At 70.5% G+C, this 115,343-nt stretch carries 105 protein-coding genes and 2 tRNA genes (2 of these 107 cut by a window edge); 81 read left to right on the top strand and 26 right to left on the bottom strand.

The genetic code is table 11. The features are described 5' to 3' along the window. Nucleotides 1–807 carry the 5' portion of a hypothetical protein gene (locus H5397_RS07635; protein WP_182816198.1) on the bottom strand. It extends 315 nt beyond the left edge of the window, so only the first 807 of its 1,122 coding nucleotides appear in the window; it begins with the start codon at nt 805–807; the stop codon falls past the left edge of the window. 130 nt (nt 808–937) lie between these two features. Beyond that, nucleotides 938–1,435, bottom strand: coding sequence for a thiol peroxidase (tpx, locus tag H5397_RS07630; protein ID WP_182816196.1), 498 nt, complete (start codon nt 1,433–1,435; stop codon nt 938–940). 134 nt (nt 1,436–1,569) lie between these two features. Between tpx and cimA the strand changes: the two genes are divergently transcribed. The 13 genes from cimA to H5397_RS07565 all read left to right on the top strand — a co-directional run bounded on the left by cimA (nt 1,570) and on the right by H5397_RS07565 (nt 14,786). After that, on the top strand, nt 1,570–3,150 hold the full coding sequence (gene cimA / locus H5397_RS07625; protein WP_182816194.1) for a citramalate synthase: 1,581 nt from the start codon (nt 1,570–1,572) through the stop codon (nt 3,148–3,150). A 22-nt stretch (nt 3,151–3,172) separates the two neighbouring features. After that, the gene (locus tag H5397_RS07620; RefSeq protein WP_182816193.1) at nt 3,173–3,832 is read left to right on the top strand and encodes a DUF1707 domain-containing protein; all 660 of its coding nucleotides are present in this window, start codon (nt 3,173–3,175) and stop codon (nt 3,830–3,832) included. Between the two features lie 42 nt (nt 3,833–3,874). Further along, on the top strand, nt 3,875–4,687 hold the full coding sequence (locus H5397_RS07615) for a fumarylacetoacetate hydrolase family protein (RefSeq protein WP_182816191.1): 813 nt from the start codon (nt 3,875–3,877) through the stop codon (nt 4,685–4,687). Beyond that, nucleotides 4,684–5,616, top strand: a complete 933-nt coding sequence (locus H5397_RS07610) for a CPBP family intramembrane glutamic endopeptidase (protein WP_182816189.1) — start codon at nt 4,684–4,686, stop codon at nt 5,614–5,616. The genes H5397_RS07615 and H5397_RS07610 overlap by 4 nt, the downstream gene beginning before the upstream one ends. A gap of 95 nt (nt 5,617–5,711) precedes the next feature. Then, a tRNA-Gln gene (locus H5397_RS07605) sits at nt 5,712–5,783 on the top strand. 71 nt (nt 5,784–5,854) lie between these two features. Beyond that, nucleotides 5,855–5,930, top strand: a tRNA-Glu gene (locus tag H5397_RS07600). Nucleotides 5,931–6,170: 240 nt separating this feature from the next. After that, nucleotides 6,171–7,946: a nucleoside-diphosphate sugar epimerase/dehydratase gene (locus H5397_RS07595; RefSeq protein WP_220492100.1), complete on the top strand. Its 1,776-nt coding sequence runs from the start codon at nt 6,171–6,173 to the stop codon at nt 7,944–7,946. Then, the gene (locus tag H5397_RS07590) at nt 7,943–9,082 is read left to right on the top strand and encodes a DegT/DnrJ/EryC1/StrS aminotransferase family protein (RefSeq protein ID WP_182816187.1); all 1,140 of its coding nucleotides are present in this window, start codon (nt 7,943–7,945) and stop codon (nt 9,080–9,082) included. The genes H5397_RS07595 and H5397_RS07590 overlap by 4 nt, the downstream gene beginning before the upstream one ends. After that, complete coding sequence (locus H5397_RS07585) at nt 9,075–9,686, top strand: sugar transferase (RefSeq protein WP_309224313.1); 612 nt, start codon at nt 9,075–9,077, stop codon at nt 9,684–9,686. Before H5397_RS07590 ends, H5397_RS07585 begins: the two co-directional genes overlap by 8 nt. Next, nucleotides 9,683–10,327, top strand: coding sequence for an acetyltransferase (locus tag H5397_RS07580; RefSeq protein WP_182816185.1), 645 nt, complete (start codon nt 9,683–9,685; stop codon nt 10,325–10,327). Before H5397_RS07585 ends, H5397_RS07580 begins: the two co-directional genes overlap by 4 nt. 1,268 nt (nt 10,328–11,595) lie before the next feature. Beyond that, a complete protein-coding gene (locus H5397_RS07575; protein ID WP_182816183.1) occupies nt 11,596–12,537 on the top strand; it encodes a glycosyltransferase in 942 nt (313 codons plus the stop codon). A gap of 37 nt (nt 12,538–12,574) precedes the next feature. Further along, complete coding sequence (tviB, locus tag H5397_RS07570; protein ID WP_182816181.1) at nt 12,575–13,855, top strand: Vi polysaccharide biosynthesis UDP-N-acetylglucosamine C-6 dehydrogenase TviB; 1,281 nt, start codon at nt 12,575–12,577, stop codon at nt 13,853–13,855. Nucleotides 13,856–14,285: 430 nt separating this feature from the next. Beyond that, nucleotides 14,286–14,786: a hypothetical protein gene (locus tag H5397_RS07565; protein WP_182816179.1), complete on the top strand. Its 501-nt coding sequence runs from the start codon at nt 14,286–14,288 to the stop codon at nt 14,784–14,786. 169 nt (nt 14,787–14,955) lie between these two features. On the opposite strand, the gene H5397_RS07560 is transcribed toward H5397_RS07565, so the two are convergent. Continuing rightward, on the bottom strand, nt 14,956–16,419 hold the full coding sequence (locus H5397_RS07560) for an oligosaccharide flippase family protein (RefSeq protein WP_182816177.1): 1,464 nt from the start codon (nt 16,417–16,419) through the stop codon (nt 14,956–14,958). Further along, nucleotides 16,416–18,596, bottom strand: coding sequence for a glycosyltransferase (locus H5397_RS07555; RefSeq protein WP_182816176.1), 2,181 nt, complete (start codon nt 18,594–18,596; stop codon nt 16,416–16,418). The genes H5397_RS07560 and H5397_RS07555 overlap by 4 nt, the downstream gene beginning before the upstream one ends. A gap of 280 nt (nt 18,597–18,876) precedes the next feature. Here H5397_RS07555 and H5397_RS07550 point away from each other — a divergent pair, with 280 nt between their 5' ends. The 6 genes from H5397_RS07550 (at nt 18,877) to H5397_RS07525 (ending at nt 26,538) form a co-directional block, all read left to right on the top strand. Further along, complete coding sequence (locus H5397_RS07550; protein WP_182816174.1) at nt 18,877–19,692, top strand: polysaccharide deacetylase family protein; 816 nt, start codon at nt 18,877–18,879, stop codon at nt 19,690–19,692. A 95-nt stretch (nt 19,693–19,787) separates the two neighbouring features. Beyond that, nucleotides 19,788–21,512 carry a glycosyltransferase gene (locus H5397_RS07545; protein ID WP_182816172.1) on the top strand — a complete coding sequence of 575 codons (1,725 nt, stop codon included), beginning with the start codon at nt 19,788–19,790 and terminating at the stop codon, nt 21,510–21,512. Further along, the gene (locus tag H5397_RS07540) at nt 21,505–22,626 is read left to right on the top strand and encodes a GNAT family N-acetyltransferase (protein ID WP_182816171.1); all 1,122 of its coding nucleotides are present in this window, start codon (nt 21,505–21,507) and stop codon (nt 22,624–22,626) included. Before H5397_RS07545 ends, H5397_RS07540 begins: the two co-directional genes overlap by 8 nt. Before the next feature lie 162 nt (nt 22,627–22,788). Next, nucleotides 22,789–24,333 (top strand): tyrosine-protein kinase domain-containing protein, encoded by a 1,545-nt coding sequence (locus tag H5397_RS07535; protein ID WP_182816169.1) that lies wholly within the window; start codon nt 22,789–22,791, stop codon nt 24,331–24,333. A 5-nt stretch (nt 24,334–24,338) separates the two neighbouring features. Beyond that, entirely contained in the window at nt 24,339–25,694 is a 1,356-nt protein-coding gene (locus H5397_RS07530; protein ID WP_182816167.1) for a hypothetical protein, read from the top strand. After that, nucleotides 25,678–26,538 (top strand): polysaccharide deacetylase family protein, encoded by an 861-nt coding sequence (locus H5397_RS07525; protein ID WP_220492099.1) that lies wholly within the window; start codon nt 25,678–25,680, stop codon nt 26,536–26,538. Before H5397_RS07530 ends, H5397_RS07525 begins: the two co-directional genes overlap by 17 nt. On the opposite strand, the gene H5397_RS07520 is transcribed toward H5397_RS07525, so the two are convergent. Beyond that, nucleotides 26,496–27,638, bottom strand: a complete 1,143-nt coding sequence (locus tag H5397_RS07520; RefSeq protein WP_182816165.1) for a glycosyltransferase — start codon at nt 27,636–27,638, stop codon at nt 26,496–26,498. The genes H5397_RS07525 and H5397_RS07520 overlap by 43 nt on opposite strands. Nucleotides 27,639–27,720: 82 nt before the next feature. Here H5397_RS07520 and H5397_RS07515 point away from each other — a divergent pair, with 82 nt between their 5' ends. Beyond that, nucleotides 27,721–28,704 carry a GNAT family N-acetyltransferase gene (locus tag H5397_RS07515; protein WP_182816163.1) on the top strand — a complete coding sequence of 328 codons (984 nt, stop codon included), beginning with the start codon at nt 27,721–27,723 and terminating at the stop codon, nt 28,702–28,704. Here the strand turns inward: H5397_RS07515 and H5397_RS07510 are convergent. Further along, on the bottom strand, nt 28,663–29,691 hold the full coding sequence (locus H5397_RS07510) for an O-antigen ligase (RefSeq protein WP_182816161.1): 1,029 nt from the start codon (nt 29,689–29,691) through the stop codon (nt 28,663–28,665). The two genes, H5397_RS07515 and H5397_RS07510, sit on opposite strands and share 42 nt — an antisense overlap. Nucleotides 29,692–29,724: 33 nt before the next feature. After that, nucleotides 29,725–30,666 (bottom strand): NAD-dependent epimerase/dehydratase family protein, encoded by a 942-nt coding sequence (locus tag H5397_RS07505; RefSeq protein WP_182816160.1) that lies wholly within the window; start codon nt 30,664–30,666, stop codon nt 29,725–29,727. 75 nt (nt 30,667–30,741) lie between these two features. Here H5397_RS07505 and H5397_RS18790 point away from each other — a divergent pair, with 75 nt between their 5' ends. The 4 genes from H5397_RS18790 to H5397_RS07485 all read left to right on the top strand — a co-directional run bounded on the left by H5397_RS18790 (nt 30,742) and on the right by H5397_RS07485 (nt 33,369). Beyond that, nucleotides 30,742–31,671, top strand: a complete 930-nt coding sequence (locus tag H5397_RS18790) for a nucleotidyltransferase family protein (protein WP_220492098.1) — start codon at nt 30,742–30,744, stop codon at nt 31,669–31,671. Continuing rightward, nucleotides 31,668–31,943: a PqqD family protein gene (locus H5397_RS07495; RefSeq protein WP_182816158.1), complete on the top strand. Its 276-nt coding sequence runs from the start codon at nt 31,668–31,670 to the stop codon at nt 31,941–31,943. The genes H5397_RS18790 and H5397_RS07495 overlap by 4 nt, the downstream gene beginning before the upstream one ends. Beyond that, nucleotides 31,940–32,623 carry a low molecular weight phosphatase family protein gene (locus H5397_RS07490; RefSeq protein WP_182816157.1) on the top strand — a complete coding sequence of 228 codons (684 nt, stop codon included), beginning with the start codon at nt 31,940–31,942 and terminating at the stop codon, nt 32,621–32,623. The genes H5397_RS07495 and H5397_RS07490 overlap by 4 nt, the downstream gene beginning before the upstream one ends. A 230-nt stretch (nt 32,624–32,853) precedes the next feature. Next, nucleotides 32,854–33,369: an NAD/NADP octopine/nopaline dehydrogenase family protein gene (locus H5397_RS07485; protein ID WP_182816156.1), complete on the top strand. Its 516-nt coding sequence runs from the start codon at nt 32,854–32,856 to the stop codon at nt 33,367–33,369. A 5-nt stretch (nt 33,370–33,374) separates the two neighbouring features. On the opposite strand, the gene H5397_RS07480 is transcribed toward H5397_RS07485, so the two are convergent. After that, nucleotides 33,375–34,100, bottom strand: a complete 726-nt coding sequence (locus H5397_RS07480; RefSeq protein ID WP_182816155.1) for an IclR family transcriptional regulator — start codon at nt 34,098–34,100, stop codon at nt 33,375–33,377. Between the two features lie 87 nt (nt 34,101–34,187). Between H5397_RS07480 and leuC the strand changes: the two genes are divergently transcribed. Together leuC and leuD are read left to right on the top strand one after the other, a co-directional pair. Next, nucleotides 34,188–35,597, top strand: coding sequence for a 3-isopropylmalate dehydratase large subunit (leuC, locus tag H5397_RS07475; RefSeq protein WP_182816154.1), 1,410 nt, complete (start codon nt 34,188–34,190; stop codon nt 35,595–35,597). A 2-nt stretch (nt 35,598–35,599) separates the two neighbouring features. Continuing rightward, entirely contained in the window at nt 35,600–36,205 is a 606-nt protein-coding gene (gene leuD / locus H5397_RS07470; protein ID WP_182816153.1) for a 3-isopropylmalate dehydratase small subunit, read from the top strand. Between the two features lie 234 nt (nt 36,206–36,439). On the opposite strand, the gene H5397_RS07465 is transcribed toward leuD, so the two are convergent. Beyond that, on the bottom strand, nt 36,440–36,625 hold the full coding sequence (locus H5397_RS07465) for a hypothetical protein (RefSeq protein WP_182816152.1): 186 nt from the start codon (nt 36,623–36,625) through the stop codon (nt 36,440–36,442). 41 nt (nt 36,626–36,666) lie between these two features. On the opposite strand from H5397_RS07465, the gene H5397_RS07460 reads away from it, so the two are divergent. Both H5397_RS07460 and H5397_RS07455 read left to right on the top strand, forming a co-directional pair. Then, nucleotides 36,667–37,785, top strand: coding sequence for a D-alanine--D-alanine ligase family protein (locus tag H5397_RS07460; RefSeq protein ID WP_182816151.1), 1,119 nt, complete (start codon nt 36,667–36,669; stop codon nt 37,783–37,785). Next, complete coding sequence (locus H5397_RS07455) at nt 37,785–38,744, top strand: thiamine-phosphate kinase (RefSeq protein WP_182816150.1); 960 nt, start codon at nt 37,785–37,787, stop codon at nt 38,742–38,744. The genes H5397_RS07460 and H5397_RS07455 overlap by 1 nt, the downstream gene beginning before the upstream one ends. On the opposite strand, the gene H5397_RS07450 is transcribed toward H5397_RS07455, so the two are convergent. Further along, nucleotides 38,712–39,500 (bottom strand): YhfC family glutamic-type intramembrane protease, encoded by a 789-nt coding sequence (locus tag H5397_RS07450; RefSeq protein ID WP_255438717.1) that lies wholly within the window; start codon nt 39,498–39,500, stop codon nt 38,712–38,714. The genes H5397_RS07455 and H5397_RS07450 overlap by 33 nt on opposite strands. On the opposite strand from H5397_RS07450, the gene H5397_RS07445 reads away from it, so the two are divergent. From H5397_RS07445 to miaB, 14 genes are all read left to right on the top strand, one after another. Continuing rightward, nucleotides 39,387–41,888, top strand: coding sequence for a DNA translocase FtsK (locus H5397_RS07445; RefSeq protein ID WP_182816148.1), 2,502 nt, complete (start codon nt 39,387–39,389; stop codon nt 41,886–41,888). The two genes, H5397_RS07450 and H5397_RS07445, sit on opposite strands and share 114 nt — an antisense overlap. Then, nucleotides 41,888–42,589 (top strand): SDR family oxidoreductase, encoded by a 702-nt coding sequence (locus tag H5397_RS07440; RefSeq protein WP_182816147.1) that lies wholly within the window; start codon nt 41,888–41,890, stop codon nt 42,587–42,589. Before H5397_RS07445 ends, H5397_RS07440 begins: the two co-directional genes overlap by 1 nt. A gap of 9 nt (nt 42,590–42,598) precedes the next feature. Continuing rightward, complete coding sequence (locus H5397_RS07435) at nt 42,599–42,976, top strand: DUF3224 domain-containing protein (RefSeq protein ID WP_182816145.1); 378 nt, start codon at nt 42,599–42,601, stop codon at nt 42,974–42,976. Between the two features lie 10 nt (nt 42,977–42,986). Further along, the gene (locus H5397_RS07430) at nt 42,987–43,877 is read left to right on the top strand and encodes an aldo/keto reductase (RefSeq protein WP_182816142.1); all 891 of its coding nucleotides are present in this window, start codon (nt 42,987–42,989) and stop codon (nt 43,875–43,877) included. A 19-nt stretch (nt 43,878–43,896) separates the two neighbouring features. Continuing rightward, nucleotides 43,897–45,306: a 30S ribosomal protein S12 methylthiotransferase RimO gene (gene rimO / locus H5397_RS07425; RefSeq protein ID WP_309224312.1), complete on the top strand. Its 1,410-nt coding sequence runs from the start codon at nt 43,897–43,899 to the stop codon at nt 45,304–45,306. After that, nucleotides 45,303–45,908 (top strand): CDP-diacylglycerol--glycerol-3-phosphate 3-phosphatidyltransferase, encoded by a 606-nt coding sequence (pgsA, locus tag H5397_RS07420; RefSeq protein WP_182816141.1) that lies wholly within the window; start codon nt 45,303–45,305, stop codon nt 45,906–45,908. Before rimO ends, pgsA begins: the two co-directional genes overlap by 4 nt. Nucleotides 45,909–45,913: 5 nt before the next feature. Then, a complete protein-coding gene (locus H5397_RS07415) occupies nt 45,914–46,405 on the top strand; it encodes a CinA family protein (RefSeq protein ID WP_182816139.1) in 492 nt (163 codons plus the stop codon). A 59-nt stretch (nt 46,406–46,464) separates the two neighbouring features. Then, a complete protein-coding gene (locus H5397_RS07410) occupies nt 46,465–46,752 on the top strand; it encodes a helix-turn-helix domain-containing protein (RefSeq protein ID WP_182816137.1) in 288 nt (95 codons plus the stop codon). Nucleotides 46,753–46,754: 2 nt separating this feature from the next. After that, complete coding sequence (locus H5397_RS07405) at nt 46,755–46,949, top strand: DUF3046 domain-containing protein (protein WP_182816135.1); 195 nt, start codon at nt 46,755–46,757, stop codon at nt 46,947–46,949. A gap of 223 nt (nt 46,950–47,172) precedes the next feature. Further along, nucleotides 47,173–48,243, top strand: a complete 1,071-nt coding sequence (gene recA / locus H5397_RS07400) for a recombinase RecA (RefSeq protein ID WP_182816133.1) — start codon at nt 47,173–47,175, stop codon at nt 48,241–48,243. A gap of 2 nt (nt 48,244–48,245) precedes the next feature. Then, nucleotides 48,246–48,725: a regulatory protein RecX gene (locus H5397_RS07395; protein WP_182816131.1), complete on the top strand. Its 480-nt coding sequence runs from the start codon at nt 48,246–48,248 to the stop codon at nt 48,723–48,725. Nucleotides 48,726–48,802: 77 nt separating this feature from the next. Next, nucleotides 48,803–54,838 (top strand): pullulanase-type alpha-1,6-glucosidase, encoded by a 6,036-nt coding sequence (gene pulA, locus H5397_RS07390; RefSeq protein ID WP_182816129.1) that lies wholly within the window; start codon nt 48,803–48,805, stop codon nt 54,836–54,838. A 4-nt stretch (nt 54,839–54,842) separates the two neighbouring features. After that, nucleotides 54,843–55,745 (top strand): hypothetical protein, encoded by a 903-nt coding sequence (locus H5397_RS07385; protein ID WP_182816127.1) that lies wholly within the window; start codon nt 54,843–54,845, stop codon nt 55,743–55,745. Nucleotides 55,746–55,786: 41 nt separating this feature from the next. Beyond that, nucleotides 55,787–57,283, top strand: a complete 1,497-nt coding sequence (miaB, locus tag H5397_RS07380; protein WP_182816125.1) for a tRNA (N6-isopentenyl adenosine(37)-C2)-methylthiotransferase MiaB — start codon at nt 55,787–55,789, stop codon at nt 57,281–57,283. 105 nt (nt 57,284–57,388) lie between these two features. Here the strand turns inward: miaB and H5397_RS07375 are convergent, their stop codons facing one another. Continuing rightward, a complete protein-coding gene (locus H5397_RS07375; protein ID WP_182816123.1) occupies nt 57,389–57,583 on the bottom strand; it encodes an antitoxin in 195 nt (64 codons plus the stop codon). A 103-nt stretch (nt 57,584–57,686) separates the two neighbouring features. Here H5397_RS07375 and miaA point away from each other — a divergent pair, with 103 nt between their 5' ends. From miaA to H5397_RS07350, 5 genes are all read left to right on the top strand, one after another. Further along, nucleotides 57,687–58,601 (top strand): tRNA (adenosine(37)-N6)-dimethylallyltransferase MiaA, encoded by a 915-nt coding sequence (gene miaA, locus H5397_RS07370; RefSeq protein ID WP_309224311.1) that lies wholly within the window; start codon nt 57,687–57,689, stop codon nt 58,599–58,601. A gap of 82 nt (nt 58,602–58,683) precedes the next feature. Continuing rightward, a complete protein-coding gene (dapF, locus tag H5397_RS07365) occupies nt 58,684–59,526 on the top strand; it encodes a diaminopimelate epimerase (RefSeq protein WP_182816121.1) in 843 nt (280 codons plus the stop codon). Further along, nucleotides 59,519–60,928: a GTPase HflX gene (gene hflX, locus H5397_RS07360; RefSeq protein ID WP_182816119.1), complete on the top strand. Its 1,410-nt coding sequence runs from the start codon at nt 59,519–59,521 to the stop codon at nt 60,926–60,928. The genes dapF and hflX overlap by 8 nt, the downstream gene beginning before the upstream one ends. Beyond that, on the top strand, nt 60,925–61,353 hold the full coding sequence (locus tag H5397_RS07355; protein ID WP_182816117.1) for a DUF952 domain-containing protein: 429 nt from the start codon (nt 60,925–60,927) through the stop codon (nt 61,351–61,353). The genes hflX and H5397_RS07355 overlap by 4 nt, the downstream gene beginning before the upstream one ends. 156 nt (nt 61,354–61,509) lie before the next feature. Then, entirely contained in the window at nt 61,510–63,423 is a 1,914-nt protein-coding gene (locus tag H5397_RS07350) for an ATP-dependent DNA helicase (RefSeq protein WP_182816235.1), read from the top strand. Between the two features lie 21 nt (nt 63,424–63,444). On the opposite strand, the gene H5397_RS07345 is transcribed toward H5397_RS07350, so the two are convergent. The 3 genes from H5397_RS07345 to lexA form a co-directional block, all read right to left on the bottom strand. Further along, nucleotides 63,445–65,901 carry an FtsX-like permease family protein gene (locus tag H5397_RS07345; RefSeq protein WP_182816115.1) on the bottom strand — a complete coding sequence of 819 codons (2,457 nt, stop codon included), beginning with the start codon at nt 65,899–65,901 and terminating at the stop codon, nt 63,445–63,447. Between the two features lie 4 nt (nt 65,902–65,905). Continuing rightward, nucleotides 65,906–66,607 (bottom strand): ABC transporter ATP-binding protein, encoded by a 702-nt coding sequence (locus H5397_RS07340; protein ID WP_182816113.1) that lies wholly within the window; start codon nt 66,605–66,607, stop codon nt 65,906–65,908. A gap of 132 nt (nt 66,608–66,739) precedes the next feature. Further along, nucleotides 66,740–67,558, bottom strand: a complete 819-nt coding sequence (lexA, locus tag H5397_RS07335) for a transcriptional repressor LexA (RefSeq protein WP_182816111.1) — start codon at nt 67,556–67,558, stop codon at nt 66,740–66,742. A gap of 210 nt (nt 67,559–67,768) precedes the next feature. Between lexA and H5397_RS07330 the strand changes: the two genes are divergently transcribed. The 5 genes from H5397_RS07330 to H5397_RS07310 all read left to right on the top strand — a co-directional run bounded on the left by H5397_RS07330 (nt 67,769) and on the right by H5397_RS07310 (nt 72,817). Further along, nucleotides 67,769–68,131 carry a hypothetical protein gene (locus tag H5397_RS07330; RefSeq protein ID WP_182816109.1) on the top strand — a complete coding sequence of 121 codons (363 nt, stop codon included), beginning with the start codon at nt 67,769–67,771 and terminating at the stop codon, nt 68,129–68,131. Between the two features lie 239 nt (nt 68,132–68,370). Next, nucleotides 68,371–68,877, top strand: a complete 507-nt coding sequence (nrdR, locus tag H5397_RS07325; protein WP_182816233.1) for a transcriptional regulator NrdR — start codon at nt 68,371–68,373, stop codon at nt 68,875–68,877. Nucleotides 68,878–68,930: 53 nt separating this feature from the next. Beyond that, the gene (locus tag H5397_RS07320) at nt 68,931–71,786 is read left to right on the top strand and encodes a vitamin B12-dependent ribonucleotide reductase (protein ID WP_182816107.1); all 2,856 of its coding nucleotides are present in this window, start codon (nt 68,931–68,933) and stop codon (nt 71,784–71,786) included. A gap of 77 nt (nt 71,787–71,863) precedes the next feature. Beyond that, on the top strand, nt 71,864–72,085 hold the full coding sequence (locus H5397_RS07315) for a hypothetical protein (protein WP_182816105.1): 222 nt from the start codon (nt 71,864–71,866) through the stop codon (nt 72,083–72,085). A gap of 159 nt (nt 72,086–72,244) precedes the next feature. Next, the gene (locus H5397_RS07310) at nt 72,245–72,817 is read left to right on the top strand and encodes a DUF1648 domain-containing protein (protein ID WP_182816103.1); all 573 of its coding nucleotides are present in this window, start codon (nt 72,245–72,247) and stop codon (nt 72,815–72,817) included. Here the strand turns inward: H5397_RS07310 and H5397_RS07305 are convergent. After that, nucleotides 72,807–73,652 (bottom strand): inositol monophosphatase family protein, encoded by an 846-nt coding sequence (locus H5397_RS07305; protein ID WP_182816101.1) that lies wholly within the window; start codon nt 73,650–73,652, stop codon nt 72,807–72,809. The two genes, H5397_RS07310 and H5397_RS07305, sit on opposite strands and share 11 nt — an antisense overlap. A 36-nt stretch (nt 73,653–73,688) precedes the next feature. On the opposite strand from H5397_RS07305, the gene H5397_RS07300 reads away from it, so the two are divergent. The 4 genes from H5397_RS07300 (at nt 73,689) to H5397_RS07285 (ending at nt 77,676) form a co-directional block, all read left to right on the top strand. After that, a complete protein-coding gene (locus tag H5397_RS07300; RefSeq protein WP_182816099.1) occupies nt 73,689–74,939 on the top strand; it encodes a Gfo/Idh/MocA family protein in 1,251 nt (416 codons plus the stop codon). An 87-nt stretch (nt 74,940–75,026) separates the two neighbouring features. Further along, a complete protein-coding gene (locus H5397_RS07295; RefSeq protein WP_309224310.1) occupies nt 75,027–75,860 on the top strand; it encodes an ABC transporter substrate-binding protein in 834 nt (277 codons plus the stop codon). Nucleotides 75,861–75,943: 83 nt separating this feature from the next. After that, nucleotides 75,944–76,771 (top strand): amino acid ABC transporter permease, encoded by an 828-nt coding sequence (locus tag H5397_RS07290; protein ID WP_182816097.1) that lies wholly within the window; start codon nt 75,944–75,946, stop codon nt 76,769–76,771. 5 nt (nt 76,772–76,776) lie between these two features. Further along, on the top strand, nt 76,777–77,676 hold the full coding sequence (locus H5397_RS07285) for an amino acid ABC transporter ATP-binding protein (protein ID WP_182816095.1): 900 nt from the start codon (nt 76,777–76,779) through the stop codon (nt 77,674–77,676). Between the two features lie 7 nt (nt 77,677–77,683). Here H5397_RS07285 and H5397_RS07280 read toward each other — a convergent pair whose 3' ends face one another. Together H5397_RS07280 and H5397_RS07275 are read right to left on the bottom strand one after the other, a co-directional pair. Next, nucleotides 77,684–78,202 carry a DedA family protein gene (locus tag H5397_RS07280; RefSeq protein ID WP_243760900.1) on the bottom strand — a complete coding sequence of 173 codons (519 nt, stop codon included), beginning with the start codon at nt 78,200–78,202 and terminating at the stop codon, nt 77,684–77,686. A gap of 20 nt (nt 78,203–78,222) precedes the next feature. Next, nucleotides 78,223–79,494, bottom strand: a complete 1,272-nt coding sequence (locus H5397_RS07275; RefSeq protein ID WP_182816093.1) for an acyltransferase family protein — start codon at nt 79,492–79,494, stop codon at nt 78,223–78,225. Between the two features lie 39 nt (nt 79,495–79,533). Between H5397_RS07275 and H5397_RS18785 the strand changes: the two genes are divergently transcribed. From H5397_RS18785 to H5397_RS07210, 13 genes are all read left to right on the top strand, one after another. Next, the gene (locus H5397_RS18785; protein ID WP_182816091.1) at nt 79,534–80,463 is read left to right on the top strand and encodes an AEC family transporter; all 930 of its coding nucleotides are present in this window, start codon (nt 79,534–79,536) and stop codon (nt 80,461–80,463) included. A 16-nt stretch (nt 80,464–80,479) separates the two neighbouring features. Then, nucleotides 80,480–81,391: a YbjN domain-containing protein gene (locus H5397_RS07265; RefSeq protein ID WP_182816089.1), complete on the top strand. Its 912-nt coding sequence runs from the start codon at nt 80,480–80,482 to the stop codon at nt 81,389–81,391. A 64-nt stretch (nt 81,392–81,455) separates the two neighbouring features. Further along, complete coding sequence (locus H5397_RS07260) at nt 81,456–81,854, top strand: pyridoxamine 5'-phosphate oxidase family protein (RefSeq protein ID WP_309224309.1); 399 nt, start codon at nt 81,456–81,458, stop codon at nt 81,852–81,854. A gap of 22 nt (nt 81,855–81,876) precedes the next feature. After that, nucleotides 81,877–83,967, top strand: coding sequence for a prolyl oligopeptidase family protein (locus H5397_RS07255; RefSeq protein ID WP_182816085.1), 2,091 nt, complete (start codon nt 81,877–81,879; stop codon nt 83,965–83,967). A 119-nt stretch (nt 83,968–84,086) separates the two neighbouring features. Then, the gene (locus tag H5397_RS07250) at nt 84,087–84,737 is read left to right on the top strand and encodes a succinate dehydrogenase cytochrome b subunit (RefSeq protein WP_243760915.1); all 651 of its coding nucleotides are present in this window, start codon (nt 84,087–84,089) and stop codon (nt 84,735–84,737) included. Next, nucleotides 84,734–86,668: a fumarate reductase/succinate dehydrogenase flavoprotein subunit gene (locus H5397_RS07245; RefSeq protein WP_182816081.1), complete on the top strand. Its 1,935-nt coding sequence runs from the start codon at nt 84,734–84,736 to the stop codon at nt 86,666–86,668. Before H5397_RS07250 ends, H5397_RS07245 begins: the two co-directional genes overlap by 4 nt. Next, on the top strand, nt 86,665–87,414 hold the full coding sequence (locus H5397_RS07240; RefSeq protein WP_182816079.1) for a succinate dehydrogenase/fumarate reductase iron-sulfur subunit: 750 nt from the start codon (nt 86,665–86,667) through the stop codon (nt 87,412–87,414). The genes H5397_RS07245 and H5397_RS07240 overlap by 4 nt, the downstream gene beginning before the upstream one ends. A gap of 40 nt (nt 87,415–87,454) precedes the next feature. Then, nucleotides 87,455–88,363: a hypothetical protein gene (locus tag H5397_RS07235; protein ID WP_182816077.1), complete on the top strand. Its 909-nt coding sequence runs from the start codon at nt 87,455–87,457 to the stop codon at nt 88,361–88,363. 26 nt (nt 88,364–88,389) lie between these two features. Beyond that, nucleotides 88,390–92,226, top strand: a complete 3,837-nt coding sequence (hrpA, locus tag H5397_RS07230) for an ATP-dependent RNA helicase HrpA (protein ID WP_182816075.1) — start codon at nt 88,390–88,392, stop codon at nt 92,224–92,226. 78 nt (nt 92,227–92,304) lie between these two features. Then, nucleotides 92,305–92,571 (top strand): helix-turn-helix domain-containing protein, encoded by a 267-nt coding sequence (locus tag H5397_RS07225; protein WP_182816073.1) that lies wholly within the window; start codon nt 92,305–92,307, stop codon nt 92,569–92,571. Continuing rightward, nucleotides 92,568–93,830 (top strand): HipA domain-containing protein, encoded by a 1,263-nt coding sequence (locus H5397_RS07220; RefSeq protein WP_182816071.1) that lies wholly within the window; start codon nt 92,568–92,570, stop codon nt 93,828–93,830. Before H5397_RS07225 ends, H5397_RS07220 begins: the two co-directional genes overlap by 4 nt. Nucleotides 93,831–93,840: 10 nt before the next feature. After that, a complete protein-coding gene (locus H5397_RS07215) occupies nt 93,841–94,731 on the top strand; it encodes a PAC2 family protein (protein WP_182816069.1) in 891 nt (296 codons plus the stop codon). 1 nt (nt 94,732) lies between these two features. After that, entirely contained in the window at nt 94,733–95,605 is an 873-nt protein-coding gene (locus H5397_RS07210) for an acyl-CoA thioesterase II (RefSeq protein WP_182816067.1), read from the top strand. Between the two features lie 88 nt (nt 95,606–95,693). Here the strand turns inward: H5397_RS07210 and H5397_RS07205 are convergent, their stop codons facing one another. Beyond that, nucleotides 95,694–96,644, bottom strand: a complete 951-nt coding sequence (locus H5397_RS07205) for an RNA polymerase sigma factor RpoD/SigA (protein ID WP_375539421.1) — start codon at nt 96,642–96,644, stop codon at nt 95,694–95,696. A gap of 187 nt (nt 96,645–96,831) precedes the next feature. Then, nucleotides 96,832–98,961, bottom strand: a complete 2,130-nt coding sequence (locus tag H5397_RS07200) for a S9 family peptidase (RefSeq protein WP_309224308.1) — start codon at nt 98,959–98,961, stop codon at nt 96,832–96,834. Nucleotides 98,962–99,098: 137 nt separating this feature from the next. On the opposite strand from H5397_RS07200, the gene H5397_RS07195 reads away from it, so the two are divergent. Next, a complete protein-coding gene (locus H5397_RS07195) occupies nt 99,099–100,610 on the top strand; it encodes an RNA polymerase sigma factor (RefSeq protein ID WP_182816063.1) in 1,512 nt (503 codons plus the stop codon). Here H5397_RS07195 and H5397_RS07190 read toward each other — a convergent pair. Next, nucleotides 100,598–101,110, bottom strand: a complete 513-nt coding sequence (locus H5397_RS07190; RefSeq protein WP_182816061.1) for an O-acetyl-ADP-ribose deacetylase — start codon at nt 101,108–101,110, stop codon at nt 100,598–100,600. The two genes, H5397_RS07195 and H5397_RS07190, sit on opposite strands and share 13 nt — an antisense overlap. A gap of 51 nt (nt 101,111–101,161) precedes the next feature. Between H5397_RS07190 and H5397_RS07185 the strand changes: the two genes are divergently transcribed. Beyond that, the gene (locus H5397_RS07185) at nt 101,162–102,142 is read left to right on the top strand and encodes an LLM class flavin-dependent oxidoreductase (protein WP_182816059.1); all 981 of its coding nucleotides are present in this window, start codon (nt 101,162–101,164) and stop codon (nt 102,140–102,142) included. A gap of 68 nt (nt 102,143–102,210) precedes the next feature. Here H5397_RS07185 and H5397_RS07180 read toward each other — a convergent pair whose 3' ends face one another. Continuing rightward, nucleotides 102,211–102,402 carry a hypothetical protein gene (locus H5397_RS07180; protein WP_182816058.1) on the bottom strand — a complete coding sequence of 64 codons (192 nt, stop codon included), beginning with the start codon at nt 102,400–102,402 and terminating at the stop codon, nt 102,211–102,213. Between the two features lie 189 nt (nt 102,403–102,591). Between H5397_RS07180 and H5397_RS07175 the strand changes: the two genes are divergently transcribed. Together H5397_RS07175 and H5397_RS07170 are read left to right on the top strand one after the other, a co-directional pair. Then, nucleotides 102,592–104,697, top strand: coding sequence for a DNA topoisomerase IV subunit B (locus H5397_RS07175; RefSeq protein WP_309224307.1), 2,106 nt, complete (start codon nt 102,592–102,594; stop codon nt 104,695–104,697). 81 nt (nt 104,698–104,778) lie between these two features. After that, nucleotides 104,779–105,279: a carbonic anhydrase gene (locus H5397_RS07170; protein ID WP_182816056.1), complete on the top strand. Its 501-nt coding sequence runs from the start codon at nt 104,779–104,781 to the stop codon at nt 105,277–105,279. 9 nt (nt 105,280–105,288) lie between these two features. Here the strand turns inward: H5397_RS07170 and H5397_RS07165 are convergent, their stop codons facing one another. From H5397_RS07165 to H5397_RS07155, 3 genes are all read right to left on the bottom strand, one after another. After that, on the bottom strand, nt 105,289–105,762 hold the full coding sequence (locus H5397_RS07165; protein WP_182816054.1) for a hypothetical protein: 474 nt from the start codon (nt 105,760–105,762) through the stop codon (nt 105,289–105,291). Between the two features lies 1 nt (nt 105,763). After that, nucleotides 105,764–108,307, bottom strand: coding sequence for a DNA topoisomerase IV subunit A (locus tag H5397_RS07160; protein WP_309224306.1), 2,544 nt, complete (start codon nt 108,305–108,307; stop codon nt 105,764–105,766). A 103-nt stretch (nt 108,308–108,410) separates the two neighbouring features. Further along, entirely contained in the window at nt 108,411–109,445 is a 1,035-nt protein-coding gene (locus H5397_RS07155) for an App1 family protein (protein WP_182816052.1), read from the bottom strand. A gap of 69 nt (nt 109,446–109,514) precedes the next feature. On the opposite strand from H5397_RS07155, the gene H5397_RS07150 reads away from it, so the two are divergent. The 3 genes from H5397_RS07150 to H5397_RS07140 are packed head-to-tail and all read left to right on the top strand — an operon-like array spanning nt 109,515 to nt 111,852. Further along, nucleotides 109,515–110,075: a DUF5998 family protein gene (locus tag H5397_RS07150; protein ID WP_223202353.1), complete on the top strand. Its 561-nt coding sequence runs from the start codon at nt 109,515–109,517 to the stop codon at nt 110,073–110,075. Beyond that, a complete protein-coding gene (locus H5397_RS07145; protein WP_182816048.1) occupies nt 110,075–111,202 on the top strand; it encodes an alkaline phosphatase family protein in 1,128 nt (375 codons plus the stop codon). Before H5397_RS07150 ends, H5397_RS07145 begins: the two co-directional genes overlap by 1 nt. Next, the gene (locus H5397_RS07140; protein WP_182816046.1) at nt 111,202–111,852 is read left to right on the top strand and encodes a thymidine kinase; all 651 of its coding nucleotides are present in this window, start codon (nt 111,202–111,204) and stop codon (nt 111,850–111,852) included. The genes H5397_RS07145 and H5397_RS07140 overlap by 1 nt, the downstream gene beginning before the upstream one ends. Here the strand turns inward: H5397_RS07140 and sepH are convergent, their stop codons facing one another. Then, complete coding sequence (gene sepH / locus H5397_RS07135; protein ID WP_309224315.1) at nt 111,853–113,040, bottom strand: septation protein SepH; 1,188 nt, start codon at nt 113,038–113,040, stop codon at nt 111,853–111,855. Nucleotides 113,041–113,099: 59 nt separating this feature from the next. Between sepH and H5397_RS07130 the strand changes: the two genes are divergently transcribed. Then, the gene (locus H5397_RS07130; protein ID WP_182816042.1) at nt 113,100–113,393 is read left to right on the top strand and encodes a DUF4193 domain-containing protein; all 294 of its coding nucleotides are present in this window, start codon (nt 113,100–113,102) and stop codon (nt 113,391–113,393) included. Between the two features lies 1 nt (nt 113,394). On the opposite strand, the gene H5397_RS07125 is transcribed toward H5397_RS07130, so the two are convergent. After that, nucleotides 113,395–113,685, bottom strand: a complete 291-nt coding sequence (locus H5397_RS07125) for a DUF4235 domain-containing protein (protein ID WP_182816040.1) — start codon at nt 113,683–113,685, stop codon at nt 113,395–113,397. A gap of 45 nt (nt 113,686–113,730) precedes the next feature. On the opposite strand from H5397_RS07125, the gene H5397_RS07120 reads away from it, so the two are divergent. The 4 genes in view from H5397_RS07120 to H5397_RS07105 are tightly spaced (at most 10 nt apart) and all read left to right on the top strand, a layout consistent with a single transcriptional unit that may run on beyond the window. Next, the gene (locus H5397_RS07120) at nt 113,731–114,186 is read left to right on the top strand and encodes a DUF3093 domain-containing protein (protein WP_182816038.1); all 456 of its coding nucleotides are present in this window, start codon (nt 113,731–113,733) and stop codon (nt 114,184–114,186) included. Continuing rightward, nucleotides 114,183–114,680, top strand: a complete 498-nt coding sequence (gene dut / locus H5397_RS07115) for a dUTP diphosphatase (RefSeq protein WP_309224305.1) — start codon at nt 114,183–114,185, stop codon at nt 114,678–114,680. Before H5397_RS07120 ends, dut begins: the two co-directional genes overlap by 4 nt. Further along, nucleotides 114,677–115,312: a DUF3710 domain-containing protein gene (locus H5397_RS07110; protein WP_243760905.1), complete on the top strand. Its 636-nt coding sequence runs from the start codon at nt 114,677–114,679 to the stop codon at nt 115,310–115,312. The genes dut and H5397_RS07110 overlap by 4 nt, the downstream gene beginning before the upstream one ends. A gap of 10 nt (nt 115,313–115,322) precedes the next feature. Further along, nucleotides 115,323–115,343, top strand: the 5' end (the start) of a protein-coding gene (locus H5397_RS07105; protein WP_243760906.1) for an OB-fold nucleic acid binding domain-containing protein. Its footprint extends 330 nt past the window's final position; only the first 21 of its 351 coding nucleotides appear in the window; it begins with the start codon at nt 115,323–115,325; the stop codon falls past the right edge of the window.

Raw genomic sequence — 115,343 nt, 5'->3', positions numbered from 1 at the left:
GCGCGTGGCGTCGTCGTCCTCCGGTGGCAGGACGGGCCGCACGCGGGTGGCGTCGTCGAGATCCGCGGCCTCCGGCGCCCACTCGTTGATCAGGGCCGGCTCGGCGGCGAACTGCTCGGCCGGCGTCCGGTCGGTGTGCTCGGGGTCACCGCCGGGCTCCAGCGCGGGCTCGGGCACATCGGTCGCGGCCAGCACCTGGGTCGCGTCGAGGTCGGCCTCGGCCACCGTGGCGGGCTCGACGGACGCCTCGACCGGTGCCTCCGCCACGGGCTCGGGCTCAGGCTCCGGCTCCGGGTCGGGGAACCGCACGATGGGAGCCGGCTCGGGGTCGGGCTCGGGCAGGGGGGTCGGGGCGGAGAACGACCCGGGGCGGGCGCGGAAGAAGTCGATGAGGGTGCTGCGGAGCAGGGGGCTGTTCACGGGCGGCACCAGGAACGTCAGGTGCTCGCCGGCCGACTCGACGTCGAAGCGCATCCACTGCTCGCCGCCCAGGGTGAGGGAGGAGAAGCTCGAGTGCGTGTCAGCGGTGCGGCGCACGACCGAGCCGTGGTCCATCCCGGCGGCGTCGCGCCACAGGATGCCGGCCTGCCGGTCCTGCAGCACCAGGGCGCCGTACTCGATCCGCTCGCCGGCGAGACCGACGGGGATGACGAAGTGGATCGCCTGGTCGTCGGCGACCACGCGCCCGAAGCGGGACGCCCCACCGGTCAGCACCTGCCGCGACAGCCGCGAGAAGCGGTCGTCGAACGGGGCCAGGTCGAGGGCGGCCACGGCCGCGCGGCTGATCCGGTCAGCGAGGTCGGACATCGACTCCCTTTCTTCCGACTACCGGGTCAGCATACCGACGAGCCCGAATGCATTTCCGGGTGGAGATTCCCCAAGGATCCTTGGGGTTTCTCCACCCGGAAATGCAGACAGGGGCGGGGGCGCCGCAGGCTCAGCCCAGCGCCGCCACCGCTGCGTCGTAGTCGGGCTCCTGGGTCGTCTCGGGGACGAGCTCGGTGTAGGCGACCTTGCCGTCGGCGTCGATGACGACGACCGAGCGGGCATTCAGGCCGGCCAGGGGGCCGTCGAGCAGCTTGGTGCCGTAGTCGTCGGCGAAGGACGAGCGGAACGTCGACCCGACGACCACGTTCTCGATGCCCTCTGCGCCGCAGAAGCGACCGAGCGCGAACGGCAGGTCGGCCGACGCGCAGACGACGGTGGTGTTGTCGAGGGACGACGCCAGCTCGTTGAACTTGCGCACCGAGGTGGCGCACACGCCGGTGTCGATGCTCGGGAAGATGTTGAGGACGACCCGGCGGCCGGCGTAGTCGGACAGCTTCACGTCGGCGAGGTCGGACCCGGTCAGGGTGAAGTCGGGCGCAGCGGCGCCCTCAGCGGGGAGGTCACCGACGGTGTTGACGGTGGTGCCCTTGAACTTGGTTTCAGCCATACCCCTGTTCCTACCAGCCCGGCCCAACCCGGCGGTAGCCCTGGGCATCCCAACCGGCGAGACCTTGCGACCACGCACCGGGACCGCGCGATACTCGATCAGTTAACACTCCCGCACCGAACCGAGAAGGCCCCATGACCACGCTTCCCGCGGCCCCCGACGTCTTCCACCTCTACGACACCACGCTGCGCGACGGCGCCCAGCAGGAGGGCCTTCGCCTCACGGTGCACGACAAGCTCCGCATCGCGCGGCTGCTCGACGAGCTCGGTGTCGGCTTCATCGAGGGCGGCTGGCCGGGTGCGAACCCCAACGACACGGCGTTCTTCGCCGCCGCGGCGTCCGGGGAGCTCGAACTCAAGAACGCCAAGCTCACCGCCTTCGGATCCACCCGCCGGGTCGGGGGCAAGGCGAGCTCCGATCCACTGACGAAGGCGCTCCTGGACGCCCAGACCGAGTACATCTGCTTGGTCGCGAAGTCCCACGACGAGCACGTGTACCGCGCCCTCAAGACCGACCTCGCCGAGAACCTGGCGATGATCACCGACACCGTGCGGTTCCTGACCGACGAGGGCCGCAAGGTGTTCCTCGACTGCGAGCACTTCTTCGACGGCTACCGGGCCAACCCGACCTACGCGCTCGAGGTGGTCCGCACCGCCGCCGAGGCCGGCGCGGAGGTGGTCGTGCTGTGCGACACCAACGGCGGCATGCTGCCGGCCTGGATGGGCGAGGTCGTCTCGGCCGCCGGGGGCGTGGGCGTCGACCTGGGCATCCACTGCCACAACGACACCGGCTGCGCGGTGGCCAACACCCTCGCGGCCGTCGACGCCGGCGCGATGCACGTGCAGGGCACGATGAACGGCCACGGCGAACGCACCGGCAACGCCGACCTCATCACCATCGCGGCGAACCTCCAGCTCAAGTACGGCTGGCCGGTGATGGCCCCCGAGAACCTGGCCCGCGCGACGTCCATCAGCCACGCGGTCGCCGCGATCACCCACGTCGCCCCGAACGCCCGCCAGCCCTACGTCGGCCAGTCGGCGTTCGCGCACAAGGCGGGGCTGCACGCGTCCGCGATCAGGGTCGACGAGAACCTCTACCAGCACACCGACCCCAAGCTCGTCGGCAACGACATGCGCATGCTGGTCTCCGACATGGCCGGGCGCGCGAACATCCAGATCAAGGGCGACGAGTTGGGCTTCGACCTCTCCGACCGCGAACTGGCCGCCAAGATCACCGACGTCGTCAAGCAGCGCGAGATGGACGGCTACTCCTACGAGTCGGCCGACGCCTCCTTCGAGCTGCTGATCCGCGACGAGACCGACCAGCTCGACAAGCAGTTCGAGGTGCAGAAGTGGCGGGTGCTCACCTCCGACACCCTGGGCGAGGAGGGCGACTCCGAGGCGACCGTCAAGGTGCGCGTCAACGGGTCGGTCACCACCCGGGTGGGGGAGGGCAACGGCCCGATCAACGCCCTCGACAAGGCCCTGCGCAGTGCGCTGAAGAAGAACTACCCCGCGGTCGACGGCTTCGAGCTGACCGACTACCGGGTGCGCATCCTCGAGTCGGCGCACGGCACGGACGCCATCACGCGCGTCCTCATCGACACCACCGACGGTGAGCGCCGCTGGACGACCGTCGGCGTCGGCACCAACGTCGTCGAGGCCTCGTGGGAGGCGCTGCACGACTCGTACCTGTGGGGCCTGATCGAGCGCTGAGCGCCCCAGTACGCTGACGGGTATGCCCGACCCCCTCCAGATTCGCATCGGCCACGCCGAGCGTGACGAGGCCGTTGAGACCCTGCGCACCGCCGCAGGTGATGGACGCCTCACGCTCGACGAGCTCGACGGCCGGATCGAGGCCGCCATGGCCGCCAAGACGCGCGGGGACATCCAGGCCGTCCTGGCCGACCTGATGCCGCCGAACGAACTGGGTCGGATCCTCGAACCCCAGCTGCCGGTCGTCCAGGTCAACGCTCCCGGCTGGTCGTGGCAGGACCCACTCACCCTCACCGCCAAGTGGGACGACGTGGTGCGCGCCGGCCCTTGGGAGGTGCCGCCGTTCCTCGAGCTCAATCCCGTGGCCTCCAACGTGAAGCTCAACTTCGTGGACGCCCGGACCACCGGCGACCTCATCGACGTCGTGGTCAACGGGGGAGCCGGAAACGCCGTGCTCATCGTCCCGCCCGGCTGGGGCGTGGACACCTCGCGGGTGGAGAAGAACTCCATGGGCGTGATCAAGACGAGCGTCGACCAGCGCCCCCGTCCCGGGCAGCCCCTGCTGGTGGTGCGGGGGCGGACGTCCATGGGCAACGTCGTCGCCCGCTACCCCAGCCGCTTCGACACCTGGCAGCGCGAGCGGCGCCTCGCCAAGGGCGGCGGGGTGTACGCCAAGAACTGAGCGGATGGGTGGGGGGAGCGGAGCCCCACTACCCTGAGGCCCATGCGCATCGCCCGATTTGTCCACAACGACACCATCGCCTTCGGGACCGTCGAGCTCGACGAGGACCGTGGCGAGCACCCCAACACCATCGCCGTGCTGAACGGCGACCCTCTGGTGACGGCGGTGCAGTACACCGGCGAGCGCCTGCTGCTCGACGACGTCCGCCTGGTGGCGCCGATCATCCCGCGCAGCAAGGTGGTGGCGATCGGGCGCAACTACGCGGCCCACGCGGCCGAGTTCGGCAACGAGGTGCCCGAGGAGCCGATGACGTTCCTCAAGCCCAACACGTCGGTCATCGGGTCGGGCGAGCCGATCATCTACCCGAAGCAGACCACGGCCGTCGACCACGAGGGCGAGCTGGCCGTCGTGATCGGTCGCATCTGCAAGGACGTGCCTGTCGAGCGCGTGCCCGAGGTCATCTTCGGCTACACCTGCTCCAACGACGTCAGCGCCCGCGACCTCCAGCAGCGCGACAAGCAGTGGGGCCGCGCGAAGGGCTTCGACACCTTCTGCCCCCTCGGTCCGTGGATCGTCACCCACCTCAGCCTCGAGGAGGCCTCCGACCTGGACCTGCGAGTCACGGTCACCCGCAACGGCGAGACCCTCGAGCGGCAGAGCTCGACCACGAAGAACCTCGTCCATGGCATCGCCGAGCTCGTCTCGTTCGTGTCGTCGTTCACGACGCTCCTGCCCGGCGACGTGATCCTCACGGGCACCCCCGAGGGCGTCGGACGCATCGAGCCCGGCGACGTCGTCGACGTCGAGATCGAGGGCATCGGCACGCTGAGCAACCCCGTCGTCGCCGCGGAATGAGCCGCGTCACCGAGATCGCCGCCGAGCGCGTCCCGGCGGGGGTCGACTACACCCACGTGCTGCGGACGCCCACCGCGTCCCCGGCGGCCGCCCTCATGGGCGTCATGCTGGGCATCCTGAGCTTCCTGGTGGCGACACCCCTGGTCTCCCAGGGACTGGCCGCGCTGTACTGGCTGGCCGTGGGGCGTCCGGGGGAGTTCACCGACACCTACCGCAGCCTCGTCGGCTACGAGGTCCCGTTCGGGCTCGTCGTGGGGCACGCGGGACTGGCCATGCTGATCCCGATCTCGGCGCTGCTGGTGCTGTTCGTGCACCGGGTCCGGCCCGGCTTCCTCAGCTCAGTGGTCGGACGCGTGCGCTGGCGTTGGTTCGCGCTCACCCTGGCCGTGGGTTTCGCGTCCCTGTGGCTGGTGCTGCTCGTCCAGAACCTCACCGCGCCGGGCGGGCCGAGCTGGGCCATCCAGCCCCAGGCCGGAGCCCTCTGGTTCATCCTCGTCATGCTCATCACCACCCCCATCCAGGCGGCGGCGGAGGAGTACTTCTTCCGGGGCTACCTCATGCAGTCGCTGGGGTCGATGGTCGCCTCCCCGTGGTTCGGCATCCTGGTCTCAGCTGCGGTGTTCACGCTCTTCCACACCTCGACGAACATCGCGCTTATGGTCGACCGGTTCGCCTTCGGCGTCCTCGCCGGCTGGCTGGTGGTGCGCACGGGGGGCCTCGAGGCGGCCATCGGGGCCCACATCGCCAACAACGTGAGCGCCTTCTTCCTCGCGGCGATGACCACCTCGATGGCCCAGGTCAAGGCGGTCACTGAGGTCACCTGGGCCACAGCGGCTTGGGACATCGGGCGCTTCGCCCTCTTCACCCTCGTGATCTGGCTGCTCGCCCGCGGCTACAAGCCCGAGCGCGTGACCCCCGTTTTGGCGTGAGCGCCGTCGTGCAGTAAGGTTTTCTCTCGCTGGCCTCACCGGCCAGCGTTTCCACGGAGGCGTTCAGGAGCGATCCTGACGGCTGCGAGGAGCCAAGGGGTATGGGGTAATTGGCAGCCCGCCGGATTCTGGTTCCGTTAGTCTAGGTTCGAGTCCTAGTACCCCTGCTGGGAGGCGATTTTTCCAGCAGGCCAGCTCTCTGGTAACGTCTCCCGAGGCGCTGAAAGGCGCCAGTGCTGGCCCCGTTGTGTAGCGGCCTAGCACGCCGCCCTCTCAAGGCGGTAGCGCGGGTTCGAATCCCGTCGGGGCTACCAGCAAGACCCCCTCCGAATCTCGGAGGGGGTCTTCTGTGTTTTCCCCTTGCGAGGCGTGCCGCGGCTGGCCTCCAAGGCCCGAGAACGTCACCCCGGGGGGAGCCCTCCCCTCCCTTTGGCTTTCTCAATCGGGCACTGACTACAGGTTACACACTGGTCTCAACCCCAAACAGCGTTTTGCCGGGACGCCGCAGAGGCGTATCCTGTGGGGACTGAGTTGCGTCTGGGGGGAGCGTCACCGTGTTCTTTCGTCTGCTCGTGCGTCGCGGCGGCGTCGCGGCGTGGGATGCGGCGATGTGGTTCGTGGCCTTGGCCTTCCTGATCCTGATCCGATACGACCTCTCGCTGTCGCCCGAACGGTGGACCGAGCAGCTGTCCTACGTCGCCATCGCCGCTGTCGCCCAGGTGCTGGTCGGCTTCGGCGTGCAGCTCTACCTCGGGCGCAGCCGGTTCGGCTCGTTCGGTGAGGTCGCGCTGCTGAGCGCCGTGGTCGGCATCGTGGCCCTCGTGGCAGGCGGCATCGGCTTCGTGGTGAATCCCGACTTCTCCCGTGCGGTCGTCGTGACCGTGCCCATGCTGGCCCTGCTCGGTATGGGCGTCGGGCGCATGCTGTTCCGCGCGTTTTACGGCACCGACCGCGTGCGCTCGAAGATCATCGCGACCCCCGCCATCGTCTACGGCGCAGGCGACGCCGGGGTCCAGGTTGCCAAGCTGATCGACACGGCCGAAGAGCCGCCCTACAGCATCGTGGGCTTCCTCGACGACGACCCCGGCAAACGGTTCTACCGGGTGCGCAGCTACCGCATGCTCGGTCGCGGGGCTGACCTGGAGAAGGCCGTCGAGAAGAGCGAGGCCGAGGTCCTCATCCTCGCGGTCACCAACGCCTCGCCCGAACTCATCACGAGCCTGGGCGAACGGACGAAGGCGCTCGGCGTCAAGCTCGTCATGGTCCCTCCGGTGCGCGAGATGATCGACGGTCGCGTCGAGCTGGACAAGCTGCGCACCTTCAACGTCGCCGACCTGCTCGGGCGGCGCCCCATCAAGACCGACCTGAAGTCGATCGCCGACTACGTCACCGGCAAGGTCGTCCTCGTCACCGGAGCGGGCGGATCGATCGGCTCCGAGCTCGCCCGCCAGCTCAAGCGCATGGGTCCCAGCAAGCTGCTCCTCCTCGACCGCGACGAGTCGGCGCTGCACGCGGTCCAGCTGTCGATCTACGGGCAAGGACTGCTCGACACCGACGACATGGTGCTGTGCGACATCCGCGATCTGGACGCCCTGCGCACCGTCTTCCGCCGCCAGCGCCCGCAGGTCGTGTTCCACGCGGCGGCGCTGAAGCACTTGCCCATGCTGGAGCAGTACCCCGATGAGGGCTGGAAGACCAACGTGCTCGGCAGCCTGAATGTGCTGACGGTGGCCGAGGAGGTCGGCGTCGAGCGGTTCGTGAACATCTCCACCGACAAGGCCGCCGACGCCACCGCCGTGTTGGGCCAGACCAAGCGCCTCGCCGAGCGGCTCACCTCGCACTTCGCCGAGACCACCGGACGCCCCTACCTCTCGGTGCGCTTCGGCAACGTGCTGGGGTCGCGCGGTTCGGTGCTCTACGCCTTCCGCGCCCAGATCGAGCGGGGCGGCCCCATCACGGTCACCCACCCCGACGTGACCCGCTACTTCATGACCATCCCCGAGGCCTGCGAACTGGTGATCCAGGCTGGCGCAATCGGTCACCCCGGCGATGCGCTCGTTCTCGACATGGGGGAGCCGGTCAAGATCGTCGACGTCGCGAAGCGGCTCATCGACGAGGCGGGGGCGCAGGACATCGAGATCGTCTTCACCGGCCTGCGCCACGGGGAGAAGCTGCACGAGGTGCTCTTCAGCCAGGGCGAGGATCACGTGGCGTCGACACACCCGCTGATCACCCAGGTTCCTGTCCCGCCGATCGCCCCCGGGGAGATCATCGCCGCTGACGTGTGGGACGGTACGGACATGGATTACGACCCGAGGCGTGCGCTTTGAGCGACGCGAGAATCCACCTGTCGTCACCCGACGTCGGGCCCGAAGAGGAGGCCGCCCTCGTCCGCGCCATCCGCGGTGGCTGGGTTGCGCCTCTCGGCCCCGAGGTGGACGCCTTCGAGGCCGAGATGGCTGCCATTTCGGATCGCGCCCACTGCGTCGCCCTGTCGTCCGGGACCGCTGCGCTGCACCTGGGATTGCTGGTGCTGGGGGTGGGGCCGGGTGACCTCGTGCTCACCTCGACCATGACCTTCGCCGCGACTGCCAACGCGATCACCTACACCGGCGCCGAGCCCGTGTTCGTCGACTGTGACGAGACCGGGAACATGGACCCGCACCTCTTGGGCCAAGCCTTCCAGGACCTCGAACGCCAGGGGCGCACGGTGGCGGCCGTCGTGCCGGTCGACCTGTTGGGCAAGGTCGTGGACCACGACCGCATCGACGCGATCGCGGCCGCGCACGGCGCGACAGTGCTGTCGGACGCCGCAGAGTCCCTCGGGGCGAGCCGAGGAGGCCGGCCCGCTGGTTCCTTCGGACACGGTGCGGCGATCTCGTTCAACGGTAACAAGATCATGACCACCTCGGGCGGCGGGGCGTACCTCACCGATGATGGCGACGCGGCGCAGCGCGTGCGCTACCTGGCCACGCAGGCCCGCCAGCCCGTCGTGCACTACGAGCACACTGACATCGGCTACAACTACCGCCTCTCGAATCTCCTGGCCGCGCTCGGCCGGGCACAGCTGTCGCGCTTGGACGCCATGATCGAGCGGCGGCGCCAGCTCCGGGCCCACTATCGGGATCTGTTCGCTGGCACACCTGGAGTGGAGATCTTCGGGGGTACGGACGACGCCGAGGACAACCACTGGCTGACCTCGATCGTGGTCGAACCTGATGTCGCGGGGTTCAGCGCTGAGGACGTTCGGCTCGCGTTGCTCGAGGCGAACATCGAGGCACGCCTGCTGTGGAAGCCCATGCACCTGCAGCCCGTGTTCGCCGGTTCCCGGGCCTACACCAACGGCACGAGCCAGCGCCTGTTCGACACTGGCCTGTCCCTGCCGAGCGGCTCGGTGCTGACCGATGCCGACGTCGCCCGGGTCGACGCCGCGCTGGAGCCTTTCGTGGGCGGCCGACGTGGTTGACGCGACGCGGTACGACGTGGCCAAGCGGGTCATGGACGCGGGCATCGGAGGGGTCGGCCTGGTGGCGACCGCCCCCCTCCAGGCCGTGGTCGCGCTGGCCGTGCTGGCCAAGCACGGCCGCCCCGTGCTGTTCCGTCAGCCGCGACCGGGCAAGGACGGGCGTGTCTTCGAGTTGGTGAAGTTCCGGACGATGCTGCTCCCCGACGACCAGCGCGTGTCGGACGCCGACCGGCTGACGCCGTTGGGCTCGTTCCTGCGGGCGACGAGCCTGGACGAGCTCCCGACGCTCTGGAACGTCCTGAAGGGCGACATGAGCCTGGTCGGGCCGCGTCCCCTGCTGGTGCAGTACCTCGAGCGCTACACCCCCGAGCAGGCACGCCGCCACGAGGTCCGCCCGGGCGTGACGGGTCTGGCTCAGGTCCGCGGTCGGAATGGCCTCGACTGGGACGACAAGCTCGCCCTGGACGTCGAGTACGTCGACCACCGTTCGTTCGCCCTAGACCTGCGGATCCTCTGGGAGACTGTCGCCGTGGTGTTGCTGCGGCGGGGGATCAGCGCCGATGGTCACGTGACGATGGCCGAGTTCCAAGGGCCGGCTCGATGACCGAGCGGGTGGTCGTGGTCGGCGCGTCCGGGTTCGGACGGGAGTGCCTCGACGTGCTGGATGCGATGGTCGCAGCTGGTGCCGATCTCGAGGTGCTGGGTGTCGTCGACGACGACATCTCGGAGGTGAACCGCGAGCGACTGGAAGCCCGGGGGGTGCCGTTCCTGGGCACGCGCGGGGACTGGCTGGCCACCGAGCCCGGGTCGGTCGCCTACGTGATGGGGATCGGAAGCCCGGGCGTCCGCCGCCGCCTGGTGGCGGAGATGGACGCCGCCGGCCTGCGCGCGTTCACCGCGATCCACCCCTCGGCGACGTTCGGCGCACGAGTGGTGCTGGACGAGGGCGTCGTGGTGTGCGCGGGGGCTGCGGTCTCGAACAACGTGAAGCTGGGGCGGCACGTGCACGTGAACCCCAACGCGACCATCGGGCACGACGCCGACCTGTGCGACTTCGTGTCGATCAACCCCGCCGCGGTCATCTCCGGCGAGGTGGTCGTCGGGTCCGATACCTTGGTGGGTGCGGCGGCGACGGTGCTGCAGGGCCTGACGGTGGGGGGGCGCACGGTCATTGGCGCGGGTGCGGTGGTCACGAAGTCAGTGCCTTCAGAAGTGGTCGCCGTAGGCGTCCCGGCACGCTGGTGACGATCTCGGGCACGAAGAAGTCGAGGGAGTGGGACATGCAGAACGCCGAGGATGCGCGGATCGCCGTCGTCGGGCTGGGCTACGTCGGCTGCCGCTGGACGGGAGGTCTGGCAAGTCGATGCCGGTGGTGGGTTTGTGTATAGGCGCACGTCGGATCGAAGAGCTGCGCTCCGGAACCGATCGGAGGCTGGAGGTGGCGACTAAAGAGAAGGTCCCAATGCACATTCACGAGAACGCCTGCTTTTAACGAACCCGCGGACTCTTTGAATAGGTCCTCTGCAAGGCTGTCTAATGGATTGGTGGAGAACTTCTCGTGGTTCTCTGACAGCAGAGTTCCTCGGCGAGAAGCATCCTTAAGCGAAGGAGTGCCATCCCCATGGCATCCGATCATCCCGAGAAGACCAACGTCGCTCTTCTGATCGTTACAAGTGAACGGAAGTTCTATCTCAAATTGCTCGCTCTGTCGCTTCGATGGAGGAAAATCCGTGGCGTCGACCACGTATTGGTCGTTGACACGTCCATCAATTCGCGTCCAAGCGGAGGGCACTCCTTGCTCGGATCGCGTCACGAGAGCTACGAAATCATGACGCTACCAGGCGTGTCGTTCGCTCGTGTCTTACGTGCAGCATGGGCATCCCTTTCAAATGAAGGAGCCTCTCACGTGTTGATGTTTGAGGAGGACTTCGTTCTACTCAGAAGGCTGCCGATTGAGAGGCTGGTTGAACTCGCGAACGAGGAAAAGACGCTCCAGGTGGTCTTGCCGCGTCAGCGATGGTTCCGACCAGAATACGAATACCGAGATCGACGAGAGTACCTACGGGCCAGGCATTCCTTCCACGAGTCAGCCAACGGCGACCGCTTGGAGGGCTTCTTCACCAGCAACCCTCACTGCATGCGCCTCGAGCGCATCGTCGCACTTCTCTCGGACGTTGCACCCTCAGATGACTACACATGGGAGCGGGACTATGCAGAGGCCGCTGCCAGGCGTGGACTGGTGTCGCTGCAACTGACTCCGGCTCACCCGTGGGTGTGGCACATTGGTGCCGCGACCTCTGCAGGCGTGCGAGCGGCCCTCGAAAGCGGAAAGCCAACTTGGACGGTCTACCTCCGGGCTCATGCGGGGCGAGCGATCGAGGTCACGCGGCGCCTAGCGCAACGGCGATGGAAGGCGAGTCAGGGTGCCAATTCCTCCTAAGCAGCGACTCCGGGTGACTCTTCATGTAGACCCACTCACTATTCACACTTGGTCTGTCTTTTGTGGCCTCTCGATGCTCGAGGCGGACGGCTCGATCAGTCTGCACTTCGCGGATCTGGGTTACGTCGACGAGAGATATACGTTGATGCTGGATATTGCCGATGCTCGTGGGCGCTCAAGAGCGCGTGTGGCAGTTGCGGTGTCTGACGGCGGCAGAAAGGAACTCTCTCCTCGGGAAATGCTAGCTGACCTTGTCTTTAGGCGCTCTTCGTTGGACGGTGATGGTTCGCGACCGCTTGGGATGCTCTTGGGTATTGAGAGTGGTGTAGAGTCGATCGGTCCTTACCTACTAGCGACGGTGATGAGTGCGGTTCGCCGACGATCCTTCGCGGGCGCGTGGCGGACCGTGAGGGCACTTTCGCCTAAAGCGCGTTTTCCGCGCGTTGAGGAGTACGAGGCGAATTCTTTGGGTCGCGGGAGTGGCGGCATCTTCTTCGAGCCCAGGGCTTGGGATCCTCGAGATGGAAGCGATCCCGGCGACAGGGAGGTCATCAATGAATACCGTGCCGAATTGATTCGTGCGCTGCGAAGCGAATATGGTCCGCGATACACTGGAGGATTTGTAGCCAACCCTTTCGCAATCGAGCACTATGGAGACCTGCTGTGTACGGCATCAAGTGAAAGGTCGGATTATCTCCGTAGGATGCGAACCTGCGACATCGGCATCGCAAGCATCGGACTACATCGGTCAACGCCCTTCAAGATTCCCGAATACCTGGCCGCGGGAAGAGCAGTTCTTACCGAGCCGCTGCATTTTGAGATGGGCCCTGAGCCGGGGCTGGCGATCGCGGAATTCGCATCAGTCCACGACTGCGTTGAGCAAATAGATTCTCTTCTTTCGCGTCCTGTCGAGTTGGCAATGAGGCAGGATGCAGCCCGCGCATACTGGCGAGATCATGTGCGGCCCGATCAGGTGATGGCAAGGATGCTTAGGAGCGTTCGTGAGGCAGTATGATGACCGAAAGTCGGTATTGGCGATACAGGGAGCGGGAATGCTGAACGTCAAGGATGCGCAGATCGCCGTCGTCGGGTTGGGCTACGTTGGTCTGCCGCTAGCAGTGGAGTTCGGCAAGTCGATGCCGGTGGTGGGTTACGACATCAACGGCCGTCGGATCGAAGAGCTCCGCTCCGGTACCGATCGGACGCTTGAGGTATCGACCGAAGAGCTGTCCGGCGCCCAGCGTCTCACTTTCACCGCCGACCCGCAGGGGATCGCTGCGTGCACGGTCTTCATCGTGACGACCCCGACCCCGGTCGACGAGCACAAGCAGCCTGACCTCTCCCCGGTGCTGTCGGCCACCGAGACCATCGCGAAGGTGCTCAAGCCGGGTGACGTCGTCATCTACGAGTCGACCGTCTACCCGGGCGCTACCGAGGAGGAGTGCGTCCCGGTGCTGGAGCGTGGGTCCGGTCTGCGCTTCAACGAGGACTTCTTCGTCGGTTACAGCCCGGAGCGCATCAACCCGGGCGACAAGGAGCACCGGGTGCACAACATCGTGAAGGTGACCTCGGGGTCAACGCAGGAGGCGGCCGACTTCGTGGACGCCCTCTACCGGCGGATCGTGACGGTGGGAACGCACCGGGCGTCGTCGATCAAGGTGGCCGAGGCGGCCAAAGTGATCGAGAACACCCAGCGCGACGTGAACATCGCGCTGATCAACGAGTTGGCGATCCTGTTCAATCGTCTGGGGATCGACACCGAGGACGTGCTCCTGGCGGCCGGTTCGAAGTGGAACTTCCTGCCGTTCCGGCCAGGTCTCGTGGGTGGCCACTGCATCGGCGTGGACCCCTACTACCTCACCCACAAGGCCCAAGCGGTGGGCTACCACCCCGAGATCATCCTGGCCGGACGCCGCCTCAACGACTCGATGGGCGCCTACGTGGCCTCGCAGTTGGTGAAGGCGATGACCAAGAAGGGGATCGCGGTCAAGGGTGCCCGGGTGCTGGTGATGGGCCTGACGTTCAAGCAGAACACCCCCGACCTGCGCAACACACGGGTGGTCGACATCATCGCCGAACTCGAGGACTACGGGATCAGCGTCGACGTCCACGACCCCTGGGCCGACCCGGACGAAGCCCGCGCCCACTACGGCATCGACCTGGTTGCAGAACCGGACGCCGACGCCTACGACGGTGTTGTCCTGGCCGTTGAACACCGCGAGTTCAAGGCACTGGGCGCCGGAGCCGTGCGTGGGTTCGGACGGAGTGGGGGCCATGTCGTGTACGACCTCAAGAACGTGTTCGGGCGCGGCGCCTCGGACCTTCGGCTGTAGAGCCCGTCCTGACTTTCGCGCCGGATTGTACGCGCCATTCTTCAGGTTCCAAAGTGCATCCGCTGGGAGTTTCCGTCAACGGAAGCAGCCACAGGAAGATGGCAAGGAATTCACTGATATGAGTAGTCCTCCTGTGAGCGATCATCCTAAAATTCTTGTTCTGGTCCTGGGTGTAGAACGTGAGCCCTGGTCAACGATCGAAGAGCTCGGCCAACGTCGGACTTGGTCAGGAGTCAAGGATCTCCCGAACTTGGTGATCAGATACTACTACGGACGTTCTGCCTGCCATGTGCGATTGCTCGCGCGCTCGATTCCTAGTCTAATGCGTCGCCTCGGCCTGTCTAAGATGAGAGCGCTCTTTCTTCTTCGCCTCGCGCGGGGGACCCTGGAGGTCCCCTCTCGGGAGTTGGACGGGCACATTATCGTGCCCGTGCCTGATACCCCATTCACCATCGGAATCAAGACGTTAGCTGCCTTCAGGTACGTCTTGGAACACTATGACTTCGACTTCCTCCTGCGAACCAACTCTTCCTCCGACGTCAATTTGAAGAAGCTCAACGAGTTGTGCGCAACACTCCCTCGTGCCGCCTTCTATGGCGGGGCGATTGTGTCTCACGGAGAGGAGACGTTTGTATCTGGGTCGGGCATCTTACTTACTCGCGATCTTGTGCTGAAGATCGTCAGCGACAACGATTTTGAGTTTTCAATGGCAGATGATGTCGCAATGAGCAGGAGCCTGCAAAGGATCCATGTGGGACCAAGCGAGCTTGAGATCGTCAGGCTTCGCTCAGTGGCTGACGTGGCTGACCTTGACGAGAGCACCCTTGGCTCAGCGCACCATTATCGCTGCAAAATTGAAGGAGATAGGAATCAAGATACTCGCGTCATGTCGGCTCTGCACGAGCGACTTGCCGATGTTCAGGGAGGCTAGCTGGGGGTTGGCAAGGACCGAAGTCGGGTCTGCTGGCCTGGTCCTATCCATAGGATCTGACCCACTCTCAATGATCGACCCATCGAAGTGGATGCCAATTTGCCTTTTGGGCAGGAATGGCACGCCTCGGCTTGAGGTTCAAGCCCATGTCGCACACTTTCGCGAATCTCTACCGCCCAAGAGTCATCCGCCGAGCTTGAACGAATGTGTCAGTGATGAGCGGTCGTGCCACCAGTAGGCCCGCCCCGACGTAGACCAGCACTCCCGCCGCAACGCCAACGGCCAACTCCGCTATCGGGGGGACCGGTACCGGCAGAGAAGCAAGGAGGGCCGTCACTGCGGCCACCATCACGGCGGAGAGCAGCACGGTCGTCAAGACAGGCCGTTGCATCGTGCGTAGTGCAATGCCCAGGGGCTGGCTCACGAGCGCGTCTTGGACGACTAGCGTCATCAGTCCGGCCAAGGCGACGGCGAGCGCTATGGACCATAGTGACTGATGAAGCTGGGTTGCGATCAGCACGAATGCCAATGTCGCCACCGCACGAATCGCCAAGACCAGGGTGTGGCGCCCAACCTGTCGCTGCGCAAGAGCCATCGTGCCGACTGCTTGAATCAAAAGATCGGCAACAGTGCCGAGAGTCAGGATCTGCATCGGGAGTACAGCCTCCTCCCATGTCGCTCCGAAGAAGACGTGCACCAAAGGACCCGAGACCGCGGCAATGCCGGCAAGCGCCGGGATCCCCATGGACAGGAGCACAGTGGTGGCTCGTATCCAGTGTGTTCGCGCCTCGTCCTGACTCGGATTCTGGGAGACGACTGGGAGCATGACTGTGCGAAAGACCCCCGACAGGCGAAGGCGTACAATGTTGGGCAGAACGTAGGCGACGTAGTAGATCCCAAGGGAACCTGGACCGAGGCTCCGTGACGCAATCCAGTAGTCGACGTTTTTGTAGACGTATTCGAACAGGCGGGACAGGCTAAGCCCACCCAGCACCGCGAGGTCCTGCCGAATGTCGGACCAATGAAACCCGTGTCTGGGAATCCACCGGGCAAGGGCCAAGGTCAGGAGCAACAGCAGTGCAGCCGAACTGACCTGCCCAAGGATGACTGCCCACACGCCCCAGCCGGCGAGGGCCAGGCCAATCTCAGCGGCGAAGTAGAAAATGGCAGATATCACACTTGAAGTATTCAGGGCCTTGAATGCCAGGCGTCGTTGAAGGATTGCTTGGGGAACCATCGTCAACAGTGTCATCGGAACGCTCAGGCTCAGGACCTGCAGGTAGAGGGCCGACTCTGGTTGTCCCATGGACTGCATAAGGGGATAGGAGCCGAAGAACAGACTCACGTAGAGCACCAGTCCCAAAGCCACTGTCAGCCAAAGGTAACTAGCTGCCGCCCGCTCAACGTCACCCCTGCGAGACACCAGGGCAGCATTGAGTCCCGCGAGATTCAAGAGAGCGGAGACACCGAGAACGCTTTGGACAAGCGCGATGGCCCCGAACTCCCCGGGGCTCAGGACGCGAGCCAGCACCATGGTTGCCGCAACGCTGCCCAGTTGAACAACCACTTGTGCCACAAAGGTCGAACGCGCACCGGAGCGGGCGGTTGCTCCAATCCCATCCGGCGTGGTCATGGCTGGTGTCGCGGCGCCAGAATCCGCGAAACCAGGTTGTGCCAACTGTCAGCCGTGGCCGCAACAGTAAAGCGCTCGAGGCACCTCCGACGGGCTGCAGCCCCCATGGAGCGGGCGAGCGAGGGCTGGTTAAGAAGCATCTCGATATTCCTGGCGATGTACGACGGCGATTGATCTGCTGCGATAATGCCGGTTCTGCCGTCGTCGACCACATCTGATACACCAGCCGCAAGCGTTGAAACCACTGGGACAGCCGTCAGGCCAGCTTCCACGAGCACGCCGGGCATGCCCTCGGTGTCGGGCGCGCTGGTCATGACGAGCACGCTTGCATCACGCAGCAACTCGGGCACATCGTCACGTTTGCCCAGCAGGGACACTCCGAGATCCAAGGCACGGGTCTCCAGATGGCCTTGCAGGGGGCCGTCCCCGACGACGGCCGCGTCGAATGCGATGCCGGTCTTGCGCAACTCGTCGATGACGTCCAAGAAGAGGCCTGGACGCTTGCCGGGCTCGAGTTGTCCGATCCACAGCAGAAGGGGGCGCTCTCTTGGCGTACCGTCCGCGGGCCGGAAGAGATCCGGGTCCCGGCCGTTCGGGATCAGTGCGGTGCGTTCCTTCGGCACGCCGAAGAGTGCGGTGACTTGGTCGTTGATCGCCTGGGAGACCCCCACGACGCGGGTAGCTCGTCTGGCGAGCACACCGTACAGCCGCGTGCGCGAAGTGCGCGTGATCTCGGCCGACGACAACCCTACCTTGTAGTAGACCGTCGGCGTACGACCTGCTGCCGGGATGACGTACTTGAGCGCCTCGCCTCCGTGTGCCACGACCACAGCCGCCTCGCGCTGGCGGACTAGCCGGCGCAGCCGACGCACGGCCCGAGGATCGGCGGCCCGCCGCAGGAGTGAGGTGGGCACGCCGAGGTTCACGTTCGGCCGGGCCGCGCCGCCGGGAGAGTCGAACAGTGTGACGACGAGGTGTTCCTGGTCCGGGTCGTCGCGCAGGGCGTCCCGCAGTTGCCCCGCGTACACCTGCGCGCCCCGGTTCTGGTCGTGGGGGAGGACGTGCAGAACCGTGGCTCGCCCGCGCTTGGGTTCGGAGTTTGGCCGCCTGATCCGGGCCACCGAGGCGTAGCTGTCGAGTGAGGCCCGCGCAACAGCCCTCTGATCGAACGTTGTCCGGGCCCGTTCGCGCGCCGCCGCGCCAAGCCGAGCTCGCAGTCCAGTGTCGCCCAGGAGGCGGTTGATCCCGGCGGTGAGCGACCCGGCACTCTGCGGCTCCACCAGCAGCAGGTGCTCCTCGTGCGTGCCGACCTCGCGGCACCCCCGGATGTCGGTGAGCACCAACGGACGGCCGCACGCGGCCGCCTCCATGGATGCGCGCGAGAAGCCTTCGCGGTAGGACGCGAGCACGAACACGTCCAGGGCCGAGTACACGGCCGGCATGTCCGTGCGCTCGCCGACGAACCGAACGGCGTCCTCGTGGGGGGCGCGTGCGGCGGCGTCCGTGTCGTCGGCCGGCCCGACCCAGATGAAGGTGGCCTTGTCGCGGAGTGTGTGAGCGGCCTCCGCGTACTCGGCGAGGCCCTTTTCGCGCACGCGGCGTCCGATGGTTCCGACGAGCAGTTCGTCGTCGGCGATGCCCAGCTCGGCGCGCACGCGGCGGCGTCCCTCGGGGTCGAAGCGGAAGCGCTCGAGGTCGACGCCGTTGCCGACCACTTGCCAGCGTCCGGGTTTGAGGAAGCGGCGCAGGGTCGTGGCGTCCTCGGCGTTCTGGAGCAGTTCGTAGTCGGAGAAGCGGACCGCCAGTGATTCGAGCCCGTAGACGAAGGCTCGCTTGGGGAGCCGGTCCTCGGGGCGGGCCCACAGCCCGTGGCAGGTGTTGACCACAACCGGGACGCCGGCGAGGCGCCCGGCGATGCGGCCCATCACGCCGGCCTTGGGGGTGTGGGTGTGCAACACATCGAGGCGAAGGCGCTTGACGGTGCGGTACAGCTCCACGAAGGCTTTCAGGTCGCTGGTCAGCGACCACGAGCGGGTGAACGACCGGACCGGAACGTGGGTCACCCCGAGGCGCTCCACCCGTTCGACGTAGGGCCCGGGCGCCGAGATGCCGAAGACGGTGTGCCCGGACTCGACATCCACCGTCAACTCCGTGCCGAGGAGCAGGGCCAGGCTCATGTCCACTGTCGTCAGGTGGGCCAAGCGCAGCTTGTCGGGAGAATGGGGCGTCACCCATCCATCTTCGCAGGTGACTCGGGGGTGGCTCCAACCGGCGAGGTCCCAGAGCGATCAGCGCATGCGGTTAAGAAACGTCGAGGAGTTGAGGTCCGCCATACTGTGAGGCATGTCTTGGCACTGGTCCCAGGTCTCTCCTCGCGTTCGTCGACTCGTCGCGGAGGTGCCGCAATCACGACCCGCTCGTGCGTTGGCCCGCCGTGCCACGCCAAGGCGGCTGCGTGTGCTGGCGTTTCACGGCGTGCCTGACCTTGAGCGGTTCGAGCAGTTACTGGACGAGGTGCTTCTCGACTACATCCCCGTCTCTTCGGAGGACGTCCGTCGCGCCCTCGTTGGGGAGGGCGCGCTACCACGTTTCCCTGTCTGGTTCACGTTCGACGATGGCGTCCCGTCAACGTTTCATGCAGGCCGTGCGCTGGCCGAACGGGGGATCCAGGCCACTGCGTTCGTCTGCCCCGCGGTCCTGGACACCCACCAGTACCTGTGGTTCCAGGCTTGGGAACGCTGCCGTGAGGTGGGCCTCCTGGACGGCACGGATGACCGGGAGCGTTTCGCGCTGGCGCGCTTGAAGTCGCTGCCGGATGAGGAGCGTCGCGCGGAGACAGCCGCCCTTCTCGCTCGTCTCGTCTCCGCGGGAGTTCAACCCCCGCCCCAAGCCGACCAGGCCATGTTGCAGGCTTGGGTGCGGCAAGGCCACGACCTGGGCAATCACACGTGGGACCACCCGATGCTGGACCAATGCTCCCCCGAGGAGCAGCGGGAGCAAGTGATTTCCGCTCACCGGGATCTTGAGGCCCGCGGGTTCGCGCCACGGTTCCTCGCCTACCCGAACGGCAACGGATCTCAGGCGGCCGCGGACGCGGCGGCGGGACTCGGCTACGCGGGATCGCTCCTGTTCGATCACCGACTGACCGACGTCGCCGGGGACCGGCACCGACTCTCCAGGTTGCGGCTCGACAGTGACGCCGGGCCGCGTCGGGCTGCCAGCGTCGCCTCGGGTGCGCATTCGGCCGCCATGCACCTCGTGCCCCGGCTTTGAGGCGAGTTGTCGTTGGGTGTCCGATAGCCTGCTGCCAACCCGAGAGTTGCTCCACGCACTGAGGGGCATGGCCAGGAGGGGGTCACGTGAGAGTCTTGCACGTCATCGACGGCATCGATGCCGGCGGAGGTGCCGAGGAGTCGCTGGTCGGCATGTTGCCGCTGCTGCGCGAACGTGGGATCGAGGGAGTCGTGGCGTGCCTCTATGACCGGGGGGGCTATGTGGACGATGTCCGCCGAGACGGATTCCGCGTGGAGGTGCTCGGAGCCACGTCCTTGATCGAACAGGCGAAACGGCTCAGACGCCTGATCCGCGAGACGCAGCCGGACATCGTGCACGCCTCCCTGATCGACGCCTGCTTCGCCACGCGGCTCGCCATGTTGGGTCTCAGCACCCCACAGCTGAACAGCCTGGTCAGCACCACCTACGACCCGGTCCGCACGACAGACCTGGGCATCGCTCCGTGGAAGATGAAGGCAATACGAGTCCTGGACAGCCTCACCTCCCGTTGGGTCAGTGGCGGTTTCCACGCGCTGACCGATGCGGTGAAGAAGGAAGCCACGGACATCCTGCACATCCCTGCGGAGCGCGTGCGGACGGTTCCGCGGGGGCGGGATTCGGCGCAACTCGGAGATAGAACGCCAGAGCGTCGAGCGCGCGTGCGTGCATCAGTGGGGATCGCCCCGCACGAACTGATGGTCCTCAACGTCGGGCGACAGGAGCCCAACAAGGGGAAGTTGCTCCTGGTCGAGGCGTTCGGTCTCGCGGCCGCCCAGGTTCCGCAGGCCCGCTTGTTCATCGCCGGCCGTGAAGGCAAGGACACCGCGGCCTTGCGCGCGGCTGTCGAGGCGTCCCCCGTGCGTGAGCGCATCAAGGTGCTCGGCCACAGATCGGACGTTGCCGATCTCCTTGCGGCGGCGGACCTGTTCGTGTTCCCGTCCCTGTACGAAGGTTTGGGCGGCGCCCTCGTAGAGGCAATGGCGATGGGTTGCCCCATCATCGGTGCCGATGCGCCGGCGGTCGCCGAGGTTCTGGGCCACGGAGCCTACGGACGGGTCGTGCGGCGTGGCGACGTACAAGGGTTGGCCGACGCCATGCGGGAACTCCTCGAAGCACCCGAAGCCAGGGACGCCCTGGCTCGCAGCGGGCGCGAGAGGTTCGAGCAGGCGTTCGAACTCGGCGCCGTCATCGACAACATGGCCGACCTGTACCGCACGCTCGTTGCGGCGACGCCCCGCCGCCCTCTGGCCAAGCGGCTCCTCGGGCGCGTGGACCGGGCTCGGGCAACGCTGACGAACCGTTTCGTCCTGATGGAGTCCGCGCCACGCAACAACGCTGAGCAAGGAAGGTTGCCGCACGACGGGCTCACACTCGAGGCGATCACGTCGCTCCCCGACTACGAGCAACCCATGTCCCGAATCGGCGGCACGCCCAACAGGTTCGCGAGCCAGAGGTTCGACAAGGGCGCAACCTATTTGGCCTTGGTCAGCGGAGCGAGGCTCGTCTCGTGGATGTGGGCCTCCTCCGCCGGCGGATCGTTCCGCCTCCTTGAGATCGGGCGGGCGTGCCGGTTGGCGGGTAACGAGCGGATCCTCTTCGATCTAGAGACGTGCGAGGTTGACCGGGGCAAGGGGTATGCGGAGGCCTTGACGCGCGCGTCGCAGCACCTCTTCGCCGATGATCAGATCATTTGCTATGCGCTCGCGTCCAACGCGTCGAGCCTTCGCGTGTTTGAGAAGTGCGAGTTCCGGCGCGCGGGGGAGGCTCGCTGGTACACCTCCAACCCCTTGGCATTGGCGAGGACCACGCGTCATGGCTGAGGCGGGCGACGGCTACCGAGTGACCGGCGTCGGCCCTCGGGACTTTTCCCAGCTGGAGGATGCGTGGCGACCGCTGGACAAGGGTCCGGACATGTCTGCGTTCCAGTCCTTCGAATGGATGCTGCTGGCCAATGAGAACGTCGCAGCGGAGCGAGCCTCCCGGCTCGCGGTGAGGACCAGGTACTACGTGGTCGAGCGAGCGGGAACACCCGTGTTGATCGCGCCCCTGCGTGTCCATCTCGCCCCGATCTCGCCCGGCCATCGACGCGGAGTTCACCTCGTCGGACGCAACGGGCCCGCTGACTACCTCAATCTCGTCTACTCGGAGTTCGACCCCCGGGCTGCTGGCGCGGCGTTGACCGCAGCCGTGAAGGACTTCGGTGTCTCCTCGGTTCGGTTGGAGCGGATGCTGGTCGGGACTCAGGCGCAAGAATGGGCCCGCGGCTTGGTTGGCTCGACAGCCAGCGTAAGCGAAGCGGTTCGCTTGGTCCTGCCCTCCAGCACGGCGGAGTACTCGGCGATGCTGTCCAAGAGCACGCGCCAGAACATCCGCACAGCGTGGAACCGGGCGCGTTCCGACGGGGTGCATCTCGAGGTATCGATCTCGTCCGAACTCAATGCGGCGGAGGCAGACGCGTTGGCTCAGTTGAAGCGTCGTCGTGAGGTGAGTCGCAACCGACGCAAGTCGTCCGGCGTTGATCGAGTGGTTGCGGGAGCCCGGCGAGCCTACTTCGCAAGCTTGTTCGCCTCCAGCGACGAGGCTCGTCAGGCCATGACACGGACTTCTCGACCGTGGGTCCTTCGTGTGCATGCGGATGGTGCAGTCTGTGCGTTCGCGTTCGGGCTGGCGGACAACCTCGGGGGTTCCCGCACGCTCCGGCTCCTGCAAGTCGGCATCGACGATGCCTTCGCCCGCTACTCGCCCGGACTGATCGGGCTCCACCACTTCATCGACGAGGAATTGGAGCACGGTCGGCCGCATTGGGACGTGATCGACTTCACGCGGGGCGAGGAGCGCTACAAGTTCCAGCTCGGAGGAACCTCGCATGGCCTGAACACCGTGTCGCTTTCGTGGCGCCCTGACCTCCAGGCATCCTCACTTGCTGATCCGTAGAGGGCCGGGCGTCCGGTGTGAGATGAGTGCTCCCCCAACCGGTACACTCGACTGGGCACTGCCCGCTGTCGACGACGGCAAGCGGGCCCCCACCCGCCCTGCGAAAGGCTGAAGCATGCTCCACCCTGCGGCCAGCGTTCCCCATCCGGTCTGGAGTGACGCATGAGTTTGCACGACTTCGTCAAGATCCTGCGGCAGCGCTGGTGGGTCATCCTGCTGTGCACCCTGGTGGCCGCGGCAGCGATGTTCATCGCCACACCCGCGCGCACCGACACCACCCAGCGCATCGGCTCCTACACGGCCACGGCAACCCTGCTGGTCGGCGAGCGCCCGGCACCCGCACCGACCGGCCGGCAGACCGCAGCGCCGGTGGTCCAGCAGCAGGCGTCCATGGGCCGCATCGCGCTGTACATCAAAACCGGGGACGTGCCGGAGCGGGCCGCTGCGGCGCTCGACTACACCGACGACCCGGCGAAGTTGGCCAGGGGATTGGACGTCGTGACCGATCCCGCGTCGGAGTCGATCACCATCACCACCACCGCCGCGGACGGCGACCGGGCAGCCGCCGTTGCGAACACGTTCGCCCGCGAAGCGGTCGCCTTCTTCGACGAGGCGCCCCCGGGCGCCGGCAGCGCCGTCCTCACGATCCTGCAGGAGGCCACGCCCATCCCTAACGAGAGCACCGCCGGCTTCGTGATCCCGCCCGACCGCAACATCCGCACCGGGCTCGCCGCGCTGGTCGGACTGCTCGTCGGGCTCGCGTTGGCCCTCCTGCTGGATCGCCTCGACTCGCGGCTGCGCAGCCGCCAGGAGGTCGCCGACGCCCTGCGCATGCCGGTGATCGCCGAGGTCCCTCGCCTCAAGCGGAGCGACCGCGCCGACGGCACGATCCTGACCCTGACCAAGCCGTTGAGCGTGTACGCCGACGGCTACCGCGCCGCGCGCACCGCCCTGATGCACCTGCCGACGCAGGAGGAGGGCCTCGACTGGTCGCCCCGCCGCTCGGCCGTCGCGTCCGAGCCGGTCAAGGAGGGCCAGATCATCCTGATCAGCTCGGCACATGCCGCCGAGGGCAAGAGCACCAGCGTCGCCAACCTGGCCGCCAGCTTTGCCGAGGCCGGCCTGCGGGTGCTGGTGCTCGACGCCGACCTGCGCTCGCCCGACGCCCACGCGAAGTTTGACGTGCCCCAGGGTGCGGGCATCTCCGACTACGTGACCAACCGGGGCGCGGTGGAGTTGGTCGACATCATGCGGCCCACCAGCGTCGACGGGGTGCAGATCGTCACCGCGGGCACGCGCCTCGACTACCCGGCCTCGTTGACCAGCCGGCTCGCGCCGCTGATGGAGGACGCCCGGAAGAACGCCGACGTCGTGCTCGTGGACACCGCCCCCCTGCTGGCGGCCAGCGATGTCTTCGACATCTTGCCGCTGGCCGACGCCGTGGTGATCGTGGTGCGCGCCGGACGCCTCACCGAGAACGCCGCCAATCGCGTCGCCGAGCTGCTGGGCCGGTTCCGGGTGCGGGTCGCCGGCGCACTCCTCATCGGAGGGCACTCGCGCAAGGCCGACTACGGGTACGGCTATGGAGCCGGCTACGGTGACGTCACGGTGCGCGGGAAGGACCGGCGGTCTGCCACGCGCGACAGCCTGCCCGCCCGGACGGCCGATGCCGACCAGCCCGACGAGACCCGGCGCGCTGCGCGCTGAGCACCATGGTCGCCCGGGTGGTGTGGACGGCGGCAGGCCTCACCTTGGGCCTGCTGGGCCTCGTCACGTTCTCCCGTCTGTTCACCTGGGCCATGGACACCCAGTCCTACAACACGTGGGGCGCCATGTTCATGGTGCCGATCGTGGTCGCGATCAACGGCGTCCTCATCGCGATCGTCGCGAGGCGTGAACGCGAAGCCTGGTTCACCCGCATCATCATCCTGGGCTACGCACTCAAGCTCGTGGGCATCGGCGCCCGCTACGTGGTGGCCTACTACCTCTACGGCGGAGCGGCGGACGCCGAGCGCTACAACCTCTACGCCATCGACCACTACCTCGACTGGCGTCGGGGCGACGTCTGGTGGGAGGAATCCGGCAAGGTCGGCACACTCAACCTGGAGCTGATCACGACGGCCATCTACGTCGTGATCGGCCCGAGCGTGATCACGGCGTTCTTCGTGTTCGGGTCGTTCGCGTTCTGGGGCGTCTACTTTCTCTATCGCGCCTTCCGCATTGCCCTGCCCCAGGGCGACCAGAAGCGCTACGCCCTCCTGCTGTTCCTGCTGCCCACGGTGCTTTACTGGCCCTCCAGCATCGGCAAGGAGTCCTGGCTCCTGCTGTTCGTCGGGGTGACCGCCTACGGCGCGGCCCGCTACTTCAACCACGCCGTGGTCGCGGGCTTGGTCTGGATGGCGGTCGGGGCCGTCGGCACCGCGCTGATCCGCCCCCACGTGACCGTGCTCATGGTCGCCGCGCTGTTCGTGGCCCAGATCGTGCGCCCGGCAGCGAAGACCTCCACGAGCATCCTGACCAAGGCGGCCGGCATCTTCGTGATGGGGGTGGCCGCGGTCATCCTCATCAGCCAGTCGGCCGCCTTCCTGGGCATCGACGACCTGAGCGCGCAGGCCGTCGCTGATGAGGTGATCTGGGCGTCCGGCCAGACCGCCCAAGGCGGCTCAGCCTTCACCGCCGTGCCCCTGGACTCACCGTTCGGCATCCCCGTAGCCATCGTCACCCTGCTGTTCCGCCCGTTCCCGTGGGAGGCTGACAACGTGCAGATGCTGGTCCAGAGCCTCGAGGGGGTCGTGCTGATGGTGCTCACGCTGGCCGCGTGGCCGCGGCTCAAGGCGCTCCCCACCCTGTTGCGCCGCAACCCGTGGCTGGTCTTCGCCGTGGTCTACGCGCTGGCCTTCATCATCGCCTTCGCGGGGTTCTCGAACTTCGGCATCCTGGCCCGGCAGCGGGTGCTGATGATCCCGTTCTTCCTCGTCCTGCTGGCGCTCCCGAAGCCCTTGCCGAAGCAGAAGGTCCGCACGCGTGACGCCACCCGGAAGGAGCTCGTCGGTGCTGGGTATTGGTGAGGGTCGCCTGCGAGGCGGACTGAAGCGGGCGCTGGCCTCGGTACCGCAGGGCGGTGCCGCGCAGGGTGCCACGTTGTTGATCTACCACCGCGTCGGTGGCGGCACCACCAACGAGCTCGACATGGAGGTCGCCGCGTTCGAGCGCCAGCTGGACGTGCTCGCCGACCACGACGTGGTGTCGCTCGACACGGCACTCGACCGGCTGGACGCGGGCGACGCGCGGCCGAGCGTGGTCCTCACCTTCGACGACGGGTTCGCCGACGTGTACGCCAACGCCTGGCCCCTGCTGCGCGAGCGCCAACTGCCGTTCACGATCTACCTCGCCACCGCCTACCTCGGCCAGACCATGCGATGGGAAGGTGCCACGGCGAAGGGGACGCCCGGGCGTGGCCTGTCGTGGGACCAGGTGCGCCGCATGCAGGATTCCAGGCTGCTCACACTGGGCAACCACACCCACCACCACATCCGACCCGAGCACCTGACCGAGGCCGAACTGGACGCGTGCTCCGACGCGATCTTCGCCCGCTGCGGCGTCCGGCCGGAGCACTTCACCTACCCGTGGGGCATCCCCGTCCCGGGGATGGAGGGCGCCCTGCGCGCCCGTTTCCGCAGCGCGTCGACCGGTGAGCTGGGCCGCAACCTACCCGGCGTCGACCTCGCCCGCCTCTACCGCGTGCCGGTCCGCCGCACCGACCCCGACGCGTTCTTCGCCGCCAAGCTCACCGGACGCCTCGGCCCCGAGACCGCCTACGCGAGCCTGGTGGACGCCACGAAGTGGGCGCTGCGCCCCGTGCGACAGGTTCAGGCAGCACTGCGGCGGCGTGCGGGCGCCACCTCCGCGTAGACGCGTTCCTGCTGGGTCACAGCGGTGCGGATGTCGTAGTCGCTGGCACGCTCCTTCGCCACCGCCGCCATGCGGGCGCGCAGGGCGTCGTCGCGCGCCACCTCCACCAGTGCGTCTGCGAGCGCGGCGTCGTCGCCGGGTGGAACGAGCAGCCCCTCCTCGCCCTGTCGCACTTGGTGGGGGAGCCCGCCGACGGTCGTGGCCACCACGGGCAGGCCGGCCGCGAAGGCCTCCATCACCGCCACGGGCAGGCCCTCGTGCGCCGAGCCGAGGGTGAAGAGGTCGGCCGCGGCCATGAGTTCGTGCACGTCGCGCCGGTACCCCAGCAGTTGGAAGCTGTCGCCCAGGCCCAGCTCCGCGTGCAGGGCGGCGACCTTGTCGGCCAGGGGGCCCTGCCCGACCGCGGCGAAGCGGAGGCGGGGCTCGGCGTCCACGGCCCGACGGGCGGCGCGCAACAGGTTCGGGTAGTCCTTGTTCTTGCGCAGGTTCGCCACCGTGAGCGAGAGCACCTCGTCGTCGGCGACGCCCAACTCGGCGCGGAGCCCGGCCCGCGCGTCGGGGGGTGCCGGGTCGGCCTGGGTGTCGATGCCGTGGATGAGCACCTCGTAGCCCCGCCTGCGCGAGGGCCACATCGTGTCGCGCACCTGGTCGGAGACTGCCCAGTGATGCGCGTCCAGCGGGGTGGTCAGCCCGTTGAGCAGCCGGGTGGGCAAACGGTGGCTGCTCCACTCGTTGTGCTCGGTGACGACGACCGCCGGACGGTGCGAACGCGGCAACGTCCGGGCCAGCAGGCGCGCGACAGACGCGAGGACGGGGGAGTGGGCGTGGACGACGTCCGCGCCGGCCATCGCCGCGCGGAGGTCGACCAGCCAGCCGAGCCGGCCGGGCGTTCGCTCGCCGAGGCGCTCGGGCGACAGGCCAAGGGCCTCGAACTCGGGCACCAGGTGGGTCTTGTCGGGCCGCACGTAGGCCAGCCGGTAGGTGAACCGCTCACGATCGATGGCGCGCCCAGCCAGGAGGAGGAGCTGCTCAGCGCCCCCTGGGCCGAGACCCTTGATGAGCCAGAGCACCCGGGGCTTGGCAGGGGCGGTGGGGGCCATGGCGTCCTCCGTCGGTTCGATTTGCCGGGGTCGTCAGCGGACCCCCTAGGCTGGGGGCAGCCTACCAACGCGGGAAGGATCCATGCCCAAGCTGAAGCCCGCCGACCTCGAGATCCGCGCGGCGCTGCCGGAGGACGACGCGGTCGTCATCCCGATGCTGCGGGAGTCGCTCAAGAAGGGCGACGACCCGCACTACGAGGCGTTCCTCCACTGGAAGCACCGCGAGAACTCGTTCGGCCAGTCGGCGGCCTGGGTGGCGCTGCACGAGGGCCGCGCGGTCGGGTACCGGACGCTGATGCGCTGGCGCTTCGTGAACGATGAAGGCAAGAAGGTCACGGCCGTCCGGGCCGTTGACACCGCCACGCACCCCGACTACCAGGGGCTGGGCATCTTCCGCACCCTGACGCTGCGCGGCGTCGCCGAGCTCACGCTCGCCGGCGACGGCATCGTCTTCAACACCCCCAACGACCAGAGCCGCCCCGGCTACCTGAAGATGGGCTGGAGCGTCGTTCGGCGCCTGCCGGTGGGCGTGCTGCCGGCCCACCCGGCGGCGTTGCCCAAGATGGCCCGCTCCAAGGTGCCGGCGAACCTGTGGTCGGAGGAGACGTCGGTGGGCTGGCCCGCCGCCGAGGCGTTCACCGATCGCAGCTTCGCCGAGGCGTTGCTGCATCACGGCCCCGCCCAGGGCTTCCGCACCGACCGGACGCCGGAGCACCTGGCGTGGCGCACCTCCTTCGGGCCGTTGCGCTACCGCGTCCTGCTGGCGTCGTCCGACCCCGCCGAGGGCGGCGTGGTGTTCCGCCTGCGCCGCCGCGGCGACACGGTCGAGGCGGCCATCATCGAGCAGCTGGTGCCGGACGCCGTCACGGGCGCCCGCCTCGTGGCGCGCGTGCTGCGCGAGACGAAGGCCGACTACGCGATCGGGCTGCGGACAGGGCCCTCGGCTGGCTTGGTGCCGCTGCCCGTGCCGGGTGCCGGGCCGCTGCTGACGTCCCGCCCGCTGGCGGCCTCGCCGCCGCCGGCGTCAGCCTGGTGTCTCACGCTGGGCGACATCGAGCTGTTCTGAATCTCGGATCTTGTGGGCCGAAGAGCCTGCCCACCCCAGGACCAGGCCCGCGACGAGGGCCATCCCGGGGTGGTCGAGGAGGTGGTCCATGAGCGAGTGCACCCACAGGGCCGTCCAGGCGGCTGAGGCCAGGACGCCGTGGGGGGCGCTGATCCGAACGCCCACCAGGTAGCCGAGGACGATGAGCAGTATCAGGATCACGACGCCGACCAGGCCCAGCTCGGCGGCGACCTGGAGAGCGACCGAGTGAGCCGAAACCAGGTCGGCGTCGACGGCGTAGGGGTTGGCCTCGGCGAACGAGCCTGGCCCCGACCCGATGACGGGGCTGCGCGACCACAGGGCGAGCGCCGTCGTCCAGAGGTCCTGGCGCACACGGCTGAGGGCCCTGACGGCCAGGTCGGGCCACGCGGATGCCGTGGCTAGCCTCAGAAAACCGTAGACGGCGCCAACCAGCGTTGACACCCCCAGTGCCACGGCCCACCAGCTGCGGCGGGACGGCCGGACCAGCATGACCACGACCGCGAGGGCCACCGGGATCGCCACCAGGATGCCCGCCTGGGAGCCGTGGTGCACCACCGCGAAGGCGGACGCCGCCAGCGCCACCGTGTACAGGGTGCGGCTCCAGCGGTCGTGGTGGGCGCCGAGCAGGACGAGGGCGATGAGCACCATCACCTGGATGGCCGCGGCCGAGTTCGCGTTGGGGTAACCCAGCGGCGGGGGGCCGGGCGCGAGACGGAGCCCCACCCCCGGCAGCAGGGCCACCAACAGGAACAGCAGGGAGGCGTCCAGCCACAGCGGGCGGGGAGCGGGGGCGGGTGGGTCGGCGTCCGATTTCGCCGCGACGCGTCCGAGCAGGACGCCCGCCACGAGGACCAGGGGCGCGACGACGTAGACCGAGTCCAGCCGGACGGGCCGACCGTTCAGGGCCGACGCCAACAGGACCCAGATCAGCCACACCGCGGTGACAGTGATCCAGGCCGTGTCCACTGGGCGAGGGAGGCGGGCCCGGTCCATGGGTCGTTACCGGTAGTGGGGCAGGGTCCTGAACCAGTCGACGGTGGCCCGAACCCCTTCCTCCAACGGCACCGGCTCGACGTCGGGGAACAGCGCGCGCAGCCGGGAGTTGTCCGCCTGCGAGTCGCGCACGTCCCCGGCGCGGGGGTCGGTGTGGGTCACCTGCAGCTCGATACCGAGCGCGTCCCCGATCAGGCCGATGAGGCTGTTCAGCGAGGTCCGCGAGCCGAATGCGAGGTTCACCGGGTCCAGGTCGTGCACGCCCCGGATCGCGGCGTCCGCCAGCACGCGCGAGACCGTGCCGACGTAGGTGAAGTCGCGGGTCTGCTCGCCGTCGCCGTGGACGGTGAGGGGAACCCCGCGCAGGGCCGCGTCCACGAACGCGGGCATCACGGCCGCGTACACGTGCCCGGCCGGCTGCAGCGGGCCGTACACGTTGAAGAAGCGAAAGGCGAGGGTGGACAGGCCGTAGGTGTGGCCGAAGGACAGGGCGTACGCCTCGGTGGCCTGCTTGCTCACCGCATAGGGGGAGATCGGGGCGGTGCGCATGGACTCGCGCTTGGGCAGCTCGCGGTTCGCGCCGTACACCGACGAAGAGCTCGCCACGACGACGGGGATGTTGCCCGCACGGCGGGCCGCCTGCAGCACCTCGAGCGTGCCGGTCGCGTTGGCATGGTGGGAGGCCACAGGATCCAGCACCGACCGGGGGACCGACGGCAGGGCCGCGAGGTGCACGACCGCCTTGGCCCCGTCGAAGGCGCGGTCGAGGGCGTCCGGGTCGAGGACGGTCTCGACCATCAGGTCGGCGCCCACACCGTCGAGGTTGGCGCGGCTGCCGGTGGACAGGTTGTCGAAGGCGACCACGTGGCTCACCCCGGGTCGGGTGAGCAGCTCGCGCGCGAGGTTGGAGCCGATGAATCCGGCGCCGCCGGTGACCACGATCTTCACGCTCGCGAACCTACCACCGACGGGGTTGCGCGCTTCGACGGGCCCGGCCAGCCGGACGTGCGTAAGCTGCGGCGGGTGGGGGAGATCGAGTACATGCCGCTGCTGGCCGGTGTGCCCCTCGCCGCGGCCACGCTGCAGGTCATCGCCGAGGATGCGGGCGTCGACATCCTCCACGTGAAGGGCGCCGCGGTGGATCCCGTTCTGCTGCAACACGAGGTTGACATCGACCCCCTCAGCGGAGCGCCGGTCACCCGCCAGGTGCCCCGCAACAGCGTGGACGCGGACGTGCTGGTGCGCCCCAGCCACGTGAAGCGCTTCTTCGCCGCGATGGCTGCCCACCGCTGGACCATGGTGTACCGCTTCGAGGACGGGTCGGCCTTCGAGCACGCCTCCACGTGGATCCGCCCGGGCGTGTGCCACGCCGACGTCCATCGGACCTTCCCCGGCATCGGCCTCGACCGCGAGCAGGCGTTCGACCTGTTGTGGGCGTCCCGGCACACCACCGTCATGGCCGGCCAGCCGTGCCCGGTGCCGAGCCTGCCCGCCCAGCGGCTCATCCTGATCCTCCACGCCGTCCGCGGCGGCGAGCTGGACAGCCGCGACATCGAGCGTGCCTGGGGCCAGGCGTCCGACGACGAGCGGGCCGAGGTGGACGCGCTGGCCCGGACCCTGCGCGCCGAGGTCGCCCTCGCCGCGGCCACCGGACGGCTGGAGGAGCACCGCACGGCACGCGAGTACCAGCTGTGGAAGGCGCTCTCGACGCAGGACACCTCCCGCGCCACCCTGTGGCTCGCTCGGGTGAAGGCTCAGCCCACACCGCTGCACGCGCTGCGGTCGGCGTTCCACCTCATCGCGCCCAAGCGGGACCGGCTCGAGCGCGAACTGGGTCACAAACCCGGGCCCGTCCACATGGCCCGCGCGTGGGCGCACCAACTGGGGCTCGCGGCGTCCGAAATCGGTCGGCTCGCCGGCCGCGCAGCGCGGCGCGTGCGGAGGTTGCGTTGACCCACCACATCCCCCACCGCCTAGGCCACGTCACGCTGCCGCCCGAGGATGGACGGCCCGTCGTGGTCTACCTGATGCCGTTGCCGGACGGCGACCCGGTGGGCCTGCACGGCACCGCGGCCCTCATCTGGAGCATCGCGGCCGAGGGCGAGCCCGACGTGCCTGCCGCGCTGGCCGAGTTGCTGGCCGTCCCTGTCGACACCGTGCGCGGCGACGTGGAGCGCTTCCTGACCGACCTCGTCGCGCAAGGACTCCTGGAGGAGGCGCGATGACCGAGGCAACGGCGGGCCGCAGCACCGGGACCCACCCGCCCCTGCGCGTGCTGTTCGTGTGCACCGCCAACATCTCCCGCTCGCCGTACGCCGAGCGCCGCGCCCGCCAGGTGCTGCCCGGCGGCACCGACCCGGACTTCACCTTCGCCAGCGCCGGTACCCCCGGCTACCCCGACCGCGGGATGGATCCCGCCCTGCAGTCGCTGTTGGCCGCCCGCGGCGCGGACCCCTCTGGGCACATCAGCCGCGGGGTGGGCGAGGAGCTGATGCGCCGTGCCGACCTGGTCGTCACCTTCGAGTTCGCCCAGCACATGCGCCTGCTGGACGCGTTCCCGGAGCACCGCCGTGCCATCGTGGGCCTGCAGCAGGCCGCGCGGGCTGTGCGCTCCCTCGAGGAGGCGGACGCCGGCGGCAGTGCCGGGCTCGATGTGGTGGACCGGGTGGAACGGCTGGTCGCGGCGGCCGGCCCGAACTCGATGAGCCTCGACGTCGAGGATCCCTACAACCGTGGCCCCAGAGCCGCGCGGGCCTGTGCCGACGAGATCGACGGACTGCTCGACGTGTTGTTGCCCTATCTTGCGGGCCGGCCCCTCCCCAAGCTCGCTGTGCCCCCGGTGGAGCCGGAGCGACGGCGTCCGGGTTGGCCGTGGCGACGGGCCCCGCGCCGCGCCCTGCCATAGCCCCGGGTGTCGGGCAAGGCTCTCTTCGTTTGGCGTCAACGGCGCGCGGATGCGGGAGGATCAATCCATGCGCATCACGATCATGGGTTCGGGCAACGGGGCAACGGCGGCGGCGTTCGAGTGGGCCGAGGCCGGCCACCAGGTGGCCATGTGGGCCCCCCAGCGCACGGACTCCGGAGCTGCTGGCGAAGGTGCAGGCAGTCTGGCCGCAGGCGGAAGCGGCCCGCAACGTGCTGCAGACGACGCTGCAGAACGCCAACCCGGTGCTGCACCCGGCGATCATGCTGCTCAACGCGTCCCGCATCGAGAACACCGGCGGCGACTTCCTGTTCTACACCGAGGGGGTGACGCCGGCGTCCGCACGGCTGATCGAAACCCTCGACGGCGAGCGCATCGCGCTGGGCCGGGCCCTCGGCGTCGAGGTCGTGCCGGACCCCGAGCTGGGCCTGCGGCAGGGGTACCTGTCGGAGGCGACCTACCTGAAGGGCTACAACCAGGGCATCGGGTTCGCCGGGTCGCGGGCGCCGTCGTCGCTGGAGTTCCGCTACCTGACCGAGGACGTGCCCTACGGGCTGGTGTTCACCTCGGAGCTCGCGAAGGAGGTCGGGGTGCCGACCCCCGGGATCGACGCGGTCATCACGCTGGCGTCCATTGTGCTGGGGACGGACTTCCGCGCCCAGGGCAAGCGCCTGCCCCGGAACCTGGGGTTTGGTGACCTGACGCCCGAACGGGTCGCGGCCCTGTGAGGGGATCAGGCGTCGCCGCTGCGGCGCAACACCTCGGACAGCCGCTCGGCGGCGGCCATCACGGCCGGGGCGTGGAGGCGTCCAGGCTGGCGGGTGAGCCGCTCGATGGGCCCGGACACCGAGACGGCGGCGATGACCTTGCCGTTGGGTGAGCGCACCGGCGCCGACACCGAGGCCACGCCGGCCTCGCGCTCGGCGACCGACTGGGCCCAGCCGCGGCGGCGGACGGTGGACAGCGCCACGGCGGAGAAGGTCGCGTTGGTGAGGCCACGCTGGATGCGCTCCGGGTCCTCCCAGGCGAGCAGCACCTGGGCGGCCGAGCCGGCGTTCATGGTGAGCTGCGTGCCGACCGGTACGGTGTCACGCAGGCCCGAGGGCCGCTCGGCGGTCGCGGCGCAGATGCGGAAGTCGCCCTGCCTGCGGAACAATTGGGCCGACTCCCCGGTGATGTCACGCAGGCGCGCCAGGACGGGGCCAGCGGTCGCGAGGAGGCGATCCTCACCGGCGGCTGCGGCCAGCTCGGTGAGGCGAGGCCCGAGGACGAAGCGGCCCTGCAGGTCGCGGCTGACGAGCCGGTGGTGTTCGAGGGCCACCGCGAGGCGGTGGGCGGTGGGCCGGGCGAGGCCGGTGGCGGTCACGAGGCCTGCGAGCGTCGTGGGGCCCTGCTCGAGTGCGGTGAGCACCTGGGCGGCCTTGTCGAGGACGCCGACGCCGGAGGTTCCTGTGTCCATACTCTGATACTGCCGTCTCATTCTGTGACACGCAAGTCCAAAAGGTGGTTTCATCGACGGTGAAGGCAACGAGTGAGGGGATCCGACATGGGCAAGACCCTGAGTGACAAGGTCTGGGAGGACCACGTCGTCAAGCGCGCCGCGGGCGAGCCTGACCTGCTGTACATCGACCTGCATCTGGTCCACGAAGTGACCAGCCCGCAGGCCTTCGACGGCCTCCGCCTGGCTGGCCGGCCGGTGCGGCGTCCGGACCTCACCCTCGCGACCGAGGACCACAACACCCCCACCGAGAACATCCTCGCGCCCATCGCCGACCCCGTCTCGCGCCTGCAGGTGGACACCCTGCGCAAGAACGCGGAGGAGTTCGGGATCCGCCTGCACAGCCTGGGTGACAAGGACCAGGGCATCGTCCACATCATCGGCCCGCAGTTGGGCATCACCCAGCCCGGCATGACGATCGTCTGCGGCGACTCCCACACGGCCACCCACGGCGCGTTCGGCGCGCTCGCGTTCGGCATCGGCACCTCCGAGGTCGAGCACGTGCTCGCCACCCAGACCCTCAACCAGGCGCCCGCCAAGCGGATGGCCGTCAACATCAACGGCGACCTGCCCGCCGGCGTCACCCCCAAGGACGTCGTGCTCGCCCTCATCGCGAAGGTCGGCACGGGCGGCGGACAGGGTTACATCGTGGAGTACCGCGGCACCACCATCGAGAACATGTCGATGGAGGGCCGGATGACGATCTGCAACATGTCCATCGAGTGGGGTGCGAAGGCCGGCATGGTCGCGCCCGACGAGACCACGTTCGCCTACCTCAAGGGACGCCCGCACGCCCCCGAGGGCGAGGCCTGGGACGCGGCGGTCGAGTACTGGCGCACGCTGCGCACCGATGAGGACGCCGTGTTCGACGCCGAGGTCGACATCGACGCGTCCACGCTGACGCCGTTCGTGACCTGGGGGACCAACCCGGGCCAGGGCGTCGGGCTGGGCGAGGCCGTGCCGTCGCCGGAGGACTTCGCCGACCCCGTCGACCGAGCCGCCGCCGAGCGCGCGCTGGAGTACATGGATCTGGTGGCCGGCACCAAGATGAAGGACATCCGCGTCGACACGGTCTTCCTCGGCTCGTGCACCAACGGGCGGATCGAGGACCTGCGCCTGGCGGCGTCCGTGCTGGCGGGCCGCAAGGTCGCCGACGGCGTCCGCATGATGGTGGTGCCCGGCTCGGCGCGCGTCCGCCTGCAGGCGATGGAGGAGGGCCTCGACGAGGTGTTCAAGGCCGCAGGTGCGGAGTGGCGCGAGGCTGGCTGCTCCATGTGCCTGGGCATGAACCCCGACCAGCTCAAGCCGGGCGAGCGCTCGGCGTCCACCTCGAACCGCAACTTCGAGGGGCGCCAGGGCAAGGGTGGACGTACCCACCTCGTCTCGCCGTCGGTCGCCGCCGCCACCGCCGTGCGCGGCACCCTGTCCTCGCCCGCCGACCTTGTTGAGGGGAACTGACCATGGAGAAGTTTGAATCGCACACCGGCGTCGGCGTGCCGCTGCGTCGCTCGAACGTCGACACCGACCAGATCATCCCGGCGGTCTACCTCAAGCGCGTGACCCGGTCGGGCTTCGAGGACGGCTTGTTCGCCGCCTGGCGCAACGACCCCGCGTTCGTGCTCAACCAGGACGCCTACAAGGCCGGCTCCGTGCTCGTGGTCGGGCCCGACTTCGGGACGGGCTCCTCGCGCGAGCACGCGGTGTGGGCGCTGCAGAACTACGGCTTCAAGGTGGTCATCGGCTCGCGCTTCGGTGACATCTTCCGGGGCAACTCGGGCAAGTCCGGGCTGTTGGTCGCGCTGGTGTCGCCCGAGGTCGTCGAGGAGCTGTGGGCGTTCCTCGATGGGACCCCCGGCGCCGAGCTCACCGTCGACCTCGTGGCGCGCACGATCACCGCCGGTGAGGCGACGTTCCCGTTCGAGATCGACGACTACACCCGCCACCGCCTGCTGAATGGGCTGGACGACATCGGCATCACGCTGCAGAAGGACGCCGACATCGCCGCCTACGAGGCCAGGCGCCCGTCGTGGAAGGCCACGACCATTCCTGCGAAGGTCGCCGACTGACGCTGAGCGGGCACGCGGCCCTGGTGACCCCACCTCGGCAGCGTGGACGATCCCGAGCGCCTCGGCCCGCTCGTCGGTGCACTGCTGGGACGCGTCGTCGGAGAAGGGGCGTTGATGGCGTCCACATAGGCGATGGCGCGCTGGGGGCGCTGCCCGTCGAGGAGGTCAGAAGGGGACCAGCACGTTCCATGGGTGGCACCGCGCCCGCTGGGTGGCTGGAATCTACTGGGGCCCTCAGGGCAGGGACGCCCGCGCCACCACCCCGTCCACGACCTCGACGAGGAGGCGCTGGCCCACGCGCAACGCGCGCAGGGTGGGATCAATCGAGTCCAAGGGAACCACCACGCGGCGTCCGGCATCGTCCACGCACTCCCAGCCGGTGTCGACACGGCCGGCGATGGTGAGGCCGATGGTGGGCATGGGAATAGGGTAGGGGCGCCCGTATCCGACAGGAGAACCCGATGGCCGAAACCACCCGCACGCGTGTCGCGATCATCTTCGGCGGGGTGAGCTCCGAGCACGATGTCTCGTGCCTGACCGCGGGTGGGGTGACCCGGGCCATCGACACCGAGCGCTTCGACGTGATCGGGGTCGGCATCACGCCCAGCGGCCGCTGGGTGCAGGTCCCGGTCGAGGAGATGGCGGCCATGCAGGTCGTCGACGGCCAGTTGCCGCGCCTGACCGAGGACCGGCCCGAGGCCCTGCTCATGCGCCGCGACGGCGGTGGTCGCATCGTCACGATCGACGGCGACCGGCTGATCGACCCGCAGGACTTCGACGTCGCGTTCGCCCTGCTGCACGGGCCCTTCGGCGAGGACGGCACCATCCAGGGCCTGTTCGAGATGCTGGGCATCCGGTACGTGGGGTCGGGCGTGGCGGCGTCCGCGATCGGCATGGACAAGGACCTCATGAAGACCGCCCTCGTCGGTGCCGGCCTGCCGGTGGCGCCGTGGGTGACGATCCACCGCCGGCAATGGGCCGCCGAGCGTGACCACTTCCTCACCAAGGTCGCGGCCGACCTGACGTTCCCCGTCTTCGTGAAGCCCGCCCGCGGCGGCTCGAGCCTGGGCATCACCAAGGCAGCCTCGGTTGATGAGCTACCCCGCTGCATCGACGAGGCGTTCGCGTTCGACGCCAAGATCATCGTCGAGGAGGGGGTCATGGGTGCCCGCGAGGTCGAGGTCGCGGTGCTCGACAACCTCGACGGTCCGCCGCGGGTGTCCCTGGCCGGCGAAATCCGCATGCACGACCCCGACTCGTTCTACGACTTCGAGGCCAAGTACACCCCCGGCGAGCAGGTCAGCCTCGACGTGCCGGCGGCCATCGACGGCCCGCTGCTCGCCCGCCTGCAGCGCATCGGCGCGCGGACGTTCCGGGCGTCCGGGGCGGAGGGCCTCGCCCGGGTCGACATGTTCGTCACCCCCGACGAGGAGATCTTCGTCAACGAGCTCAACACCATGCCCGGGTTCACCTACATCTCGATGTACCCGCAGCTGTTCGAGGCATCCGGCCTGTCGTACGCCGACCTCATCGCCGAACTCGTGCGGCTCGCCCTCGAGCGCCCCACCGGGCTGCGCTGATGGCGTCCACCATCGGCGACCTGGGGGAGTTCGGCCTCATCGCCGAAGTCACCCACGGGCTGGTCATGCCGCCCGAGGTGGTCGTCGGCCCCGGCGACGACTGCGCGGTGTTCGCCCCGCGGGGGCAGGTGGTCGTGACCACCGACGCCATGCACGAGGACGTCCACTTCAAGAAGGTTTGGTCCGGCCCCCACGACGTCGGCCGTAAGGCGGTGGCGTCCGCGGTCGCCGACGTCGAGGCCATGGGGGCCCGCCCGCTCGGGCTGGTGGTCGCGCTGTCCGCGCCCGCCGACACTCCTGCCGAGTGGGTGCTGGAGTTCTCCCGCGGCGTGCGGGCCGAGTGCGAGGCGTCCGGGGCTGCGCTGATGGGCGGCGACACCACCCGCTCCGGCGCGATCAGCGTCGTCGTGACGGTGTTCGGTGACCTCGAGGGCCGGACGCCAGTGCTGCGGTCCGGCGCCCGACCCGGCGATGTGGTCGCCTACATCGGCCGCCTCGGGATGGCCGCTGCGGGGCTCGCCGTGTTGGGCCGCGGGTTCCGCTCTCCGGGTGCTGTTGTGCGCTCCCACCGGGTGCCCGAGCCGCCCTACGGTCAAGGAATCGTGGCGCAGGAGGCCGGAGCCACGTCGATGGTCGACTGCTCGGACGGGCCGCTGGCTGACCTGGGCCACATCGCGAAGGCGTCGGGGGTGTCGATCGACCTCGACTCCTCAGCGCTGGACGTCGACGAGGCCCAGAAAACCGTCGCTGCGGCGATAGGCGGGGGAGACCCCCTCAACTACATCCTCACCGGCGGAGACGACCACGCGTTGCTGGCGACGTTCACATCGGCGTCCGAGGTGCCGGACGGCTGGGCCGTCATCGGGCGAGTGGGCGAGAGTGACCCCGAGGCCGAGGCGTCCGTCACCGTGGACGGTAAAGCCTGGTCAACCGACGCGGGGGGCTGGCGGCACTTCTGACCCCGGCGCGGAAGGAGCCGCGATCTCGGTGGGGAACAGAGGTCGAGACTTCATGATGCCGACCCACAGGCCGATCGCCAGCGCCACGAGCACGACCTCGACGAGCACCAGGTCGATGCCGGCGCCCACCATCAGGACGGCGACGAGGTTGAAGGTGCCGTGCAGCAGCTCGGCGGCCTCGGGTGGCAGGGCCTGCGCGATGGTGTCCCACTGGCCGGCGTTGATCGTCGCGGCCAGCACGAGGTTGTTCACGTTCGCCATCCCCACGATCAGCATCGCCTCGATGCCGCCGTGGCCCAGGCCGAACGAGACGCCGTCGATCCAGCGGTGGAAGGCCTTGAGCAACAGCAGCATGACCACGAGGCGTCCGGTCTCCTCGAACAGGCCGGCGGTGTAGGACGCCACCGGCCCCGACAGCAGGAACCCCGACACGGGCTCGGGCAGCTGCGGGACCACGACCGTCATCAGCGGGATGCGGGTCAGCACCTGGGAGGCGACGAAGGCGAGCATGCCGCACCAGAACGCACGCCAAACCCGCGGGTACCGGCTAGCAGGCGACGCAAGGTAGTGGGTAGTACCTAGATGTTTCTGGGCGGCGTGGTTGCTTGGCCCGGGGAGTCCGGCCTTGTTAGCCTTCGACGCATGGCGACCCGCGCGTCTTCCCCCACGCGGAGCCGATCGAACGCGTCCTCGCGCTCGACGACTACGCGTGGCGGAAGCAAGTCCAAGAACACACGTCGAACTTCCGCGAAGCAGTCCGGGGGTGGCTTCGGCGACGTCCTGGCCGCTATCGGGCGCGGCATCGTCGCGCTGTGGCGCGGGCTGGCCGGCCTGCTGGGCGGGTTGGTCCGCAGCATCGGCTCCGGTGTGCGCGACCTCGATCCCGAGCTACGCCGCGACGGCACCGGCCTGTTCCTGGTGATCATCGGCATCCTGACCGCCGCTGCCTTCTGGTTCCTGTTGCCCGGCGCGGTGGGCGACTGGCTGCGCGTCGTGTTCTCCACCGTCTTCGGCGCCGCCTCGGTCGCGCTCCCGCTGGCCGCGTTCGGCATGGCGTGGCGCACCCTGCGCGACCCCGCCGCCAACGGGCCCACCGGACGCCAGCCCGTCGGCTGGCTCGTCTTCGCACTCGGCGTGCTGGGGCTGGTCCACGTCGCCAAGGGCATCCCCAGCCCGAGCCGCCCCGAGGAGATGCGCGCCGCCGGCGGCGCCCTCGGCTTCATCCCGAGCTCGTTCCTGGCCGACCTCGTCACGGTGTGGGTCGCCGTGCCCGTGCTGGTCGTCATGGCGCTGTTCGGCGCGCTGGTCATCACCGGCATCCCGCTGTACGAGGTGCCCGACCGGTTCCGGTCGGTGCGCGAGAAGTACCGCCGCGAGGACGCCCCCGAGCTCACCTACGGCGTCGACGAGGCCTACGACACCCCGCTGGTGCGCGACCCCGACGACGCGTACGACTCCTACACCGAGCCCCCGGGCGCCCGGGGCGGCGACGAGGTCTACGACGTCGACGCCTTCGACGAGCCCCGCAAGCCCGTCACCGCGGGCAAGGCCCCCAGCGCCGTCGAGGCCGGGGGAGCGGCGACCGCAGCCGGCGGCGTCCCGGCAACGGCCCCGGCCGAACTGCAGCCGCCCGCCCACAGCAACGAACCGCTGCGCGCGGAGCAGACGGTACTCACCGGGGACATCCAGTACGTGCTGCCCGACCACCAGGTCCTCAAGCCGGGCTCGGCGCCGAAGTCGCGCACCGAGGCGTCCGACGCGGTGGTGGGGCGCCTGGCCGAGGTGTTCACCAACTTCGACATCGACGCGCAGGTCACCGGTTACACCCGCGGCCCGACGGTCACCCGCTACGAGGTCGAGCTCGGCACCGGCGTCAAGGTCGAGAAGGTCACCGCGCTCGGCAAGAACATCGCCTATGCGGTGGCGTCGGCCGACGTGCGCATCCTGAGCCCGATCCCGGGCAAGTCGGCGATCGGCGTCGAGATCCCGAACACCGACAAGGAGATCGTGTCGCTGGGCGACGTGCTGCGCTCCAACCGCGCGCGCAACGACCACCACCCGATGACCGTCGGCCTCGGCAAGGACGTCGAGGGCGGCTACGTCATCGCCAACATGGCCAAGATGCCGCACCTGCTGGTCGCCGGCGCCACCGGCTCGGGCAAGTCGTCGTTCGTGAACTCGATGATCACCTCGATCATGATGCGCGCGACCCCCGACGAGGTGCGCATGCTGCTGGTCGACCCCAAGCGCGTGGAGCTCACCAACTACGAGGGCATCCCGCACCTGGTCACCCCGATCATCACCAACCCCAAGAAGGCCGCCGAGGCCCTGCAGTGGGTCTGCCGCGAGATGGACACCCGCTACGACGACCTCGCCGCCTTCGGGTTCCGGCACGTGGATGACTTCAACAAGGCGGTGCGTGCGGGTCAGGTGAAGCTGCCGCCCGGCTCGGAGCGGGTGCTGGCGCCGTACCCGTACCTGCTGGTGATCGTCGACGAGCTCGCCGACCTGATGATGGTCGCCCCGCGTGACGTCGAGGACTCGATCGTCCGCATCACCCAGCTCGCGCGTGCGGCCGGCATCCACCTGGTGCTGGCGACGCAGCGTCCGTCGACCGATGTGGTGACAGGTCTGATCAAGGCGAACGTGCCTTCGCGGCTGGCGTTCGCGACGTCGTCGATGACTGATAGCCGGGTCATCCTGGACCAGCCGGGTGCCGAGAAGCTCGTCGGCCAGGGCGACGGACTCTTCCTGCCCATGGGCGCCTCCAAGCCCGTGCGCGTGCAGGGGGCATGGGTGACCGAGCAGGAGATCCGCTCGGTCGTGAAGCACGTCACCGAGCAGCTGGCCCCGCAGTACCGCGAGGACGTTTCCGCACCGCAGGAGTCGACCAAGGTCGCCGAGGACATCGGCGACGACCTCGAGCTCGTGCTGGAGGCCGCGCAGCTGGTCGTGAACCTGCAGCTGGGGTCGACCTCGATGCTGCAGCGCAAGCTGCGGGTCGGGTTCGCCAAGGCGGGTCGCCTGATGGACATCCTGGAGACCCGCGGCATCGTCGGTCCCTCCGAGGGGTCGAAGCCCCGCGAGGTGCTCGTGAAGCCCGACGACCTCGACGAGGTGCTGGCGAACCTGGCGGAGGGCTGATGTCGGCGCCTCGCCGGTCGGTGCTGGTGACCGGCGGCACCCGCGGCATCGGACGCGAGGTCGTGCGGTTGCTCGCCCCGTCGTGGCGGGTACTGGTGGGGGGTCGCTCTGAAGCTGCGGTTGCGGCCGTGGTCGCCGAGTGCCCGGACGCCGCGGGCTTCGTCTGCGACCTGGCCGACGAGGACGCCGTGGCTTCGACCGTCGCAGAACTCGAGTTGGGGGCGTCCGGTCTGGACGCCGTCGTGCACTCCGCCGGTGTCGTCGGCCACGGCTCGGTCGAGGACACGACCCGCTCCGACTGGCGGCACGTGCTCGAACTCAACGTCGTGGCGGTCTCTGACCTGACGCGGTTGCTGCTGCCCGCGCTGCGCTCCGCGGGCGGGACGGTCGTGGTCGTCAACTCCGGGTCGGGGTTCAACGCGGGTGCGAACGGGGCCGTGTACGCGGCGTCCAAGTTCGCGGTGCGCGCCTGGGCCGACTCGCTGCGGGCCGAAGAGCGAGGGTGGGTGCGGGTGTCGTCCGTCCACCCCGGGCGCGTCGACACCGACATGCAGCGCGAGCTGCAGGCCGCCGAGGGGCGCGAGTACGACCCCTCCATCGCCATGGAGGTGACCTCGGTCGCCCGCGCGATCGTGTTCGCCCTGGAGGCGCCGGCCGATGCGGCGGTGGAGTCTCTGTCCATCCGGCCGACCAGCGCTTAACGTGGGCGCATGACGCAGAGCAACGCCCAGTTCACGATCGACCTGACCCCCGGTGAGCCGCTCCACGCCGGCACCGGCCGCTTCGACTTCACCAAGTCCTGGACCGGCGACCTGATCGGTACCTCCGCGGGCACGATGCTCTCGGCCGGTGACCAGCCCGCCGGGACCGCCGGCTACGTCGCCCTCGAGGTCTTCACCGGCAGGGTCAACAACCTCGAGGGCAGCTTCGCCCTGCAGCAGTTCGGCACCATGGACGCCGACGGCATGGTCCTCCACTACGAGATCGTCCCGGGCTCGGGCACCGAGCAGCTCGCCGGGATCCGCGGCACTGTCGACCTGGACGTGGTCGAGGGCGTGCACAAGGTCGTCCTGCACCACAACCTCTAGGCTGCGGGCCATGTCACACCATCGCCGCATCGGCCAGTTCACCGTCTCCTCGATCGGGCTCGGCGCCATGCCGCTGTCGACCGGTGGCAGCACCACGCCGTCGCACGACGAGGCCGTGGCGGTCGTCCACGCCGCGCTCGACGCGGGCATCACGCTGATCGACACCGCCGACATCTACGCGCCCAGCTGGGACACGATGGGCCACAACGAGTCCATCGTCGCCGAGGCGCTGCGCACCTGGGCGGGCGACGCCTCGAACGTCGTGGTCGCCACCAAGGGCGGCATCACGCGCGCCGAGGGTGAGCGCTGGGGACGCGACGGTTCGCCGGCCTACATCCGCGAGGCCGTCGAGCGCTCCCGCGAGCGCCTCGGCGTCGACGCCATCGACCTCTACTACTGGCACCGCCCCGACCGCACCCGGCTGTACGCCGAGGTCGTCGAGACCTTCGGCCGGCTGAAGGCCGACGGCATCGTCAAGGAGGTCGGCGTCTCAAACGCCAACGTCGAGGAGCTCCAGGTCGCCGCCGACGTGCTCGGCGAGGGCGGGCTGGCTGCCGTGCAGAACGAGTTCTCGCCCAGGTTCAACCACACCTCGTGGCGCGAGCTGCTGTGGTGCGGCAAGCGCGGCATCGCGTTCCTACCGTGGTCGCCCCTGGGCGGCACGGGCGGGGGAGCGGCGGCGCTCGCCGAGCGGTTCGGCGTCCTCACCGAGGTTGCGGACGCCCACGTCGTCAGCCCCCAGCAGGCCACCCTGGCGTGGCAACTGGCCCTCGGCGAGCACGTGATCCCGATCCCGGGAGCGAGCCGCGCGGCGTCCATCGTCGACTCCGCCCGCGCGATGGACCTCGAGCTCACCGCCGACGAGGTCGAGCGCATCAGCGCCGCACTGCTGCAGCGCTGAGCCCGGATAGGGTGCCAGCGTGACCACAACGCGCGTGCACATCGTGTCGCTGGGCTGCGCCCGCAACGATGTCGACTCCGAGGAACTCGCCGGACGCCTCGAGGCCGGCGGGTTCGCCCTCGTCGACGAGCCCGAGGACGCCGAGGCGATCGTCGTCAACACCTGCGGGTTCATCGAGTCCGCGAAGAAGGACTCGATCGACACGCTGCTCGCGGCGTCCGACCTGAAGGGCCGGGGGCCCACCCAGCGCGTCGTCGCTGTGGGCTGCATGGCCGAGCGGTACGGCCGCGAGCTCGCCGACGCCCTGCCCGAGGCCGACGCCGTGTTGGGCTTCGACGACTACGAGAACATCGACGACAAGCTCCGCCTGATCATGTCCGGCGCCCACGTCGAGGCCCACACGCCGTCCGACCGGCGCCGGCTCCTGCCCCTGGCCCCCGCGCAACGGCAGGCCGCGGCGTCCGGGATCGTCATTCCGGGCACGGCACCCGCCTCGGGCCCGCGTGCGGTGCGCAAGCGTCGCGGCAACGCGCCGAGCGCCCCGGTGAAGATCGCCTCGGGCTGTGACCGGCGGTGCGCGTTCTGTGCGATCCCGAGCTTCCGGGGCTCGTTCGTCAGCCGGCCCCTGGACGACATCGTCGAGGAGGTGACGTGGCTGGCCGACCACGGCGTCCGCGAGGCGTTCCTGGTGAGTGAGAACTCGTCCTCCTACGGCAAGGACCTCGGCGAGCTCGGCGCCCTCGAGTCGCTCCTGCACCGGCTCAACGGTATCGAGAACCTTAACTGGATCCGCGTGTCGTACCTGCAGCCCGCCGAGATCCGGCCCGGGCTGGTCGAGGCGATGTGCTCGATCGACAAGGTCGTGCCGTACTTCGACCTGAGCTTCCAGCACGCCGCACCCGCCGTGCTGCGCCGCATGCGGCGCTTCGGCGACCCCGACAGCTTCCTCGGCCTGCTCGACCGCATCCGGCACCTCAAGCCGGACGCCGGGGTGCGTTCCAACGTCATCGTCGGGTTCCCCGGCGAGACGGACGCCGACGTGCAGACCCTCATGGACTTCGCCGCCGAGGCCCGCCTCGATGCGCTGGGGGTGTTCGCCTACTCCGATGAGGAGGGCACCGAGGGCGTCGGCCTGGACGGCCACCTGCCGCAGGAGGTCATCGACGAGCGGTTCGAGCAGGTCAGCGAGCTGGCCAACGACCTCGTCGACCTGCGCGCGCTCGAGCGCGTCGGCGAACGCGTGCGGGTGTTGGTCGAGTCGATCGAGGACGGGGTGGCCGTCGGCCGCGCCGAGCACCAGGGGCCCGAGGTCGACGGCACGACGTCGTTCGCGCACGGCGCGCACCACCGGGTCGGCGACCTCGTCTGGGGTAGGGTCATCGGCACCGAGGGAGTGGACCTGATGGCACGCGAGGAGGCCCCTGCATGACCAAACCCACGAGGGTCAGCAACTGGAACGTGCCGAACGTGCTGACCGCGGTCCGCATGGTGCTGGTCCCGGTCTTCGCCTACGTGCTGCTGGCCTTCCCCGATGACCCGGCCATGCGCTGGCTCGCGACGGGCATCTTCGTGGTGGCGATCGCCACCGACGCGATCGACGGCAAGATCGCCCGCAAGTACAACCTGGTCACGAACTTCGGCAAGCTCTGGGACCCGATCGCCGACAAGGCCCTCACAGGCATGGCCTTCGTCGGCCTCTCGATCCTCAGCGAGCTGCCGTGGTGGATCACCATCATCATCCTCGTCCGCGAGTGGGGCATCACGGTCCTGCGCTGGGCGATCATGAAGTACGGCGTCATGGCCGCCAACCGTGGCGGCAAGCTCAAGACCGTCATGCAGTCGGTCGCGCTGATCATGTTCCTGCCCGGCCTGCAGTTCATGCCGGCGGTGTGGGACTGGATCGCGTGGGCCGCCATGATCCTGTGCTTCGTCCTCACGGTCCTGACCGGCCTCGACTACCTGCGCGAAGCGTCCAAGATGCGCCAGACCTACTTGGCCGACCACCCGGAGGAAGCCCGAACGAAGGAGTGAGCCCAGTGAATGAACTCGCCGCCAAGGTCATCAGGACGTTGGGGCAGCGCACGCTGCACCTCGCGGTCGCGGAGTCCATCACGGGCGGGCTCATCGGGGCCACGCTGACGACGGTGCCCGGGGCGTCCAAGGTCTACCTCGGCGGGGTCGTGAGCTACGCGACCCGCTTGAAGAGCCAGTTGCTCGGCGTGCCCGTCGACACCATCGCGGCCCACACCGTGGTGTCGGAGGAGGTCGCCATCGAGATGGCGGTCGGGCTGCAGGAGCGAACGAACGCCGACTGGGTGATCGCGGTCACCGGCGTCGCCGGCCCCGACCCGCAGGAGGGGCACGACCCCGGCGAGGTCTGGATCTGCGTGCTCGGGCCGCGGATCGCGTCGTTGCCGCAGTTCCAGCAGACCGAGCGGTTCCAGTTCGAGGGCGAGCGGGAGGCCGTGCGAGCCCAGACCGTCGACGCGGCGTTCACGATGCTTCTGCGCGTGGTCTCGCCCGTGTAGGTTGGGAACAACCCAAGCACTCACGGTGTTGGGGAGGGGAATCCGAAGGGGGTGCCGGTATGGCCGCCGTGCTGATGCGCGAGATGGTGGGGGAGACCCTGCGCGAGCTCCGCATGTCCTCCGGCAAGACCCTGCGCGACGTGTCGGGCCAGGCCCGCGTGTCGCTGGGCTACCTCTCCGAGGTCGAGCGGGGCCACAAGGAGGCCTCCTCCGAGCTGCTCAACGCCATCTGCGGGGCGCTCGAGGTCGAGCTCTCCGAGGTGTTGCGCCTGACGACGCTGCGCGTCGAGGCCCACGAGAACGTCACCCACCTGCCTGTCCGGACGCCGCGGGCTGCGGTCGCCTGACGGTGCGGGAACAGGAACTCTGGCGCCGCCTGAACCACCACCTCGGTGTGGGTCTTGCGCCGTCGTGGGCGCGTGACGTCGTGCTGACCGAACTGGGCAACCGTTCTGTGACTGAGGCCTTGGCCGACGGCGTCCCGACCGTCCAGGTCTGGCGGGCCGTGTGGGCGTTCCTGGAGCTGCCGGCGTCCGAGCGCTGAGCCTCTTGGTGCGCCGCGACACGCCTCGGTGTGTTGCTTGGTCGTCGAACACGTGTTCGGTAATGTGCGTCATGCCGTGAAGGTGAAGGCCGGTTGTCCACAGCCCCAGCAACTGGGTGACACATTGTCGGAGCCGCTGCCTAACGTGATCGGTGTCGGGGGCCACCGGGGTTCCCACCACAGGTCCACACGGCACACAGGTTTTGTTGAAGAGGAGCTCACCATGGCGGTTGCAGATCGCGAGAAGGCGCTGGCGGCGGCGCTGGCCCAGATCGAGAAGGCCCACGGCAAGGGGTCGGTGATGCGGCTGGGCGAGGAGACGCGCCTCCCCATCGAGGTCATCCCCACCGGTTCGATCGCGCTCGACGTGGCGCTCGGCATCGGCGGGCTTCCCCGCGGCCGCGTCGTCGAGATCTACGGTCCGGAGTCCTCCGGTAAGACCACGGTCGCGCTGCACGCGATCGCCAACGCCCAGAAGCTCGGCGGCATCTGCGCGTTCATCGACGCCGAGCACGCGCTCGACCCCGACTACGCGGCCAAGCTGGGCGTCGACACCGACGCGCTGCTGGTCAGCCAGCCCGACAACGGCGAGCAGGCCCTCGAGATCGCCGACATGCTGGTGCGCTCGGGCGCCCTGGCGCTGATCGTGATCGACTCGGTCGCCGCGCTCACCCCGCGCGCCGAGATCGAGGGCGAGATGGGCGACAGCCACGTCGGCCTCCAGGCTCGCCTGATGAGCCAGGCGCTGCGCAAGATGACCGGTGCGCTGTCCGCCTCCGGCACCACGGCCATCTTCATCAACCAGCTGCGCGAGAAGATCGGCGTCATGTTCGGCTCGCCCGAGACCACGACCGGTGGCCGCGCGCTGAAGTTCTACTCCTCGGTGCGCCTCGACGTGCGCCGCATCGAGACGTTGAAGGACGGGACGGACGCGGTCGGCAACCGCACCCGCGTCAAGGTCGTCAAGAACAAGGTCGCCCCGCCCTTCAAGCAGGCCGAGTTCGACATCGTCTACGGCGCCGGCATCAGCCGCGAGGGCAGCCTGATCGACCTGGGCGTCGAGCACGGCATCGTCCGCAAGGCCGGGGCCTGGTTCACCTACGAGACCGACCAGCTCGGCCAGGGCAAGGAGAACGCGCGCAACTACCTGCGCAACAACCCCGACGTCGCCAACGAGATCGAGAACCGCATCAAGACCAAGCTCGGCATCGGCCTGAAGCCGGGCGACGTCCCGGCCGCCGGTGACGACGTGCCGGAGGAGATCGACCCGGTCACCGGCGAGGTCAAGTTCTGACGGTGTCGGAGGACTTCGCCCGCGAGATCGCGCTCCGCCTCCTCGAGGTGCGGGCGCGGTCCCGGGCCGAGCTCGCCCAGGCCATGGCGAAGAAGGACGTGCCGGCCGAGACCATCGAGTCGGTCCTCGACCGGTTCGAGGAGGTCGGTCTGGTCGACGACGCCACCTTCGCCGGGCTGTGGGTCGAGGGCCAGCAGCGCCGCATGAAGTCCACGCGGGCGCTGCGCCAGGAGTTGCGGCTCAAGGGGGTCGACTCCGAGGTCATCGACGAGGCGCTCGCCGAGACGGCCGACGATGCCGACTACCAGGCGGCCCTCGCGCTGGCCCAGAAGAAGATGCGGTCCATGGGCGGCCTCGAGCCGCACGTGCGCTACCGGCGCCTGGCCGGTGCGCTCGCGCGCCGCGGGTTCGCACCCGGCCTGTGCCATCGCGTGCTGTCCGAGGTCACCGAGGAAGCCGCCGACGGCCACCCCGACAGGTGATTGCCACTGTCGGTTGCGCGGTTTAGGCTCGGGTCACCCCCACCGGTGGGGTCATGGACGCAAGGAGTCACCCGCAGATGCCCAGCTCGTCGACCCGTAAGCCGCTCGTCCCCCGTCTGATCGCCCTGGCCGTCGGCCTCGTGCTGGCCCTCACCGGGGCCGCCGGGCTCGCATCGGTGGCCGCACCGACCGCCTCCGCGGACACCACGAGCGTGACGCTCGTGGGCGACCTGCAGTCCGAGCTGGGCTGCCCGGCGGACTGGGCGCTCGACTGCGCGGCGACCAACCTCGCCGACGCCGACGGCGACGGCGTGTGGACGGGGGAGTTCACCGTCCCGGCCGGCGACTATGAGTTCAAGGTTGCCCTCAACGGCGGCTGGGACGAGTCGTACGGATTCAACGGCGGCAACTACCCGCTGAAGCTCGCCGCCGCGACCACGCTCGACTTCGCCTTCGATGACGCCACGAACAAGGTCTCGCTCTCGGCCCCCGGCCTGCCCGGGGCGTACGACGCCACCACGGACGCCGGCCTCGTCGCGGCGCCCGCCCGCGAGCTGGGCGAAGGGGAGAGCTTCTACTTCGTCCTGACCGATCGCTTCGACAACGGCGACCCCGGCAACGACACCGGCGGCCTGACGGGCGACCGCATGGTCACGGGCTTCGACCCGACCGACAAGGGCTTCTACCACGGCGGCGACATCGCCGGCCTGGCCGACCGGCTCGACTACATCGAGGGTCTGGGCACGACCGCGATCTGGTTGACGCCGTCGTTCAAGAACAACCCGGTCCAGGGCGAGGGCGCAGACGCGTCCGCCGGCTACCACGGGTACTGGATCACCGACTTCACCCAGATCGACCCCCATCTGGGCACCAACGACGAACTCAAGGCGTTCATCGACTCCGCCCACGCGCGCGGCATCAAGGTCTACTTCGACATCATCGCCAACCACACCGCCGACCTGATCGACTACGCCGAGGGCGAGTACTCCTACATCGACACCGCCACGAGCGCCTACCGCGACACCGCCGGCAATGAAGTCGACGTGTCCGCGCTCGCTGGTCAGGCAGGGTTCCCCGACTTCCACCCCGACACCCGCTCGTTCCCGCGCACGCCGGTCCGGTCGCCCGAGAGCCCAGTGATGGTGCCCGAGGTGCTGAACGACGTGACGCTCTACCACAACCGCGGTAACTCGACGTGGTCGGGCGAGTCGGTCACGTTCGGCGACTTCGACGGGCTGGACGACCTCATGACCGAGGATCCTGTCGTCGTCGACACGATGATCGACATCTACGAGGCCTGGGTGGACCTGGGCATCGACGGCTACCGCATCGACACGGCCAAGCACGTGAACTTCGAGTTCTGGCAGGCCTTCACCACGGCGGTCAACGACCATGCTGCCGCGGCGGACAACCCCGATTTCTTCATGTTCGGAGAGGTCTACGACGCCGACGCGCGCCTGCTGTCGCCGTACGTGCGCGACACCGACATGACCAGTGTGCTCGACTTCGCCTTCCAGTCCTCGGCGCTCAACTACGCCAAGGGCTACACCGCAGCCGGCCTCACGGGGCTGTTCGCCGCCGACGACTACTACACGACCGACCACTCCTCGGCGTCCGCCCTGCCCACCTTCCTGGGCAACCACGACATGGGCCGCATCGGCACGCTCCTGCAGGGCTCCGGCGCCGAGCTGGATCGCTCGCGCTTCGCCCACGCCCTCATGTACCTGACGCGCGGCCAACCGGTCGTCTACTACGGCGACGAGCAGGGCTTCGTCGGTGACGGCAACGACAAGGACGCCCGCGAGGACATGATGGCCTCGCAGACCGCCAGCTACCTCGACAACGTCCTCCTCGACGGGACGCCGTACGGCACCGGCGCGCACTTCGACACCGGCGCCCCGCTCTACACCCACATCGCCGCCCTCTCGGCGCTGCGCGACGCCCACCCGGCCCTCGACACCGGCGCCCAGGTCGAGCTGCACGCCGCCGACGGCCCCGGGGTCTACGCGTTCGCCCGGGTCGACCGCACCGAGAAGGTCGAACACCTGGTCGCGTTCAACAACACCACGGACCCCGCGACGGCCACGTTCACCACCCTGACGCCCGCGGCGTCCTACGCGCCCCTGTTCGGCACCACCACCGCCATCACGTCGGACGCCGGGGGTGCGGTCACGCTCACCGTCCCGGCCCTGTCCGCCGTCGTTTTCAAGGCGGACGCCCGCGTGGCCGACGCCGGGGACGCGCAGGCGATCACACTCGCCGCCGGCGCGCCCGACGCGGGCGGGCTGATCCCCATCACCGCCGACGTCGCCGACGACCGCTGGGCCGAGACGTCCTTCGCCTACCGCGTCGGCACGGGGGAGTACGTCGCGCTCGGCACCGCCGAGGACGACACGCCGCGCGTGTTCGCCGACTTCCGCGACCTGCCCGCCGGCACCGCCGTCGAGCTCCGCGCGGTCTCGGTGGACGCCGACGGCTCGGCGGTGGCCGTCTCCCGGCTGCTCGTGGTCGGGACTGACCTCACGGACCCCGCCCCGACGGCCCCGACCGGCGACCTGGTCACCGTGCCCGGCAGCCACAACGCGGCGATGGGGTGCCCCGGCGACTGGCAGCCCGACTGCGAGCGCGCCGCGCTGACGCTGGACCCCACCTCGGGGCTGTACACGGGCACGTTCACGCTGCCCCCGGGAGAGTACGAGTACAAGGTGGCCATCGGCGGTTCGTGGGACGTCAACTACGGCCAGGGCGGGGTGCCCGGCGGCGCGAACGCCGTCTACACCCACCCCGGCGGCGAGGTGACCTTCTTCTACGATCCCGTCAGCCACGACTTCTCCAACACCAGTCAGGGCCCGATCGTCACCCTGCCCGGGTCGTTCAACGCGGCCATCGGCTGCCCGGGCGACTGGCAGCCCGACTGCATGCGCACCTGGATGCGTGACCCGAACCTCGACGGCGTCTACACGTGGGAGACCACAGCCATCCCGGCCGGCTCCTACCAGGTCAAGGTGGCGCACAACCGGTCGTGGGCCGAGAACTACGGTGTGGACGGCGACCTTGACGGCACCAACTACACGTTCACCGTCGGTGAGGCTGGCAAGCGTGTCGTGTTCACCTACGACATCGCCACTCACCAGCTCACCATCACCGTCGAGGACGCCTCGCTGGCGGGCACCGGGCAGTTTCTCGCCCACTGGGTGGACGCCACCACCATCGCGTGGCCGGCCGACCTGGCGCCCGACACCGCGAACACCACGTGGCAACTGTGGGCCGACCCCGACGGCGGCATGAGCCTGGTGGACGGCAGCGTCAGCGGCGGAGCAGGCGAGGCCGCGACGCTGGTCGGCACCCTCACTCACGAGCCGACCGGTCTGACGGCCGCTCAGCTGGAGAACCGCAAGCACCTCACGGGCTTCCTCGCGCTCAAGCTCACGCTCGCCGAGGGCGCCAGCGTCGAGGATGCCCTCACCGGGCAGCTCCTCGTCCTCCAGTCGGGCACCGACGGCACCCCGCAGGTGCTGACCGGCGTGCAGGTGCCGGGCGTGCTCGACGCCCTGTACGCCGCAGCCGCGCGTGCGACGGACCTGGGCGTGAGCCTGGAAGCAGGCGTCCCGACCCTGCGCGTGTGGGCTCCGACCGCCCGCACGGTCTCGCTCGAGCTGTTCGACTCCATCGCGGCCGAGGGCACCCCGGCGGTCGTCGCCATGACGCGGGCGTCCGACGGCACGTGGAGCGTGACCGGCGAGGCGGCCTGGGTCAACCGCGCCTACCGGTACGCGGTCGACGTGTACGCGCCGAGCACGGGCACCCGCGTGACCAACCACGTCACCGACCCCTACTCGGTGGGGCTGACCCTGAACTCCACGGCGTCGGTCATCGTCGACCTTGACGACCCCCAATGGGCGCCCGCCAACTGGGCGAGCACCCCGGCGCCGAAGCTCGACCAGTTCGTCGACCGGGCGATCTACGAGCTGCACATTCGTGACTTCTCGATCTCCGACGAGACAGTCCCTGAGCCCCAGCGCGGCACGTACGCCGCCTTCGCCCTGGACGGGACGGATGGCACCAAGCGCCTGTCCGAGCTGGCAGAGGCGGGGATGAACACCGTCCACCTGCTGCCGAGCTTCGACATCGCGACCATCGAGGAGGACCGCGCCGCCCAGGCGGTCCCGGACATCCCCGCCGACGCGGGCCCGGACTCGAGCGAGCAGCAGGCAGCGGTGATGGCCGTCTCCGATGCCGACGGCTTCAACTGGGGTTACGACCCGTTCCACTTCATGACGCCCGAGGGTTCGTACGCGACCGCCGGCGAGCAGGTGGGCGGCGACCGCACCCGCGAGTTCCGCACCATGGTCGGCGGGCTGCACCAGCTCGGCTACCAGGTCGTGCTCGACAAGGTCTACAACCACACCGCACAGTCGGGCCAGGGTGACACGTCGGTGCTCGACCAGGTCGTGCCCGGCTACTACCACCGCCTGTCGCTGACCGGCCAGGTCGAGACGTCCACCTGCTGCCAGAACGTCGCCACCGAGCACGCGATGGCCGAGCAGCTCATGGTCGACTCCACGGTGCTGTGGGCGCGCGACTACAAGGTCGACGGATTCCGCTTCGACCTCATGGGCCACCACAGCCGCGACAACATGCTCGCCGTCCGCGAGGCGCTGGACGCCCTCACGCCGGCGGCCGACGGGGTGGACGGCAAGGCCATCTACCTCTACGGCGAGGGCTGGGACTTCGGCGAGGTCGCCGACAACGCGCGCTTCCACCAGGCGACGCAGGGCCAGCTCGGCGGCACCCACATCGGCGCGTTCAACGACCGCCTCCGGGACGCCGTGCACGGCGGCGGGCCATTCGACGAGAACAAGTCCGAGTTCCAGGGGTTCGGCACCGGGCTGTACACCGACCCGAACGGCGTCTCGACGGCCTCTCCCGAGCAGCAGCTCGCCGATCTGCGCCACGACCAGGACCTGATCCGGCTGGGTATGGCCGGCAACCTCGCCGACTACGCCTTCGAGACGTCCGCGGGCGAGCTCCAGACGGGCGCGCAGCTCGACTACAACGGGTCCCCGGCCGGTTACGCCACCGAGCCCGACGAGTCGGTCAACTACGTGGACGCCCACGACAACGAGACGCTGTACGACCTGGGCGTGTGGAAGCTGCCGGTGGACACGCCGATGGCCGACCGCGTCCGGATGAACACCGTCTCGCTCGGCACCGTCGCGCTGGGCCAGTCGCCGGCGTTCTGGCACGCGGGCACCGACCTGCTGCGCAGCAAGTCGTTGGACCGCAACTCCTACAACTCCGGTGACTGGTTCAACACCCTGGACTGGTCGATGCAGTCGAACAACTTCGGCGTGGGCCTGCCCCCCGAGCCGGACAACGGCGGCAAGTGGGCGGCCATGAGCCCGCTACTGGCGAACCCGGCGCTCAAGCCCGCTCCGTCTGACATCGCGATGTCGCGCGACGCGGCGCTCGAGCTGCTGCAGCTGCGGTCGACGAACCCGCTGCTGACGCTCGGTTCCGCGGAGCTGATCAAGGAGCGGGTGACGTTCCCCAACGCGGGCGCCGACCAGACCGCCGGCCTCATCGTGATGCACGTCGCCGACCCTGCCGGAGCGGCCGATGTCGACCCGGCGAAGGACGGGCTGCTGGTGGCGATCAACGCGTCGCCGGAGGCGATCACGGAGGCGATCGACGGCCAGGCCGGCGTCGAGTACGTCCTCGATCCGGTGCTCACCGACGGCGTCCGGGACGACCCGGTGGTGGCCACCACGACGTGGGAGGCCTCCTCCGGCACGCTCACGATCCCGGCGCGCTCGGTCGTCGTGCTCAACGACGCCGCCGAGCCGATGGTGGAGTACGTGACCCCCGTGGCACCGACGTTCCGCGACGTCAACGGCTGGAAGCACGACCGTGTGGTCATCCCAGCCGTCGAGGGCGTGGAGTACCTGGTCGACGGCCAGGTCGTCGCCGCGGGCTCGCACCCGGTCGCGAAGGGCGCCAAGGTCACCGTCGATGCCCGGCCACTGGAGGGTTACGCATTCGCCGACGGGGCGGAGGCCTCGTGGACGTACGCGTTCGGCAACACCGCGGCGTGGAAGAAGGTGCCCCGCTAGCGGCATGACGGTCCAGGAGCCAGGTCGCGCCAGCCGAGCGAGCGTCGTCACGGTGCTCGCCACCTACGCCGCCGCGCTGGTGCTCGGCGGCCTGTTCGGGGCGATCGGGTCGGTCATCCCGTGCTCGGGCTTCCTCTGTTCGATCGGCAACGCCATCCTCGGTGCCGGCGTGGGCGTGCTGGCGTCGGCGGTCATCGCCGCCGTCGTCGCCCGCCGTCACGGCGTGCGCTGGTGGTACACACCCATCGCCTACGGCCTCCCGGTGCTGGCCGTCGCCGGCCAGTCGAGGCTCGACGGTGTGACCGGCGACGGCCTCGGGACGGCGCTGTGGGTCCTGGCGATCGGTGCGCCGGTGCTGGCGCTCGCCGTGGCCGGTCCGATGCGGGTCTGGGTGCGGGTGTTGTTGGTGGCCCTCCTCGCCGTCGCCGTGGTGGTCGTGCCGGTGCTCGACGAGGCGGCCAACGCCCGCGATCGTGACCGACAGCGTCGCACCGTCGTCGCCACGTGGCGCAACCTCGACGTGCCGGTCTACGCACCCGTCGGCCGGGCCGACATCACCGTGAACGCACTGGGGTTCTCGACCCAGCCGGGCGCCGGACAGGAGGCCTGGTACGACATGGCCCAACCCGGGCTGGCCGGTGAGGCGCGGGTGTGGCTGGAGACCGGGCCCGACGCCACGTCCCAGTGCGACGGGGCCCACGCACCCCACGACCTCGGCGACGGCGTCGTGGTGCTGGGCGACCCCGCTGACCCGACCACCATCTGCCGCACGATGGGTGACGCGAAGCTCACCCTGTGGCAGGACGGCTCCTCCGGGGACTGGACCGGCGCGCGCCTCGTCGACCTGGCCCGCGACCTCGAGGCCACCGACACCCAGTGGCTCGAGCAGCACCTGCGCGGTCGCTGAATGGGAGACCCCGCCCCGCTGACGTAGACTCGACCCTCGCCATGACTGCTACCGCCACGCCGCGCACGTACGAGGTCATCACGTACGGCTGCCAGATGAATGTCCACGACTCCGAGCGCATCTCCGGGCTGCTCGAGGACGCGGGCTACGCGCGCGCCCCCGAGGGCGACCAGGCCGACATCGTCGTGTTCAACACCTGTGCCGTGCGCGAGAACGCCGACAACCGCCTCTACGGCAACCTCGGCCACCTCGCCCCGGTCAAGGCGAAGACCCCCGGCATGCAGATCGCCGTCGGCGGATGCATGGCGCAGAAGGACCGCGACACGGTCGTCAAGAAGGCCCCGTGGGTCGATGTCGTGTTCGGCACCCACAACATCGGCTCGCTGCCCGTGCTGCTCGAGCGCGCCCGCATCGAGCAGGCCAGCCAGGTCGAGATCGAGGAGGCGCTGACCCGCTTCCCGTCGACGCTGCCCACCCGCCGCGAGTCGCCGTACGCCGCGTGGGTGTCGATCTCGGTGGGCTGCAACAACACCTGCACGTTCTGCATCGTCCCCGCGCTGCGCGGCAAGGAGACCGACCGCCGTCCCGGCGACATCCTCGCCGAGGTGCGCGCGCTGGTCGACGAGGGCGTCCAGGAGATCACCCTGCTCGGGCAGAACGTGAACTCCTACGGCGTCGAGTTCGGCGACCGCCTCGCGTTCGGCAAGCTGCTGCGCGCCTGCGGCGAGGTCGAGGGGCTGGAGCGCGTCCGCTTCACCAGCCCCCACCCGGCCGCGTTCACCGACGACGTCATCGCCGCCATGGCCGAGACCCACAACGTCATGCCGAGCCTGCACATGCCGCTGCAGTCGGGCTCCGACGCCGTGTTGCGGGCGATGCGCCGGTCGTACCGGTCGGAGAAGTTCCTCGGCATCCTCGACCGCGTGCGCGCCGCGATGCCCGAGGCCGCCATCACCACCGACATCATCGTCGGCTTTCCCGGCGAGACCGACGAGGACTTCGAGCGCACCCTCGAGGTCGTCCGCGCCTCCCGGTTCGCGGCCGCGTTCACGTTCCAGTACTCGATCCGGCCCGGCACGCCCGCGGCCACGATGCCCGACCAGGTGCCCAAGGCCGTCGTCCAGGAGCGCTACGAGCGCTTGGTCGACCTGGTCGGCGAGATCACCTGGGCGGAGAACAACAAGCTCGTCGGCCGGACCGTCGAGGTCATGTTCGCCGAGGGCGAGGGCCGCAAGGACGCCGCGACCCACCGCCTCTCGGGCCGCGCCCGCGACAACCGACTCGTGCACGTCACGATCCCCGAGGGCATGGACGCCCCGCGCCCCGGCGACCTCGCCGACGTCGAGATCACCTACGCCGCGCCGCACCACCTCAACGCCGACGGTGCCGTGACCAACCTGCGCCGCACGCGCGGCGGCGACGCCTGGGCCCGCTGGCAGGGCGCACCCGCGGCGTCCACCCCCGGCGTCGGGCTGGGCATGCCGCTGCGCCGCCCCGAGCCGATGCCGCCAGCGGTCGCGGGCTGCAGCGCGACCTGACCCGGGCAGCACTCAGGGCCACCCCCAGCGGGGATGGCCCTGAGCGAGATGCTTGCGTCTTGGACGGACGGGGCAAGGGCCGCCGGATCCGAGAAGGGCGGCAGGTCAGGCCTGCGGCTGCTCCGGTGCGTCGTTGGGTGAACCGATGTTGTCCTTCAGGAACTCCGTGGCCTGGTCGACCTTGTCAGCGAACTGACCGCCGGTCTTCTCCTTGATGAAGTCCGCGGCGTCGTCGATCACGGCCTCGATGCGCTCCTCGTTGGCGTCGATCTGGCCCTTGATGTCGTCGAAGATGCCCATGGGCCCTCCTTTCTCTCGTCCGGTGCCGGCCCTGCTTCCCCCGGCACCACCCACGGTAGACCTACGGCGAGCTGCGGTGCCCGATCTGGGCCAGAATGATCGGGTGCTCCCGATCCTCGCGCTGAACGGCCCCACGGCCAGCGGCAAGTCCGCGCTCGCCGTGGACGTCGCCGTGGCGCTCGCGTGGCAGGGCCAGCCGGCCGAGGTCGTCAACGCCGACTCGATGCTGGTCTACCGCGGCATGGACATCGGCACCGCCAAGCCGACCCCCGCCGAGCGCCGGGGCGTCCGGCACCACCTCATCGACGTCATGGACGTCACCCAGACCGCCTCCGTCGCCGAGTTCCAGGCCGCGGCGCGGGCGGTGATGGAGCGGTGCCGGGCCCGCGGCGTCCTGCCGATCGTGGTGGGCGGGTCGGCGCTGTACATGCGCGCGATCCTCGACCACTTCGAGTTCCCGGGCACGGACGCCGACGTGCGGGCCCGCTGGGAGGCCGAGCTCGACCGGGTCGGCCCGGAGGCCTTGCACGCCGTGCTGGCCGAGCGCGCGCCGGACACCGCCGCGGAGATCCTCCCCGGCAACGGACGGCGCATCGTGCGTGCGCTGGAGGTGCTCGAGCTCACCGGTGGCCACGCTCCGACGCTGCCCGAGTGGACCTACGCCCTGCCGAACGTCGTCAGCGTCGGACTCGAGGTCGACCGGGCGCTCATGGACGCCCGCATCGCCGAGCGCGTCGACCGGATGTGGGCCGACGGGCTCGTCGACGAGGTCCGGGCCCTGGAGCGCCGGGGGCTGCGGACCGGGCGGACGGCGTCCCGCGCCATCGGGTACCGGCAGGTGCTGCAGTACCTCGACGGGGAGCTGTCCGAGGACGAGGCGAAGCAGGCCATCGTGCGGGCGACCAAGCGGTTCGCGCGCAAGCAGCTGGGCTGGTTCCGGCGCGACGAGCGCGTCACGTGGCTCACCGCCGGCGACCCCGGCCTGGCGCAGACGTTGGCTGAACAGCTGACCCGTTGACATTTCCGGGTGGAGAAACCCCAAGGATCCTTGGGGTTTCTCCACCCGGAAATGCATCTGGAATCCGTGCGACAATCGCCGGGTGCTGAGCTTCGCCAAGGGACACGGGACGCGCAACGACTTCGTCCTGGTCACGGACGCCGACGACGCGCGCCCGCTGACCGACGACGACGTGCGCTTCCTGGCCGACCGCCGGTCCGGGATCGGCGGCGACGGCGTCCTGCGAGCGGTGCGGGCGCGGCACGTGCCCGGGTGGGACGGTGACCCCGACCTGTGGTTCATGGACTACCGCAACGCCGACGGCTCCATCGCCGAGATGTGCGGCAACGGCGTGCGCGTGTTCGCGCGCTACCTCGTCGAGGAGGGGCTCGTGCCGGAGGGCACGACGTCCATCGACCTGGGCACCCGCGCCGGCCTGCGCACCGCCGAGCTGCTGCCGGACGGCCGCGTGCGGGTGTGGATGGGGCGTCCGGAGACCAACGACGCCGGCACTGTCGTGCGCGTAGACGGCCAGGAGTGGGGCGCGACCAGCGTCGACGTCGGCAACCCGCACGCCGTGGTCCTGCTCGGCGAGGGCGACGCGTTGGCCGCCCTCGACCTGGGCGACGCTCCCGAGTGGACGCCGCGGGCGAACTTCCCCCACGGGGTCAACGTCGAGTTCGTCGACGAGCTCGCCGAGGACCGGGTTCGCATGCGCGTGTTCGAGCGCGGCGTGGGCGAGACCGAGTCGTGCGGCACGGGCACCGTGGCGGTCGCCTCTGCGGTCGCGCGGGCCCACGGGAAGACTGAGGGCCGCTGGACCGTTGAGGTACCTGGCGGTGAGGTCGTGGTCGACCTCGCCGGCGGTGAGGCCTGGCTGACCGGCCCGGCCGTGATCGTGGCGCGCGGCCACGTGGACCTTCCGCGCGAGGAGAAGAATGACTGACACCTACGACGCCGACCTCGACTCCGAGGTCGACGACTACGACGGCGACCAGCTCGACCTGGCCGAGCGCCTGTCGCTGCGCCGCGTGGCCGGCATGTCGACCCAGCTGTCCGACATCACCGAGGTCGAGTACCGCGAGCTGCAGCTGGAGCGCGTGGTGCTCGTGGGCGTGTGGACCTCCGGCAGCCAGACCGACCACGACAACGCGATGGCCGAGCTGAAGCTGCTCGCCGAGACCGCGGGGTCGGAGGTGCTCGAGGGCCTCGTCCAGCGGCGCACCCACCCCGACCCGGCGACCTACATCGGCCGCGGCAAGGTGGACGAGGTGCGCGAGGTCGTCATCGCCACCGGCGCCGACACGGTGATCGCCGACGGCGAGCTCGAGCCCGCCCAGCTGCGCAACCTGGAGGACCGCATCGGCGTGAAGGTCATCGACCGCACCGCGCTGATCCTCGACATCTTCGCCCAGCACGCCAAGTCGATCGAGGGCAAGGCCCAGGTCGAGCTGGCGCAGTTGCAGTACCTGCGACAGCGCCTGCGCGGATGGGGTGGCAACCTGTCCCGCCAGGCCGGCGGCCGGGTCTCCGGCGGTGCCGGCATCGGTGGCCGCGGCCCCGGTGAGACGAAGATCGAGACGGACCGCCGTCGCATCCGCACCCGGATCTCGCAGCTGCGCAAGCGCCTGCGCGAACTGGACGCCGTGCGCGACACCAAGCGGGCCGAGCGGCGCCGCAACCAGGTGCCCTCGGTGGCGATCGTCGGCTACACCAACGCCGGCAAGAGCTCGCTGCTCAACCGTCTGACCGGCGCGGGTGTGCTCGTCGAGGACGCCCTGTTCGCGACGCTGGACCCGACCACCCGCCGGTCCCAGACCGCCGACGGTCGCGTGTTCACGCTGACCGACACGGTCGGGTTCGTCCGGCACCTGCCGCACGACCTGGTCGAGGCGTTCCGCTCCACGCTGGAGGAGTCGACGGAGGCCGACCTGCTGGTGCACGTCGTGGACGCCTCCGACCCCGACCCCGTCGGCCAGATCAACGCGGTGCGTACGGTGCTGAACGAGATCGGCGCCAACGACATCGCCGAGCAGATCGTGTTCAACAAGATCGACCTGGCGAATGAGACCGACCTGGTGCCGCTGCGCACGGTCGCGCCGGATGCGCTGTTCGTGTCGGCGCGCACGGGAGCCGGGCTGGAGGAGCTGCGCGCCCGCATCGAGGAGCGGCTGCCCCGGCCGGCGGTCGAGGTGGAGGCGCTGGTGCCGTACGCGCGGCACGACCTGATCGACCGCATCCACAAGGCGGGGGAGATCGTCTCGACCGAGCACACGGGTGAGGGGACGCTCGTGCGGGCGCGGGTCAATCATGACCTCGCCGGCGAGCTGGCGGAGTTCGCGCGATGAACGACTTCCTGCCGCTGTGGCACATCGCCCACCGGGCCGACTGGGAGGCCGCGCTGGCCGACGGCGTCTACCTGCACTCCACGCGGGGGCGCACGCTGGGGGAGGAAGGGTTCATCCACTGCTCCTACCCCCATCAGATCGGCGTGGTGGCACGGACGTTCTACGCCGACGACCCCGAGCCGCTGGTGATCCTGGAGATCGACCGGACGAAGCTGGGTGCCACCAAGGTGCGCGTGGAGTCGGTCGAGGGGGTCGGGTACCCGCACCTGTACGGGCCGCTGCCCACAGCTGCGGTCGAGCTGATGCGGGCCCTGGCTTTCGACGAGGACGGCGCGCTGATGCTCGGCGACCCCGAGGACCCGGCCACCGGCGAGCCGCCGGTCGAGGACGACCCGATCAAGGAGATGTTCTCCGCGGGCTCCTGACGTTGGCGGTGTTGTCCGTTTGTTGTCCGGGTGGGTCGCCCCGCCGGAACGACGCCGCGTTGAAGTAGCCTCGATCAGGTGCCGTCCCGAACCGACCAGATCCTCGACGCCGCCGTCGAGGCCATCGGTGGTGCGCCCCGCGAAGGCCAGGTGACGATGGCCCGTGCGATCGAGCACGCCTTCGATACGGGTGAGCACCTGCTCGTCCAGGCGGGCACCGGCACGGGCAAGTCGCTGGGCTACCTCGCCCCCGCGCTAGCGCACCTGCACGAGAACCCGCGCGGCCGGGTCATCGTCGCCACCGCCACCCTCGCGCTGCAGGCCCAGCTGGCGAACTCCGACATCCCCGCCGCGCTGGACGCCGCCGAGAAGGTCACCGGACGCCGCGCCACCGCCGCGATCCTGAAGGGCCGCACCAACTACGCCTGCCTGCACCGCGCGATCGAGGGCACGGGTGCCGAGCAGGACTCCCTCCTCGGCGGCGAGGTGCTCGCCGAGGGCCTGCGGTCCGCGAAGGCCGACACGGCGTCCGTGATCGGGGCCGAGGTGGTCGCCCTGCGCGAGTGGGTGCAGACCGAACTGGACGCCGACGGCGCGGGAGACCGCGACGACGCCCCCACGCACACCGCCGCCGCGTGGGCCCAGGTGTCGGTGCCGGTGCGGGAGTGCCTCGGCCAGCAGTGCGCGTTCTTCGAGGCCTGCTTCGTCGAGCGGTCGCGCGAGACCGCGCGCAACTCCCAGCTGGTGGTGACCAACCACGCCCTGCTCGCCATCGACGCGATGCACGGCAACTCGGTCCTGCCCGAGCACGACTTCCTCGTCATCGACGAGGCCCACGAGCTGACCTCCCGGGTGACGGGGGCGGCCTCCCACGAGTTGAGCCCGCAGCAGGTCGAGCGGGTCGCCCGCCGCTGCCTGCCCCTCCTGGACGACGACGACCTCGCCGTCGAGTTCCTCGACCTCGGCGACGCCCTGCAGCAGGCCCTCGACGAGGCGCCGCTGGAGCGGATCGAGGACCCGGACTCACCCCTCATCCCCGTGCTGCAGCGCATCCGCGAGGTGAGCCGCGCGGTGGTCAGCGAGCTCAAGGGCGACGACCCCGACCGCAAGCAGGCCGCCGCGGCGGCGAAGGAGGTCTTCGACGTCGCCGAGGCGATGGCGGCGCTGAAGCCGACCGACGTGCTGTGGGTGTCCGAGCGCGAGCGGTTCGGCCGCTGGCTGGTCGTTGCGCCCCTCGACGTGGCCGGCCTGCTCCGCGAGCGCGTGCTCTCGAACACCACGACGGTGCTCACCTCGGCCACGCTCAAGCTGGGCGGCGACTTCGAGTCGATCGCCTCCTCGGTCGGCCTGGCGCGGGGCGATCGCCTGCTCGACACCGAGCCCGAGGACCCCACCGGTCTGGAGTGGCGCGCCCTCGACGTGGGCTCGCCGTTCGACTACGCGCGCCAGGGCATCCTCTACGTCGCCCAGCACCTGCCGAACCCGCGCCGCGACGGCATCACCCCCGAGGCCCTGGCCGAGGTCGCCGAGCTCGTGTGGGCCGCGGGAGGCCGCACGCTGGGCCTGTTCGCGTCCCAGCGCAACGCCGAGGCCGCCGCCCGCCACTGCCGCGCCGAGCTGCCCAAGATGACGTTCCTGTGCCAGGGCGACGCCCAGCTCTCCGAGCTGACCCGGCGCTTCATCGACGAGCCCGCCACCTCACTGTTCGGCACGCTCAGCCTGTGGCAGGGCGTCGACGTGCCCGGCGAGACCTGCCAGCTGGTGATCATCGACAAGATCCCGTTCCCACGGCCCGACGAGCCGCTGCTGCAGGCGCGCCAGCAGTCGGTGGCCCAGTCGGGCGGCAACGGGTTCATGGCCGTGGCTGCGACCCACGCGGCCCTGCTGCTGGCGCAGGGGTCCGGACGCCTCATCCGCCGGTTGTCCGACCGTGGGGTCGTCGCCGTCCTCGACCCACGCCTGCGGACCGCCCGCTACGGCTCCTTCCTGCGCGCCTCGATGCCCGGCTTCTGGTCGACCACCGACCGCGAGGTCGCGGTGAATGCCCTGCGCCGGCTGGGTGGGGGCTGAGCCGCGCCCGCGGCGTCCGGGTCACTCGCCCAGGGCGAGCGCCGCGGCCGGGGGCACCTTCGAGGCCCGCACGGCCGGCAGCACGGAGGCCAGCCAGCCGGCGAGCAGGGCGACCACCACGATGAGCGCCAGCCGTTCCCACGGGACGCGGAGGAGCAGTTCGGCGTCCGCACTGACCAGGGCCGACACGCCGGCGAACCCGTACACGATGCCCAGCACCAGCCCCAGCACCACGGCCACCGCGGCGAGCAGGACCGCCTCCCAACCCAGCGAGGCCCGCAGTTGCCCGCGGGTGAGCCCCATGGCCCGCAGCAGGCCCGATTCCTGGCGCCGTTCGTGCACCGACAGCGCGAGCGTGTTGCCGATGCCCACCACCGCGATGACCACCGCCACCGCGAGCAGCCCCAGGACCACCAGCAGCACCGTGTCGATCATCTGCTGCACCTGCACGCGGCGCTCGGCCACCGAGTTCACGTCGACGCCGGGACCCACCTCGCCGAGCGCGGCGCCCACGCGGGCGACCGCCCCCACCGGGTCCACGCCATCGACCAGGCGCACCCCCAGGGAACGCATCGGGTGTGGGTCCAACTGGGCCATGGTGGCCGGGGTCACCGCGTTCAGGCCGTCCGCGCGAGGGTTGACCGCAACGGTGAGGGTCACCTGCCGTTCGGCGCCGGTCAGCGTGATGGGCACACCGTCGGGCAACTTCATCTCGGGACCGACCAGCAGCACGCCGTCGGTGAGCTGCCCCAGGTCGATGGGGGCGCGCAGGACCCCCGCCGAGTCGGGCTCCATGCCCCGGAGGGGCACCCACTGCCCGTCCTCGGTCGTGGCCGAACTCGACAGCAGCACCGTGGAGGCCGCGACGTCCGGCAGCGTGGCGGCCAGCTCCACCTGCGCGTCGCTCAGCAGCTCCCAGCTGGTGACCTCGACGTCCATCGGGTAGTGGCGTGCGAGGTCGGCCTCGATGGAGGCCTGCCCGGTCGCGGCGCCGACGGTCATCATCGTGACGAGGGTGACCCCGACCAGGAGCGCCCCCGTGGTGGCGGCGGCCCGCCCGGGGTTGCGGACGGCGTTGTCGGCCGCGAGCTCGGCGGGCAGCCCGCCCGCGCGGCGCAAGCCGGCACCCAGCAGTCGCGCGAGGACGGGGACGATGCGGCGTCCGAGCGCGAGCACACCCGCGACGCTGAGCAGGCCGCCCGCGATGCCCACCAGGACGCTGAGGCTGGCGGCGACGTTGGCCAGCGGTAGGGCCACCGCGCCCGCTACCAGGATGACGAAGCCGGTGAGAGTCACGACGAGGGCCACGACCGGACGCCCCTGCCGCACCCGCGGATCCACCGCGGTCGCGACCTGGGGACGCATCGCCGCCAGCGGGGGGACCCGCGTCGCCTGGCGGGCCGGGATGAGCGCGGCACCGACGGCGAGCGCGACGCCCACCACCAGGGGCACGACGATATCGCGCGGGGCGATGGCCAGGTCGTCGATGGCCAGCACCGGGTTGCCCTGCGACAGCGGCGCGATCCCGGCGACGGCTGCGGCGCCCAACCCGAGGCCGACGAGCGCCGACACCAGGCCCAGCACGGCGGCCTCGGCCAGGACCGTGCGGAACACCTGGCCCTGCGTGGCCCCCACGGTGCGCAGCAGCGCGAGCTGGCGGGTGCGCTGCGCGACCAGGATCGCGAAGGTGTTGGCCACGACGAGCCCCGCCACGATGACCGCGACCGCACCGAAGGCCAACAGCATCGCGGCCAGTTGCTCCGAGCCGCGCGTGAACTCCCTGACGCGCTGGTCGGACGCCTCGGACGCGGTGAGCACGGCCGCCCCCGTCCCGGCCGTCTCGGGGACCGCGAGGACGGCGTTGCGCAGCTCGGCCTCGGGGAGCGTGCCGTGCACGTAGAGGTCGGTGTAGCTCGTGCGGCCCGACAGCCGCTGGATGCCCTCCATGGTGAGGAAGACGTGGGGCATCTCGCGGTAGGCGGTGGTGTCGGCGCCGGCGTCCACGATGCCGACGATCGTGTACTCCTGCCGGTTCTCGACCTCGAACGTCGCGGTGTCGCCCGGACGCCAGCCGCGCAGCTCGGCGGCCACGCGGTTCACGGCAGCCTCGCGGTCGGACCCGGGGAGGCGTCCCTCGAGGAGCTGGGTGCGGTCGGACAGCTCGGGTGGCGTCTGCACCAGGAACGTCTGGGCGCTGTTGTCGTCCACGGACCCCGCGTAGGTCGACACCACCGGCCGCACCCGGTCGACGCCGGGAAGGGCGCGCAGGGTGGCCACGTAGGACTCGGGGAGGGTGGGCGGCGCGGCGGAATCGGGGTCCTGGGTGAGGACGACCTTGGCGTCGCGCGTGGCGCCGCCGGCTGCGGCGCGCAGCGACGTGTCCAGGGAGGTGGCGAGCATGAGGGCGGCGGCGACGAAGCCGACGCCCAGGGCGAGGGCCAGGGCCGCCGAGAGCAGGCGGCGGGGCGAGGTCAGCACCGGGTCACGCCCCGATCGTGGCGCGCTCGTCGGCGGCGATGCGGCCGTCGGCCAGCCGCAGGATGCGGTCGGCGTACGAGGCTGCGGTCGCGTCGTGGGTGACCATGACGATCGTCTGGCCCAGGTCGCTGACCGAGGCGCGCAGGAAGGTGAGGAGCTGCTCGGAGGCCGCCGAGTCGAGCGCACCGGTCGGTTCGTCGGCGAAGACCACGTCGGGCCGGGTGATCAGCGCGCGGGCCGCGGCGACGCGCTGCTGCTGGCCGCCGGAAAGCTCGGACGGCCGGTGGGTGAGCCGGTCGCCGATGCCGAGCACGTCGACGACGTGGTTGAACCAGTCCTGGTCGGGCTTGCGGTGGGCCAGCTTGAGGGGGAGCAAGATGTTGGCCCGGGCGTCCATGGTGGGGAGCAGGTTGAACGCCTGGAAGATGAAGCCGACGCGTTCGCGGCGTAGCAGGGTGAGGGCCTTGTCATCGAGGGCGGTGATCTCGACGTCGCCGATCCAGGACCGGCCCGACGTCGCGGCGTCCAGCCCGGCGGTGAGGTGCATCAGGGTGGACTTGCCTGAACCCGAGGGGCCCATGACGGCGGTGAACTCGCCGCGGTGGATCTCGACGGTCACGGCGTCCAGGGCGCGGACGAGCGTCTCGCCGGTGCCGTAGGTCTTGGTCAGGGCTTCGGTGCGGACGGCCGCGCCGGGCTGGGACATGGGGGCTCCTCGGAACGTGCTGGGTACGGCAGCACGCTAGTGGCGGCGGAACCGGGGCGGATCGGCCGGGGGGTGGGAACGACGATCCCCCCACGGGTGCACGCACGGCGCCCGTGGGGGGATCGTCGTGGCTCAGACGCGGCGCAGGACCGCGGTGACCTTGCCCAGGATGGTGGCGGCGTTGCCGTCGATGGGCTCGTAGGCGGCGTTGTGGGGGAGCAGCCAGACCTGCCCCGGCGTCCGCTTGAAGGTCTTGACCGTCGCCTCGCCGTCGATCATCGCGGCGACGATGTCGCCGTTGTTCGCGTCGGGCTGCTGGCGGACCACCACGTAGTCGCCCTCGCAGATGGCCGCGTCGATCATCGAGTCGCCCTTGACCTCGAGCAGGAACAGCGTGCCCTCGCCCACTAGGTCGCGGGGGAGCGGGAGCACCTCCTCCACCCTCTCCTCGGCCAGGATCGGCCCGCCGGCCGCGATGCGGCCGACCATGGGCACGTTGACCGCGCGCGAGACGTGCACGTCGTCGCCGTACCCGGACGCCGCGGGCTCGGCCTGGTCGGGGGCCGGCACGCCCTCGGGGTGGATGTAGGCCGGGCCGTCGCTGTTGGGCAGGTGCACCATCAGCGCGCGGGGGCGCTTGGGGTCACGCGACAGGAAGCCCTTGCCCTCGAGCACCTTGAGCTGGTGGGTGACGCTCGAGGGGGACGCCAGCCCGACCGCGTCGCCCATCTCGCGGATGGTGGGCGGGTAGCCGCGCGTTTCCAGGGCGTCCTTGATCGTCTCGAGGATCAGTCGCTGCCGGATCGTGAGGCCCTGCGCGTCCTCCCCTTGGACGGGGAGGTTGCGGGCCTTCGCGATCGCCGCGATGTCGTCGTCGGTCGGCCGCCCTCGCCGGGTCTGCTTGGGGATGTCGGGGCGGGCCTTGCCGCGCCGCGTGAACTCCGTCGCCATGCGTCCACGCTAGGGCAATCGAACGCAGCATTCAAACATGTGTTCGGGCGTGTTCGAACAGTCGATCCCCTTGCATCAAGAAATGTCAGAGGGGCCTGCGAGGGTCTGACCAGACCACAACACGGGTCGAACGATTGTGCGAATGGTGCTTGCATTCGCACGGGCGTTCGAGAATACTGTTCGAACAAGCGTTCGAAGAAGGAGATCATGATGACCGCTCAGCTGCTGGAGTACACCTCCCCCTCTGACGTGCTCGTCCGCCGCGTGCAGGCCGCACGTGCCGCCTCCGTTCGGGCGACGGTGGCCCCGCACCGCGAGGGCAACGTCATCCACGCCTCGTGGGGTGCCACCCAGGCCCGGGCTTGCGACGTGTCGCGTCCGGCCGAGGTCGTACCGGCCCCCGCCGTGGCTCCGGTCGCCGCCGCGCCCGCCGCCCGCCTGGTGTGGACGGAGCGGGGGATCGCCGTGATGGTGTCCCTGGTGGCGCTGGTCTTCGGTGTCATGCTGACCACCGTCGTGGGCGCCTTCCTCTCGGTGAGCAACGCCCCGCTGGTCGCCCTGGTCGGCGGCTGAGCGACCCCTCGGCCCCGGTTTTCGGGTGGTTCCCGAGCGCGACACGCCGTACGCACGGCGTGTCCCCGGCGTGGGGCTTGCATTGTGGTGAGGACTGCTCCTAACCTCTACATGTAGTAGTTACACCGTTGTGTTTCATCCACAGATTGTGGTCAGTCGCACACACGCTGTACACGGTTCATCCACACGTTCCTCCACAGAGGGGGTTCGTCGCGGCCATGTTGAGGAGGTGGGTCCCGGTGCACTGCCCGTACTGCCGGTTCAACGACTCACGCGTCCTCGACTCCCGCGTCGCCGAGGACGGCAGCTCCATCCGCCGGCGCCGCGAGTGCCGCTCCTGCACCAAGCGGTTCACCACCCTCGAGCAGATGCAGCTCGTGGTCGTGAAGCGCTCCGGCGTCGTCGAGCCCTTCTCCCGCGAGAAGGTCGTCACCGGCGTCCGCAAGGCCTGCAAGGGCCGCCCGGTCACCGAGGCCGACCTCGCCAAGCTCGGCCAGCGGGTCGAGGAGAGGCTCCGGGCCAGCGGCCAGGCCGAGATCCCCGCCGACGAGGTCGGCGTCGCGATCCTCGGGCCGCTGCGGGACCTGGACCCGATCGCGTACCTGCGCTTCGCGTCCGTCTATAAGCACTACGAGTCGGTGGAGGACTTCGAGGCCGAGATCGCCCGGCTGAGGGCCGCCGCCGAGCAGGCAGGGAGCGAGCCGGCGGCGTCCGTGCCCGAACCCACCGCCGAACAGCTGTTCTGAACACACCCGCCGGACGCGCGGTACGCGTCGAACCACACCCAGGAGGAGAAGTAGTGACCGAGACCAAGCAGGCACCCCGCCGGCCATCCGCGAAGACCAAGGGCCTGACGATCGACCGCGTCTACACCACCGAGGGTGTGCACCCGTACGACGAGGTGACGTGGGAGCTGCGCGACGTCGTCCAGACCAACTGGAAGACCGGCGAGAACGTGTTCGAGCAGCGCGGCGTCGAGTTCCCCGACTTCTGGAGCCTCAACGCGTCGACGATCGTCACGACCAAGTACTTCCGTGGCGCGCTGGGCACCGAGGTGCGCGAGAAGAGCCTGCGCCAGCTGATCGACCGCGTGGTCGGCAAGTACGTCTCCGCCGGCCGCGAGAACGGCTACTTCGCCACCGAGGCCGACGCCGAGGTCTTCGAGCACGAGCTGACCTGGATGCTCCTCCACCAGGTGTTCAGCTTCAACTCCCCGGTGTGGTTCAACGTCGGCACCAAGAGCCCGCAGCAGGTGAGCGCCTGCTTCATCCTCAGCGTCGACGACTCGATGGATTCGATCCTCAACTGGTACAAGGAGGAGGGCTTCATCTTCAAGGGCGGCTCCGGCGCCGGCCTCAACCTCTCCCGCATCCGGTCGAGCAAGGAGCTGCTGTCCTCCGGCGGCACCGCGTCCGGCCCGGTCTCCTTCATGCGCGGTGCGGACGCCTCGGCGGGCACCATCAAGTCCGGTGGCGCCACCCGCCGCGCGGCCAAGATGGTCGTTCTCGACGTCGACCACCCCGATATCGAGGAGTTCATCGAGACCAAGGCGCGCGAGGAGGACAAGATCCGCGCCCTCCGCGACGCCGGCTTCGACATGGACCTGGGTGGCAAGGACATCGTGTCCGTGCAGTATCAGAACGCCAACAACTCGGTCCGCGTCAACGACGAGTTCATGAAGGCCGTCGAGGACGGCACCGACTTCGGACTCCGCGCCCGCATGAGCGGCGAGGTGATCGAGAAGGTCGACGCGCGCGACCTGTTCAACAAGATGGCCAAGGCCGCATGGGAGTGCGCCGACCCGGGCATCCAGTACGACGACATGATCAACGCGTGGCACACCAACCCCGAGACCGGCCGCATCACGGCGTCCAACCCCTGCTCGGAGTACATGAGCCTCGACAACAGCTCGTGCAACCTGGCGTCGCTGAACCTCCTGAAGTTCCTCAACGACGACGACAGCTTCGACGTGGAGAAGTTCGTCAAGGCGTCCGAGCTGATCATCACCGCGATGGACATCTCGATCACCTTCGCCGACTTCCCGACCGAGTCGATCACCCAGACCACCAAGGACTACCGCCAGCTCGGCATCGGCTACGCCAACCTCGGCGCGCTGCTGATGGCGATGGGTCGCGGCTACGACTCCGAGGGTGGCCGCACGCTCGCCGCCGCCATCACCTCGCTGATGACCGGTGCGGCCTACCGCCGCTCCGCCGAGCTCGCCGCGGTCGTCGGCCCGTACGCCGGCTACGCCCGCAACGCGTCGGCGCACCAGAAGGTCATGCGCAAGCACCAGGCCGCCAACGACGACCTCGTCCTCACCGAGAAGGCCGACGCCCCCGTGCTGGCCGCGGCCACCGAGGAGTGGGCCAAGGTCGTTGAGCTGGGCGCCAAGAACGGCTTCCGCAACGCCCAGGCGTCGCTGCTCGCCCCGACCGGAACCATCGGCTTCATGATGGACTGCGACACCACCGGCATCGAGCCCGACTTCTCCCTGGTGAAGTTCAAGAAGCTCGTCGGCGGCGGCTCGATGCAGATCGTCAACCAGACGATCCCGCGGGCGCTCAAGCGCATGGGCTACACCGCCGAGGTCGCCGAGGCGATCGTCGCCTACATCGCCGAGCACGGCCACGTCGTGGGTGCGCCCGGCCTCAAGACCGAGCACTACGAGGTCTTCGACACCGCCATGGGCGAGCGCTCCATCAAACCGATGGGCCACGTCCGCATGATGGCCGCCGTGCAGCCGTTCCTGTCGGGCGCCATCTCCAAGACGGTGAACCTGCCCGAGTCGGCCACGGTCGAGGAGATCGCCGACGTCTACCTGCAGGGCTGGAAGCTCGGCCTCAAGGCGCTCGCGGTCTACCGCGACAACTGCAAGGTCGGCCAGCCGCTGTCCGACGGCAAGAAGAAGGAGGAGCCGAAGGCCGAGGAGGCCCCGAAGCCCGAGGTGCGCGTCGAGTACCGCCCGCGCCGCCAGCGCCTGCCGAAGACCCGCACGTCGCTGACCACGTCCTTCACCGTGGGTGGCGCCGAGGGATACCTCACCTCGAGCCAGTACGACGACGGACGCCTCGGCGAGCTGTTCCTCAAGCTCGGCAAGCAGGGCTCGACCCTGGCCGGCGTGATGGACGCCTTCTCGATCGCGATCTCCATCGCCCTGCAGTACGGCGTGCCGCTGGAGACCTACGTCCAGAAGTTCACCAACCTCAAGTTCGAGCCCGCCGGCATGACCGACGACCCCGACCTGCGGATGGCCCAGTCGATCATCGACTACGTGTTCAAGCGCCTGGCGCTGGACTACCTGACCTTCGACGAGCGCGCCGAGCTCGGCATCTACACGGCGGCCGAGCGTGCCCGCTACGTGGAGACCGGCTCGTACCTCTCCGAGGAGGACGAGGCCCAGATGATCGAGTCGGAGTCGCTGAAGAACGACGCCGTCGACGACATGCGCTTCGACGAGGCCGGCCCCAACCAGCCGACCCTCATCACCGCGCAGCCCGACCTCTCGACCGCCCACACGACGGCCGAGTTGATGGAGAAGATCTCCGGTGTGTCCGTGGACGCCCCGCTGTGCTTCACCTGCGGCACCAAGATGCGCCCGTCCGGCAGCTGCTACGTCTGCGAGGGCTGCGGCTCGACCAGCGGCTGCAGCTGATCGTGTGACACCGCTGGCCTGACCAGCACCGAGGGGCGGGACCTGATGGTCCCGCCCCTCGTGGTTCACTGGGTGGCATGAGGCGTCATCTGCCCCGCGTGCTCCGGGCGCTGTCGGTGGTCGTGCTCGGCGTGGGGGTCGTGCACGTGGCGTGGTTGTTCATCGAGCACCTGCAACACCCCGAGTGGTCCGCCCCAGCCTCGGCGAACCTCGTGTACCTGGCGCCCTACGTGATGGCGGCCGGGACCCTGTACGGGTTGTCCTGCGTGTTCAGCCCCCGGACGGTGCCCGGTCCCTGAGGTGTCGGCCCAGCGGCCGGGGAGGTCGCGAGATTCAACGACACGCGGACGCCGCCGGCTCGCGTGTGGCACCTCCCGACACATTTCCGGGTGGAGAAACCCCAAGGATCCTTGGGGTTTCTCCACCCGGAAATGCAGTCAGGCAGCACCATGGAGGTCATGAGCCATCCCGGGGGACCCTCGAGCGCGCACCCCGGTGCAGCCCCGTCCGGCCTCAGCGGCGGCCGCATCGCCCTGCTGGCGGCGACAGTCGGCTACGCGATCTTCGTGGTCTGGCAGGCCTTCACCCTGCCCGAGACCGTGCCCGGGCACATGGACGCCGCGGGCAACATCACCCGGTGGGCCTCCCGGACCGAGCACGTGCTGCTGGCGGCCGGCGTCGGGGTCCTGATGGTGGCGGTGTTCCTCCTGCCGACGATGCTCACGAAGCGGATGCCCCTGTCGATGGTCAACCTGCCCCACAAGGAGTACTGGACCCGCCCCGAGAACTGGCCGGCCGCGCAGCGCCGGCTCCGCGACGACCTCGGCTGGATGGGGGCGGCGACCCTGGCCTTCATGGGGTTCGTCATGGCGCAGGTCGGCGGGGCGGCGAACGGCGAGACCCAGCCCGTGTGGGTGTTCTGGGTGGTCACCGGGGTCTTCCTCGTGGGCGTGCTGGCCTACTCGACGTGGATGAGCCTCGGCTCGCGCTGGCGCCCGCCCGCCGACGCCGAGTCACGCGTCAGTCGCTGACCAAGTCCTCGAGCCGGTCGAGCACGTCGGGTCGTCCGGCGAGCGTGAGCCTCCGCCGAGGACGCCCCCCGCCCGGCCCGCGCACCGCGAGGCACGACTCCTCGACCACGACCCACGCCGCGGCGATGTCCCAGGCGTTGAGGTTCTCCTCGTAGTAGGCGTCGAGCCGCCCGGCGGCGACCGCACACAGGTCGAGCGAGGCAGCTCCGTGGCGGCGGATGTCGCGCACGCGCGGCAGCACGCGGGCGACCGCCGTCGCCTGCCGCTCCCGCACCGCCGGGTCGTAGGCGAACCCCGTGCCGACCAGCGAGCGGGCCAACTCGGCGGCGGGGGTGGGGGAGAGCACTCGGTCGCCGTGCCGGGCGCCCCCACCGCGGCGGGCGGTGAACAGGTCGCCGGTCACCGGGTTGAAGACGGCCCCCGCGACCGGGAACCATGCCCCCTCGGTGCGCGCGTCTCCGACGACCGCCGCCACCGACACCGCGTACTCGTCGTTGTCGTAGAGGTAGTTGACCGTGCCGTCGATCGGGTCGACCAGCCACGTGATGCCGCTGGTGCCGGGCCGGTCGAGCCCCTCCTCGCCGACCACGCCGTCCTCGGGACGCCGCGCGCCCAGCAGCGCGTGGGCCAGGTCCTCGCTGCGGCGGTCCATCACCGTGACGATGTCGATGGCGCTGGTCTTGGTGGCGGCCACCGACACCCGCTCGGGGCGTTCGTCGACCACCAGCCGCCCGCAGGCGACGGCCACCTCGGTGGCCACGGTGAGGAGCTCGTCGAGGAGGTCGGGGGGCAGGTCGGCCACCGCCCGAGGGTCGGGCGCGCCCAGCAGGTCCATGGCTCCAGCCTGCCACCGACGGGGCAGAATGCGACCATGACCGTGACCTACGCCATCCTGGGGGCCGGCCAGCGCGGCACCATCTACGGCCGCTGGATCGCCGCCCACCCCGACCGGGCCCGCGTGGTGGCGATCGCCGACCCCGACCCGGTCGCCCGCGAGCGGCTGGCGGCCGAGTGCGGCGTCCCGGCCGGGGCGGTGTTCGCGAGCTGGCAGGAGCTGCTGGGAGCGGGCACCGACGCCGACAGCACGATCATCGCCACCCAGGACCGCGACCACGTCGCTCCCGCCTTCGCCGCCCTGGCGGCCGGCCACCACGTCCTGCTCGAGAAGCCCATGGCCCTGACCGCCGAGGACTGTCGCGCGATCGCCCGGGCCGCCACGGCGTCCGACCGCCTGTTCGCCGTGTGCCACGTGCTGCGCTACACCCGCTACACCCGGCTCGTGCGCCGCCTGATCTCCGAGGGGGCGATCGGCGAGCCCGTGTCGATGCAGCACCTCGAGCCGGTGGGCTGGTTCCACTTCGCGCACAGCTTCGTGCGGGGCAACTGGCGCAACGAGGCGACGTCGTCGCCGTTCCTGCTGGCCAAGTGCACCCACGACCTCGACTGGATGGCCCACGTCATGGGCACCACGGTCGCCCGCGTGGCGAGCTTCGGCTCCCTGCGCCACTTCACCGCGGCGAACGCCCCCGAGGGCGCCACCGACCGCTGCACCACGTGTCCGCACCAGCAGACCTGCCCCTACTCCGCGGTCGACATCTACCTCACCCGCCCCGTCGGGCGGCCGGGGGGCTGGCCGGGCGAGGTGCTGGCGTCCACCCCCGAGGGCGTTCCGGACGCCGTGCGCACCGGTCCCTACGGGCGCTGCGTCTACGCCTGCGACAACGACGCCGTGGACCACCAGGTCGTCGCGATCGAGTTCGCCGACGGCACCACCGGCACTCTCACCGTGACGGCGTTCACGCCGCTGGAGGACCGGCAGACCCGCATCTTCGGCACGAGGGGCCAGCTCGAGGGCGACGGCGCGACGGTCCGCGTCTTCGACTTCGCGACGCGGGCCTGGACCGAGTACCCCGTCGACGGGCCCGAGGGAGGCACCGGCGACGGGCACGGCGGCGGCGACGGCGGCCTGCTCTCGGACTGGACCGCCGCGGTCGCGGCCAACGACGCCACGGTCGTGGGCGCCGACGTCGAGGCGACCCTGGCGGCCCACCTCGCGGTGTTCGCCGCGGAGGAGTCGCGGCACAGTTGCCGGGTGGTTGGTGTCAATGGGGTTACGTCTTGACCACGGGGCGTGCCATCGCTGGGCACAGCCGCGAAGCGGTGCAAAAATGCCCCATACGTCCGTGGACCATCGAGAGGACAAACTCGCGTGACCAAGCTCCGCTCCTTCGCCGTCGCCGCCGTGGCCGGCCTCGCCGCCGTCAGCCTCGCCGCCTGTGCGAACAACTCCGCCACCCCCGCCGCCCAGAACACCGCCGCCGCCGGTGGCGACAGCGCGATCACGCTGGTCAACCCCGACAAGCTGACGGTCTGCACCCACCTGGCGTTCAAGCCCTTCCAGTTCAAGGACAACTCCGGCGCCATCGTCGGCTACGACGTCGACCTGATCGACCTCGTCGCCGAGGACCTCGGCGTCGAGCAGGAGATCGTCGACATCTCCTTCGACCAGATCACCTCCGGCTCGGTCTTCGCCGCCAAGAAGTGCGACATCGGCGCCGCCGCCATCACCATCCGTGAGGAGCGCGCCAAGGCCGCCACCTTCAGCAAGCCCTACTTCGACTCGACGCTGGCCCTGCTGGTCAAGACCGACTCGGGCATCACCAAGGTCGAGGACCTCGCCGGCAAGCAGATCGCCGTCCAGACCGACACCACCGGCAAGGACTGGGCCGACGAGAACGCCGAGAAGTACGGCTACACCACCCGCGTGTTCGACGACATGCCCACCGGCACCAACTCGGTCCTCGGTGGCGTGACCGCCGCCACGATCAACGACAACGGCGTGCTGTTCGACTTCGCCAAGGACAACCCGACCACCAAGGTCGTCCAGGAGTTCGAGACCGGCGAGCAGTACGGCTTCAACGTCGGCAACGACAACAAGGCCCTCGCCACCAAGATCGACGAGGTCCTCGACGCCGCCCGCGCCGACGGTCGCTTCAACGACATCTACAAGAAGTGGTTCGGGGTCGACGCGCCCACGAAGTGACCCACACCCGCGGCGTCCGGCTGCCCCGATGAGGGGGTGGCCGGACGCCGCGGCGTGACTCCCCACGACCCGACAGGAGCACGATGAGCACCACCACGCAGCCCGGAACCGTGCCGCGCAAGAAGCTCTCCCCGCGCAAGCGGGCCCAACGCATCCGGTGGATCCAGTACGCGATCCTCGCCGCGGTCCTCGTGCTCGTCGTGCTGAACGTCGACGGCCGCCAGGTGCAGTCGGTGTTCTTCCGCACCGACCTCATCCAGGTCACCCTCACCTCGGGCCTGCCGCGGGCGCTGCTGAACACGGTGCTGTACACGTTCGGCGCGTTCGTCTTCGGCCTGACCCTGGGCACCCTGCTCGCCCTGATGCGCCTGTCGCAGGTCGCCCCCTACCGCTGGATCGCCTCGATCTACATCGAGTTCTTCCGCGGCGTCCCGGCCCTGATCGTCCTGCTGGCGTTCGGCCTGCTGTCGGTGGCGTTCCCGGGCCTGAGGTTCCCGCTCGACCCGTACGGCACCGTCTGGACGGCGCTCGGCATGGTGTCGGCGGCGTACATGGCCGAGACGATCCGCGCCGGCATCCTCGCGGTGCACAAGGGCCAGGTCGAGGCCGCCCGGGCGCTCGGAATGCCGTCGGGCATGGCCATGCGCCGCATCGTGCTGCCGCAGGCGTTCCGCATCATCACCCCGCCGCTGACCAACGAACTCGTCCTGCTCACCAAGGACTCCTCGCTGGTCTACGTGCTCGGCCTCACGGCGTCCGCCTTCGAGCTGACGAAGTTCGGCCGCGACATCTCCAACAGCAACGGCAACCTGACCCCGCTGGTCGTCGCCGGCCTGTGCTACCTGTTCATCACCCTCCCGCTCACGTTCCTCGTGCGGCGCATGGAGGCCAAGGCCAAGAAGGCACGGTGAACCCCATGACTGTTCCGGCACAGATCCCCACCGGCGACCGCCGCGACGAGATCCAGGTCTACGACCTGCACAAGAGCTTCGGCGACGTCGAGGTGCTCAAGGGCATCTCGCTGACGGTCCACACCGGCGAGGTCGTCTGCGTGATCGGCCCGTCGGGCTCGGGCAAGTCGACCCTGCTGCGCTGCGTGAACCTGCTCGAGGAGCCCACCTCGGGCCGGGTGTTCATCATCAACGAGGAGATCACCGACCCCGACGCCGACGTGGACGCCATCCGCACCAAGATGGGCATGGTCTTCCAGTCCTTCAACCTGTTCCCGCACCTCACCGTGCTGCAGAACTGCACGATCGGCCCGATCGCGGTCAAGAAGGTCCCCAAGGCCGAGGCCGAGAAGCAGGCGCTCAACTACCTCGACCAGGTCGGCCTGAAGCACCGCGCGGACGCCTTCCCGGCCCAGCTGTCGGGCGGCCAGCAGCAGCGCGTCGCGATCGCGCGCGCCCTGACCATGGACGTCGAGATGGTGCTCTTCGACGAGCCCACCTCAGCCCTGGACCCCGAGCTCGTCGGCGACGTGCTCGACGTCATGCGGCGCCTGGCCGAGACTGGCATGACGATGATGGTCGTCACCCACGAGATGGCGTTCGCGCGCGAGGTCGCCGACCGCGTCATCTTCATGGACGGCGGCGTCATCGTCGAGGAGGGCCACCCCGACCAGGTCATCGGCAACCCGCAGCACGAGCGCACGCGCACCTTCCTGGACCGGGTGCTCAACCCGACCCACGTGCACACCGGCGACGAGGACGCCGCGCACGCGGCCCGGCACGCCCACGAGCTGGGGGTCGAGGCGGCCGGGGCACTGAACGACCCCGCGCTGCGCACCGACAACCCGGGGCGCTCGCGCCTGTAGGGACCGATCAGGCGGGCTCGACGGCGGAGGCCTCGAGCCCGTCGGGCCGACGCCGCTTGGCCTGGCGCACGCGCCAGACGATGAACACGACCAGCGCCGACACCGCGGTCACCCCGACGACGATGGCGGCCGCGGGGTTGCGCGCCCACAGCAGCGCCAGCGACTCGAAGCCGGCATAGCCGACCGTGCCGTACAGGAACGCCCACATCACGCAGCCGACGATCATGGCCGGCAGGTAGCGGACCAGGGGCATCCGGGACGCCCCCGCGGCCATGTTGACCAGCGTCTGGAAGCCGATGGTGAGGAACGACACCGAGACCACGGGCGGGCCCCACTGGTTCAGGTGCTCGACGGCGCGCTGGTAGCCGGGGGAGTCCATGATCCTCCGGGCGCGCGTCCTCGAGGCGCCGGCCGAGATGGCCCGGCCCAGCCAGTAGGTGCCGTTGGCGCGCAGGAACACGATGACGAACAGGCCGGCCACGACCACCAGGTAGGGGGCGTCCCACGTCAGTGGGTTGAAGTTCACCGGCGTTCCTCGTTCTCTCGTCAGTCCCGGGTCATCGCCTGGCTGCGGTCGGCGGCGCGGCCCATCGTCCACGCGCCCACCCAGATGGCCAGCACGCCCAGGGTCGAGCCGGGGCGTCCGGGATGCACCACGGTACCCGTCAACCAGACCAGCAGCGTGCCGAGGGCCAGCATTCCGAACGCCAGCACGGCCAGCGTGGTGTCCTGCCGGGGGCCCAGCGGGGGGATCATCCGCAGCTCGAGGCGTCCGAGGAGGGGGACCGCGGCGGCGACGACGAGGGTCGATGCGACGGCCAGCGTGGCGGGGGAGAGCAGCGCGGGTGCCGCCACCGGGGCCGCCAGCGCGAGCAGGGCCAGCGCCCCGCCGGTGAGCCCGATGATCGGGATGTGCCACAGGTACACGCTCACCATGACCGCGTTGAGCAGCCCCAGCCCCTTCTCGAGGGCGGGCGGCAGGGACGCCAGCACCCCCGACCGCTCGACCAGGCCGAGGACGCCGCACTGGGCCAGCGCCAGGGACGCCATCGCCAGCGTGGGGGGCTGGATGTTCGCGATCGGCAGGTCGGCGAACCCGACCGAGGTGGGCGGGTAGCCGAAGCCGAACACCAGCAGCGCCACGCCCGCCGCGCCGGCCGCGATGGACGCCCAGGCCACCCACACGGGACCACGCCGCCACCAGCCCCGCTGGTAGGCGATGCCGAACTGGTGCACCAGCGGCCACACGAACATCAGGTTGAGGTAGCGCAGCTCGTCGTTGTCGACCGCGAATGACCAGGCGTCCACGGCCGCGGCCAGCACGGCCAGCACCAGCATCGGCGCGACCCCGAACCGGTCGTGCAGCCGCACCGCCCCCGGGGCGACGACCACGATGCCCAAGTAGGTGGTGATGAACCACAGCAGCTGCATGAGCAGGCGGCTGAGCTCGGACGCCGCGTCGAGGAACCCCGCCCACGCGGCCAGCGAGAACCCGATCGCGCAGAAGGTGACGAACACCACCAGCGGCCCGATCAGGCGTCGCCCCCGGCTGGCGAGGTAGTGGCCGGCGGAGGTCCCCTCGCGGTGCATGCGGTCGACGGTCAGGGTGTGCGCGAAGCCGCCCGCCACGAAGAACAGCGGCATGATCATGAGCACCCACGTGAGCGGGTAGAGCCAGGTGGGCGCCGCCCACGGCTCGAGCGTCAGCCCGGCGTCGGTGAGGCGGATGCGGTACAGCAGCGTGTGGAACACCACCACGACCAGCACCGAGAGCGCACGGGCCACGTCGATCACGTGGTTGCGAGCTCCCCCTGACATCACCGGGTCATGCTAGTGGGAGCGCAGTAGGGTGGCCGCGTGCAAGGGGCGATCGGTGGGATTTCGACGATCTGGGTGGTCATCGGAGTCGGCTGGCTGATCGCGCACCTCGGCCTGGTCAACCAGGGCGGACGCCGCCTGATGTCGGTGCTGGCCTTCACGGTCGGGTCGCCGGCGCTGCTGTTCTCGCTGATGTCCACCGCCGACCTGCAGCACGTGTTCTCGCACACGGTGCTGGTGTCGATCCTCGCCGTGGTCATCGCCGGCTCGCTCTACCTGGCTCTCGCGATCCCGCTGTTCAGGCCCTCGCTCGGCGACGGCGTGATCGGGTTCATGTCCTCGATGTACACCAACGCCGCCAACTTCGGCCTGCCGGTCGCGGTTGCCCTCCTGCACGACGCCACGTGGATCGCGCCCATCCTGCTGATGCAGCTCGCGTTCATCATGCCGATGTGCCTGGCGCTGCTCGACGTCGCCGCGAAGCGCTCCGAACCGGGGTCCACCCGGTGGGTCAGCTACCTGTCCCTGCCCTTCCGCAACCCGATCACGATCGGCATCCTCGCCGGGCTGGCCGTCAACCTGGCCGGCGTGCAGGTGCCCGAGGTGGTCATGCGGCCCATCGACATGGTCGGCGGCATCGCCCTGCCCCTGATGCTGATGGCCTTCGGCGTGTCCCTGCGCCTGGACCCGCTGCCCGGCAAGGGGCCGCACCGCGCCCCGATGTGGATCGCCACGGCCATCAAGGTCGTCGTCCACCCGTTCGCCGCCTGGGCCGTGGGCACACTGATGGGGCTCAGCGGCACCGACCTGTACGCCGTCGTAGTGCTGGGCGCCCTGCCCGCGGCCCAGAACGTGTACGTCACCGCCACGAAGTACGGGCAGGGCGAGCTGCTCGCCCGCGACGCCGTGTTCTGGTCGACGATCCTCTCGGTCGCCTCGCTGCTGGTCATCGCCGCCCTCCTCGGGTGAGGCTAGGTTGGAGGGCGTGGACGACCTCAACCTGACCTCCGACGTCTCCGACTTCGACTTCGACCGCTCCGCGCTCGCGTCGTGGCGGCAGTTCGCCGAGCGGCTCGCCGAGGTGCTGTCCGTGATGGACGCCGGGGCCACCCTGGCGATCGGCTCGCTCGCGCTCGAGGGCGAGACCACGCCCCACGTGCTGTTCACCTGCCGCGAGGGCGGCGAGCTGGTGGCCGAGGCCACCACGGACGGGCTGCCGGAGGGCTCCGGGGCCGAGCTCGAGGCGTCCGGGTGGGAGCCGGTGGCCGCGAAGCCGGGCACGTATGCCCGGCGGGGCACCCAGGAGGCCCCCGACGACCTGGCCGTGGCGGCGTCCGACGCGCTGCGGGAGGTGCACGGCGTGCAGCACCCCGCGCTGCTGGCCCCCGACCAGCTGGCCGACATTCTTACCCCGACGCCGCTCGAGGGCGCGCAGCTGGCCCGCTACGAGCCGGCGCGGATCGAGCCGATCCTCGCGCGCACCGCGCCCGAGCTCGACGCCGCGCTCGCCGGCGAGCTCACCCTGTACCTGGGGCACGCGCCCCTGCGCGACGACAGCGGCGACCTCGCCCTGCGGGTCGGGTCGACGATGGTCTTCGTCCGGCCGGCGCTGGACGCCCAGGAGGTGCTGCTGTTCGCCCCGCTGGTGCACGACGTCGAGGGCCGCTCGCGCGCCATGGAGGTGCTCAGCGACCTCAACACCGAGGCGCGCTGGGTGCGGTTCCTGCTCATCCGCGACCGGGTGTACGTGAGCATGTCGGTGCCCGCCGACCCGCTCATCCCGGCGCACCTGGAACGGGCACTGCGTATCGTGTCCCTGATCAGCGACAGCATGGACGAGGCGCTGGCCGAGAAGCTGCGGGGGCGCACGACCTTCCCCGGCCCCGAGGCCGACTGACCGACACGACGGGGGCGCGGAGGGTGCGTCACGGGACTTCGGTGCGGACTGTAAGCTCCCCCCTGTGGATTCGCTTGGCTACTTCGTGACGATCGACCCCGATGAGTGTCGTCGTCTCATGGGTGATGCGGTTGTGGGGCGTGTGTCCTGGGTGTCCGAGGACGGCCGCCTGCAGGTGCTGCCGGTGAACTACGGCCTCGTCGACGACCGGATCGTCTTCCGCGTCGCGCAGGGCACCATCCTGGAGGAGCTCGCCACGCCGCGCGCGGTGGCCTTCCAGGTCGACGACCTCGACGGGCAGACCGCCACCGGCTGGTCGGTCCTGGTCCAGGGGAGGACTGGGCCCTGGTCGGGCGAGGTCCCCGTCATCTCGCCGTGGGCCCCCGGCCGCCGCGAGGTCGCCGTCGCCATCGAGCCGACCAGCTGGTCGGGTCGCTCGGTGTCGGCCGACGAGGGTGTCTGACCGACCTCCTAGACTCGCGGGCATGTCCTACCCGCACACCCGACGAGACGACCTCGTCGAGAACCTCCACGGCACCGACGTCGCCGACCCCTACCGCTGGCTCGAGGATGCCGACGACCCCGAGGTGACCGCTTGGGTCGCCGCCCAGCGCGACTTCGCCGAGGCCGCCCTCGGGCAGCTGCCGGCCCGCGCCTGGTTCGCCGAACTCATGGGCCGGATCGTGGCGAGGCCGCGCGCCGGAGTCCCGGTGAAGCGGGGCGGGCGGTGGTTCGTGAGCCGCAACGACGGCACCACGCCCCAGGACGTCTGGTACACCGCCGAGACCCTCGACGACCTCGTGGCTGGCGGCGAGGTCGCGCTCGACCCTAACTCCTGGAGCGAGGACGGCACGTCGTCGCTGTCGACGTTCTCCGTGGCCCGCGACGGCTCGCTGATGGCGTACGCGCGCAGCGACGGCGGGTCGGACTGGCAGAGGATCCGCGTGCGCGACCTCGCGACGGGGGAGGACCTCGACGACGAGGTCACCGCCAAGTTCTCCTCGCCGGGCTGGCTGCCCGACCACCGCAGCTTCCTGTACACGACCTACGACCAGGCCGCGGACGCCCGGGGGACCGCCACCGAGGGCCTCGGCGTCGCGCGCCTGATGGTGCACCGCCTCGACGGCGACGACGAGCACCTGCTCAGCTTCCCCGACGAGCCGCACACCATGGGGTACGGGCAGGTCAGCCACGACGACGCGTGGCTCGTCGTGAGCATCGTGCGGGGCACCGAGAACACCAACCGGGTGTGGGCCTACCCGATCACCACGGCCGACGGCCGCTCCACCCTGGGCGAGCCGGTCAAGGTGGTCGACGTCGCCGACGCCGAGTACGGCTTCGTCCGCGTCGACGGTTCCCAGCTGTACCTCCAGACCGACCTGGACGCCCCGCTGGGCCGCGTGGTGCGCGTGGACCTCGACTGGGCGGCCCGCGGCGACGTGGAGTTCGCCGAGGTCGTGCCCGAGCGCCGCGCCACCCTCGCCGCGGTCGAGGCCGCGGGCCCCGGGCTCCTGCTGGCCCACCTCGACGACGCCCAGCCGGTCGTGGAGTACTGCGAGCTCGACGGCACCAACCCCCAGCCCGTCGACCTGCCCGCCGGCGCGCTCGTGGCGCTGGACTCCTCACCCCTGCGCGACGAGGCCTTCGTCGGCATCAGCACGCTCGACGCGCCGACCGCGGCGTTCCACGTCACGCTGCCGACCGGCGAGGCGGGGCCGGTGGTCGAGCGGGTCGAGCTCGCGGCGTCCGGGGTGGCGAGCTTCGCGCCCGCCCACACCACGACGCGCGAGCGCGCCACGAGCGCCGACGGCACCGAGGTGCCCTACTTCCTGGTCACCCCCGACGACGGCCGCACCGGCCCGCGCCCGACCCTGCTGTGGGGCTACGGCGGGTTCAAGATCCCGATCTTCGCCGACTACCGGCCCGGCTGGTCCGCGTGGCTGGCGGCGGGCGGGGCGATCGCGATCGCCAACCTGCGCGGCGGCGGCGAGTTCGGCACCGCCTGGTACGACGCCGGGCGCCTGGCCCACAAGCAGAACGTCTTCGACGACGTCATCGGCGTCGCCGAGCACCTGGTCGCGATCGGCGCCACGACGCCCGGGCAGCTCGCGCTGTACGGCCGCTCCAACGGCGGACTGCTCGTGGGCGCCGCGATGACCCAGCGACCCGACCTCTTCGGCGCGGTGGTGCCGGGCGTGGGCGTGCTCGACCTGCTGCGGTTCCACAAGTTCACGATCGGCGCAGCCTGGATGAGCGACTACGGCGACCCCGACACCCCCGAGGGCTTCGCTGCGGCGCACGCCTACTCGCCGCTGCACAACGTCCGCGAGGGCACGGCATACCCGCCGACCCTCGTGCTGACCGCCGACCACGACGACCGGGTCGTCCCGCTGCACAGCTTCAAGTTCGCCGCGGCGCTGCAGCACGCGCAGGGCTCGGACGCCCCGGTGCTGCTGCGCGTCGAGGGCTCGGCCGGGCACGGGGCGGGGAAGTCACTGCAGATGGTGGCCAGCGAGTGGGCCGACCTGCTCGCGTTCGTCGCGCACCACACGGGGCTCGACGCGCCCGGGGCCTGACCGCAACGCCGGACACGGCGTTATCGAGTTGTTAAGGTCGAGGCATGACCGTGGTCCGGGCCGAGGAGGTGCGGCTGGCGCAGGCGCGCCGGCCGTCCACCTTCGCCCTCAAGGTCATCATGGCCGTCACGGGCGTGGTGTTCGTCGCCTTCGTCTTCGTGCACATGGTCGGCAACCTCAAGGTGTACGGCGGCGCCGAGTCGCTCGACGGCTACGCGCGCTGGCTGCGTGAGGTCGGCTACCCGCTGATCCCGCACCGGGGCGTGCTCTGGGCGCTGCGGGTCGTCCTGCTGGCCAGCCTGGTCGCGCACGTGGGCGCGTCCCTCGTGCTGTGGCGCCGGGGCCGGCAGGCGCGAGGCCGGTTCCGCCGGCGTCGCTCGACCACGGCGACGGCGTGGGTGGCCCGCACGATGCTGCTCGGCGGGCTGTTCATCCTGGCGTTCGTGGTGGTGCACCTGCTCGACCTCACGATCGGTCAGGTCCTCGCCCCCGGTTCCCACCGGCACGCGGAGGCCGACGGCACGATCCACGCCTACCACAACCTCGTCGAGAGCTTCTCCCGGCCGTGGATGGCCGCCTTCTACGTCGTGTCCATGCTCGTGATCGCCCTGCACATCTGGCATGGCTGGCGCACCGTGCTGCAGGACGTCGGCGCCACCGGCCGCCGGCTGCGCGCGGTCTGGGCCACCCTCGGGGCGCTGATCGCGTGGGCAATCGTGCTGGGCAACGCGCTGATCCCCGTGCTGGTGCAGCTGGGGGCCATCGCATGACCTGGACGATCGCCGACGCCCCGCTGGACGCACACGTCCCCGCCGGCGACCCGCTCACCGCCTGGGAACGCCGCCGCGCCGAGTACCGGCTCGTCAGCCCCGCCAACCGCCGCAACCTGACCGTCATCGTCGTGGGCACCGGCCTCGCCGGGGCCGGCGCGGCCGCCGCGCTGGGAGAGCTGGGCTACCGGGTCGAGTGCTTCACCTTCCACGACGCGCCCCGGCGGGCGCACAGCGTCGCCGCGCAGGGCGGCATCAACGCCCCGAGGGCGCGCAAGGTCGACGGCGACTCCGTGCGCCGGTTCGTCGCCGACGCCGTCAAGGGTGGCGACTTCCGCGGCCGCGAGGCCGACGTCGTGCGGCTGGCCACCGAGTCGGTCCGCGTCATCGACCACCTGCAGGCCATCGGCGCGCCGTTCGCGCGCGAGTACGGCGGCCAGCTCGCCACCCGCAGCTTCGGCGGCGTCCAGGTCTCGCGCACGTACTACACGCGCGGCCAGACCGGCCAGCAACTGCAGGTCGCGGCGTCCCAGGCCCTGCTGCGGCAGGTCTCCCGCGGGACCGTCCGGCTGCACACGCGCACCGAGATGCTCGACCTCGTCGTCGCCGACGGGCGCGCCCAAGGCATCGTGACCCGGGACCTGGTCACCGGGGCCATCGGCGTCCACACCGGCCACGCCGTGGTGCTGGCGACCGGCGGGTACGGCTCGGTCTACTTCCACTCGACCCTCGCGGTGAACTCCAACGCCACCGCGACCTGGCGGGCGCACCGGCGGGGCGCGCTGTTCGCGAGCGCGAGCTTCGTGCAGTTCCACCCCACCGCGCTGCCGGTGAGTTCGCCTTGGCAGTCCAAGACCACGCTGATGAGCGAGTCGCTGCGCAACGACGGCCGGATCTGGGTGCCGGTCGCCGCGGGCGACGAGCGGCCGCCGGGCGAGATCCCCGAGGCCGAGCGCGACTACTACCTCGAGCGCCGCTACCCGGCCTACGGCAACCTGACCCCGCGCGACATCGCCTCCCGGGCGGCGCGCGACGAGATCGTGGCCGGCCGCGGCGTGGGGCCGCTGCGCAACTCGGTCTACCTCGACTTCCGCGACGCCATCGCGCGGCTGGGGCGCGCGGTGATCGCCGAGCGCTACGGCAACCTGTTCGCGATGTACACCGACGTCACCGGCGAGGACCCGTACGTCGAGCCCATGCGCATCGCACCCGGCGCCCACTTCACGATGGGCGGCCTGTGGTCGGACTACGACCAGATGACCACCGTGCCCGGCCTGTTCGTCGGTGGGGAAGCCGGCTCGAACTACCACGGCGCCAACCGCCTGGGCGCGAACTCCCTGCTCAGCGCGTGCGTCGACGGCTGGTTCACGCTGCCGTTCTCGGTCCCGAACTGGCTGGCCCCGCTCAACGGGACGCCGACCCTCGCCCCCGACGCCCCGGAGGCCGTGGCCGCCGTCGACGCCGTCCGGCAGCGCACCGCGCACCTGCTCGAGAACGCCGGGACGCGGCGGCCCACGTGGTTCCACCGGCGGCTGGGGGAGATCCTCTACGCCGGGTGCGGCGTCTCCCGAACCGAGGCAGGCCTCCGCCGTGCGCTGGACGAGGTGCGCGAGCTGGGCGCCGAGTTCTGGGCCGACGTCCGGGTCGGCGGGCCGGGGGACCGGCTCAACCAGGAGCTCGAGCGCGCGGGCCGGGTGGCCGATTTCCTGGAGCTGGCCGAGCTGATGGTGCTGGACGCGCTCGACCGGACCGAGTCGTGCGGGGCGCACTTCCGCGAGGAGTACGCCACCGACCTGGGCGAGGCCCGCCGCGACGACGCGCGCTGGGCGAACGTGTCGGCGTGGGAGACCACCGCGTCGGGGGCGCACGTGCGGCACACCGAGCCACTCGCCTTCGACCTCGTGCCGCTGCAGGTGAGGGACTACCGATGAGGATCGAGGTCGAGGTCTGGCGCCAGGACGGCCCCCGCGAGCGGGGTCGGTTCGAGACGCACGTCGTCGAGGACGCCACCCCCGAGATGAGCCTGCTCGAGCTGCTCGACCGGCTCAACGACACCCTCGCCGAGGCGGGGCAGGAACCCATCCAGTTCGAGTCCGACTGCCGCGAGGGCGCCTGCGGCGCGTGCGGCGTCACCGTGAACGACGTGCCCCACGGCCCGGTGCCCAGGACGCCGTCGTGCCGCCAGCACCTGCGCTCCTTCGGCGGCATCACCCGGCTGCGGATCGAGCCGCTGCGCTCGGCCGCCTACCCCGTGGTCCGCGACCTCGTGGTCGACCGCTCCGCCCTGGACCGGCTCATCCAGGCCGGCGGACACGTCGACGTCGCCACCGGGACGGCCCCCGACGCCGACGCGGTGCTGGTCACCCACGACGACGCCGAGCTCGCCCTCGACTTCGCCGCCTGCATCGGGTGCGGCGCCTGCGTGGCCGCGTGCCCCAACGGGGCGGCGCACCTGTTCGCCGGGGCCAAGCTGGCGCACCTCGCGCTGCTGCCGCACGGGCGCCTCGAGCGCGGCCGCCGTGCCGTGGCGATCGTCGACCAGCTGGACGCCGAGTTCGGTCCCTGCTCGACCTACGGGGAGTGCGTCGAGGTCTGCCCGGCCGGGATCCCGCTGACCGCGGTGGCCGCCGTCCACCGCGAGCGCCTGCGCAGCGTGTTCCGCGGGCGCGCCGACTGAGTCGGTGCAACGGATCGCGGCCCCGATGCGTGGAACAGCCATGAAGCGTTCGCTGCCCGCGTCCCTGCTCGCCCTGGCCGCCGCCCTCGCGCTGGCCGGCTGCACCACGTACACCGGCACCCCGGCCGCCCCGCCGGCGTCCGAGACCGTGCCGACCGAGCCGGGCTGGGAACCCACGCCGTTCGACTGCGCGACCCTGGCCACCGAGGGCGACACGCCCGAGCAGCTGCCCGAGGGGGCCGCCCGCATCACGTTGTGCGACGAGCCGGGGCACGAGATCCGGCAGACCACCCCGCCCGACGCGCTGGTCTCCGACACGGCCGCGGTCGTGTCGGCCTACAACACCCAGGAACACGCGAACCTCGCGGTGATGGCGTGCACCGCCGACCTCGGCCCGGCGTACCGGATGGTGTTCGAGTACCCCGGCGGCGAGACCGTCTCGGTGCGCGGCGAGATGTACGGCTGCCGCGTCGTCGGCGACAAGACCGGCGCGCAGGCGGTGCTCGGCGCCTTCACCACGGCCCTCACGGCCCAGCGCGAGCACGTCCCGGTCACCGTGTCCGACCCGCTGGCCAACGCGACCTGCGCGACCGACGCCTCGTGGGCGTCGTGGCTGACCCCCGGCATGGCCGACACCGTCGCCGGCTACCGCTGCGCCCAGGTAGGGGCCGAGGCCGCGACCGAGCCCACCCGCTTCGATGAGGCGGCGTGGGCGACGATCCGCGACGACTGGACGGCGAACGCCGCGAAGGGTTCCCGCACCGACGACGAGATCAACACCTGCCAGCAGGTCCACCTCGACCAGCTGGTCGGGCTGAACGCCGCCGGTGAGAAGGTCTCCCTGAACGGCATGTGCGGCGTCTTCGAGGTCTGGTCCGCCGGCGACCTGGAGTCGTGGGTCTGGCGACCCGGGCCCGCGGCGTCCGAGCTGTTGGGCCTGGGCGGCTGAACCCGCCCTAGTAGCATGGGCGGGCCATGCCCACAGCCCAGCCCACGATCACGTTCGACGCCAACCTGCCCATCAGCGCAGCGGTCGACGAGATCCGCGACCTCATCGAGCGCAACCAGGTCGTGGTGGTCGCGGGCGAGACCGGGTCGGGCAAGACGACGCAGCTGCCGAAGATCGCGCTGCTGGCCGGCCGCAAGCGCATCGGGCACACCCAGCCCCGGCGCCTGGCCGCGCGCACGGTCGCCGCCCGCATCGCGCAGGAGATGGGCGTCGAGCTCGGCGACACCGTCGGGTACCAGGTCCGGTTCACGCGGCAGGCGACCAAGCAGACCAAGGTCAAGCTGATGACCGACGGCATCCTCCTCGCCGAGATCGGCCACGACCGCGACCTGCGGCACTACGACACGATCATCATCGACGAGGCCCACGAGCGCAGCCTCAACATCGACTTCCTGCTCGGCTACCTCAAGCAGCTGCTGCCGCGCCGCCCCGACCTGAAGGTGATCATCACCTCGGCGACCATCGACACCGCGCGGTTCTCCGAGCACTTCGGCGACGCGCCGATCGTCGAGGTGTCGGGCCGCACGTACCCGGTCGAGCTGGTCTACGAGCCCCTGGAGAACGAGAACGACCTGGTCGAGGGCATCACCAAGGCGGTCACCCAGCTGCACGCGCTGGCCGAGGGCGACATCCTCGTCTTCTGCTCCGGCGAGCGCGAGATCCGCGACGCCGCGGAGGCGGTCAACGGGCTGAAGCTTTCCAACACCGAGGTGCTGCCGCTGTACGCGCGCCTGAGCGCCGCCGAGCAGGACCGCGTGTTCAGGCCCCACTCCGGCATGCGCGTCGTGCTGGCCACCAACGTCGCCGAGACGTCGCTGACCGTGCCCGGCATCCGCTACGTCGTCGACCCCGGCTACGCCCGGATCAGCCGCTACTCGTCGCGCACCAAGGTGCAGCGCCTGCCGATCGAGGAGATCAGCCAGGCCAGCGCCAACCAGCGCGCCGGCCGGTGTGGACGCCTCGGGCCCGGCATCGCGATCCGCCTCTACTCGGAGGAGAACTTCGAGGCCCGGCCGGAGTTCACCGAGCCCGAGATCCTGCGCACCAACCTGGCCAGCGTCATCCTGCAGATGGCCGACGCGCGGCTGGGCGCGATCGAGGACTTCCCGTTCGTCGAGCCCCCCGACCGCTCCCAGGTCCGCGACGGCCTGCGCCTGCTCAAGGAGCTCGGCGCGCTGGCCGACCCCCGCCAGGGCGAGGCCGAGGGGCAGCGGCTGACGAAGACGGGCCGGCTGCTGGCCAAGCTGCCCGTCGACCCCCGGCTGGGCCGCATGCTCGTCGAGGCCGGACGCCGCGGGTGCGCGTGGGACGTCCTCCCGGTCGTTGCCGCCCTGGCCATCCCCGACGTCCGCGAACGTCCCACCGAGAAGCAGGCCGAGGCGGACGCCCTGCACCGGCGCTTCTGGAGCGAGACCGGCGCGGCCAACGCCGCACGGGGCGAGGCGCACGGCGACCGCGACGCCTCCGACATCGCCGCGATCTGGCGGCTGTGGGACTACCTGCGCAACCAGCGCAACGAACTCTCCGGGAACGCCTTCCGGCGGATGTGCCGCGACGAGTACCTGAACTTCCTGCGCATCCGCGAGTGGCAGGACCTCGTCTCGCAGCTGCGCGAGATCATCGGCGAGCTGGACCTCGACACCCAGGCGTCCAACGCCGACGCCGACACCCGCCGGGCCCGCGCCCGCCAGCCCCGGCAGGCGAGCGCCCACACCCCCGACTGGGACGCCGTGCACACCGCGATCCTGGCCGGCCTGCTGTCCCACGTGGGCCTGCGCGACGAGCGCTCGACGGTGCCGAAGACGCAGCAGCGGCGGGGGCGGCGTCCGATGGCCGAATACCTCGGCGCGCGCGGGGCGCGGTTCGCGATCCAGCCCGGCAGCGCGGCGGCCAAGGCCGAGCCCCCGCTGGCCATGGCGGTCGAGCTCGTCGAGACCACCCGGCTGTGGGCGCGCACCGTCGCGCCGATCACCGCCGAGCAGGTCGAGGCCGTCGGCGGCCACCTGATCACCCGGCAGTACTCCGAGCCGCGCTGGTCGGTGCGGGGTGGGCAGTGCGTGGCCGACGAGCGGGTGCTGCTGCTCGGCGTGCCGATCGTGGCGGGCCGCACGGTCAGCTACGGCCGCATCGACCCGGTCGTGGCGCGCGAGGTGTTCATCCAGTCGGCGCTGGTCGAGGGCCAGTGGCAGACCCGCCACCACTTCTTCAAGCGCAACGAGCGCACCCGCGCCGAGGCCGAGGACCTCTCCGAGCGCACCCGACGCCGCGACATCCTCGTCGATGACCGGGCGATCTTCGCGTTCTACGACGAGAGGGTGCCCGCCGAGATCGTGTCGGTCGCGCACTTCGACCGCTGGTGGCGCGCCAAGCGGCAGCAGGACGAGACCTACCTCGACCTCGTGCTCGACGACCTCGTCGACGCCGAGCAGGTCGACGCGGAGGCGTTCCCCGAGACGTGGACCGTCGGCCCGGCCGACCTGCCGGTCAGCTACCTGTTCGAGCCCGGCGCGCACCGCGACGGGGTGAGCGTCGACATCGACGTCACCGTCCTCAACCAGGTCGACCCGGCCCCGTTCACGTGGCAGGTGCCCGGCCTGCGCGACGAGCTCGCCACCGAGCTGATCCGGTCGCTGCCCAAGGCGGTGCGCACGCGGTTCGTGCCGGCGCCGGACTGGGGGCGTCGCGCGCTCAGCTGGCTCGACGACCACCCCGAGCGGGCGTCGCTGGCCTTCCCGGACGCCCTCGCCGCGGCCCTCGGAGCCCTCTCGGGCGACCCGCTGGACGCCACCCTCTTCAACGAGTCGGTCCTGCCCGACCACCTCACCGTGCGCTACGTCATCACCGACGGACGCCGCGAGCTCGGCGCCGGCAAGGACTTCGAGTCGCTCCGCAAGCAGTTCGCGCCCCGGCTCAACAAGCGGCTGAACGCCGCGGCGTCCGGGATCGCGCACGCGGGCGCGAAGACCTGGGCGTTCGGGACCATCCCGGCCACGACCGAGGTCGACCGCGACCCGACGCCGCTGGTGGGCTACCCGGCGCTGGTCGACCAGGGCGACACCGTGGGCGTCCGGGTGGCGAACACCGCGGCGAAGGCGACGCGGTCGCAGGCACTCGGCCTGCGCCGGCTCGTCACCCTCGTGGCGCCCGACCCGACCCGCAGCGTGTTCGCGCGCCTGTCCAACACCGAGAAGATCGCGCTGTCGGCCGGGCCGTACGACAACCTGAACGCCCTGCTGGCCGACGTGCGGCTCAAGGCCACGGGCGACCTGATGGCCACGCATCGCATCGACCCCGACGCCGTGCGCGACGAGGCCGCCTTCCGCACGGTCGTCGACACGATCCGCCCCGACGCCGCCGAGCGGATGCAGGCGATCACCCGGTCGGCCGCCAAGACGCTGGGCCGCTGGGCCGAGGTGCGCGCCGAGCTGGCGCGGCGTCCCGACGGCGACACCAAGGCCGACATCACCGCCCAGCTCGACAACCTCGTCTTCGCCGGTTTCATCGCCGCCACGCCCGAGCCGCACTTCACCCGCCTGGAGCGCTACCTGCACGCCGTCGACGTGCGGCTGAAGGGCTGGGCGTCCAACCCGGCTCGCGAGGCACAGAACCTCGACGTGATCGCCGAGCTGGAGGACGCTTACGAGGCGGCCATCGACCGCTACGAGGTGGGGGAGCTGCCCCCGGCCGCCGCCGAGGTGGGCTGGCTCCTCGAGGAGCTGCGCGTCAGCCTGTTCGCCCAGTCGCTGGGCACCGCCCAGCCGGTGTCGGCCAAGCGGGTGCGCACGGCGATCAACTCTCTGTAACCGCTCCTGCACATTCGTCTATGGAATCGAACGGTGACATTTGGTAAAGTCACTGATCGGTGACAGGAGGTGGTCGCGATGGCCGATGCCGGGACCCCGATCGAGTTGGGCCGGGCAGTGCAACGCGCGCGCACGCGCCTCGGCCTCACCCAGGCCGAGGCGGCAAAGAAGGCCGGCGTCTCCCGACGCTGGCTGATCGAGCTCGAGCGTGGCCACGGCAACGCCCAGATCGGCAAGGTGCTCGCCGCGCTGCAGGCGCTGGGCCTGACCCTCGAGGTCGTGCCGCACGAACTGCCCACGGGGCGTAGCGAGCTCGACGACATCATCGAGGGAACGCTCCGATGAAGGACCTCGCGGTCTTCCTCTCCGGGCGTCGCGTCGGCACGATCACGCAGGCAGCGGGGCTCCGCTTCCGTTACGACGAGGAGTACCGGGCCGCCGACGACCCGACCCCGCTGTCGCTCTCCATGCCGCTCTCCGAGGCCGAGCACGGCAACCGGGTGACGCTGGCCTGGGTGAACGGCCTGCTGCCTGCGGACCGCGAGGTCCGGGCCCGGATCGCCGAGCGGGGCGGGGTCCGGGCGGCCAACCCCGCCGCGCTGCTCACCGTCATCGGGCTCGACTGCCCGGGCGCCGTACAGGTCGTCCCCGTCGACCGTGTCGAGGAGATCCACCGACCGGCGGCGCTGGCGCCCGTCGACGACGAGTGGATCGGCGCACGAATCGCCCTGTTGCGCCGCGACGAGGCCGCTTGGCAGATCGCCGACGAGCGGTGGAGCATCGGCGGCGGGCAGTCGAAGTTCACCCTGGCTCGGGGCTTCGCGGGGGAGTGGTACGACCCGCAGGGGGCCGCGGCGTCCACCCACATCGTGAAGCCCGGCGTGCCCACGGCACGCCTGCAGGCGCTGAACGAGCACGCGTCGCTCACCGTCCTGCGGGCACTCGGGATCCCGGCCGCCCGCAGCGAGTACCTGGAGTTCGCGGGGCAGTCCGCCCTCGTCGTCGAGCGGTTCGACCGGGTGCGCCGCGAGGGCGACGTGCTCCGGGTCCACGCCGAGGACCTGTGCCAGTCCCTGGGCAACCAGACGACCTACGAGCGCTACGGCGGCCCGACCGCCCGGGAGGTGGTCGATCTGCTGCGCCGGCACGCCCCGGGGGCCCCTGAACGCTTCGCCGAGGCGCTGGCCGTCGGCTACCTGCTGGGGTCACCCGACGGGCACGCGCGCAACTACTCGGCCCTCCTGGCCGGGGGTCGCGTGGCCCTGGCCCCGCTCTACGACGTGGCCTCCTCGCTGCCCTACGAGATCGCGGGGGTGGGCGTCATGCACCAGCGGAAGGTCGCCCTGGCGATCGGGGGCGAGCGCACGTTCGGCCTGGTCGGGGTCGACCAATGGCAGCGGTTCCTCACCGCCAACTCCCTCGACGTCGAGTGGGGCCTGGGCCGTGTCCGGGAGCTTGCCGAGCAGCTGCCGGACGCGCTGGCGTCCACCTTCGACGCCCTGGCCCACCTGCCCGGCGCCGATGAGTTGCGGCCGCGGTACGTCGACGGCGTGGCGTGGTCGTGCGGGCGCACGCTCGACCTGTTGGAGCAGGCTGGCCGCTAGGGTGGAACGCATGCTGGATCCACGCGCGTTGTACACGATCGAGGACGACGTCTGGGCCAGCGTGGAGGGCACCCGGCCCACGCTGGTGCACCTGCTCGACGGCTACGTCGACGCCGGCCAGGTGGCCAAGCAGCTGAGCGAGCACCTGCTCGGCTCGATGCACCCCGAGCTGATGGTGACCTTCGACCACGACCAGCTGCACGACTACCGCTCCCGCCGCCCGGCGATGGTGTTCGACACCAACACCTGGACGGGCTTCAGCGACTACAAGCTCGCGATCCACAAGGTCACCGACGCCTCCGGCCGCTCGTTCCTGCTGCTCAGCGGCCCCGAGCCCGACACCCAGTGGAACCGCTCCTGCGCGGCCGTCCTCGGCATCGCCGAGCAGCTGGACGTGCCGCTGCTGGTGTCGGCCCAGGGCGTCCCGATGGGGGTGCCGCACACCCGGCCCGTGCTCGTGACCGGCCACGCCACCGACCCCGACCTCGTGCAGGACAACCCGGTCTGGATCGACCGGGTCACCGTGCCCGGCAGCTTCTCGGCCATGCTCGAGTGGCACGCCGGCCAGGCCGGACGCCTCGGGCGCGGCTTCGTCGCCCACGTGCCCCACTACCTGGCCCCCGGCCACTACGCGCCGGGCGCCCTGGCGGTCCTGGAGCGCCTCCGCGAGGCGACCGGCCTGGACCTGCCGCCCGGCGAACTGGCCACGCGCGCGCTGCAGACGCTGGCGCAGCTGGAGGGCGAGGTCGAGTCCGACGGCGAGCTCGGCCCCCTGGTCGAGGCGCTCGAACAGCAGTACGACGAGTTGCAGGCGACCGGACGCCCCGACGTCCCGTCGGCGGACGAGATCGGGGAGGCCGTGGAACAGTTCCTGGCCGAGCAGGACGAGAAGGGGGAGTGACATGCCACGCACCGTGGCGGAGTTGGTGGACCTGTTGGCCCTGGAGCAGCTGGAGGTGGACCTGTTCCGCGGCAGCCAGCCACGCACCTCGGCGCAGCGGGCCTTCGGCGGCCAGGTCATGGCCCAGGCGCTCGAGGCGGCCTACCACACGGTGCCCGAGGGCCGGATGTGCCACTCGCTGCACGGCTACTTCCTGCGCCCCGGCTCGACGGCGGCGCCGATCATCTACACGGTGACCTCCCCGCGCGACGGCAGTTCGTTCTCCTCCCGGCAGGTCGAGGCGCGCCAGCACGGCAAGAGCCTGTTCGTGATGAACGCCTCGTTCAAGGTGCCCGAGCAGGGGCTGGAGCACCAGTGGCCGGCCACCCCCGGCGTCCCCGACGTCGACAACTGCCCGCCGCTGTCGGAGGTGCTGGGCCGCCGCTCCGCGATCCACGCCGCCGCGTGGGAGGACGAGTGGGGCGCCCTCGACGTCCGCTACGCCGGCGACGCGCGCAAGGGTGACTACACCTCACACGCGGCGATGCAGGTGTGGCTGCGCACGCACGAACAGTTGCCCGACGACCCGCGGCTGCACCAGGCGATGCTCGCCTACGCCAGCGACCTGACGCTGCTGGGCGTCTCCACGGTGGGCCACCCGGTGGAGTTCATGAGCGCCGACATGCAGATCGCCACGATCGACCACGCGATGTGGTTCCACCGGCCGATCCGCGTCGACGACTGGATCCTCTACGACCAGTTCTCGCCCTCGGCGTCCAACGGCGTGGGCTACTCCCGAGGCCGGCTGTACTCCGACGGGGTGCTGGGCGTCTCGACGGCCCAAGAGGGCTTGATCCGCGTCATCGACCACGACGGACGCCCCGCCCGCGGCTGAGCACGCACCCACCCGCACATGACGACGGGGCCGGACCTGTGGCGGGTCCGGCCCCGTCGTGGTGGGGTGCCGTTCGGTGGACTGTGGGTCAGGCGGCCAGCGTCGTGTCGCGCAGCTTGGCGATCGCCTGGCGCTCGATCTGGCGCACGCGCTCGGCGGTGATGCCCCAGACGCTGGCGATGTCGGCCAGCTTGGCCTGGCGGCCGTCCAGCAGGCCGTAGCGGCGGCGCACGACGTCGGCGGAGCGCTCGTCGAGGCTGTCGAGCATGTGGTCGAGGCGGGCGCGGTCCTCGGCGTCGAGCACGACCTCGTCGGGGCCGGGCGTCGTGTCGCGGGCCAGCAGGTCGCCGAGGGCGGTGTCGCCGTCCTCCTCGACCGGGGCGTCGAGCGAGACGTGGTCGCGGGCCAGGCGGAGCAGTTCGACGATGCGCTCCTCCTCGAGGCCGAGCTCGTCGGCGATCTCGATGACCTCGGGCTCGCGGCCGAGCTTCCGCTCGAGGTTGCGGCGCGTGGCGGAGACCTGGTTGATCTGCTCGGCGACGTGCACGGGGAGGCGGACGATGCGGCTCTGCTGGGCGATGCCCCGGCTGATCGACTGGCGCACCCACCAGGTGGCGTACGTCGAGAACTTGAAGCCCTTGGTGTAGTCGAACTTCTCGACGGCGCGGATGAGGCCGGTGTTGCCCTCCTGCACCAGGTCGAGCAGCGGCATCTGCGAGCGGCCGTACTTGCGGGCGACGGAGACGACGAGGCGCAGGTTCGCGGTGACGAAGCGCTTCATGGCGGCGCGGCCCTGCTCGACGATCTCCTCGAGTTCCTCCTGGGTCGCCTTCACGGCCTTGCGGCCGCCGCGCTCCTTGGTGGTGAGGGTGCCGTCCAGGATCGCCTCGGCGTAGAGGCCCGCCTCGATCTGCCGGGCGAGCATGACTTCCTCCTCCGCCGTGAGCAGCGGGGTCTTCGCGATGCCGTCCAGGTACAGGCCAACCGAGTCCTTGCCGTCGATGCCCTCGGTCGAGCGTGAACGGTGCGAGGTCGAGATCATGAGGTTCGTCCTTTCGTCGTCACCCAGTACAACGCCAAACGCGCCGGAATTGTTCGGTCACGACCCCGATCGGGCCCTGAGGGGGGCCCTGAGCCGCCAAATCAAGACCAGAGTCGTACAGCGATCCCGTGCCCGCGGTGGACGCGGCGGCCGCGGACCCGCTCGTGGGGCCCGCGGCGTCCGATCAGTTCGCCCCGGCCTGGTCGACCAGCCACGCCAGCTGGAACGCGCGCTCGCGCCAGCCCTTGTACCGGCCGGAGACGCCGCCGTGGCCGGCGACCATCTCGGTCTTGAGCAGGATCGGCCGGTCCTCGCCGTTGGTGGCGACGTCGCGGAGGCGGGCCACCCACTTGGCTGGCTCGGTTACCTCGACGCGGGTGTCGTTGAGGCTCGTCGTGGCCAGGATCGCCGGGTACTGCGCGGCGGCGATGTTCTCGTAGGGGGAGTAGGCCTTCATGCAGGCGTAGACCTCAGGATCCTCGACGGGGTTGCCCCACTCCTCCCACTCCATGACGGTCAGCGGCAGGTCGGGGTTGAGGATCGTGGTCAGTGGGTCGACGAACGGCACCGCGGCGTGCACGGCCCGGAACAGCTCGGGGGCCAGGTTCACGGCCGCGCCGATGAGCAGGCCGCCGGCCGACCCACCCTCGGCGAGCAGCCGGTCGGGCGCGACGTGGCCCTCGTCGACCAGCACGTGGCCGCAGGCCACGAAGTCGGAGAAGGTGTTGGGCTTGGCGAGCTCCTTGCCGCCGTCGTACCACGGACGCCCCAGCTCGCCCCCGCCGCGCACGTGGGCGATGGCGAACACGAACCCCTTGTCGAGCAGGGAGACCCGGCTCATGGCGAAGTACGGCATGGTCGGCGCCTCGTAGGCGCCGTAGCCGTAGAGCAGGCCGGGTGCGGTGCCGTCGACGGGGGTGTCGCGGTGGCGCACCAGCGAGATCGGGACGCGCGTGCCGTCGTCGGCGGTGGCCCACAGGCGCTCGCTGACGTAGGCGGTCGGGTCGTAGGCGCCGTGGACGGGGTGGTCGAGCACCGGGGTCTGCTTGAGCAGGCGGCGGGCGCCGGTGGCGAGCTGGTACTCCCACACGCTGGGCGGGCTGACCATCGACTCGTAGCCGAGCCGGATCCGGTCGGTGTCGAAGTCGGGGGAGTCCTCCGAGCCGACGTCGTAGAGGGCCTCGTCGAAGGTGAGCTCGGTGAGCGTGCCCAGGGTGCCGTCGGCCTCACGCGGGATGACCGTGACGCCGGCCAGCGCGTTGGTGCGGTGGTCGACGACCACGGCGGTGGCGTAGACGCTGACGCCGGTGAGGCGGGTCTCGGGGCGCTCCTCGATGACGGTCTCCCAGTGCTCGATGCCCGGGGTCGCTCGTGGGGCGCGGCTGAGCTTGAACTGCGGGGCGCCGTCGTTGTGCAGGATCCACAGCGCGTCGGGTGCTACCTCCACCGAGTACTCCAGGCCCGGACGCCGCGGCTGCACCACGGTCAGGGGCCCGGTCGGGTCGTCGGCGCGGAGCAGGTGGGTCTCGGTGGTGGTCTTGGACGCGAGGTCGACGACCACCCACTGGTAGTCGCGGGAGGTGTCGACGCCGACCCAGAACCGCTCGTCGGGCTCGGTGAAGACCAGGGCGTCGGCGTCCGCGGGGGAGCCGATGCGGTGGCGCCAGACCTCGTGGGGGCGCCAGGCGGCGTCGACGCGGGTGTAGAGGAGCCAGTCGGGTCCGGCCCACACGCCCCCGGCGCCGATTCCCGTGATGGGGCCGTCGATCACCTCGCCGGTGGCGAGCTCGACCACGTACAGGTCGTAGCGCTCGTCGCCGCGGGTGTCGATCGAGTACGCCAGCCGGCGTCCGTCGGGGGAGACCAGGGCCAGCCCGATCGAGAAGAAGTCGTGGCCCTGTGCGAGCGCCTGCGCGTCGATGAGCACCTCCTCCTCGGGCGAGGGCTCGGTGACGTCGGGGATGTCGTCGCGGTTGGTGGCCGGGATGCGGCAGGTGCGGCCGTAGTCGTCGCCCTCGCGGGTTCGGCCGTAGTACCAGTAGGCCGAGCCGTCGGTGTGGGTGACGTGCAGCGGCACCGACATGTCGGTCTGCTTGGTCCGCGCCCGGATGTCCTCGTACAGCTCGTCGGCCAGCGGGGCCAGGTGCTCGGTGTGGGTCGCCGTCCACGCGTTCTCGGCCTCGAGGTACGCCAGGAGCTCGGGGTCGGTCTTGTCCGCCATCCAGCGGTACGGGTCGGCGACCTCGTCGCCGTGGACGGTGCGGGTGAACGGGCGCTGGGGCGCGTCGGGCGCGCTGGTCATGGCATCGGGCACGCGGGCCAGCGTAGCCCGCGGTTGCCGAGCAGCCATTTGGGTGGGGGAGCATCGCGTGCAACAATGGCGGTTGCGCCAGCCGTTGACAGGTCCCGGCCGACGCATGCCCGCAACCCGGACGAGACGAGAGGGCTCACGTGACTCCACGCTCCAGCGCAGCAGGCGCGTCCGACTCCCCGAAGGCACCCGCGCGCACCCGTACGCGCAAGGCTGCCGCGGCCACCGAGGCCCCGGAGGCGGCCGAGGAGACCAAGCCCACCCGCACCACGCGGCGCACGACCACGGCCAAGGCCGCGACGACGAAGACGGCCGCCGCCAAGCCGGCGACGAAGGCCGCAGCCGCGAAGGCGCCTGCGAAGCCGCGCGGCCGGGCGGCCAAGGCCGCCGAGCCCGAGGTGGAGGAGACCGAGGGCGTCGACGAGACCGCAGAGGTCGACGAGGACGCCCCCGAGGTGCTCGAGGACGAGGACATCGAGCTCGAAGAGGACGAGGAGGCCGAGGAGCCGACCGTCGCCGAGGTGCTCAGCCCCGCGGCCCTCAAGGAGGTCAAGTTCGAGCGTGACGGCGACGACGTCGTGCTCACCGTGGGCGGCAAGAAGCGTTCCCTGGACGAGGTCGACGAGGGCCAGTTCAACGAGGGCGAGGCGGCCAAGGAGGAGAAGAAGCTCGTCGAGGACGAGGGCTTCACCGTCTCCGACGCCGACGACACCGACGAGCCCGAGCAGCAGGTCATGGCCGCCGGCGCCACCGCCGACCCGGTGAAGGACTACCTGAAGCAGATCGGCAAGGTGGCCCTGCTGAACGCCGAGCAGGAGGTCACGCTGGCCAAGCGCATCGAGGCCGGCCTGTTCGCCGACGAGTCGATCACCGAAGGCAGCGTGAAGGCGGCCGACCTCGACGACTTCGAGTGGATCGCCGAGGACGGCAAGCGCGCCAAGAACCACCTCCTCGAGGCGAACCTCCGCCTCGTGGTGAGTCTGGCCAAGCGCTACACCGGCCGCGGCATGCTGTTCCTGGACCTGATCCAGGAGGGCAACCTGGGCCTCATCCGTGCGGTCGAGAAGTTCGACTACACCAAGGGCTACAAGTTCTCGACCTACGCGACCTGGTGGATCAAGCAGGCCATCACCCGCGCCATGGCCGACCAGGCCCGCACCATCCGCATCCCGGTGCACATGGTCGAGGTCATCAACAAGCTCGCCCGGGTCCAGCGTCAGATGCTCCAGGACCTGGGTCGCGAACCCACCCCGGAGGAGCTCGCCAAGGAGCTCGACATGACGCCCGAGAAGGTCGTCGAGGTGCAGAAGTACGGCCGCGAGCCGATCTCCCTGCACACCCCGCTGGGCGAGGACGGCGACTCCGAGTTCGGTGACCTGATCGAGGACTCCGAGGCGGTCGTCCCGGCCGAGGCCGTGAACTTCACGCTCCTGCAGGAGCAGCTGCACGACGTCCTCGACACCCTCAGCGAGCGTGAGGCCGGCGTGGTCTCGATGCGCTTCGGCCTGACCGACGGCCAGCCCAAGACGCTGGACGAGATCGGCAAGGTCTACGGCGTCACCCGCGAGCGGATCCGCCAGATCGAGTCCAAGACCATGAGCAAGCTGCGGCACCCGTCGCGCTCGCAGGTCCTCCGCGACTACCTGGACTGAGCCGCCTCGAAGGCCGCCAGCAGGCGGTCTGAGAACAACACGAAGCGCACCCCGTCGACCCGGTCGGCGGGGTGTCGCCGTACCGCGGCCAGGCCGATGCGGGCGACCTCGTCGCCGTCCCAGCCGTAGACGCCCGCGCTGACCGCCGGGAAGCTCACCGTGCGGGCACCCAGCTCCTCGGCCACCTCCAGCGAGCGGGTGAAGCAGGACGCCAGCAGCTGCGGGTCGGTCTGCCCCGCGTGCCGGTTCGGGCCGACCGTGTGGATCACCCAGCGGGCCGGGAGGTCGAAGCCCGGGGTGGCCACGGCGTCCCCGACGGGGAGGCCGTCGGGCAGGGAGGTGGCCCGCAGCTCGCCGCAGGCGGCCAGCAGGCCGGGTCCCGCGGCGCGGTGGATCGCCCCGTCGACGCCCCCGCCGCCCAGCAGCGAGGAATTGGCCGCGTTGACGATCGCGTCGGTGGTCTCGGTGGTGATGTCGCCCTGCACGCACGTGATCCGCATGCCCCCATTCTGGGCCCCGGTGCGGCGGGCGCGGGTAGGGTCGGGCACATCATGAGCAGCGTTGATGTCTCCGTCCTCGACCTCGCGACCGTGCGGACCGGCTGGTCCACGTCGGACGCCCTGGCCGCCACCGTCGAATTCGCCCGGGCCGCCGACGAGCTGGGTGCCCGTCGGTTCTGGATCGCCGAGCACCACAACATGCCCTCGGTGGCGGCGACCACGCCGCCGGTGCTGATCGCCGCCGTGGCGGCCCGCACCGAGCGCATCCGGGTGGGTTCGGGCGGCGTCATGCTGCCCAACCACTCGCCCTACGTCGTCGCCGAGCAGTTCGCCGCGCTCGAGGCCCTGTACCCCGGGCGCATCGACCTCGGCATCGGCCGGGCGCCGGGCGCCGACCAGGTCACCGCGTGGGCGCTGCGTCGCTCCCAGGAGGGCCTGGGGCACGAGGACTTCGTCGAGCACCTCCAGCTGCTGCAGGCCTGGCTCAGCCCGCGGGGCGTCCGGGTCGGGATGGGGATGACGCTGACGGCCACGCCCGCGGCGTCCGGCTACCCCGAGGTGTGGCTGCTGGGCTCGTCGGACTACTCGGCGCGGCTCGCCGGCAAGCTGGGCATCCGGTACGCCTACGCCGGCCACTTCGGCCAGTTCGACCCCGCGGCGGTGTTCGCGCTGTACCGGGACTCCTTCTCGCCGAGCGAGGGTCTGGAGGCCCCGCACGCCATGCTGTGCACCTCGGCGCTGGTGGGGGCGACGGAGCAGGAGGCCGCCTACCTGGCCGGCCCGTCCACGATCAGCTGGATCAACATCCGTCGCGACACCCGCGAGGCGCTGCCCTCGCCAGAGGAGTCGGCGCGCCGCATCGACGCCATGGGCGGGGTGGACTTCTCGGGCACCAAGGTCGTCGGCACCGCCGACCAGGTCCGCTCGCGGCTGGAGGAGATGGTCGCCGACTGCGAGGTCCAGGAACTCATGGTGCTCACGACGGCCTACGACGTGCAGACCCGCATCGACACGCTGGCCGCGCTCGTGTGACACGACCCGGACACGCACACGGGGCCCCGGCGATCTGCCGGGGCCCCGTGGTGGTCTGGGGGAGCGGGTCAGCCGAGACGGCTGGTCTCGTCCTGGATCTTCAGGGCTACCTGCTTCAGCTTGTCGGAGTGTGCGCGGCCGTGGTGGGCGCAGAACAGGAGCTCGCCACCGGACGTGAGGGTCACGCGGACGTACGCCTGCGCTCCGCAGCGGTCGCAGCGGTCCGCAGCGTTGAGGGATTCCATCACCGTTGTGCTCATGGGCCGTTCCTTCCTGGCTGTTCGGCTCGGGGCACCTGTTCCAACGCGTGCGCTGGGTGGTTTGTTCCCGTGCCCCGACGGTACCCGAGGAACCCAAGGGGGACCGGCGACGCGCGGAGTTGTGACGCGTTCGTCACGCGGGCCGGGTCGGTCCGAGGAACTGTCGGTGGCCGCAGGTAGTCTGCGACGGTGACCTCCAGCAGTACCAAGACACCCCCCAAGCCGAAGACCGACAGCCGCGACTACGAGGCGCGACACCTGCTCGTGCTCGAGGGGCTCGAGGCCGTCCGCAAGCGCCCCGCGATGTACATCGGCTCGACCGACACGCGTGGCCTGATGCACTGCATGTGGGAGATCATCGACAACTCCGTCGACGAGGCGCTGGCCGGGCACGGCAAGCACATCACGGTCATCCTCCACGCCGACGGCTCGGTCGAGGTCGGCGACGAGGCGCGCGGCATGCCCGTCGACATCGAGCCCCGCACCGGCCTGACCGGCGTCGAGGTCATCCACACCAAGCTGCACGCCGGCGGCAAGTTCGGCGGCGGCTCCTACAACGCCACGGGCGGCCTCCACGGGGTGGGTGCCTCCGTCGTCAACGCGCTGAGCTCGCGGCTCGACGTCGAGGTCGACCGCAACGGCGCCACGTGGGCCATGTCGTTCCGCCGGGGGGTGCCGGGCGTCTTCGACGGCCCGGGTCCCGACGCCGGCTTCACCCCCGACAACACCCTGCGCAAGATCGGCCGCGTCGCCAAGGCGAAGACCGGCTCCCGCACCCGGTACTGGCCCGACCGGCAGATCTTCCTCAAGGACGCGAAGCTGTCCGGCACCCAGCTCGCCCAGCGGGCCCGCCAGACGTCCTTCCTCGTCCCCGGGCTGAAGATCACCGTCGACGACCGCCGCGTCGCCGGCGACGAGCACGTCGACGTGCACCTGCACGAGGGCGGCATCTCCGAGTTCGCCGAGTTCCTGTCCGAGGGCGCGCCGGTCACCGAGGTGCTGCGCCTGCAGGGCTCCGACCGGTTCACCGAGACGGTGCCGGTGCTGGACGCCGCGGGCTCGATGACGCCCACCGACGTCGAGCGCGACCTCGACGTCGACATCGCGCTGCGCTGGTCGAACAGCTACGACAGCAAGCTCGCCTCCTTCGTCAACATCATCGCCACGCCCAAGGGCGGCACCCACGTCCAGGGCTTCGAGCGCGGGCTGGTGCGCGCGTTCGGCAAGGCCCTGGAGGGCACCAAGCTGATGAAGGCGGGGGAGGAGGTCACCAAGGACGACATCCTCGAGGGCCTCACCGCGGTCGTGACCGTGCGCCTGGCCGAGCCGCAGTTCGAGGGCCAGACCAAGGAGGTGCTGGGCACCCCGCCGGTGACGCGTCTGGTCGCGCGCATCGTGGAGCAGGAGCTCGGGGAGTTCCTCACCACGACCAAGGCCGCCCTGCGCCCGATGGCCCGGGCCGTGCTCGAGAAGGCGGTCGCGGCGTCCCGCACCCGCGTGGCCGCCCGCGTGCACAAGGAGAACCAGCGCCGCAAGAACGCGCTCGAGTCCAGCTCGCTGCCGCCGAAGCTGGCCGACTGCCGCAGCTCCGACAACGAGCGCACCGAGCTGTTCATCGTCGAGGGTGACTCGGCCATGGGCACGGCGAAGCTGGCGCGCAACTCCGAGTTCCAGGCGTTGCTGCCGATCCGCGGCAAGATCCTCAACGTGCAGAAGGCCTCGACCGCCGACATGCTCAAGAACGCCGAGTGCGCCGCGATCCTGCAGGTGGTCGGCGCCGGATCGGGCCGCACCTGCGACCCCGAGCAGAGCCGGTACGGGAAGATCATCTTCATGGCCGACGCCGACTCCGACGGCGCCCACATCCGCACGCTGCTGGCGACGCTGTTCTTCACCTACATGCGCCCGATGATCGAGGCCGGCAAGGTCTACACCGCCGTCCCGCCGCTGCACCGCTTCGAGCTGACCAACCCCAAGCGCGGCCAGGAGAAGTACATCTACACCTACTCCGAGGCCGAGTACCAGCGGAAGCTGGCCGAGCTGACCAAGCGCGGGGTCGGGTTCAAGGAGCCGCAGCGCTACAAGGGTCTCGGCGAGATGGACGCCGACCAGCTCAAGGAGACCACGATGGACCCGCGGCACCGCCAGCTGCGGCGCATCACGGTCGAGGAGGGGGAGAGCCTCGAGCAGGCGATCGCCACCTTCGAGAAGCTGATGGGCAACGAGGTCGCCCCGCGCAAGGAGTTCATCGTCGAGGGCGCCTACGCCCTCAGCGCCGAGCGCATCGACGCCTGATAACGGGCGCGCGGTGTCCGCTCCGTGGGCGCCGCGCACCCCGAAGTGCCCCTGTCAGGGGGCAGGACTAGGCTTGCGAGCATGACCGATGACGGCATCTTCGACGACCTCCTGGCAGCCAACAAGCGGTACGCGCGGTCAGCCCCACGCGAGTTCGACGGCATCGCCCACCAAGGCGTCATGATCCTCACCTGCATGGACAGTCGCATCGAGCCCTTGGAGATGGTCGGCCTGATGATCGGCGAGGCGAAGATCCTCCGCACCGCGGGCGCGCGTCTCACCGACCGTGGCCTGGGCGCCTTCATCATGGGCGTCCACAAGCTGAAGGTGAACCGCATCCTGCTCGTGCCGCACACCAAGTGCGCCGCCGCGTCGATGGACGAGGTCGGCATGCGCGCCGCCATCAAGGACGCCTCGGGCGTCGACCCGGGCGATTTCGAGTTCGGTGTCTCGCCCGACCAGCTCGGCAACCTGCGCGCCGACTGCGAGCGGCTGCGCAGCCACCCCCTGATCGCGGGGTTCGCCGAGGTCGGTGGCTTCCTCTACGACGTCGAGACGGGGCTGCTCTCCCGCGAGTGCTGAGGCCCGGCCTCAGGGGGACGTGAACTGGGTCATCGTCCACGACTGGCCCGGCAGCTCCAGCGCCGTGCACAGCCAGCGCCGCGCGTCCAGGTGCAGGGTGCCGACGGCCTCGTCGTCACCGGCGCGCCCGAGCACGACCTGCGCCGGGCCGAACAGGCCCTCGACGACGCGGATCGGCTCGTAGTCGTCCTCGCCGCGCCCCCAGACCGGCAACAGGTCGGGGCGCAGCATCCCGACGACGGGGTGCACCCAGCCGTCGGGGCGTCCGCTGGGCACCTCGGCAGCGCCCCCGGCCGGGATCAGGTGCCAGCACCGGACGCCGTCCGGCCCACCCGTCCACTCGCGGTTCCAGGACCGGACGACCCAGCGGTCCGCGCCCGCCACCGACACCTCGAGCGTGTGCTCGTCGTCGGCGACCAGGGCGCTCGCGACGCGCCCCGCGGCGGCCTCGGCGAGGCTCGTCAGGAGCGCGTCGACGTCCATGTCAGAACAGCGCGCCGTCGTCGGGCGCGTCGGTGGCGTCCTCGCCCGGGGTGTCGTCCACGCCGGCCCCGGCCAGTGAGGCGGGCGACGGGGCCGTCCGGACGCCGTGGGTGCGGGTCCCGATCCCACCCAGCGGCTGGGTGAGGGGGGTGCCGGAGCCGTCGCGGCGTCCGTCGTGCACGCTGGTGAAGTCGATCGGGGCGCCCGACGGGGCCGCGGCCACGACCGGCGTCGGGCCCGCCCACGCCGCGAGCAGCGTGGTCTCGCCCTTGAGGAACCGGTGGCAGCGGACGCCGCCCGTCGCGCGGCCCTTGCCCGGGTACTCGGTGAACGGGGTCACCTTCGCCAGGCCGGCCTCGGTGCCGGGCAGGCCCGAGCCGGTGCCGGAGACCGTCACCACCGTGGCCTCGCCGTCGGGCACGAGCCCGAAGAACACCACCGAGGCGCCCTTGGCCAGCTTCACGCCCGCCATGCCGCCGCCGCCGCGACCCTGCGGGCGCACGCCGGCCGCCGGGAAGTGCAGCAGCTGGGCGTCGGAGGTGATGAAGCACAGTTCGCCGGAGTCGTCGGCCAGTTCGACCGCGCCGACGACCTCGTCGCCGTCGTCGAGCCGGATGACCTCCCATGCATCCTTGGCCAACAGCTCGATGTTGGTGCGCTTCACGACCCCGTTGCGGGTGCCGAGCGCCCAGCCGTACGTGGCGTCGCCCAGCGTGGTCAGCGCCAGCACCCGCTCGCCCTTGGCGAGGTCGAGCAGTTCGGTGGCCAGCGAGCCGCCCTGCAGGTTGGGCGCATCGGCGGTGATCGCGATGGAGGGCAGCTCGATCGCCTGCGCGCGCACGACGCGTCCGTGCGAGGTGAGCACGCCGTACTCGCCGCGGGCCGTGGTGCGGATCGCGGAGGTGATCACGTCGTGCTGGGCGCGGCGTCCCTGGGCGGGCATCTCCTCGGCGGTGTCGGCGCGGGCCAGCAGCCCGGCGGAGGAGAGCATCACCCAGCACGGGTCGTCGGCGATCTCCAGCGGGGTCGCCTTCGCCGCGGTGACGGTGGCGCCACCACCGGCGAGCAGGACGGTGCGCCGCGGCGTCCCGTGCACGCGGGCGACCTCGTCGAGCTCGCGCGCGACCAGCGCCCGCAGCTCGTCGTCGTTCTCGATGATGTGGGACAGGTCGGCCAGCCGCTGCTCGAGCTCGTCGCGCTCCTTCTCCAGCTCGAGGCGGGAGAACTTGGTCAGCCGGCGCAGCTGCAGGTCGAGGATGTAGTTGGCCTGGACCTCGTCGAGGTCGAAGACCTCCATCAGCTTGGCGCGGGCCTGGGCGACGTCGTCGGAGGCGCGGATGATCGCGATCACGTCGTCGATGTCGACGATGGCCAGCAGCAGGCCGCGCACCAGGTGCAGGCGGTCGGCGGCCTTGCGGTACTGGAACCGGGTGCGCCGCAGGGTGACGTCGAGGCGGTGGTCGGCGTACACGACGAGCGCGTCGCGCAGCGTCAGCGTCTGGGGCTGGCCCTCGACGAGGGCGACCATGTTGATGCCGAAGCTGTCCTCGAGCTTGGTCATCCGGTACAGCTGCTCGAGCATCGCGTCGGGGTTGATGCCGTTCTTGACCTCGATGACCAGGCGCAGGCCGTGGGTCAGGTCGGTGAGGTCCTTCATGTCGGCGATGCCGGTGATCTTCTTGTTGCGCACCAGCGTCGAGACCTGCTCCATGATCCGCTCGGGGCCGATCATGTAGGGCAGCTCGGTGATCACGATGCCCTTGCGGCGCGGCGAGGTCCGCTCGATGCGCGCCGTCGCGCGGATCTTGAAGGTGCCGCGCCCGCTCGCGTAGGCGTCCGCGATGCCCTCAAGGCCGACGATCTTGCCGCCGGTGGGCAGGTCGGGGCCGGGTACGTAGCGCATCAGGTCCTCGACGGTGGCGTCGGGGTGCTTGAGCAGGTGCTTGAGGGCCTGCACGCACTCGACGAGGTTGTGTGGCGGGATGTTGGTGGCCATGCCGACCGCGATGCCGGTCGACCCGTTGACCAGCAGGTTCGGGAACGAGGCGGGCAGCACGACCGGCTCGGTCATCTTGCCGTCGTAGTTGGGCTTGAAGTCGACCGTGTCCTGGTCGATCTCGCCGGTCATCGCCAGCGCGGCGGGTGCCATCCGGCACTCGGTGTAGCGCATGGCCGCGGGGCCGGCGTCCAGCGAGCCGAAGTTGCCGTGGCCGTCGACGACCGGCAGGCGCATGGCCCAGCCCTGGCCCAGGCGCACGAGCGCGTCGTAGATGGCGGTGTCGCCGTGGGGGTGCAGCTTGCCCATCACGTCGCCGACGACGCGGGCGCACTTGACGTGGCTGCGGTCGGGGCGCAGGCCCATGTCGTCCATCGAGTAGAGGATGCGGCGCTGCACGGGCTTGAGGCCGTCGCGGGCGTCGGGGATGGCGCGCGCGTAGATCACCGAGTAGGCGTACTCGAGGAAGCTGGTCTCCATCTCCTCGGTGACGTCGATGTCGGTGATTCTCTCCGTCGCCTCGTCGTCGACCGGCGGCTTCGCTACCACGTGCTTCCCCCACTCCTCCCGAGCTACCCGCTCGTCGTGCCACCCGCCATTGTGCCCAACCGCGACCGGACGCCGCGGGTGCCACTCCGCCGCCTGCCGCGGTTCAGGACAGGCCGAGGAACTCCCGCGTCTGGCGCTTCAGGCCGCGGCCGTCGGGCGCCTTGAACACCGGGATGTCCCGGGGGAGCGGCTCGTCGCCGGCCAGCGGCTCGGTCGTGCCGTGGGCCAGGATCTGCTCGGCCGGGGTCAGCTGCCGGATCGCGATGGCCAGCACCCGGTCGGGGTTCGCGGTGGCGAACTCGCTGTAGATGTCGAGATCGTGCTGGCCGTCGTCGCCCACGAGCAGCCACTGGATGCGCGGGAAGTCCACGGTGAGCTGGAGCAGCGCGTTGCGCTTGTGCTCCTGGCCCGAGCGGAACCACCCGGTGTTGGTCGGCCCCCAGTCGGTGAGCAGCATCGCGCCCTCGGGGTAGCGGTGCCGGCGCATGAACCGCTTCAGGAAGCCGTGGGTGTTCCACGCGCCGGTCGAGAGGTACATCACGGCCGCGCCGGGGTGGCGCCGGAGCACCTCGTCGTAGAACACGGCCATGCCGGGGATCGCCTGCCGGGCGGCCTCGGTGCGCATGAAGGAGTTCCACGCGGCGATGAAGGGGCGCGGGAGCATCGTGGACAGGATCGTGTCGTCGATGTCGGAGACCATCCCGAACCGGACGTCCGAGCCCACGACCTGCGCCTGCACGACCGACTCCTGCGAGGTCGCAGTGCGGATCGTGCCGGCCTGCCAGCCCGGCCCGAGGCCGTGGCCGCGCAGCCGGTGGTCGACGTAGCCGCCCCGGTCGGTGGTGCCGGTGACCTCCGCGTCACCGAGGGTGATGGTGTAGCGGGCGTGCACACACGCGGCGGTGAAGAAGTTGCGCCAGCCCCGGCGGCGCAGGAACTGCTCCGCGGCCTGGCCGAGGACCGTCTGGGCGAACGGCGGGGACAGCGCGACCCGGCCCAGCACCCGGGCGAAGCCCTCGTCGCCGTAGGCGGTGTAGGCGATGACCCGTTCCTGCCACCCGAACGCACGGAACAGCTGTTCGAGCCGCCGGTCGAGGAAGAGCTCGAGGCGGGCGGCGAAGAACGGCCGGTTGCTCATGGGGTTCACCGTAACCGGTCCGGGGGACCGGTTTCCCGCCCGCCCCACCGGCGTGGGACAATGCCGCCCATGACCACGCTCCCTGCCGACCTGCGCGCTGCCATCGTGGCCTCGGGGTACTTCCCCGAGTTCGTGTCCGCGACCGTGGCCCAGGCGATCGCCGACGAGGAGGTCGTGGACAGCCTCGTCCACCACGAGGCGACGTTCAGCTCGACCGAGCTGCACCGGCACGTCACCGTCCTGGTGCTGACGCCCACGCGGTTCATCGTGGCGCACACCGACGACGGCGAGCACCCGAACGTCCACCAGGCCCTGACCACCGTCGAGACGGTGTCCCTGAGGCACATCCGTTCCGTGGCGCTCACCCAGGTCGCCGCGAACCCCGAGCGGTTCGGCCGCGGCAAGCACGGCACCACCGAGACGTGGCTGGTCGTGAACTGGGGGGCGGTCCGCCGCCAGGAGGCCGAGCCCGCCACGTGCGGCGACCCGAACTGCGACGCCGACCACGGGTACACGATCCAGGACCTGGCCGACGACCTCACCGTGCGGATCAGCGCAGCCGCCGACGGCGAGGACGCCGTGTCCGGCCTCGTGCGGTTCGCCGCCCGCCTGCAGCGGGTGGCGGTCTAGTGGAGGCGCCCCTCGTCCCCGCCTACGGGGAGTCCACGCTGGCCGACGTCGTCCCGGCCCTCGCCGCGTCCCTCGGCATCGACGGGTGGTCCGACGCGCTGGGCCTGCCGGCGTCCGACCGCTGGGTGCTGCTGCTGGTCGACGGGCTCGGCGCGCACAACCTGGCCGCCGCCCTGGAGGAGGCACCCTTCCTGGCCTCGCTGCTGGCGCAGGACGCCTCGACCACGGTCACCTCGGGCGCACCCAGCACCACCGCGACCTCGATCACGAGCCTCGGAACGGCCCTGCCCCCGGGGCAGCACGGCATCGCCGGCTACGCGTTCCGCAACCCGGTCGACGGCGGCTACCTCAACGCGCTGACCTGGGCCGACGGCCTGTCGGCCCTCGACGTCCAGCCCCGGCTGACCTCGTTCGAGAGGCTGTCCCGGCAGGGCGTCACCCTCACCTCGGTGAGCCCCGCCCGCTTCGCCGGCACCGGCCTCACCGAGTGCGCGCTGCGCGGCGCCCGGTTCCATCCCGTCCCCGACGAGGACGACCACCCGGCCCGCATCCAGTGGACCGTCGACGGCGCGGCGTCCGGGGACAGCTCGCTGGTCTACCTGTACGAGCGCTCCCTCGACCACACCGGCCACGGCATGGGCTGGCAGACCGAGCACTGGCGGGCAGCCCTGCGCCGCATCGACGCGCTCGCCCGCGACCTGCGCGAGGCGCTGCCCGACGACGTCCGCCTGCTCGTGACCGGCGACCACGGCATGATCGACTCCCCGCCCGAGCGTTGGGTCGTCGTCGAGGACGTGCCCCACCTCGCCGACGACCTCACCCTCCTGGCCGGGGAGGGCCGCTTCCGCCAGCTCTACTGCGAGCCCCGCGACCTGGACGCCGTGGCCGCCCGCTGGCGCGCCGTCATGGGCGACCGCGCCTGGGTCGTCACGCGGGAGGAGGCCGTGGAGTCCGGCTGGTTCGGGCCCGTCGACCGCCGCCTGGCCCACCGCTGGGGCGACGTCATGGTCGTCTGCCGCGACGACTGGGCGGTCATGACCCGCCGCCAGCCCAAGGAGTTCGGCCTGGTCGGCATGCACGGCTCGCTGACCGAGTTCGAGATGCGCGTCCCGGTGCTGGTCGGCTGATGGCGCACCTGACGTACTTCACCGGGCCGATGAACTGCGGCAAGTCCACCCTCGCGCTGCAGGTCGACTACACCGAGTCCACGGCCGGACGCCGCGGGCTGCGGTTCACCTGCTTCGACCGCGGCGGGGAGGCCACGATCAGCTCGCGGATCGGGCTGGTGCGCGCCGCCATCGAGGTGACGCCCTCCTTCGACTTCTGGGCCCACGTCACCGGCGAGCTGACCGGTGGCCGCCGGGTCGACCACCTCGTCTGCGACGAGGCGCAGTTCTACACCGAGGCGCAGGTGAACGACCTGGCCAGGATCGTGGACGAGCTCGGCATCGACGTGTCCTGCTTCGGGATCCTCACCGACTTCCGCACCGAGCTGTTCCCGGGCTCGCGCCGGCTGGTCGAGCTGGCCGACCGGATCGAGATGCTGCAGGCACGCCCGCGCTGCTGGTGCGGGGCCCCGGCCACCCACAACGCGCGGGTCGTGGACGGGGTCATGGTCGTCGAGGGCGACCAGATCGCGGTCGGCGACACCGAGGGCGGGGGAGCGGGCGTCGTCTCCTACGAGACGCTGTGCCGCGCCCACCACCGCGTGCGCCAGCCGGCCGTGGGCCGCGGCGTCGACGCGACGCCCGACCCGCTGCCGTTCGGCGAGGCCTGACTACTCCTCGGCGTCGCCGCGCGGCGAGCCGAACATGATCTCGTCCCAGCTGGGCACCGACGCGCGCTTGCGGCGGGTCCGGGGCTTCGGCTTGGGAGTCGGCTCCTCGACGTCCTCGATCAGCGCGAGCTGCTCGGGTTCCTCGGCGGACGCCGCGGGCTCGGCCTCGGCGGCGGGGACCGGCTCCGGCTCGGGTGCCGGGGTGGGCTGGACGGGCTCCATGCGTGGGACCAGGCCCGTCATCTCCTCGTCGGCCGACTCGTCCTCCTCCTCGACCTCGGGCTCGGGGTCCGGCTCGGCGACCGGGGCCGCCTCGAGGGGCGTGGACTCCTTCGGGTGGACGAGCCCGGCGTAGATCTTCACGGAGTCCTCGTCGAAGCTGGAGAGCATGTCGTAGAGGATGTCCAGGTCGCCGCGGGCGGGCGGGACGATGTCGAAGACCCCGTCCACCTCCTGCAGGTCCCCGTCGTGGAACGCGTCCTCGGCGTCGTCGTCGGAGGAGTCGGTGTGGGCCTCGGGGGAGGACACCTCGACGGCGTCCTCGGCGTACGGCTCGTCGGCCCGGGCGTCGTCGTCCTCCGCCTCGGGCTCGTCCTGGGTGGCCTTCACGAGCGCCAGCTGGTCGGTGCTGCCGTCGCCGATGAGGGCACGGCCCTGGTCGTTGGCGGCCACGGAGAAGCGGCCCATGGCGTCGAAGACGAAGAGGCCCTCGCGGGGGGCGCCGTCCTGCTCGAAGGCGACCTTGACCTGCCAGCGGCGGTCCTCCAGCTTCCACGCGTCCCACTCCGCCTCGTCGGCGTCCACGCCCTTCGCGGCCAGGGCGTCGGCCACGGCGTTGCGCAGGGTGCGGTGGGAGGTGGTCTCGCCGCGGCGGCGCACCGGGTTGGTGCGGGCCAGGCCGGCGATGTAGTCACGCTCGGCGATCACCGGGTCGGCGAAGGCCGCGATCTTCTCGACCGGCACGCCGGCCGCCTCGGCCACCTCGTCGGGCGATGCCCCAGCGCGGATGCGCGCCTGGATGTCGCGCGGTCTGAGGGCACTCTCCATGGTCACTCTCCGGGGTAGGTCTCGCCGCTGGTCGTCACCGCAGCGTACCGTGCCCCCACGCCGTGACGGGGCAGCCGCTCCGGTGGCACGGGGCTCTGCCGCCGCCGCTCCCGATGCGTCCGGCCTTGACGGTTGTGGTATATACGTCCGTGCGTGGTCCCCCGGGGCCAGTGAGGTCCATCCGCGTTTCGAAAGGCATCATGGCGACTGATTACGACGCTCCTCGCAAGACGGACGAGGAGAACGAGGACAGCATCGAGGAGCTCAAGAGCCGGCGCAACGACAAGAACTCGGGGAAGGTCGACGAGGACGAGGTCGAGGCCGCTGAGTCGTTCGAGCTGCCCGGCGCCGACCTCTCCCACGAGGAGCTGACGGTGCGTGTCCTGCCGCGTCAGGCCGACGAGTTCACCTGCGCGAGCTGCTTCCTGGTGAAGGGCCGCACCCAGCGCGCCCTCGAGAAGAACGGCCTGGTCTACTGCGTGGACTGCGCCTGAGCTAGAACTTCAGGTTGACGTGGCGCAGCGGGCTCGCCGAGCCCGTGAACGCCTCCCAGCGCCTCGCCGCGAAGCGGTTGATCAGCACCTGGGACAGCCCGACCCCCATCGCCATCGCCAGGACCCAGATCGCGGCGTGCGTGGTGGGGGTGTTCGGGTCATTCGGCTCGGGGGGCTCCTCACCCGTCACGAACTGCCAGGCGCCGTCGACGGCCTTCTTCGTGGCGACCGCCGCGACCAGGCCGACCACGGTCGAGTAGGCGTTCCACACGATCTTCTGCGAGAAGTCCATGGGACTCATCCTAGGGGCACCTCCCGCGCCCGCTAGGTTGGACGGGTGCACTATCGCGAACGTCTGAACGCCCCGGCGTGGTACTGGCTGGTGGGCGTCCTCTTCGGCGCCTCCACCATCATCGCGGTCGGGTTCTGGTACGGCCCGTGGGTCGCCTTCGGCGGCGGGCTCGTGGTGGCCGCCGTCATCACCGTCGCGCTGGCCTGGTTCGGCCGCACCGAGCTGGCCGTGGACGCCGACGGCCTGCGCGTGGGTCCGTCGCTGCTGGAGTGGCCCTGGCTCGGCGAGGTCGAGGTGCTGGACGCCGCGGCCACCCGCGAGTGCCTCGGGGTCGGGGCGGACGCCCGCGCGTTCGTCACCCAGCGCCCCTGGCTGAGCGAGTCGGTGCAGGTCACCGTCGACGACGCCGCCGACCCGCACCCCTACTGGCTGGTCTCGAGCCGCCGTCCCGCCCAGCTGGCGGCCGCCATCGAGACAGCCCGCGCGCAGGCGGCCTCGTGAGCGACCTCGAGGTCCTCGTCCGCCGGCTGGACGACGGCGTGCCGCTGCCGCGGTACGCCCACCCCGGCGACGCGGGGGCCGACCTGGCCACCGCCGAGGAGGTCGAGCTGGCCCCCGGCGACCGCCGCCTGGTCCGCACGGGCATCGCGCTCGCGGTCCCGGAGGGCTGGGCCTGCTTCGTGCACCCGCGCTCGGGACTGGCGGCCCGCCACGGCCTGACGATCGTGAACGCGCCGGGCACCGTGGACGCCGGCTATCGCGGGGAGATCATGGTCTGCCTGCTCAACACCGACGCCAGCCGATCCGTGATACTCCACCGGGGCGACTTGATCGCGCAGCTAGTCTTCCAACGCGTCGGACGGGCGGGATTCGCCGAGGCCGACGCACTGCCCGAGAGCGTGCGTGGCACCGGCGGGCACGGGTCCACCGGTGGGGTCACCGCGTGGGCCGACGATTCGATCCCCACGGGGGAAGGCGGAGGTAGGAACCAGTGAGCGACGAGGCGATCGAGGACTTCGAGGACGAGCTCGACGAGCCCGGGACCGACGACGACTTCGACCCGCGCGCGGACGGCCCGTTCGACTTCGACGAGGTCGACCTGGACGCCGACGACGTCGAGCGCGTCACCTTCGGCCCGCTGATCATCACGCCCTTCGACGGGCTGGGCCTGCAGCTGCACGGCGACCCCGCGACCGGCACCGTGCGGGCCCTGCTGGCCGCCTACGGCGAGTCCGGCCTGGAGCTGGCGCTGTTCGCCGCCCCGCGCACCGACGGCCTGGCCGAGGAGCTGCGCGAGGAGACGATCGAGGAGGCCACCGGCGCCGGCGGCCACGCCGAGATCGCCGACGGGCCGTTCGGCCCTGAGGTGCGCCGCGTCCTGCCGATGGAGGGCCCCGAGGGCGAGCAGCTGTTCCACGTCTCGCGCATCTGGCTCGTCGAGGGCCCGCGTTGGCTGCTGCGCGGCACCCTCATGGGTCGTGCGGGCATGGTCGAGGGCGAGGCCGAGCCGGCCGACGTCTTCGTCGAGTTCTTCCGCAACGTCGTGGTCAAGCGCGACGACGCCCCGCGCGTGCCCGGCGAGCTGATCCACCTCGCCCTGCCGCAGGGGGCCGACGCGCAGGGTTAGGCTGGCCGTCGTGGCCCTCTGGGAGCGCGTG

The organism is Propioniciclava sp. MC1683 (assembly GCF_014164675.1).
In the GTDB taxonomy this organism is placed as follows: domain Bacteria; phylum Actinomycetota; class Actinomycetes; order Propionibacteriales; family Propionibacteriaceae; genus Propioniciclava.
This window is presented reverse-complemented; position numbering and strand designations above follow the sequence as displayed.

Bases quoted from the DNA above. Each gene is read 5' to 3' on its own strand.
- tpx (WP_182816196.1), bottom strand. From the start codon at position 1,435: ATGGCTGAAACCAAGTTCAAGGGCACCACCGTCAACACCGTCGGTGAC.
- cimA (WP_182816194.1), top strand. From the start codon at position 1,570: ATGACCACGCTTCCCGCGGCCCCCGACGTCTTCCACCTCTACGACACC.
- H5397_RS07620 (WP_182816193.1), top strand. From the start codon at position 3,173: ATGCCCGACCCCCTCCAGATTCGCATCGGCCACGCCGAGCGTGACGAG.
- H5397_RS07615 (WP_182816191.1), top strand. From the start codon at position 3,875: ATGCGCATCGCCCGATTTGTCCACAACGACACCATCGCCTTCGGGACC.
- H5397_RS07610 (WP_182816189.1), top strand. From the start codon at position 4,684: ATGAGCCGCGTCACCGAGATCGCCGCCGAGCGCGTCCCGGCGGGGGTC.
- H5397_RS07580 (WP_182816185.1), top strand. From the start codon at position 9,683: ATGACCGAGCGGGTGGTCGTGGTCGGCGCGTCCGGGTTCGGACGGGAG.
- H5397_RS07575 (WP_182816183.1), top strand. From the start codon at position 11,596: ATGCTCGAGGCGGACGGCTCGATCAGTCTGCACTTCGCGGATCTGGGT.
- tviB (WP_182816181.1), top strand. From the start codon at position 12,575: ATGCTGAACGTCAAGGATGCGCAGATCGCCGTCGTCGGGTTGGGCTAC.
- H5397_RS07560 (WP_182816177.1), bottom strand. From the start codon at position 16,419: ATGACCACGCCGGATGGGATTGGAGCAACCGCCCGCTCCGGTGCGCGT.
- H5397_RS07555 (WP_182816176.1), bottom strand. From the start codon at position 18,596: ATGAGCCTGGCCCTGCTCCTCGGCACGGAGTTGACGGTGGATGTCGAG.
- H5397_RS07540 (WP_182816171.1), top strand. From the start codon at position 21,505: ATGGCTGAGGCGGGCGACGGCTACCGAGTGACCGGCGTCGGCCCTCGG.
- H5397_RS07535 (WP_182816169.1), top strand. From the start codon at position 22,789: ATGAGTTTGCACGACTTCGTCAAGATCCTGCGGCAGCGCTGGTGGGTC.
- H5397_RS07530 (WP_182816167.1), top strand. From the start codon at position 24,339: ATGGTCGCCCGGGTGGTGTGGACGGCGGCAGGCCTCACCTTGGGCCTG.
- H5397_RS07520 (WP_182816165.1), bottom strand. From the start codon at position 27,638: ATGGCCCCCACCGCCCCTGCCAAGCCCCGGGTGCTCTGGCTCATCAAG.
- H5397_RS07515 (WP_182816163.1), top strand. From the start codon at position 27,721: ATGCCCAAGCTGAAGCCCGCCGACCTCGAGATCCGCGCGGCGCTGCCG.
- H5397_RS07490 (WP_182816157.1), top strand. From the start codon at position 31,940: ATGACCGAGGCAACGGCGGGCCGCAGCACCGGGACCCACCCGCCCCTG.
- H5397_RS07480 (WP_182816155.1), bottom strand. From the start codon at position 34,100: ATGGACACAGGAACCTCCGGCGTCGGCGTCCTCGACAAGGCCGCCCAG.
- leuC (WP_182816154.1), top strand. From the start codon at position 34,188: ATGGGCAAGACCCTGAGTGACAAGGTCTGGGAGGACCACGTCGTCAAG.
- leuD (WP_182816153.1), top strand. From the start codon at position 35,600: ATGGAGAAGTTTGAATCGCACACCGGCGTCGGCGTGCCGCTGCGTCGC.
- H5397_RS07465 (WP_182816152.1), bottom strand. From the start codon at position 36,625: ATGCCCACCATCGGCCTCACCATCGCCGGCCGTGTCGACACCGGCTGG.
- H5397_RS07460 (WP_182816151.1), top strand. From the start codon at position 36,667: ATGGCCGAAACCACCCGCACGCGTGTCGCGATCATCTTCGGCGGGGTG.
- H5397_RS07455 (WP_182816150.1), top strand. From the start codon at position 37,785: ATGGCGTCCACCATCGGCGACCTGGGGGAGTTCGGCCTCATCGCCGAA.
- H5397_RS07445 (WP_182816148.1), top strand. From the start codon at position 39,387: ATGGCGACCCGCGCGTCTTCCCCCACGCGGAGCCGATCGAACGCGTCC.
- H5397_RS07440 (WP_182816147.1), top strand. From the start codon at position 41,888: ATGTCGGCGCCTCGCCGGTCGGTGCTGGTGACCGGCGGCACCCGCGGC.
- H5397_RS07435 (WP_182816145.1), top strand. From the start codon at position 42,599: ATGACGCAGAGCAACGCCCAGTTCACGATCGACCTGACCCCCGGTGAG.
- H5397_RS07430 (WP_182816142.1), top strand. From the start codon at position 42,987: ATGTCACACCATCGCCGCATCGGCCAGTTCACCGTCTCCTCGATCGGG.
- pgsA (WP_182816141.1), top strand. From the start codon at position 45,303: ATGACCAAACCCACGAGGGTCAGCAACTGGAACGTGCCGAACGTGCTG.
- H5397_RS07410 (WP_182816137.1), top strand. From the start codon at position 46,465: ATGGCCGCCGTGCTGATGCGCGAGATGGTGGGGGAGACCCTGCGCGAG.
- recA (WP_182816133.1), top strand. From the start codon at position 47,173: ATGGCGGTTGCAGATCGCGAGAAGGCGCTGGCGGCGGCGCTGGCCCAG.
- pulA (WP_182816129.1), top strand. From the start codon at position 48,803: ATGCCCAGCTCGTCGACCCGTAAGCCGCTCGTCCCCCGTCTGATCGCC.
- H5397_RS07385 (WP_182816127.1), top strand. From the start codon at position 54,843: ATGACGGTCCAGGAGCCAGGTCGCGCCAGCCGAGCGAGCGTCGTCACG.
- miaB (WP_182816125.1), top strand. From the start codon at position 55,787: ATGACTGCTACCGCCACGCCGCGCACGTACGAGGTCATCACGTACGGC.
- H5397_RS07375 (WP_182816123.1), bottom strand. From the start codon at position 57,583: ATGGGCATCTTCGACGACATCAAGGGCCAGATCGACGCCAACGAGGAG.
- hflX (WP_182816119.1), top strand. From the start codon at position 59,519: ATGACTGACACCTACGACGCCGACCTCGACTCCGAGGTCGACGACTAC.
- H5397_RS07355 (WP_182816117.1), top strand. From the start codon at position 60,925: ATGAACGACTTCCTGCCGCTGTGGCACATCGCCCACCGGGCCGACTGG.
- H5397_RS07350 (WP_182816235.1), top strand. From the start codon at position 61,510: ATGGCCCGTGCGATCGAGCACGCCTTCGATACGGGTGAGCACCTGCTC.
- H5397_RS07340 (WP_182816113.1), bottom strand. From the start codon at position 66,607: ATGTCCCAGCCCGGCGCGGCCGTCCGCACCGAAGCCCTGACCAAGACC.
- lexA (WP_182816111.1), bottom strand. From the start codon at position 67,558: ATGGCGACGGAGTTCACGCGGCGCGGCAAGGCCCGCCCCGACATCCCC.
- H5397_RS07330 (WP_182816109.1), top strand. From the start codon at position 67,769: ATGACCGCTCAGCTGCTGGAGTACACCTCCCCCTCTGACGTGCTCGTC.
- H5397_RS07315 (WP_182816105.1), top strand. From the start codon at position 71,864: ATGAGGCGTCATCTGCCCCGCGTGCTCCGGGCGCTGTCGGTGGTCGTG.
- H5397_RS07310 (WP_182816103.1), top strand. From the start codon at position 72,245: ATGAGCCATCCCGGGGGACCCTCGAGCGCGCACCCCGGTGCAGCCCCG.
- H5397_RS07305 (WP_182816101.1), bottom strand. From the start codon at position 73,652: ATGGACCTGCTGGGCGCGCCCGACCCTCGGGCGGTGGCCGACCTGCCC.
- H5397_RS07300 (WP_182816099.1), top strand. From the start codon at position 73,689: ATGACCGTGACCTACGCCATCCTGGGGGCCGGCCAGCGCGGCACCATC.
- H5397_RS07290 (WP_182816097.1), top strand. From the start codon at position 75,944: ATGAGCACCACCACGCAGCCCGGAACCGTGCCGCGCAAGAAGCTCTCC.
- H5397_RS07285 (WP_182816095.1), top strand. From the start codon at position 76,777: ATGACTGTTCCGGCACAGATCCCCACCGGCGACCGCCGCGACGAGATC.
- H5397_RS07275 (WP_182816093.1), bottom strand. From the start codon at position 79,494: ATGTCAGGGGGAGCTCGCAACCACGTGATCGACGTGGCCCGTGCGCTC.
- H5397_RS07255 (WP_182816085.1), top strand. From the start codon at position 81,877: ATGTCCTACCCGCACACCCGACGAGACGACCTCGTCGAGAACCTCCAC.
- H5397_RS07250 (WP_243760915.1), top strand. From the start codon at position 84,087: ATGGCCGTCACGGGCGTGGTGTTCGTCGCCTTCGTCTTCGTGCACATG.
- H5397_RS07245 (WP_182816081.1), top strand. From the start codon at position 84,734: ATGACCTGGACGATCGCCGACGCCCCGCTGGACGCACACGTCCCCGCC.
- H5397_RS07240 (WP_182816079.1), top strand. From the start codon at position 86,665: ATGAGGATCGAGGTCGAGGTCTGGCGCCAGGACGGCCCCCGCGAGCGG.
- H5397_RS07235 (WP_182816077.1), top strand. From the start codon at position 87,455: ATGAAGCGTTCGCTGCCCGCGTCCCTGCTCGCCCTGGCCGCCGCCCTC.
- hrpA (WP_182816075.1), top strand. From the start codon at position 88,390: ATGCCCACAGCCCAGCCCACGATCACGTTCGACGCCAACCTGCCCATC.
- H5397_RS07225 (WP_182816073.1), top strand. From the start codon at position 92,305: ATGGCCGATGCCGGGACCCCGATCGAGTTGGGCCGGGCAGTGCAACGC.
- H5397_RS07220 (WP_182816071.1), top strand. From the start codon at position 92,568: ATGAAGGACCTCGCGGTCTTCCTCTCCGGGCGTCGCGTCGGCACGATC.
- H5397_RS07215 (WP_182816069.1), top strand. From the start codon at position 93,841: ATGCTGGATCCACGCGCGTTGTACACGATCGAGGACGACGTCTGGGCC.
- H5397_RS07210 (WP_182816067.1), top strand. From the start codon at position 94,733: ATGCCACGCACCGTGGCGGAGTTGGTGGACCTGTTGGCCCTGGAGCAG.
- H5397_RS07190 (WP_182816061.1), bottom strand. From the start codon at position 101,110: ATGCGGATCACGTGCGTGCAGGGCGACATCACCACCGAGACCACCGAC.
- H5397_RS07185 (WP_182816059.1), top strand. From the start codon at position 101,162: ATGAGCAGCGTTGATGTCTCCGTCCTCGACCTCGCGACCGTGCGGACC.
- H5397_RS07180 (WP_182816058.1), bottom strand. From the start codon at position 102,402: ATGAGCACAACGGTGATGGAATCCCTCAACGCTGCGGACCGCTGCGAC.
- H5397_RS07170 (WP_182816056.1), top strand. From the start codon at position 104,779: ATGACCGATGACGGCATCTTCGACGACCTCCTGGCAGCCAACAAGCGG.
- H5397_RS07165 (WP_182816054.1), bottom strand. From the start codon at position 105,762: ATGGACGTCGACGCGCTCCTGACGAGCCTCGCCGAGGCCGCCGCGGGG.
- H5397_RS07155 (WP_182816052.1), bottom strand. From the start codon at position 109,445: ATGAGCAACCGGCCGTTCTTCGCCGCCCGCCTCGAGCTCTTCCTCGAC.
- H5397_RS07150 (WP_223202353.1), top strand. From the start codon at position 109,515: ATGACCACGCTCCCTGCCGACCTGCGCGCTGCCATCGTGGCCTCGGGG.
- H5397_RS07140 (WP_182816046.1), top strand. From the start codon at position 111,202: ATGGCGCACCTGACGTACTTCACCGGGCCGATGAACTGCGGCAAGTCC.
- H5397_RS07130 (WP_182816042.1), top strand. From the start codon at position 113,100: ATGGCGACTGATTACGACGCTCCTCGCAAGACGGACGAGGAGAACGAG.
- H5397_RS07125 (WP_182816040.1), bottom strand. From the start codon at position 113,685: ATGGACTTCTCGCAGAAGATCGTGTGGAACGCCTACTCGACCGTGGTC.